This window comes from Duganella sp. BJB1802 (genome assembly GCF_013369445.1).
GTDB classification, from domain to species: domain Bacteria; phylum Pseudomonadota; class Gammaproteobacteria; order Burkholderiales; family Burkholderiaceae_D; genus Rugamonas; species Rugamonas vulcania_A.
The window spans coordinates 55,258-170,600 of sequence record NZ_JABWEF010000017.1; the positions used below are offsets into that span (position 1 = coordinate 55,258).

Annotated in this window: 93 protein-coding genes, 1 other RNA gene and 2 pseudogenes (1 of these 96 running past the window's edge); 41 read left to right on the forward strand and 55 right to left on the reverse strand. The window is 62.9% G+C overall.

Annotated elements, in window-relative coordinates; translation table 11 throughout:
- Nucleotides 1–6: 6 nt before the first annotated feature.
- From HUX88_RS32590 to HUX88_RS32600, 3 genes and pseudogenes are all read left to right on the forward strand, one after another.
- Nucleotides 7–405, forward strand: a complete 399-nt coding sequence (locus HUX88_RS32590) for a hypothetical protein (RefSeq protein ID WP_229219509.1) — start codon at nt 7–9, stop codon at nt 403–405.
- Nucleotides 406–654: 249 nt separating this feature from the next.
- Nucleotides 655–771, forward strand: a pseudogene (locus HUX88_RS32595) (transposase); the annotation flags it as partial.
- A 12-nt stretch (nt 772–783) separates the two neighbouring features.
- Nucleotides 784–987, forward strand: a complete 204-nt coding sequence (locus tag HUX88_RS32600) for a hypothetical protein (RefSeq protein ID WP_229219514.1) — start codon at nt 784–786, stop codon at nt 985–987.
- Between the two features lie 9 nt (nt 988–996).
- Here HUX88_RS32600 and HUX88_RS23955 read toward each other — a convergent pair whose 3' ends face one another.
- Genes HUX88_RS23955 through HUX88_RS23965 form a run of 3 tightly spaced genes read right to left on the reverse strand, consistent with a single transcriptional unit; the run spans nt 997 to nt 3,959 of the window.
- On the reverse strand, nt 997–2,697 hold the full coding sequence (locus tag HUX88_RS23955; RefSeq protein WP_176363388.1) for a hypothetical protein: 1,701 nt from the start codon (nt 2,695–2,697) through the stop codon (nt 997–999).
- 54 nt (nt 2,698–2,751) lie between these two features.
- On the reverse strand, nt 2,752–3,351 hold the full coding sequence (locus HUX88_RS23960; RefSeq protein ID WP_176363389.1) for a short chain dehydrogenase: 600 nt from the start codon (nt 3,349–3,351) through the stop codon (nt 2,752–2,754).
- The gene (locus tag HUX88_RS23965) at nt 3,348–3,959 is read right to left on the reverse strand and encodes a short chain dehydrogenase (RefSeq protein WP_176363390.1); all 612 of its coding nucleotides are present in this window, start codon (nt 3,957–3,959) and stop codon (nt 3,348–3,350) included. The genes HUX88_RS23960 and HUX88_RS23965 overlap by 4 nt, the downstream gene beginning before the upstream one ends.
- Nucleotides 3,960–4,059: 100 nt before the next feature.
- Between HUX88_RS23965 and HUX88_RS23970 the strand changes: the two genes are divergently transcribed.
- Nucleotides 4,060–4,980 (forward strand): LysR family transcriptional regulator, encoded by a 921-nt coding sequence (locus HUX88_RS23970; RefSeq protein ID WP_176363391.1) that lies wholly within the window; start codon nt 4,060–4,062, stop codon nt 4,978–4,980.
- Nucleotides 4,981–5,016: 36 nt separating this feature from the next.
- Here HUX88_RS23970 and HUX88_RS23975 read toward each other — a convergent pair whose 3' ends face one another.
- From HUX88_RS23975 to HUX88_RS23985, 3 genes are read right to left on the reverse strand one after another with little or no spacing between them, the layout of a single operon-like run.
- Complete coding sequence (locus HUX88_RS23975) at nt 5,017–6,498, reverse strand: efflux transporter outer membrane subunit (RefSeq protein ID WP_176363392.1); 1,482 nt, start codon at nt 6,496–6,498, stop codon at nt 5,017–5,019.
- A 34-nt stretch (nt 6,499–6,532) separates the two neighbouring features.
- Nucleotides 6,533–8,152, reverse strand: coding sequence for a DHA2 family efflux MFS transporter permease subunit (locus tag HUX88_RS23980; protein ID WP_117011758.1), 1,620 nt, complete (start codon nt 8,150–8,152; stop codon nt 6,533–6,535).
- Between the two features lie 9 nt (nt 8,153–8,161).
- A complete protein-coding gene (locus HUX88_RS23985; RefSeq protein ID WP_117012128.1) occupies nt 8,162–9,313 on the reverse strand; it encodes an HlyD family secretion protein in 1,152 nt (383 codons plus the stop codon).
- Nucleotides 9,314–9,443: 130 nt separating this feature from the next.
- On the opposite strand from HUX88_RS23985, the gene HUX88_RS23990 reads away from it, so the two are divergent.
- The 3 genes from HUX88_RS23990 to HUX88_RS24000 are packed head-to-tail and all read left to right on the forward strand — an operon-like array spanning nt 9,444 to nt 11,352.
- A complete protein-coding gene (locus tag HUX88_RS23990; protein WP_176363393.1) occupies nt 9,444–10,157 on the forward strand; it encodes a TetR/AcrR family transcriptional regulator in 714 nt (237 codons plus the stop codon).
- A 55-nt stretch (nt 10,158–10,212) separates the two neighbouring features.
- Nucleotides 10,213–10,395, forward strand: coding sequence for a hypothetical protein (locus HUX88_RS23995; protein ID WP_158568743.1), 183 nt, complete (start codon nt 10,213–10,215; stop codon nt 10,393–10,395).
- 15 nt (nt 10,396–10,410) lie between these two features.
- Nucleotides 10,411–11,352: an alpha/beta fold hydrolase gene (locus HUX88_RS24000; RefSeq protein ID WP_176363394.1), complete on the forward strand. Its 942-nt coding sequence runs from the start codon at nt 10,411–10,413 to the stop codon at nt 11,350–11,352.
- 13 nt (nt 11,353–11,365) lie between these two features.
- Here the strand turns inward: HUX88_RS24000 and HUX88_RS24005 are convergent, their stop codons facing one another.
- From HUX88_RS24005 to HUX88_RS24015, 3 genes are all read right to left on the reverse strand, one after another.
- On the reverse strand, nt 11,366–11,662 hold the full coding sequence (locus HUX88_RS24005; RefSeq protein ID WP_117011761.1) for a TfoX/Sxy family protein: 297 nt from the start codon (nt 11,660–11,662) through the stop codon (nt 11,366–11,368).
- 31 nt (nt 11,663–11,693) lie between these two features.
- Nucleotides 11,694–12,350 carry a thiol:disulfide interchange protein DsbA/DsbL gene (locus HUX88_RS24010; RefSeq protein ID WP_117011762.1) on the reverse strand — a complete coding sequence of 219 codons (657 nt, stop codon included), beginning with the start codon at nt 12,348–12,350 and terminating at the stop codon, nt 11,694–11,696.
- An 88-nt stretch (nt 12,351–12,438) separates the two neighbouring features.
- A complete protein-coding gene (locus HUX88_RS24015) occupies nt 12,439–13,353 on the reverse strand; it encodes a LysR family transcriptional regulator (RefSeq protein WP_117011763.1) in 915 nt (304 codons plus the stop codon).
- A gap of 93 nt (nt 13,354–13,446) precedes the next feature.
- Between HUX88_RS24015 and HUX88_RS24020 the strand changes: the two genes are divergently transcribed.
- The 5 genes from HUX88_RS24020 (at nt 13,447) to HUX88_RS24040 (ending at nt 19,535) form a co-directional block, all read left to right on the forward strand.
- A complete protein-coding gene (locus HUX88_RS24020; protein WP_176363395.1) occupies nt 13,447–13,869 on the forward strand; it encodes a PACE efflux transporter in 423 nt (140 codons plus the stop codon).
- 18 nt (nt 13,870–13,887) lie between these two features.
- On the forward strand, nt 13,888–15,186 hold the full coding sequence (locus HUX88_RS24025) for a M20/M25/M40 family metallo-hydrolase (protein WP_176363396.1): 1,299 nt from the start codon (nt 13,888–13,890) through the stop codon (nt 15,184–15,186).
- 80 nt (nt 15,187–15,266) lie between these two features.
- Nucleotides 15,267–15,980 (forward strand): PEP-CTERM sorting domain-containing protein, encoded by a 714-nt coding sequence (locus HUX88_RS24030; protein ID WP_176363397.1) that lies wholly within the window; start codon nt 15,267–15,269, stop codon nt 15,978–15,980.
- 109 nt (nt 15,981–16,089) lie between these two features.
- The gene (locus tag HUX88_RS24035; protein WP_176363398.1) at nt 16,090–17,349 is read left to right on the forward strand and encodes an HlyD family secretion protein; all 1,260 of its coding nucleotides are present in this window, start codon (nt 16,090–16,092) and stop codon (nt 17,347–17,349) included.
- Between the two features lie 23 nt (nt 17,350–17,372).
- The gene (locus HUX88_RS24040; RefSeq protein ID WP_176363399.1) at nt 17,373–19,535 is read left to right on the forward strand and encodes a peptidase domain-containing ABC transporter; all 2,163 of its coding nucleotides are present in this window, start codon (nt 17,373–17,375) and stop codon (nt 19,533–19,535) included.
- 63 nt (nt 19,536–19,598) lie between these two features.
- Here HUX88_RS24040 and HUX88_RS24045 read toward each other — a convergent pair whose 3' ends face one another.
- The 6 genes from HUX88_RS24045 to aceE all read right to left on the reverse strand — a co-directional run bounded on the left by HUX88_RS24045 (nt 19,599) and on the right by aceE (nt 27,913).
- The gene (locus HUX88_RS24045) at nt 19,599–19,952 is read right to left on the reverse strand and encodes a hypothetical protein (RefSeq protein WP_176363400.1); all 354 of its coding nucleotides are present in this window, start codon (nt 19,950–19,952) and stop codon (nt 19,599–19,601) included.
- 384 nt (nt 19,953–20,336) lie between these two features.
- A complete protein-coding gene (locus HUX88_RS24050) occupies nt 20,337–21,149 on the reverse strand; it encodes a CPBP family intramembrane glutamic endopeptidase (RefSeq protein WP_176363401.1) in 813 nt (270 codons plus the stop codon).
- A gap of 59 nt (nt 21,150–21,208) precedes the next feature.
- Nucleotides 21,209–21,388, reverse strand: a complete 180-nt coding sequence (locus HUX88_RS24055) for a hypothetical protein (protein ID WP_176363402.1) — start codon at nt 21,386–21,388, stop codon at nt 21,209–21,211.
- A gap of 356 nt (nt 21,389–21,744) precedes the next feature.
- Nucleotides 21,745–23,535: a dihydrolipoyl dehydrogenase gene (gene lpdA, locus HUX88_RS24060; RefSeq protein WP_176363403.1), complete on the reverse strand. Its 1,791-nt coding sequence runs from the start codon at nt 23,533–23,535 to the stop codon at nt 21,745–21,747.
- Nucleotides 23,536–23,544: 9 nt separating this feature from the next.
- Nucleotides 23,545–25,203 (reverse strand): dihydrolipoyllysine-residue acetyltransferase, encoded by a 1,659-nt coding sequence (aceF, locus tag HUX88_RS24065; RefSeq protein WP_117011771.1) that lies wholly within the window; start codon nt 25,201–25,203, stop codon nt 23,545–23,547.
- A gap of 19 nt (nt 25,204–25,222) precedes the next feature.
- The gene (aceE, locus tag HUX88_RS24070) at nt 25,223–27,913 is read right to left on the reverse strand and encodes a pyruvate dehydrogenase (acetyl-transferring), homodimeric type (RefSeq protein ID WP_176363404.1); all 2,691 of its coding nucleotides are present in this window, start codon (nt 27,911–27,913) and stop codon (nt 25,223–25,225) included.
- Nucleotides 27,914–28,150: 237 nt separating this feature from the next.
- On the opposite strand from aceE, the gene folD reads away from it, so the two are divergent.
- The 6 genes from folD (at nt 28,151) to HUX88_RS24100 (ending at nt 34,113) form a co-directional block, all read left to right on the forward strand.
- A complete protein-coding gene (gene folD, locus HUX88_RS24075) occupies nt 28,151–28,996 on the forward strand; it encodes a bifunctional methylenetetrahydrofolate dehydrogenase/methenyltetrahydrofolate cyclohydrolase FolD (protein ID WP_117011773.1) in 846 nt (281 codons plus the stop codon).
- Nucleotides 28,997–29,097: 101 nt separating this feature from the next.
- Nucleotides 29,098–31,176: a M3 family metallopeptidase gene (locus HUX88_RS24080; protein ID WP_176363405.1), complete on the forward strand. Its 2,079-nt coding sequence runs from the start codon at nt 29,098–29,100 to the stop codon at nt 31,174–31,176.
- Nucleotides 31,177–31,178: 2 nt separating this feature from the next.
- Nucleotides 31,179–31,781 (forward strand): glutaredoxin family protein, encoded by a 603-nt coding sequence (locus HUX88_RS24085; RefSeq protein ID WP_176363406.1) that lies wholly within the window; start codon nt 31,179–31,181, stop codon nt 31,779–31,781.
- Nucleotides 31,782–31,897: 116 nt separating this feature from the next.
- Nucleotides 31,898–32,323, forward strand: a complete 426-nt coding sequence (locus tag HUX88_RS24090) for a DNA polymerase III subunit chi (RefSeq protein ID WP_117011776.1) — start codon at nt 31,898–31,900, stop codon at nt 32,321–32,323.
- Nucleotides 32,320–32,730: a hypothetical protein gene (locus HUX88_RS24095; RefSeq protein ID WP_117011777.1), complete on the forward strand. Its 411-nt coding sequence runs from the start codon at nt 32,320–32,322 to the stop codon at nt 32,728–32,730. The genes HUX88_RS24090 and HUX88_RS24095 overlap by 4 nt, the downstream gene beginning before the upstream one ends.
- Before the next feature lie 243 nt (nt 32,731–32,973).
- Nucleotides 32,974–34,113: a branched-chain amino acid ABC transporter substrate-binding protein gene (locus HUX88_RS24100; protein WP_117011778.1), complete on the forward strand. Its 1,140-nt coding sequence runs from the start codon at nt 32,974–32,976 to the stop codon at nt 34,111–34,113.
- A 64-nt stretch (nt 34,114–34,177) separates the two neighbouring features.
- Here HUX88_RS24100 and HUX88_RS24105 read toward each other — a convergent pair whose 3' ends face one another.
- Nucleotides 34,178–34,498, reverse strand: coding sequence for a c-type cytochrome (locus HUX88_RS24105; RefSeq protein WP_117011779.1), 321 nt, complete (start codon nt 34,496–34,498; stop codon nt 34,178–34,180).
- Between the two features lie 162 nt (nt 34,499–34,660).
- On the opposite strand from HUX88_RS24105, the gene HUX88_RS24110 reads away from it, so the two are divergent.
- The gene (locus HUX88_RS24110) at nt 34,661–34,885 is read left to right on the forward strand and encodes a TIGR04438 family Trp-rich protein (RefSeq protein ID WP_117011780.1); all 225 of its coding nucleotides are present in this window, start codon (nt 34,661–34,663) and stop codon (nt 34,883–34,885) included.
- 48 nt (nt 34,886–34,933) lie between these two features.
- On the opposite strand, the gene ilvD is transcribed toward HUX88_RS24110, so the two are convergent.
- Nucleotides 34,934–36,796 carry a dihydroxy-acid dehydratase gene (gene ilvD / locus HUX88_RS24115; RefSeq protein ID WP_176363407.1) on the reverse strand — a complete coding sequence of 621 codons (1,863 nt, stop codon included), beginning with the start codon at nt 36,794–36,796 and terminating at the stop codon, nt 34,934–34,936.
- 146 nt (nt 36,797–36,942) lie between these two features.
- On the opposite strand from ilvD, the gene HUX88_RS24120 reads away from it, so the two are divergent.
- Both HUX88_RS24120 and lgt read left to right on the forward strand, forming a co-directional pair.
- Nucleotides 36,943–37,839: a LysR family transcriptional regulator gene (locus HUX88_RS24120; protein WP_117011782.1), complete on the forward strand. Its 897-nt coding sequence runs from the start codon at nt 36,943–36,945 to the stop codon at nt 37,837–37,839.
- Complete coding sequence (gene lgt, locus HUX88_RS24125) at nt 37,833–38,678, forward strand: prolipoprotein diacylglyceryl transferase (RefSeq protein WP_176363408.1); 846 nt, start codon at nt 37,833–37,835, stop codon at nt 38,676–38,678. Before HUX88_RS24120 ends, lgt begins: the two co-directional genes overlap by 7 nt.
- Before the next feature lie 76 nt (nt 38,679–38,754).
- On the opposite strand, the gene HUX88_RS24130 is transcribed toward lgt, so the two are convergent.
- The 9 genes from HUX88_RS24130 to HUX88_RS24170 all read right to left on the reverse strand — a co-directional run bounded on the left by HUX88_RS24130 (nt 38,755) and on the right by HUX88_RS24170 (nt 48,606).
- Nucleotides 38,755–39,582, reverse strand: coding sequence for a sulfite exporter TauE/SafE family protein (locus HUX88_RS24130; RefSeq protein ID WP_176363455.1), 828 nt, complete (start codon nt 39,580–39,582; stop codon nt 38,755–38,757).
- Entirely contained in the window at nt 39,582–40,049 is a 468-nt protein-coding gene (locus HUX88_RS24135; RefSeq protein WP_176363409.1) for an EVE domain-containing protein, read from the reverse strand. The genes HUX88_RS24130 and HUX88_RS24135 overlap by 1 nt, the downstream gene beginning before the upstream one ends.
- Nucleotides 40,050–40,114: 65 nt before the next feature.
- Nucleotides 40,115–40,295: non-coding RNA, 6S RNA (ssrS, locus tag HUX88_RS24140), on the reverse strand.
- Nucleotides 40,296–40,341: 46 nt separating this feature from the next.
- Nucleotides 40,342–40,653 (reverse strand): cell division protein ZapA, encoded by a 312-nt coding sequence (locus HUX88_RS24145; RefSeq protein ID WP_117011786.1) that lies wholly within the window; start codon nt 40,651–40,653, stop codon nt 40,342–40,344.
- Nucleotides 40,650–40,964 (reverse strand): hypothetical protein, encoded by a 315-nt coding sequence (locus HUX88_RS24150; RefSeq protein ID WP_307720784.1) that lies wholly within the window; start codon nt 40,962–40,964, stop codon nt 40,650–40,652. Before HUX88_RS24150 ends, HUX88_RS24145 begins: the two co-directional genes overlap by 4 nt.
- Before the next feature lie 44 nt (nt 40,965–41,008).
- The gene (galA, locus tag HUX88_RS24155) at nt 41,009–43,852 is read right to left on the reverse strand and encodes a beta-galactosidase GalA (RefSeq protein WP_176363410.1); all 2,844 of its coding nucleotides are present in this window, start codon (nt 43,850–43,852) and stop codon (nt 41,009–41,011) included.
- Between the two features lie 74 nt (nt 43,853–43,926).
- Nucleotides 43,927–46,533, reverse strand: coding sequence for a TonB-dependent receptor (locus tag HUX88_RS24160; RefSeq protein ID WP_176363411.1), 2,607 nt, complete (start codon nt 46,531–46,533; stop codon nt 43,927–43,929).
- Nucleotides 46,534–46,673: 140 nt separating this feature from the next.
- Nucleotides 46,674–47,636 carry a LysR substrate-binding domain-containing protein gene (locus HUX88_RS24165; RefSeq protein ID WP_176363412.1) on the reverse strand — a complete coding sequence of 321 codons (963 nt, stop codon included), beginning with the start codon at nt 47,634–47,636 and terminating at the stop codon, nt 46,674–46,676.
- 52 nt (nt 47,637–47,688) lie between these two features.
- A complete protein-coding gene (locus HUX88_RS24170; protein WP_176363413.1) occupies nt 47,689–48,606 on the reverse strand; it encodes an SMP-30/gluconolactonase/LRE family protein in 918 nt (305 codons plus the stop codon).
- A gap of 222 nt (nt 48,607–48,828) precedes the next feature.
- Between HUX88_RS24170 and dgoD the strand changes: the two genes are divergently transcribed.
- Both dgoD and HUX88_RS24180 read left to right on the forward strand, forming a co-directional pair.
- Nucleotides 48,829–49,977 carry a galactonate dehydratase gene (gene dgoD / locus HUX88_RS24175; protein WP_117011791.1) on the forward strand — a complete coding sequence of 383 codons (1,149 nt, stop codon included), beginning with the start codon at nt 48,829–48,831 and terminating at the stop codon, nt 49,975–49,977.
- Between the two features lie 8 nt (nt 49,978–49,985).
- On the forward strand, nt 49,986–52,523 hold the full coding sequence (locus HUX88_RS24180) for a beta-galactosidase (protein ID WP_229219510.1): 2,538 nt from the start codon (nt 49,986–49,988) through the stop codon (nt 52,521–52,523).
- Nucleotides 52,524–52,647: 124 nt separating this feature from the next.
- On the opposite strand, the gene HUX88_RS24185 is transcribed toward HUX88_RS24180, so the two are convergent.
- A complete protein-coding gene (locus HUX88_RS24185) occupies nt 52,648–57,165 on the reverse strand; it encodes an S-layer family protein (RefSeq protein ID WP_176363414.1) in 4,518 nt (1,505 codons plus the stop codon).
- Between the two features lie 141 nt (nt 57,166–57,306).
- On the opposite strand from HUX88_RS24185, the gene HUX88_RS24190 reads away from it, so the two are divergent.
- Nucleotides 57,307–57,987 (forward strand): response regulator transcription factor, encoded by a 681-nt coding sequence (locus tag HUX88_RS24190; protein ID WP_176363415.1) that lies wholly within the window; start codon nt 57,307–57,309, stop codon nt 57,985–57,987.
- Nucleotides 57,984–59,426: an ATP-binding protein gene (locus HUX88_RS24195; protein WP_176363416.1), complete on the forward strand. Its 1,443-nt coding sequence runs from the start codon at nt 57,984–57,986 to the stop codon at nt 59,424–59,426. Before HUX88_RS24190 ends, HUX88_RS24195 begins: the two co-directional genes overlap by 4 nt.
- Here HUX88_RS24195 and HUX88_RS24200 read toward each other — a convergent pair.
- The 6 genes from HUX88_RS24200 to HUX88_RS24225 all read right to left on the reverse strand — a co-directional run bounded on the left by HUX88_RS24200 (nt 59,384) and on the right by HUX88_RS24225 (nt 64,339).
- Nucleotides 59,384–61,144 carry an ABC transporter ATP-binding protein gene (locus tag HUX88_RS24200; RefSeq protein ID WP_176363417.1) on the reverse strand — a complete coding sequence of 587 codons (1,761 nt, stop codon included), beginning with the start codon at nt 61,142–61,144 and terminating at the stop codon, nt 59,384–59,386. The genes HUX88_RS24195 and HUX88_RS24200 overlap by 43 nt on opposite strands.
- Nucleotides 61,141–61,701, reverse strand: coding sequence for a redoxin domain-containing protein (locus HUX88_RS24205; protein WP_176363418.1), 561 nt, complete (start codon nt 61,699–61,701; stop codon nt 61,141–61,143). Before HUX88_RS24205 ends, HUX88_RS24200 begins: the two co-directional genes overlap by 4 nt.
- Nucleotides 61,694–62,212 carry a MauE/DoxX family redox-associated membrane protein gene (locus HUX88_RS24210; protein ID WP_176363419.1) on the reverse strand — a complete coding sequence of 173 codons (519 nt, stop codon included), beginning with the start codon at nt 62,210–62,212 and terminating at the stop codon, nt 61,694–61,696. Before HUX88_RS24210 ends, HUX88_RS24205 begins: the two co-directional genes overlap by 8 nt.
- The gene (locus HUX88_RS24215; protein WP_176363420.1) at nt 62,209–63,081 is read right to left on the reverse strand and encodes a hypothetical protein; all 873 of its coding nucleotides are present in this window, start codon (nt 63,079–63,081) and stop codon (nt 62,209–62,211) included. The genes HUX88_RS24210 and HUX88_RS24215 overlap by 4 nt, the downstream gene beginning before the upstream one ends.
- Entirely contained in the window at nt 63,072–64,076 is a 1,005-nt protein-coding gene (locus HUX88_RS24220; protein ID WP_176363421.1) for a RimK family alpha-L-glutamate ligase, read from the reverse strand. Before HUX88_RS24220 ends, HUX88_RS24215 begins: the two co-directional genes overlap by 10 nt.
- Before the next feature lie 74 nt (nt 64,077–64,150).
- The gene (locus HUX88_RS24225; protein ID WP_117012132.1) at nt 64,151–64,339 is read right to left on the reverse strand and encodes a hypothetical protein; all 189 of its coding nucleotides are present in this window, start codon (nt 64,337–64,339) and stop codon (nt 64,151–64,153) included.
- Between the two features lie 318 nt (nt 64,340–64,657).
- On the opposite strand from HUX88_RS24225, the gene groES reads away from it, so the two are divergent.
- The 4 genes from groES (at nt 64,658) to HUX88_RS24245 (ending at nt 67,307) form a co-directional block, all read left to right on the forward strand.
- The gene (gene groES, locus HUX88_RS24230; RefSeq protein WP_008451606.1) at nt 64,658–64,948 is read left to right on the forward strand and encodes a co-chaperone GroES; all 291 of its coding nucleotides are present in this window, start codon (nt 64,658–64,660) and stop codon (nt 64,946–64,948) included.
- Between the two features lie 48 nt (nt 64,949–64,996).
- Entirely contained in the window at nt 64,997–66,643 is a 1,647-nt protein-coding gene (gene groL, locus HUX88_RS24235) for a chaperonin GroEL (protein ID WP_117011799.1), read from the forward strand.
- A 137-nt stretch (nt 66,644–66,780) separates the two neighbouring features.
- Nucleotides 66,781–67,032 carry a hypothetical protein gene (locus HUX88_RS24240; protein ID WP_217916427.1) on the forward strand — a complete coding sequence of 84 codons (252 nt, stop codon included), beginning with the start codon at nt 66,781–66,783 and terminating at the stop codon, nt 67,030–67,032.
- On the forward strand, nt 67,032–67,307 hold the full coding sequence (locus HUX88_RS24245; protein WP_176363457.1) for a type II toxin-antitoxin system RelE/ParE family toxin: 276 nt from the start codon (nt 67,032–67,034) through the stop codon (nt 67,305–67,307). Before HUX88_RS24240 ends, HUX88_RS24245 begins: the two co-directional genes overlap by 1 nt.
- A gap of 29 nt (nt 67,308–67,336) precedes the next feature.
- On the opposite strand, the gene HUX88_RS24250 is transcribed toward HUX88_RS24245, so the two are convergent.
- On the reverse strand, nt 67,337–67,978 hold the full coding sequence (locus tag HUX88_RS24250; protein ID WP_176363423.1) for a hypothetical protein: 642 nt from the start codon (nt 67,976–67,978) through the stop codon (nt 67,337–67,339).
- A 161-nt stretch (nt 67,979–68,139) separates the two neighbouring features.
- On the opposite strand from HUX88_RS24250, the gene HUX88_RS24255 reads away from it, so the two are divergent.
- A complete protein-coding gene (locus HUX88_RS24255; RefSeq protein WP_117011802.1) occupies nt 68,140–69,132 on the forward strand; it encodes an OmpA family protein in 993 nt (330 codons plus the stop codon).
- Between the two features lie 18 nt (nt 69,133–69,150).
- Here the strand turns inward: HUX88_RS24255 and HUX88_RS24260 are convergent, their stop codons facing one another.
- The 6 genes from HUX88_RS24260 to HUX88_RS24285 all read right to left on the reverse strand — a co-directional run bounded on the left by HUX88_RS24260 (nt 69,151) and on the right by HUX88_RS24285 (nt 73,531).
- Nucleotides 69,151–69,513, reverse strand: coding sequence for a hypothetical protein (locus tag HUX88_RS24260; RefSeq protein ID WP_161089844.1), 363 nt, complete (start codon nt 69,511–69,513; stop codon nt 69,151–69,153).
- A gap of 130 nt (nt 69,514–69,643) precedes the next feature.
- Nucleotides 69,644–70,069 (reverse strand): hypothetical protein, encoded by a 426-nt coding sequence (locus HUX88_RS24265; protein ID WP_176363424.1) that lies wholly within the window; start codon nt 70,067–70,069, stop codon nt 69,644–69,646.
- 42 nt (nt 70,070–70,111) lie between these two features.
- Nucleotides 70,112–71,089: a glycosyl hydrolase 53 family protein gene (locus HUX88_RS24270; RefSeq protein WP_176363425.1), complete on the reverse strand. Its 978-nt coding sequence runs from the start codon at nt 71,087–71,089 to the stop codon at nt 70,112–70,114.
- Nucleotides 71,086–71,970, reverse strand: a complete 885-nt coding sequence (locus HUX88_RS24275) for an SMP-30/gluconolactonase/LRE family protein (RefSeq protein WP_176363426.1) — start codon at nt 71,968–71,970, stop codon at nt 71,086–71,088. The genes HUX88_RS24270 and HUX88_RS24275 overlap by 4 nt, the downstream gene beginning before the upstream one ends.
- 29 nt (nt 71,971–71,999) lie before the next feature.
- Nucleotides 72,000–72,620, reverse strand: coding sequence for a 2-dehydro-3-deoxy-6-phosphogalactonate aldolase (locus HUX88_RS24280; RefSeq protein ID WP_176363427.1), 621 nt, complete (start codon nt 72,618–72,620; stop codon nt 72,000–72,002).
- Nucleotides 72,621–72,622: 2 nt separating this feature from the next.
- A complete protein-coding gene (locus HUX88_RS24285; protein WP_176363428.1) occupies nt 72,623–73,531 on the reverse strand; it encodes a 2-dehydro-3-deoxygalactonokinase in 909 nt (302 codons plus the stop codon).
- 184 nt (nt 73,532–73,715) lie between these two features.
- On the opposite strand from HUX88_RS24285, the gene HUX88_RS32605 reads away from it, so the two are divergent.
- On the forward strand, nt 73,716–74,291 hold the full coding sequence (locus tag HUX88_RS32605) for a hypothetical protein (RefSeq protein WP_229213037.1): 576 nt from the start codon (nt 73,716–73,718) through the stop codon (nt 74,289–74,291).
- Here HUX88_RS32605 and HUX88_RS24295 read toward each other — a convergent pair.
- The 4 genes from HUX88_RS24295 to HUX88_RS24310 form a co-directional block, all read right to left on the reverse strand.
- Complete coding sequence (locus HUX88_RS24295; protein ID WP_176363429.1) at nt 74,288–75,535, reverse strand: MFS transporter; 1,248 nt, start codon at nt 75,533–75,535, stop codon at nt 74,288–74,290. The two genes, HUX88_RS32605 and HUX88_RS24295, sit on opposite strands and share 4 nt — an antisense overlap.
- An 18-nt stretch (nt 75,536–75,553) precedes the next feature.
- Nucleotides 75,554–76,087: a PadR family transcriptional regulator gene (locus HUX88_RS24300; protein ID WP_176363430.1), complete on the reverse strand. Its 534-nt coding sequence runs from the start codon at nt 76,085–76,087 to the stop codon at nt 75,554–75,556.
- 316 nt (nt 76,088–76,403) lie between these two features.
- Nucleotides 76,404–78,278 carry a glucokinase gene (locus HUX88_RS24305; protein ID WP_176363431.1) on the reverse strand — a complete coding sequence of 625 codons (1,875 nt, stop codon included), beginning with the start codon at nt 78,276–78,278 and terminating at the stop codon, nt 76,404–76,406.
- 90 nt (nt 78,279–78,368) lie between these two features.
- Nucleotides 78,369–80,006, reverse strand: a complete 1,638-nt coding sequence (locus HUX88_RS24310) for an alpha-amylase family glycosyl hydrolase (protein WP_176363432.1) — start codon at nt 80,004–80,006, stop codon at nt 78,369–78,371.
- 215 nt (nt 80,007–80,221) lie between these two features.
- On the opposite strand from HUX88_RS24310, the gene HUX88_RS24315 reads away from it, so the two are divergent.
- From HUX88_RS24315 to HUX88_RS24340, 6 genes and pseudogenes are all read left to right on the forward strand, one after another.
- Nucleotides 80,222–81,781, forward strand: a complete 1,560-nt coding sequence (locus HUX88_RS24315; protein WP_176363433.1) for an oligopeptide:H+ symporter — start codon at nt 80,222–80,224, stop codon at nt 81,779–81,781.
- A gap of 117 nt (nt 81,782–81,898) precedes the next feature.
- The gene (gene pulA / locus HUX88_RS24320) at nt 81,899–84,685 is read left to right on the forward strand and encodes a pullulanase-type alpha-1,6-glucosidase (RefSeq protein WP_176363434.1); all 2,787 of its coding nucleotides are present in this window, start codon (nt 81,899–81,901) and stop codon (nt 84,683–84,685) included.
- 48 nt (nt 84,686–84,733) lie between these two features.
- On the forward strand, nt 84,734–85,093 hold the full coding sequence (locus HUX88_RS24325; protein WP_117011815.1) for a PKD domain-containing protein: 360 nt from the start codon (nt 84,734–84,736) through the stop codon (nt 85,091–85,093).
- A 116-nt stretch (nt 85,094–85,209) separates the two neighbouring features.
- A complete protein-coding gene (locus tag HUX88_RS24330) occupies nt 85,210–87,498 on the forward strand; it encodes a GH92 family glycosyl hydrolase (RefSeq protein WP_176363435.1) in 2,289 nt (762 codons plus the stop codon).
- A 95-nt stretch (nt 87,499–87,593) separates the two neighbouring features.
- Nucleotides 87,594–88,081, forward strand: a pseudogene (locus tag HUX88_RS24335) (alpha/beta fold hydrolase); the annotation flags it as partial.
- A 168-nt stretch (nt 88,082–88,249) separates the two neighbouring features.
- Entirely contained in the window at nt 88,250–90,058 is a 1,809-nt protein-coding gene (locus tag HUX88_RS24340) for a GGDEF and EAL domain-containing protein (RefSeq protein ID WP_176363437.1), read from the forward strand.
- Here the strand turns inward: HUX88_RS24340 and HUX88_RS24345 are convergent.
- The 3 genes from HUX88_RS24345 to HUX88_RS24355 form a co-directional block, all read right to left on the reverse strand.
- Nucleotides 90,012–91,691, reverse strand: a complete 1,680-nt coding sequence (locus tag HUX88_RS24345; protein WP_176363438.1) for an alpha-amylase family glycosyl hydrolase — start codon at nt 91,689–91,691, stop codon at nt 90,012–90,014. The two genes, HUX88_RS24340 and HUX88_RS24345, sit on opposite strands and share 47 nt — an antisense overlap.
- 22 nt (nt 91,692–91,713) lie before the next feature.
- On the reverse strand, nt 91,714–93,345 hold the full coding sequence (locus HUX88_RS24350) for an alpha-D-glucose phosphate-specific phosphoglucomutase (protein ID WP_176363439.1): 1,632 nt from the start codon (nt 93,343–93,345) through the stop codon (nt 91,714–91,716).
- A gap of 101 nt (nt 93,346–93,446) precedes the next feature.
- Nucleotides 93,447–94,772 carry an MFS transporter gene (locus HUX88_RS24355; RefSeq protein WP_176363440.1) on the reverse strand — a complete coding sequence of 442 codons (1,326 nt, stop codon included), beginning with the start codon at nt 94,770–94,772 and terminating at the stop codon, nt 93,447–93,449.
- A 176-nt stretch (nt 94,773–94,948) separates the two neighbouring features.
- Between HUX88_RS24355 and HUX88_RS24360 the strand changes: the two genes are divergently transcribed.
- Nucleotides 94,949–97,396, forward strand: coding sequence for a TIM-barrel domain-containing protein (locus tag HUX88_RS24360; RefSeq protein WP_176363441.1), 2,448 nt, complete (start codon nt 94,949–94,951; stop codon nt 97,394–97,396).
- A 23-nt stretch (nt 97,397–97,419) separates the two neighbouring features.
- Here HUX88_RS24360 and HUX88_RS24365 read toward each other — a convergent pair whose 3' ends face one another.
- Nucleotides 97,420–98,466: an RNA-guided endonuclease TnpB family protein gene (locus HUX88_RS24365; RefSeq protein ID WP_176363442.1), complete on the reverse strand. Its 1,047-nt coding sequence runs from the start codon at nt 98,464–98,466 to the stop codon at nt 97,420–97,422.
- 184 nt (nt 98,467–98,650) lie between these two features.
- Here HUX88_RS24365 and HUX88_RS24370 point away from each other — a divergent pair, with 184 nt between their 5' ends.
- Nucleotides 98,651–100,486 carry a M2 family metallopeptidase gene (locus tag HUX88_RS24370; RefSeq protein ID WP_176363443.1) on the forward strand — a complete coding sequence of 612 codons (1,836 nt, stop codon included), beginning with the start codon at nt 98,651–98,653 and terminating at the stop codon, nt 100,484–100,486.
- 73 nt (nt 100,487–100,559) lie between these two features.
- Here the strand turns inward: HUX88_RS24370 and HUX88_RS24375 are convergent, their stop codons facing one another.
- The 5 genes from HUX88_RS24375 to HUX88_RS24395 form a co-directional block, all read right to left on the reverse strand.
- On the reverse strand, nt 100,560–103,583 hold the full coding sequence (locus HUX88_RS24375; RefSeq protein ID WP_176363444.1) for a type I restriction endonuclease subunit R: 3,024 nt from the start codon (nt 103,581–103,583) through the stop codon (nt 100,560–100,562).
- Nucleotides 103,580–104,797 (reverse strand): restriction endonuclease subunit S, encoded by a 1,218-nt coding sequence (locus HUX88_RS24380; RefSeq protein WP_176363445.1) that lies wholly within the window; start codon nt 104,795–104,797, stop codon nt 103,580–103,582. Before HUX88_RS24380 ends, HUX88_RS24375 begins: the two co-directional genes overlap by 4 nt.
- Nucleotides 104,794–106,374, reverse strand: coding sequence for a type I restriction-modification system subunit M (locus HUX88_RS24385; protein ID WP_176363446.1), 1,581 nt, complete (start codon nt 106,372–106,374; stop codon nt 104,794–104,796). The genes HUX88_RS24380 and HUX88_RS24385 overlap by 4 nt, the downstream gene beginning before the upstream one ends.
- Nucleotides 106,375–106,468: 94 nt before the next feature.
- Nucleotides 106,469–106,969, reverse strand: a complete 501-nt coding sequence (locus tag HUX88_RS24390; protein WP_176363447.1) for a DUF3368 domain-containing protein — start codon at nt 106,967–106,969, stop codon at nt 106,469–106,471.
- Nucleotides 106,953–108,017: an ImmA/IrrE family metallo-endopeptidase gene (locus HUX88_RS24395; RefSeq protein WP_176363448.1), complete on the reverse strand. Its 1,065-nt coding sequence runs from the start codon at nt 108,015–108,017 to the stop codon at nt 106,953–106,955. Before HUX88_RS24395 ends, HUX88_RS24390 begins: the two co-directional genes overlap by 17 nt.
- 521 nt (nt 108,018–108,538) lie before the next feature.
- Between HUX88_RS24395 and HUX88_RS24400 the strand changes: the two genes are divergently transcribed.
- Nucleotides 108,539–110,050: a tryptophan halogenase family protein gene (locus tag HUX88_RS24400; RefSeq protein WP_117011823.1), complete on the forward strand. Its 1,512-nt coding sequence runs from the start codon at nt 108,539–108,541 to the stop codon at nt 110,048–110,050.
- A 6-nt stretch (nt 110,051–110,056) separates the two neighbouring features.
- On the opposite strand, the gene HUX88_RS24405 is transcribed toward HUX88_RS24400, so the two are convergent.
- Both HUX88_RS24405 and HUX88_RS24410 read right to left on the reverse strand, forming a co-directional pair.
- A complete protein-coding gene (locus HUX88_RS24405) occupies nt 110,057–111,607 on the reverse strand; it encodes a tryptophan halogenase family protein (RefSeq protein ID WP_176363449.1) in 1,551 nt (516 codons plus the stop codon).
- A gap of 96 nt (nt 111,608–111,703) precedes the next feature.
- Nucleotides 111,704–114,424: a TonB-dependent receptor gene (locus HUX88_RS24410; RefSeq protein WP_176363450.1), complete on the reverse strand. Its 2,721-nt coding sequence runs from the start codon at nt 114,422–114,424 to the stop codon at nt 111,704–111,706.
- A 470-nt stretch (nt 114,425–114,894) separates the two neighbouring features.
- On the opposite strand from HUX88_RS24410, the gene HUX88_RS24415 reads away from it, so the two are divergent.
- Nucleotides 114,895–115,343: the start of a glycoside hydrolase family 13 protein gene (locus HUX88_RS24415; protein WP_176363451.1), read on the forward strand. The gene runs 1,402 nt beyond the window's last position; the window shows 449 of its 1,851 coding nt (coding positions 1–449); the start codon lies at nt 114,895–114,897; its stop codon lies beyond the right edge, outside the window.

The window sequence follows — 115,343 nt, forward strand, 5'->3', positions numbered from 1 at the left end:
GTATTGATGCGTCGCAAGAGAAAATTAGATATTGCACTGCTGGTCAAATGGAAAAACCAAGACCAAGGTGCTGGAAAACTCCATCGAAGGTCACCGAGCGCTGCTCGATTGGCTGGGCAAATCCAAGGTGCCGTTATCGGCCTTGGCACGTTTGCATGGAGGCGACCGGGTGTATTCCGAGCCGGTGGCGCTTTTGCGTTGCACCAGGCCGGCCTGATGGTGAAGGTGGGAGAATCCGGCCTGCATCAAAGCGCTTTGGGCCACAGCGAGAATATCTGCAACAAGAACGATGCCATCGACGCCGGCCTGATCGTCGCTACCAGCAGCAATGCGGCCTGCGCCCTTGAGTCCGCCGCCGCTGGAGCAGCGCCAGTTGCGGGCATGGACTCAGCGTTCAAGCCTTGAAGGATATCCGCCAGCAGGAAGAAAAAAACCGGCTGGAGGCGTTAGCCATCGGTGGAATGGACGAGGTGGTGCAGCACGTGCGGCGGCATATCACCTGGCTCAGCGCAGAAATTGAGAAGCTTGAAAGACATCGACGATCACATCGATCGCCATCCTGGCCTGAAGCACGATGCGGAGTTGCTCACCACAATCCCCGGCGCGTAGACCACGGCGGCCAAAGTATTGGGGAGTTTAAGTGATATCCGCCGCTTGGCAGCGCGAAAGCCTTCTGCCGCCTTCCTTGGCGTAACGCCCAAGCAACGCAGCTCCGGAAGCTCAGTGAGGGGACGAACGACCATCAGTCGAACAGGCAATACATCATTGCGCGCTGCGCTGTATATGCCTAGCCTGGTGGCGCGCCGTCATAACCCCATCCTGCGCCAATTCGCTGAGCGGCTTGCCGCGACTGGCATGGCACAGAAAGCCGTGATCGGTGCAGTCATGCACAAACTGGCTCACTTGATTTATGGGGTGATACACAATGACAAGCCTTTCGATCCTAATTACTTATCGAAAGGGCTTGCCATTCAAGACGGTATCTGACCCCAGGGGTTATTTGCCGAGCAGGGTATTGGCGGTCTTGAACTCGGGGCGGATGTCGTTCGGCACCGTCTTCATTTTGTCCAACGCCTTTTGCACGTCGGGACGGATCACCACGTACTTGGCCATCATCTCCTTGGCACGGGCGTAGTCGCCGGTCGCTTCGATGGTGAGGAACTCGCGGTCAAGGTCGATCACCGCCTGCTTGATCTTCTTGAAGTCCACCGCGAAGGTGCCGTCGCCGTGCGAGATGAAGCCGCCCTTGTCGAGGATGTAGTTCATCTGGATCGCCATGCCGCGCGCGTGCGAGTCGGTCAGGCCGAAGTGCAGCGTGCGGAAGGCCGAGGCCAGGAAGGTCGTGTACAGCTTGCGCTCGGCCGCCGCGCCCTGCCCCAGCGTGCCGGCCAGCTGGCCCTTGTCCATCATGTAGGCCAGCGCGTACAGGCCTGTAATATCGGCCTTGGCTTCCTCGATGGTGGAGTAGGCTTCCTTCAGGTCCTGGCGCGGCGTCGATTCGGCGCCGTTGGCCTTGGTGATGTGCGGGCCCAGGCCGTGCGTGATTTCATGCGCCAGGATGTGCGTGAAGAAGGAGTCGAAGTCGACGTCCTTCTGGTCGGCCGGCTTGAGCACCAGCTTGGATATCGGCGTCAGCGTGGACTTGAATTTGGCCTGCTGCACGTTCTTCAGCATCACGCGCTTGGAGCCGCGCTGGCTGATGATGCGCTCGTCGTTCGGCAGGTTGTAGGCGGCGGTCTGCACGCCCATGTTGCCGTCGCCCGCGCCGTAGACCTGATTGACCACCACCATCGGCGCCAGCGCGCCTACTTTCGGATTGCGGTACTTGGCGTCCAGCGGCAGGTTGTCTTCCAGCTCCTGCATATGCTTGGCGAAGAAGTCCAGCTTCTGCGTCTCCTTCTGGTCGCGGATGTTGACGTAGGCTTCAAACGCGGCCTTGTAGCCAAACAGTTCGTCGTTGTAGGTCTCGTAGGGTCCGATGGTGATGTCGACCGGCGCGTCCAGGTCCATCCACGCGAAGTCGGAGGCCAGGTAGTCGTTGCTCAGGAAGGCGTCGGCGCGCAGCTGCAGGAATTTCTTCAGCGAGGCGTTGTCGGTGTCGGCGGCGGCCTGCTTGAGCAGCGCGGCGGCCTTCTCCAGCTCCGGCTTGTACTCGTCCGAATATTTGACGACGGCGAACTGGCCCGCCGCGTTCTTGCGGATGGTGGTGAAGAACCACTGCGCCTGCTCCTTGTCCTTCGCCGGCAGCGCGTTCATCCAGCTCTCCAACGCCTGCTTGGTCGCGCCTTCGGGATAGAAGTTGCCGGATTCCGGCTTCTTCTCCGGGATCGCGATGCCGCTCACTTCCGCAGGCAGGAAGCGCTGATGGTCGTCCAGGATCGACCACGGACCTTTGTTGAGCCAGAAGTAGTTCAGGCGCGCCTTGCCCAGCGGGGTCTGGTCTTTTTGCAGCGCGGCCCACAACGCCTCGTTGCCGGACCAGCGCTGGCGCAGCTGCAGCACGTCGATGATCTTGGCGGCCTCGATCAACTTGGCGATGGCGCGCTTGTCGCCGGCGGACAGCTGGCTGGTGTCGGCGGTCAATGCGACCGGCGCGAAGCGCTTGGTCATCTTGTCCAATTCGGCCAGGCTGGCCGGCGCGGCGTAAGCGGAAGCGCAGGCGAAAGCCATGGCCAGAGGGAGCAGTATTTTTTTCATTCGAACCTCGTGGTGGAGTGAGATCCGCATTGTAGTACACGGATCCCGCTCCTCCTACCAGGCCCGGTACACCCGCCCCGTTTCCGCGCCGTCCACGCTGCGCGCGTAGGACAGCGCGGCGCGGCTGGCCGCGATCGGCTCGAAGCCGGTGAACAGCTCACCGAACAAATGCACGGACTCCTTCAGCACCGTCGGGCTGACCGCGTTGATGCGCAAGCCGCGCGGCAGCTCGATCGCGGCCGCCCGCACAAAACCCTGCACCGCCGCGTTGGCGGTGGACGCCGCCACCGCGCCGCGTATCGGCTGCTCGGTATCGACGCCGCTGGTCAGCGTGATCGAACCGCCATCGTTGAGCAACTCCCGCGCCACCAGCGCCACGTTGACCTGCCCCATCAACTTGCCGCGCAAGCCCACGTGGAAATGCTCGGGCGTGAGCTCCGCCAGCGACCCCACATGCAGCGCTCCCGCGGCCACCACCACCGCGTCGACGCGCCCCACCTTCCCGAACAACGCCCGTACCTGCGCGATGTCCTCGATATCGACCTGGTGCTGTCCGCCGCGCGCGCCGACCACGATGACCTCATGCCGCGGCTTCAATTGCTCGACCACTGCGCCGCCGATGGTCCCGGTCCCGCCGATCACCATCACCTTCATGCCGACGCTCCCCAGGCGCGATACACCTGCCCGGTCTGCGCACCGTCCACGCTGCGCGCATACGCCAGCGCGGCGCGGCGCGCAGGCACCGGCTCGAAGCCGATGAAGAACGGCCCGTAGTTGCCCATCGATTCCTCCAACACGGTCGGGCTGACGGCGTTGATGCGCAAGCCGCGCGGCAGCTCGATCGCCGCCGCCCGCACAAAGCCCTCGACCGCCGCGTTGACCATGGTGGCGCTGGCGCCGTTGCGGATCGGCTCATCGGCCACGATGCCGCTGGTGAGCGTGATCGAGCCGCCGTCGTTCAGGTACTCCCGCGCCACCAGCGCCACGTTGACCTGCCCCATCAACTTGCTGTTCAGGCCCACGTAAAACTGCTCCGGCGTGAACCCATCCAGCGGCGCAAAGTGCAGTGAGCCGGCCGCCACCACCACCGCATCCACGCGGCCGATCTGCGCGAACACGGCCCGCACCTGCGCGATATCGGCGATATCGGCCTGATACTGCCCGCTGCTGGCGCCGACCGTGACGATCTCGTGCCGCTGCCCCAGTTGCTCGACCACTGCCTTGCCGACCGTGCCGGCCGCTCCGATGACGACTACTTTCATGCTGTTCTCCCGGTGAGTGAAAACGCCAGTATCGTCCACAACGTCAAAGGAATAAATGAGCTAAGATGAAGATCATTACTAACTCAGCATTAGCAATCACATGGACAAGCTGCGCAGCATGGAGATCTTCGTCGCCGTGGTCGACGCCGGCAATTTCACGGCTGCCGCTAGCGCCTTCCAGCTGTCTCCGGTCATGATCGGCAAGCACATCGCCCACCTGGAGGCCACGCTGGGCGCGCGCCTGCTGACCCGCACCACGCGCCGCCAAAGCCTGACCGAGATCGGCGCCCAGTACGTCGAACAATGCCGGGCCATCCTGGCGCAGATCGCCGCCGCCGAATCCGGCGCCGAGGCGATGCGCAGCGTGCCGCGCGGACGGCTCAGGATCACCGCGCCGGTCTCCTTCGGCAGCGAATGGCTGGCGCCCGCCATCAGCGACTACCTGCGCCTGCACCCGGAAGTGGGCGTGGACCTGAGCCTCAACGACCGCATGGTCGACCTGGTGGAGGAAGGCTACGACGCCGCCGTACGCATCGGCGCGCTGGACGATTCCGGCATGATCGCGCGGCCGCTGTTCAACTACGGGATGGTGATCTGCGCCTCGCCGGCCTACCTGAAAAAGCACGGGACGCCACGCACGCCGGAAGACCTGGCGCGGCACGAATGCCTCGACTACATGGTGGGTGCGGTCGGCGTGCGTTGGCGCCTGCAATCGGTGCACGGCCAGCGCGGCAAGCACACGCCGCCGCCCAGCCGCTTCCGCACCAACAGCGGCCAGGCGCTGCGCATGGCCGCGCTCAAGGATTTCGGCATCGTGATGCAGGCCGAGGTGCTGCTGGCGCAGGACATCGCCGCCGGCCGATTGAAGCCGGTGCTGTGCGACTATCTGCCGCCGGCCCGCCCCATGCACCTGGTCTACCCGCGCGACCGCCTGGCCACGCCCAAGCTGACCACATTCATCGACTTCATCGTGGAACGCTTCGGGCCAGCGGCAGCGCTGCCGCTGGCCTCTTCCGCGTAGGGACCTCGCCCGGCGTTGCACCGGGCGGAAAACACTTTACTTCGCCAGCGGCTTGATCGCGCCGTTCTGCGCCACCGACGCCAGCTGCGCCGACGGCTGCCAGCCCGCGCCCAGCGCGCGCGCCACCGACACCGCCGCCAGCAGGCGCTGGGTGTTGATCTGCACCGCCGCGCGGTCGGCCGCCAGCGCGCTGCGCTGCGCGTCGGTCACGTCCAGGTAGGTCGACACGCCACGCTCGTAGCGCGCACGCGCCACCAGGTAGCCGCGCGCCGCCGCCACTTGCGAGGCCGATTGCACCTCGCCCTGCAGCTGGCGTTCCTGCACATCGGACAGCGCGTCTTCCACTTCGCGCAGCGCCGTCAGCAGCTTGGTCTCGTGGTTGGCGATCGCCTCTTCATAGCGCGCCTTGGAGATGGCGAGGTTGGCCTTGTTGCGGCCACCGTCGAAGATCGGCAGCGACAGCGCCAACGGGCCGACGCTGAACTGGCGCGAACCGCCCTTGCCCAATTCCTTCAAGCTCTCCGACGCGTAGCCGAAGTTCGACGTCAGCGACAGCGAAGGATAGAACGCGCCTTCGGCCACGCCGATCTGCGCATTGGCCGCGCGCAGGTTGGCCACGCTGCCCGCCAAATCCGGACGCTGCGACAGCAGGCTGGCCGGCAGGCCGACCGGAATCGCCGGTGGTTGCGGCAGCACGGCGGCATTGGCGTTCGGCGCCGTCAGCAGCGCCGATGGCGAGGCGCCGACCAGCGTCGCCAGGCTGTGTTCCAGCAGATTGCGCTGGCGCTGCACTTCATGCAGGTCGGCCTGCGCGTTGGCGCGCTCGATGCGGGCGCGCGACACGTCCAGCTCATTCGACAGGCCGGCGTTGAAGCGCGCCGTCACCAGTTCCTCGGTTTCGCGGCGGGTATCGAGCGCGCCGTTCAGGATCGCCATCTCGGCGTCCAGGCCGCGCAGCTGCCAGTAGTTGGTCGCCAGCTGCGACGACAGCATCAACAGCACGCCGTCGCGGTCCGCCTCGGCGGCCAGCGCCTGCGCGTCGGACGCCTCCACCAGGCGGCGCACGCGGCCCAGCAGGTCGACCTCATACGACATGGATGCGCCCACCGTGTAGTTGTTGCCCTTGATCGAACGGCCGCCCAGCGCCAGGCCCTGCGAAGTCTCGGCCGAGGTGCGCGAGTTCGACACCGACGTGCTCACGCTCAGCGACGGCTGCTGGTTGGCGCGCGACAGGCCGGCCTGCTCCAGCGCCACCACCAGCCGCTGTGCGGCGGCCTTCACACTCGGGTTGTCGCGCAGCGCGGTCTGTTCGAGACGGTTCAGGGTATCGTCGTTGAACACGGTCCACCACTGCGCGGGCAGGTGCGCCTCGCTGGCGCCGGCTTGCGGCAGGTGGCGGAACGACGCGTCGGCGACGTTCTTCGGCGCGGCGAAATCGCTGCCGACGGTGGCGCAGCCGGTGACGGCCAGCGTAACGGAAACAGCGAGCGTCAGACGCTTCAGAGCTGAATTCAACATGGTGTTACCTCACTTAAAATTGTTTGGAAGGCGCCTAGTGCGCGCCACCGCCGCCACCCGAAGGGGCTTTGACTTTGTCCGAGAACCACAGCACGCCGATGCAGCCGAACAGCACCATCGCGACCAGGAAGAAGCCGTCGTTATAGGCCATCACATAAGCCTCGCGCCGCACGATGCCGTCGACCGCCTTGAGCGCCATGTCCGACGCGCTGGTGGCGTCGAAGCCCTTGCTCATGAACGATTGCGTCAGCGCGGCCAGGCGTTCCTGCGTGGCGGCCGCGAAGCCGGTCACCGATTCGCCCAGGCGCTGCGAGTGGAAATGCTCGCGCGACGTCAGCGCGGTGGCCAGCAATGCGATGCCGATCGAGCCGCCCAGGTTGCGGGTCATGTTGATCAGGCTCGAAGCCGATGGCATGTCCTTCGGCGAGATGCCGTTCATCGCGAAGTTCGACAGCGTCAGCATCACGAACGGCTGGCCCAGCGCGCGCACCACCTGCGACAGCAGCAGCTGGTCGTAGCCGGTGGTGGCGTCCATGTAGGCGTTCATCAGGCAGGAGCCGCCGAACAGCAACAGGCCGAAGCTGCACAGGATGCGGTTGTCGACCTTCGACGACAGCTTGGCCACGAACGGCATGATGAACAGCTGCGGCAGGCCGACCCACATGATGACCTCACCGATCTGCATCGGCGAGTAGCCGGCGATCTGGCCCAGGTACAGCGGCAGCAGGAACGAGGAGCCGTACAGGCCCATGCCCATCGCCATCGACAGCGCGGTGGCGGCGAAGAAGTTGCGCTGGCCGTACAGGCCCAGGTTGACGAAGGGCTGCTTGCGCATCGCCCCCGTCACCGCCCAGCCGAGCAGGCCGACGATGGCCATCGCCGCGAAGGTGATGATGAACGAGGAATCGAACCAGTCCTTGCTGTTGCCCTCTTCCAGGAAGATGGTCAGGCTGCCCAGGCCCATGGCCATGAAGGCGATGCCCAGCCAGTCGGCGTTGAACAGCAGGTTGGGCTGGAACTTCTCCTTGTCCAGGCCCAGCGCGATGCCGCCGATCAGCAGCACGCCCGGCACCCAGTTGATGTAGAAGATCGACGGCCAGCCATACAGCTCGCTCAGGTAGCCGCCGAAGGTCGGACCCATGGCCGGCGCCAGCGTGGCCGTCAGGCCGAAGATGGCCATGCCGGCGGCGCGCTTGGACGGCGGCAGCTTGGTCATCACCAAGGTCATCGCCATCGGGATCAGCGCGCCGCCGGTGAAGCCCTGCAGCATGCGGAACACGATCATGCTCGGCAGGTTCCAGGCGAAGCCGCACAGCGTGGAGAAGACCAGGAACAGCGAGGTGGTGCCCATCAGGTAGGCGCGCATGCCGAACACGCGGGTCAGCAGGCCGGTCATCGGAATGACGATGATCTCCGCCACCAGGTAGGCGGTGGCGATCCACGAGCCCTCTTCCTGCGTGGCCGACAAGGTGCCCAGGATGTCCTTGAGCGACGAGTTGGTGATCTGGATGTCGAGCACCGCCATGAAGGCGCCCAGCATGCCGGCGGCCACCGCCATCCAGGTGCGGCCGGAGACCTTCTCGGCCGGCATGGCCGGGGCGGACGCGGGCTTCCCCACGCCGCCGGCCGGCGTATCGATTGTGGTGCTGGCCATGGTGGCTCCTTAGTGCGCGGCTTTGGCGTCGGATTGGTTCACTGCCACTTCGGCGATCGCCGACATGCCCGGCACCAGGCGGCCGCTCAGGGCCTTGACGTCTTCCGGCTTGAAGGTGATCTTGACCGGCACGCGCTGGACGATCTTGGTGAAGTTACCGGTGGCGTTATCGGCCGGCAGCAGCGCAAACTGGGCGCCGGAGGCCGGCGCGAAGCTGTCCACTTTGCCGATCAGCTCACGGCCCGGAATCGCGTCGATCGACACTTTGACTTCCTGGCCCGGCTTCAGGTCGGCCAATTGGGTTTCCTTGAAGTTGGCGGTCAGCCAGACGTTTTCCTGCACGATGGCGGTCAGCTGCTGGCCGGCCGTCACGCGCTGGCCCACTTCGATGGTGCGCTTGCCGATCCGGCCGCCGACCGGCGCCAGGATGCGGTTGTAGGCCAGCTGCTGCTCGGCGTCCTTGAGCTGCACGCGCAGCACGGTCACTTGCGCCTTGAGCACGTCGCGCGCCGATTGAGCGGCGGTGATCTGCGCCTTGGCGGCGGTGGCGCTGTCCTTGCGCGCGGCCAGGTCGGCCACGGCGCTGGCGCGGCCGGCGACGGCGGTGTCCAGCTCCGCTTTCGAGACGGCCTTCATCTGGCTGTTGTACAGCTGGCCGTAACGCTCGGCGTCCTGCTTGGCGCGCACCAGTTGCGCTTCCGACTGCGCCACCTGGGCGGCGGCGGCGCTGGCCTGGGCCTGGACCTGGGCGATCTGCGCGTCCGACTGCGCGACCTGCTGTTCGGCGGTGGCGATCTGCGCCTGGATCTGCTCGACCTTCACGTGCTGGTCGAACGGATCGAGTTCGGCGATGACATCGCCTTCCTTGACGATCTGGTTATCGTCGATCATCACCTTGGTGACCACGCCGGCGATGCGCGCCGACACCGGATGCACGTGGCCGGCCACATAGGCGTTTTCCGTCTCGACGAAATAATGGCTGCGATACCACATGCGGCCGCCGGCGGCCAGCGCGGCCAGGGCGACAACGGCGGCGATCACCACCACGCGGCGGTTGGACTTTGCCGGCGCGGCTGGAGCGGCCGGCGCGGCTGGCGCCGCCGGCTGGCCAGCGGGGACGGCGCTGAGCACTTTTTGTTCTTGGTTGTGCTGAGTGGACATGTGCAGCTCCAAATAAATGAAATGGGAGAAGTGCATTATTAGCCCGAATGTGAGCAAAGTCAAGAAATGAAACGATTGCATTTCATTTTATTTTGGACTACGATGTATGCATCCATTACCATGTCATCCCATGAAAATCACCGCCAACGCCGCCGCCCTGGACGACCCGGATTGCCCCGAGGGCGCCGCCAACGATTCGCCCGACTCCCCCTGCTTCGGCAAGGCGGCCGGGCGTCCGCGCGCGGCCGACAAGGAAGCCCGCCTGCAATCGCTGCTGCACACGGCCGCCTCCCTGTTCCTGGAAAAAGGCTATAGCAAGGTCAGCCTGGAAATGATCGCGCGCGAAGCCCATGTGGCGGTGCGTACGATCTATGTCAAATTCGGCGGCAAGGCCGGGCTGCTGAGCGCGGTCATCACCAACGGCCGCGCGCGCTTCTTCGCCGGCATGACCGACCTGCAGTCGGACCCGCGACCGTTCCGCGAAGTGATGGACGACTTCGCGCTGCGCTTCCTGGAACTGGTGACGGTGCCCGCCTTCGTCAGCCTGCACCGCATGGTGGTGGCCGAGGCCCGCACCACGCCGGAGCTGGCGGACACCTTCTACCAGGCCGGCCCGCTGCGCACCCGCGAGGAACTGACGCGCTTTTTCAGCCGTGCCGACATCCGCGAGCAACTGCGTCCGGAAGTGCCGGTCGAAACACTGGCGGTGCACCTGATCGCCTGCATCATGGGCGACACCATGGTCCGCATGCTGTTCCCGACCGACCAGCCGCCATCGGTGGACGAACTGCGCGCCCGCGCGCAGCAGGGGCTGGACCTGTTCTATCGCGCCGTGCTGCGTTAGACGCTGTGCATTTTTGTCGTTTGCTCTATACTGGATTTTTAGCCACGGAGCACACATGAGCAAATCGAATAGACTGGACTGGAGCAGGCAGGTAACGCTCATGAATGAGCGCATCAAGAACTTCCAGGCCAACCCCGGCCAGGAGCAGCTCGACGCCGTCATCGAGGAACTGCAAGCCTACGCGGAAGCCGCGCGCAACGGCGGCATCGAAATCCCGACCCGCTTCACCGTCAACTGAGTCGCCGCGCCGCGTATGACGAAAGCACTGCGGTGGATACTGATCGTAGTCGTGCTGGCCGGTGGCGCCGCCGCCGGCTACCAGCGTTACGTCAATCCTGAAAAATCCATACTGGACGACCAGGCCCGCAACAGCGCGGGCGCGCCAGGCGCCTTCGTGGCGTTGAGCGACGGCGTCACCCATTACGAAGCGGCCGGCCCGGCCAATGGCCGCGTGGCCTTGCTGGTGCACGGCTTCTCGGTGCCGTCCTACATCTGGGACCCGACCTTCAAGGCACTTGCCGACGCGGGCTACCGCGTGATCCGCTACGACCTGTTCGGACGCGGCCTGTCCGACCGTCCCGACGCCGCCTACGACGGCGCCTTCTACGATCGCCAGATCGACGACCTGCTCAAGGCGCTGCAAGCGAACGGGCCGGTGGATTTGTTCGGCCTGTCGTTCGGCGGCTATGTCACGGCGCACTACGCATCGACGCATCCGCAGCGCGTTCGCACCTTGACGCTGGTCGATCCATCGAATACGCGGCCGACCATTCCCTGGCAACTGCGGGCGCCGTTGCTGGGCCCCTACCTGTTCCAGGTTGGCGCGGTGCCCGGCATGGCCGACAACCAGGCCGGCGACTTCCTGCATCCCGAACAGTTCCCCGGCTGGGCCGACCGCTATCGCCCGCAGATGGCGTATCGCGGCTTCGGCCGCGCGTTGTACCGGTCGCGGATGCAGATGACGGAGGTGGATTTCGACGCGATGTACACGACCATCGCCAAGGCGGGCCTGCCGGTGCAGCTCATCTGGGGCAAGCAGGATCCGACGCTGCCGGTGGCGCAGTCGGCCCACATCCGGCGCGCGATGCCCGCCCTCGCCTACGTCGAGATCGACCAGTCCGGCCACCTGCCGCAGATGGAGCAGACGGCCATCTTCAACCAGCACATGCTGGCCTTCCTGGCCGCGCATCCGTGACGTTGACGCGGCCTTACCCAGCCGCGTTGATCGCCTTGCGCGCCCAGGCCAGCATCTGCTCGGGATCGTCCAGCAGGAACTCGGGCGCCGTGTAGTACTTCGTGACCAGCACCGTGCCCTTCTTCGTCTCGTAGGAAAAAGGCGCCGCGCCTGCGGCCTCGAACTCGGCGCGGGTGGCGTCGCCGACGCGCAGGTACAGCGTGCTGCCGATCACCCACGCGAACTGCCGGCCGTGATACTTGAAGGCGCGGCCGCCGAAGAAAGCGGCGTCCGACACCACAGCGCCGAGCGGCGCGAATTGCTCGCGCATCCAGCCTACAAACTCGGCGCTCGCAGCCACCTTATTTGCGCGACATCGCCACCAGCGCGTCCAGCACCTGCAAGGTGGCCTGGTCCAGCTGCGGGCGCGGGATGCCGGGATTGCTGGCGTCCACCATCGAAGGATTGGTCAGGTAGCGGCCGTTGACGATCAGCGTCGGCGTGCTGTTGACTTCATACGTGCCGGCCACGCGGCCCGCGCTCTTCAACTTGGCGATGACCGAGAACGAGTTATACGCGGCCACGTATTTGTCCTTGTCGACGCCGTTCTTCACGGCCCAGTCGATATTGTCCGCATCGCTCTTCAGGCGGCGGCGCTCCACGTGCCAGGTGGTCAGCAGCTTGGCGTGCAACGACTCTTCCAGCTTCAACGCCTCCAGCGTCAGGAACATATGCGCTTCCGGATCGTTCTCGCCGGTCAGCGGCAGGTGGATGCGGCGGAACACGATGCCGTCGCCCTGCTTCTTCACCCACGCCAGCATCGCCGGCTCCAGCGCGTAGCACGCCGGGCAGTGGTACATGAAGAACTCGATCACCTCGACCTTCTTGCCCTCGGCCTGCACCGGCTGCGGCGTCTTCAGGGTGGTGTACTCGGCGCCGTTCTTGGGCGCGGTGGGCGATGCGAAAGCGGCGCCGGCCAACAAGGCGGTGGCTGCGACAACGAGTTTCAGGCGAAGCATGGTTATCCTTTATGAAAAAATCTGCAGAGCGAATATACCAGCTTCCCACGCGCCGCGCCTGCCGGATTTGGCCCTCATTAAGCCCGCATTAAGTCACCGCCGCCGGCCGCGCCTCCAACCCGGCGATATCCTTCATCAGCGCGATCAACCGCTGCGCGCCCAGGCCCAGCGGACGGTCGTTGAGCCACACCACGTCCACCCACAGGCGCAGCTGGTTGCTCATGTGCGCGAAGCCTATGCCCAGCAGCTCGCCCGAATCGAGCAGCGGCACGGCCAGCCGGTGCGGCAGATACGCCCAGCCCACGCCGGCGCGCACCAGGCTCAGTGTCGCCAGATGGCTGTCGGTGCGCCACAGCTTGCGCGAGATGAGCACCCGCTCGTCCTCTATCCCCGCGTCGCGGCCGGCGATGGCCACCTGCCGCATGTCGACCAGCTCCTCCAGCCGGAACTGCCCGTTGCACTCGCGCGCCAGCGGATGCCGCGGCGAGATCACCGCCACCATCACCTCGCTGCCCAGTTCCTGGAAGCTCTCGCGCTGGTCGATCTGCGGCCGCTCGTAGATCAGCGCCAGCTGCGCCGAGCCCTCGTGCAGCATGCGCAGCGCATCGTTCTGCGGCGCCGACACCACGTCCACCTCCAGCGACGGGAACTCCTCCGCCAGCCGCGCCAGCGGATCGCTCCACGGCGCCGACAGCAGCTCGGGCGCGATCGCCAGCGTCAGGCGCCGCTCCAGTCCCTGGTGCAGCGACAGCGCGTGCGCCTGCAGGCGGCGCAACTGGCCCGCCATCTGCCGCGCCTCCGCCTCCAGCGCGCGTGCCGACTCGGTGGGCCGCACCTCGCGCGAGGTACGGTCGAACAGCTGCAGATCGAGTTCCGCCTCCAGGTTAGCGATCGCCATGCTGACGGCCGACGGCACCCGCCCCAGCGCCCGCGCCGCTGCGGAAAAGGAACCGTGATCGAGCACGGCGAGAAAGATGGCGATGTTATCGCTGGAGAAGGCCATAGCCTCATGCTGTCAGAAAAACTGATAGCTGTCGACTTTTTCAATCAGAAAATCGCTATTACCATGGGCGTATCGTATTGAGGAGGAAACTTCATGCAAGGATTGAAACGCAAAATCGTCTACGTATCGCTGTTCGAATTGATCGCCGTGGGTTTGACCAGCAGCGTGCTGGTGCTGTTGATGGGCTACGACGCCGGCCACGCCAGCGTCGCGGCGGTCGCCTCGTCGCTGGTGGCCGTGGTGTGGAACTTCGTCTACAACAGCATGTTCGAAGCGTGGGAAGCGCGCCAGGCCAAGCGTGGCCGCAGCTGGCTGCGCCGCGCCGCGCACGCGCTGGGCTTCGAAGGTGGCCTGGTCGTGATCCTGGTGCCGCTGTTCGCCTGGTGGCTGGACATCTCGCTGTGGGAAGCCTTTGTGCTGGACTTGGGGCTGGTGTTATTCTTTATGTTTTATACCTTTCTCTTCAGCCTCGCCTTCGACCGCATCTTCGGACTGCCGGCGTCGGCGCAAGGCTGATCAACCACCGGAGTCCACATGGCATTGAAACCGTTCGCGTTCGCAGCACTGGTGATGGCGATGAGCAGCGCAGGCGCCGCCGCGCTGTCGCCGGTCGAGCAGAAAATCGTCGACGAAGTCAAGGCCCATTCGGAGCAAGGCTTGCAGCTGCTGGAGCGCTCGGTCAACATCAACAGCGGCACCATGAACCACGAGGGTGTGCGCGAAGTCGGCAAGCTGTTTCGCGAACAGTTCGACCAGCTGGGCTTCACCACCCGCTGGATCGACATGCCGCCCGCCGTCCAGCGCGCCGGCCACCTGCTGGCCACGCGCGAAGGCAAGCAAGGCAAGCGCCTGCTGCTGATCGGTCATCTGGATACCGTGTTTGAAAAGGACAGCCCGGTGCAGCTGTGGAAGCGCGACGGCGCGCGCGTGCGCGGCCAGGGCGTCAACGACATGAAGGGCGGCGACGTGATTATCGTCGAAGCGCTGCGCGCCTTGCAGCGCGTGGGCGCGCTCGATAACACCAGCATCACCGTGATGTTCAGCGGCGACGAGGAAAGCGCCGGCCATCCGGTCGAGATCTCGCGTGCCGACATGGTCGCCGCCGCCAAACGCAGCGACATCGCGCTGGCCTTCGAAGCCACGGTGCGCGACAAGAACGGCAAGGACACCGGCACCATCGGCCGCCGCGCCTCGGCGTCGTGGGACCTGGAAGTCAAAGGCAAGCAAGGCCACTCCAGCGGAATCTTTACCGAAGGCGCGGGCTATGGCGCGGTGTATGAAGCGGCGCGCATCGTCGACGGCTTCCGCCAGCAGGTGATGGAGCCGGACCTGACCTTCAGCCCCGGCCTGATATTGGGCGGCACCGACGTCAGCCTCGACGCCGCCGGCACCAAGGGCCAGGCTGCCGGCAAGGGCAACGTGATCGCGCGCAGCGCCACCGTGCACGGCGACCTGCGCTACCTGAGCTCCGAACAGCGCGACCGCGCGCACGCGAAGATGAAGGCCATCGTCGCGCAGAACCTGCCGGGCACCAGCGCCAGCATCAGCTTCCACGAATCGTATCCGCCGATGTCACCGACCGCCGGCAACCTGGCGGTGCTGAAGACGTATTCGCAGGCGAGCAGCGACGCCGGCCTGGGCGAGATTCCCGCCCTGCCGCCGGGACAGCGCGGCGCCGGCGACGTGCAGTTCGTCGCCCCGCTGCTCGACAGCCTGGATGGCTTGGGCGCCACCGGCAACGGCGCGCATTCGCCGGACGAAGACCTGGAAATCGCCTCCATCGAACGGGCCACCATCCGCACCGCCATCCTGCTCTACCGCCTGACCCGGTAAACCTTTCATTTTTGACACCGCCTCCTTATAATTGTTTTATTTGCATGAATTAAATGCATCTATTCAACGAGGAGGCAAAATTGAAGAAACTTGTGGGTTTGGCCTGCGGCCTGGCGCTGCTGGGCTCGGCTGAGGCAAAAGTCGTCAGCTACGATTTCACCATCACCGTCGACCACATCGTGGAGATGGATAACAACGTCAATCCGGTCTATGTGCAATCGAGCACCCGTCCGGGCGCGCTGGTAACGGTGGGTGAAAAGGTGCATGGCACGTTCAGCTTCGACACCGACACACCGAAAAGCCCTTTCTACCAGCCCCCCGCGCAGGCGCAAGGCAGCTGGGTGCTGTATTCGGACCCGGCCCATTACAAGAATCCGATCGACGCGGTCTTCCAGAACAGCGGCCTGCACACCACCGTGCCGGACGGCGTGAAGGTCAACAGCACGGTGCAGGTGATCGACAGCGCAACCGTCCTTCACAACGGCGACGGCTTCTGGTTGAGCAACACCGCCTCCTACAAGGGTGAAATCTTCACCAACTTGATCATTCTGGGCGACAGCACCGGCAACGCCTTCAGCAGCGCCGCGATTCCTGGGCAGCTGAGCCTGAACCAGTTCAACTACGGCAGCTACAGCTTCTCGCGCATGTCGACCGACCACAAATGGGTGGAAGTCGATTGCGATTTCACCACATTGACCCTGTCGCCTCCCGCGCCGGTCCCCGAGCCGTCGACCTACCTGATGTTTGGGGCCGGCGCGATGCTGCTGGCCTGGCGCAGAAAGTCGCGCGGCTGATCGCGAATTAGTGACTGCAGTCAACTATTTCTTGAGGTTCTACAAATAGCCCCCGGAGCATAGCGGCCATCATGTAGGCAGATATTCCGCCCAACATGCAGGAGCCGCTATGAAACGAGTGTCGCTATTCCGGGAAGAAGCACTATCCGCATCCCGAGTCCAATGGTTAGGCGAGATCATCTTGATCCGGCCATTGACGTTTCGCGTCCTCACCGCAACCGCGGCCGCGATGGCGGTGCTGGTCGCCGCCCTGTTTTTTCTGGGTAGTTACACCAGGCACAGCAATGTCAGCGGTCAGTTGATGTCGGACCTCGGTGTCGTAAAAGTCTACCCGCCGCAAGCGGGCATAGTGCTTCAAAAATTGGTACGCGAAGGACAGCCCGTACATAAGGGCGATCTGCTCTACATCGTCTCCAGCGAGCGCCAAGCCGGCAACCGCAGCGACATCCAGGAGAGCATCAGCGAGCAAGTAGCTCGACGGCAGCGGTCGCTGCGCGATGAACTGGAGCAGACACAACGAGTGCAGCAGGACGAGCAAACCGCCTTACGCAAGAAGGTCGAGGCCTTGCAGACGGAGCAGGCAAATGTCGGCCATCAACTGACCTCCCAACGCAGCCGCATCGAGCTGGCCGAGGATGCGTTCAAGCGCGCAGCGCAGCTCTCCGAACAAGGGTTTGTCTCCAAAGAGGTCAAGCAGCAAAAACAAGCGGAGCTGCTGGACCAGCACTTGCGGCTGCAAGCGCTGGAGCGCGATGAAATCAGCCTGGGCAGGGAATTGCTAGCCGCCCGCAATGACTTGGAAAGCCTGCCGCTAAGGCAGCGCAACCAGCTGGCTCAAATTGAGCGGCAGTTGGCGAACACAGAGCAGGAATGGACCGAAAGCGAAGCCAAGCGCCGCATCGCTGTGATCGCGCCGGAGGGTGGTATCGCCACCGCCGTCACAGCCGAAGTCGGGCAAAACATCGACGGCGGCCGCCCCGTGGTCAGCATTATTCCCAAGGGCGCACAACTGCAGGCCCACCTGTACGCCCCCAGCCGAGCCATCGGGTTTGTCCGCAAGGATGACCATGTTCTTTTACGATACCAAGCCTTTCCATTTCAAAAATTCGGCCATGCCCACGGCACCGTGATATCGATTTCCCGGATGGCCATGTCGGCCAACGAATTTTCCGGCGCGCCCGCCACAGGCGGCAATTCGGAGCCGCTCTACCGCATCACGGTCCAACTGGCACGCCAGGACTTGATCGCCTACGGAAAGCCGCAATCGCTGCAGGCCGGCATGCTGGTCGAGGCTGATGTTCTGCAAGAGAAACGCAAGCTCTATGAGTGGGTACTGGAGCCGCTGTTCAGCTTGACCGACAAACTGTAGTCGCCAAAAAAAAAGGAAATCACATGTCCTTCTTAAACGAGCTCTCCTTGGGCTTCGGCCGCAAACTGCCGATGATCCTGCAAACGGAGGCGACCGAATGCGGCCTGGCCTGCCTCGCCATGGTGGCCGGCTTTCATCACCACCATACCGACCTGATGGCCTTGCGCCGTCGCTTCCCCATTTCGCTTAAAGGCGCGACGCTCAGCGACGTCATGCACATCGCCCAACAACTCGACCTGGGAACGCGCCCGCTCAAGCTGGACCTTGAGGATCTAAGCCAATTGAAGCTCCCCTGCGTACTGCACTGGAATTTCAACCATTTCGTCGTGCTCAAGGAGGTGAATGCCAAGACGGTGCTCATCCACGACCCGGCGGTTGGCTCGCGCACGCTTTCATGGAATGAAGTCTCCGATTCATTCACTGGAGTCGCGCTGGAGATCTGGCCCGAAACAAATTTCAAACCAGCCAAACCAGCGCCGGCTATCAGGCTGCGCCAATTGATGGGGCATGTCAGCGGATTGCAAAGGTCCCTCGGCCAAATCCTGATACTGGCAGCGGCGCTGGAAATTTTCGGACTGATATCGCCATTCTTCCTGCAATGGGTCATCGACAACGTACTAGTTGCAGCAGACCGCGACCTACTGACCACGCTGGCGATCGGATTTGGATTGCTAATGCTGATGCAACAGTCAGTTACCGCCATTCGCAGCTGGGCGATCCTGCACATGGGAACCACCTTGAATCTGCAATGGCGCGCCAACGTCTTCACCCACCTGACCCGCCTGCCCGTGCAGTACTTTGAAAAGCGGCACTTGGGCGACGTGGTCTCGCGCTTCGGCGCGATCGACCTGATTCAGCATACTCTAACAACCTCCTTCCTGGAGGCGATGCTCGATGGCGCCATGACCGTCGTCACGCTCGGCATGATGTTTCTTTACAGTCCCGGATTGGGTTGCCTCGCTTTCGGAGCGATGGCGCTGTACGCGTTCGGCCGATGGGCGTGGTACGGCCCGCTGCGCAACGCGACAGACGAGCAGATCGTCCACGCGGCCAAACAGCAAACACACTTCCTGGAGACGATACGCGGCATCAAGACCATCAAACTTTTTCAACGACAGGACCATCGGCGCAGCAGCTGGCTGACGCTGCTGGTGGAACAAATCAACGCCGATCTGCGCGCCCAGAAACTGCAGCTCGCCTATCGGCTGTTGAACGGCCTGCTGTTCGGCATTGAGAACATATTAGTTATCTGGCTGGGAGCACGCCTGGTCCTCGACGGCAGTTTCAGTGCGGGCGCGTTGATGGCGTTCATCGCCTACAAAAATCAATTCGACACACGCGCCGGTGCGTTGATCGACAAGTTCTATGAGCTAAAGATGCTGCAGTTGCAGGGAGCCCGGCTTGCCGACATCGTCCTGTCGGAACCCGAGCCGGCATCCGGCTCCCACACCGTGGAGACGGGCACGTTCGCGGCGAGCATCGCTGTGAACCAGCTCAGCTTTCGGTACGCCGATCAGGAGCCTATGATTCTGGACAATATCAGCTTCAGCATCGAGGCAGGCGAATCGGTCGCCATCATCGGCCCATCAGGCTGCGGCAAGACCACGCTGATCAATGTATTGCTGGGCATACTGCCACCGACGACAGGTGAAGTATGCGTCGGTGGCATCAGCATCAACCGCTGCGGCACCGACTTTTTGCGGTCGATGGTCGGCACCGTGCTCCAGGATGACGTGCTATTTGCTGGTTCAATAGCCGACAACATCCACTTCTTCGACCCGCAAGCCGATCAGAACTGGGTGGAGCAATGCGCCGAGATGGCGTCCATCGCAGCGGAGATACGCTCTATGCCGATGGGTTATCAGACGCTGGTTGGCGATATGGGGACGGTACTGTCCGGCGGGCAGAAACAGCGCATATTGCTGGCACGCGCCTTGTACAAACGCCCCAAGATTTTGTTTCTCGACGAAGCGACCAGCCATCTGGATGTGGAAAAGGAAAAAATAGTGAACCGTGCGGTGAAGGCCCTGAACGTCACGCGTGTAATCATTGCGCACCGCCCGGAAACCATTGCCGGTGCCAGTCGCGTGATCGTTTTGTTAAGTGGGAAGGTGCATCAGGATATCAGACTACCGCAAAACCGAAGCGAAGCTGAGGCGGAACCGGCGGCCAGCCAAGTGGCGTGAACTAGCCACCGCTGCAAAATCAAAATTACTGTCCAAAGGCGATGGCTGGCCATTAGGAAAAATTCAAATTGACGGCATCTTTTTCATCTGACGCAATCTGAATATTGCGCCAACCATAGATAAAACAGTCATTATGATGGCAAAAAATAATAAAGGTGATGGAGTATCGAAAAAAGCCCTCCAAATCATAGCTATCGTGCAATTAACAGGAAGGAAGATCACACATAGATAAACAGCAACAGATAATTTTTTATCTAATATAACACGTTTCTTTTCAAGGAATATTTTTCTCTGCCGCACCAAGGCCAGTGCCAATGGCGGGACTATCGCTGAGTCAAATATAAAAAATATTACAAAAACAAAATCCCTCTCATCAACATTAAGCCGAGCTAAAAGCACCGGCAGAAACAATTCCACAATGAATAATATTATTGCAGCACATGAAATAGCTTTATAGAATACGCTCAGTCAATACGCTGTTTTTCCGGAGAGCTCGTAGAACATACCTGTAACGAGACCATCTTCATTTCCCCCATAAAAGCAATTGAAATATCTAGCTCCTTCATCGCCCTCAAAGAAAGCCATTCTATCCTCCAAGATTATTTGGCAATACTAATCAAAACCACTTCGTCCAACCAACTCGTTAATTTAATAGCTAAATCCGAAGCCTGGCCAACGTCCGCCAAGGCTTAACGTTCCGATGCCCGCTCCATGAGAACCACAAAAGAAGGGCAAGCCTGGTCGACCCTCTGTCCACGAATCGAATAAATACAAACACCGAGCTAATCATGCGTTAATATTCTAATCCAGCCCATTGATACTTTTTCTAAATTTAAAGAAAAAGTAAGAAATAAACATAAGCGAGAGTCCTAAAGAGAAAATCTCCGGAATCCAAGCTACTGGCGATACAATCTTATCGATCGACTTGGTAAAATAGGCATTCAATGAATAATTTTGCAAGAATGCAAAAAAATTGTATGTCGCGTGTGCCAGAATGCAGAATAAAATTGACCTGGTAATTAAATATGCGAAGCACATAAACAACGAAAATACAAAAGTACTAATGTAATACTCATATAAAAAGTGCAATGCTGTGAATATAGCGCAATTTATGACTACTGCGGAGCATAGACTTTTTTTTCGCAGCAATGATCGCAACAAAAATCCCCTGAAAAACAGCTCTTCACATATTGGCGCAACTAGGCAGGCGACGGCCAAAAAGCTGATAACATGTAGAGAAAACAGTGGGTGGACCTCCTTGGCTACCGTTTGAAAATTCCAAATACCGAATGCCATCCGTGGATCGAATTGTGCAATGACGATAGCCTCGACCGCATTTTCGCCCATTGTAAACATAACCAAAATCGCTCCCGAAGCCATTGCCACTGCAATTCTCTTAATTCCAATTCCTCCACCAATTATATTTTTCATTTCAGTGCAGTTAATTTTTATTAAAAACTTACATAAAACAATAGTCAAAATTTCCGTTCCTGATTGAAAAATAAGATCCAAATAAAATTCATCACCAAGATATTTATTCAAAATTAATAAAGTGCATGCGCCGCGAATAACCAGACAAAACAACAGTATCCCTAGCAGATCTTTAGTCTTCATAATTCACCTCGAAAAATGAAAATGCCGAGACAAAGCTCGGCATTTTAGATTATTGACTATTAATGCGTCCAATCGTATATACTACCGCCCAGCCAATGTCCGAAATCATTTACCATAGCGGCGCCATCATTCACCATTCGCCCCCATTCCGAGGTGGCGTTAGCGATGGGTTGGCGTAACGTTCCGCTCACAATTCCGCCGGTCACGACTTCCATTTCATTGAGATTAAGTTCAATCATGATTTAGCTCCTATAATTAATAAATAAATTAGTCATGACGTCATCCGCTATGACTAAGGATATGTTAGTTTCCGTGATTTCTTTTAATTTGACTTTCATCAGGGATTTCTCAAACACAACTTGCCCTATCCATTAGGAATGCGCCGTATAGGGAATTAATCAATAGAGGATGCAAAAGGCAGCACAGCTCCCGAGAGAGGCGTCGCGAATCAATATATTGTTGGAGATGCCGACGGCAGCTGGTGAAGTGTGCGTAGTATTTTCAGGTGACCTATTTCCGTATTGACCGATGTCAAACTCTACGCCCATAAAAAAACCGGGAACAAGTCCCGGTTTCGTATGATGCGAATTGTCGCTTAGCGCTTGCGCGGCGGCGGCAAGTCGGTGCAGACGCCTTCGTACACTTCGGCGGCCATGCCGATCGATTCGCCCAGCGTTGGGTGCGGGTGGATCGTCTTGCCGATGTCGGTGCCGTCGCAGCCCATCTCAATCGCCAGCGCGATCTCGCCGATCATGTCGCCGGCGTGCGTGCCGACCATTGTGCCGCCGATGATGCGGTGCGTTTCAGCGTCGAACAGCAGCTTGGTGAAGCCTTCGGCGCGGCCGTTGGCCACGGCGCGGCCACTCGCGGCCCAAGGGAAGTGGCCCTTCTCGACCTTGATGCCCTTGGCTTTCGCTTCGTCTTCGGTGATGCCGGCCCATGCCACTTCCGGATCGGTGTAGGCCACCGATGGAATCACCTTCACGTCGAAGTGCGACTTCTGGCCCGCCGCGGCTTCCGCCGCCACGTGGCCTTCGTGCACCGCCTTGTGCGCCAGCATAGGCTGCCCCACCAGGTCGCCGATGGCAAAGATGTTCGGCACGTTGGTACGCATCTGGCTGTCGACAGGGATGAAGCCGCGATCGGTCACGATCACGCCAGCCTTGTCGGCGGCGATCTTCTTGCCGTTCGGGCTGCGGCCGACTGCGACCAGCACCATGTCGTAGACCTGCGGCGCTGGCGCGGTGGCGCCGGCTTCCGCCGCTTCGAACGTGACTTTGATCCCTTCCGGCAGCGCTTCAACCGCGACCGTCTTGGTCTTGGTCATGACGTTGTCGAAGCGCTTCTCGTTGTACTTCTGCCAGACCTTGACCGCGTCGCGGTCGGCGCCCTGCATCAAGCCGTCCATCATTTCGACCACGTCGATGCGCGCGCCGAAGGTCGAGTACACGGTGGCCATTTCCAGGCCGATGATGCCGCCGCCGATGACCAGCATGCGTTTCGGGATCTGGCGCAGTTCCAGCGCGCCGGTCGAATCGACGATGCGCGGATCTTCAGGCACGAACGGCAGCTTCACCACGGCCGAACCGGCGGCGATGATGGCCTGCTTGAACTGCACCACTTTCTTGGTGCCGTCGGCGGCGGTGACTTCGATGTGGTTCGCGCTCAGGAACTGGCCGACGCCGGTGACGACTTGCGTCTTGCGTGCCTTGGCCATGCCGGCCAGGCCGCCGGTCATGTTCTTGATGACGCCTTCCTTGTACTTGCGTACCTGGTCGATGTCGATGGTCGGCTTGGCGAAGGTGACGCCGGTGTTGGACATGTGCGCGGTTTCGTCGATCACCGATGCCACGTGCAGCAGCGCTTTCGACGGGATGCAACCGACGTTCAGGCACACGCCGCCCAGCGTTTCGTAACGCTCGACGATGACCGTGTTCAGGCCCAGGTCCGCTGCGCGGAACGCGGCGGAGTAACCGCCAGGACCGCCGCCCAGTACCATCATGTCGCAGTCGATGTCGACCTGGCCGGCATAGCTGCTACCGGCTGGCGCGGCGATCGGCGCGGCTGGCGCGGGGGCTGGTGCAGCGGCGAGAGCCGGAGCAGCTGCTGCAGGCGCAGGCGCGGCGGCGGGAGCTGCAGCTGCGGAACCGGCGGCTTCTTCCACCACCAGCATCAGCGAGCCTTCCTTGACCTTGTCGCCAACCTTGACCTTCACCTCCTTCACCACGCCGGCGTGCGACGATGGGACTTCCATGCTGGCCTTGTCCGATTCAACGGTGATCAGCGACTGGTCGACCTTGACCGTATCGCCGACCTTGACCATCACCTCGATCACTTCAACTTCTGCGAAGTCGCCGATGTTCGGCACTTTCACTTCTGTGCTCATAGTCGCTCCTTACAGCAGAATTTTGCGCATGTCGCCGAGCACTTCGCTCAGGTACACGGAGAAGCGAGCACCCATCGCGCCGTCGACCACGCGGTGGTCGTAGGACAGCGAGGTACCCATCATCAGGCGAGGCTGGAATGCCTTGCCGTCCCACACCGGCTTGATCGATGCCTTGGACAGGCCAAGGATCGCCACTTCCGGCGCGTTGACGATAGGCGTGAAGTGCGTGCCGCCGATGCCGCCCAGCGACGAGATGGTGAAGCTGGCGCCTTGCATGTCGGTCGGTTTCAGCTTGCCTTCGCGCGCTTGCAGCGACAGCTCGGTCATTTCGCGGGCGATCTGCGAGACCGATTTCTGGTCGGCGTTTTTGATCACCGGTACAACCAGGCCGTTCGGCGTGTCGGCGGCGAAGCCGATGTTGTAGTACTGCTTGAGGATCAGGTTTTCACCCTTCTCATCCAGCGACGCGTTAAACGACGGGAATTTCTTCAGCGCGGCGACCGATGCCTTGATGACGAAGGCCAGCATGGTCAGCTTGGCCGCGTCCTTGTTCTTGGCATTGGCGTTGTTGGTCTCGACGCGGAACGCTTCCAGGTCGGTGATGTCGGCATCGTCGAACTGCGTGACGTGCGGGATCATGACCCAGTTGCGGTGCAGGTTGGGACCGCTGATTTTCTTGATGCGCGACAGCGGCAGCAGTTCGGTCGGACCGAATTTGCTGAAGTCGACCACCGGCCATGGCAGCACGCTCATGCCGCCGCCGGAACCGGCTGGCGCCGATGCGCCGGCAGGAGCAGCGGTGGTACCGGCCATCACGCCCTTGACGTAATTCTGCACGTCCAGCTGGGTGATGCGGCCTTTAGGACCGGAGCCTGGCACTTTGCCGAGGTCCACGCCCAGTTCGCGGGCGAACTTGCGGATCGACGGCGATGCGTGCGCCAGCTTGCCGGTTTGGACCGAGCCTTGCGAAGCGGTCGTCGCGGCGGCGGCAGCGGCAGGCGCCGGCGCAGCAGCAGGAGCAGCAACAGGAGCCGGTGCGGCAGCAGCCGGCGCGGCGGCGGCAGGAGCAGGAGCGGCAGCGCCACCCACAGCGTCCACCACCAGCACCACGGTGCCCATCGCAACCTTGTCGCCAACCTTGATCTTCACTTCCTTCACCACACCAGCGTGCGACGAAGGGATTTCCATGCTGGCCTTGTCCGATTCGACGGTCAGCAGCGATTGATCGACCTTGATCGTGTCGCCAACCTTGACCATCACTTCGATGACTTCAACTTCCTTGAAGTCGCCGATGTCCGGAACCTTGACTTCGACCGGGCCGGCCGAAGCTGCGGATGCCGGCGCAGCGGCAGGCGCCGGTGCTGGAGCCGCAGCGGCTGGCGCAGGTGCGGCAGCGGCAGCAGGTGCAGCGGCTGGCGCGGCGGCAGCGCCATCGGCTTCCACCAACAGCAGCAGCGAACCCTCGGCCACCTTGTCGCCGACCTTGACCTTGATTTCCTTGACCACGCCAGCGGCGGACGAAGGAATCTCCATGCTGGCCTTGTCCGATTCCACGGTAATCAGCGACTGGTCTACCTTGATGGTATCGCCTACTTTGATCATCAACTCGATGATTTCAACTTCCTTGAAATCACCGATATCCGGGACTTTAACTTCCACAATGCTCATAGCGTCTGCTCCGTTCTAATTATTGGGTCACCGGATTTGGCTTGTTGGCGTTCAGGCCGTACTTGACGACTGCCTGCTCCACCACCTTCGCGTCGATCTTGCCTTCTTCCGCCAGCGATTTCAGCGCAGCGACCGTGATGTAGTAACGGTTCACTTCGAAGAACTCGCGCAGCGCGGCGCGGGTGTCCGAACGGCCGAAACCATCGGTGCCCAGCACGCGGTAGGTGCGGTCTTTAGGAATGAAGGCGCGGATCTGCTCAGCAAACGCACGCATGTAGTCGGTCGTCGCAACGATAGGGCCGGAGGTGTCCTTCAGCAGCTGCGTCACGTACGGCACGCGTTGTTCCTTGGTCGGGTTGACCAGGTTCCAGCGCTCGGCATCCTGGCCATCGCGGGCCACCAGCGTCAGCGACGGAGCGGACCACACGTCGGCGGCGATGTTCCAGTCCTTCAGCAGCAGTTCCTGGGCGAAGATCGACTCGCGCAGGATGGTGCCGGAACCGATCAGCTGTACGCGCTGCTTGGCTTTCTTGTCGCCCTCGTGCAGCAGGTACATGCCCTTCAGGATACCCGCTTCCTGGCCCGGCTTGATGCCTGGGTGCGGATAGTTCTCGTTCATGATGGTGATGTAGTAGAACACGTCTTCCTGCTCTTCCACCATGCGGCGCATACCGTCCTGGATGATCACGGCCAGTTCGTGGCCGAAGGTCGGATCGTAAGGCATGCAGTTCGGTACAGCCGCTGCGAACAGATGGCTATGACCGTCTTCGTGCTGCAGACCCTCGCCGTTCAGCGTCGTGCGACCGGCGGTGCCGCCCATCAGGAAGCCACGGGCGCGCATGTCGGCGGCGGCCCATACCAGGTCGCCGATACGCTGCATGCCGAACATCGAGTAGTACGTGTAGAACGGGATCATCACGCGGTTGTTGGTCGAGTACGAGGTCGCAGCGGCGATCCACGAGCTCATACCACCGGCTTCGTTGATACCCTCTTGCAGGATCTGGCCGGCCTTGTCTTCGCGGTAGTACATCACCTGGTCCTTGTCGACCGGCTCGTACAACTGGCCCTGCTGGTTGAAGATGCCGACCTGGCGGAACAGGCCTTCCATACCGAAGGTACGGGATTCATCGACCAGCACCGGCACGATGCGTGGACCGACGCTGGAATCCTTCAGCAGCGTGGTCAGGATACGCACGTAGGTCTGGGTGCTCGACACTTCGCGGCCTTCGGCGGTCGCGTCCAGCACGTTCTGGAACGCGGACAGCGGCGGCACGGTCAGCTTCTCGTCGGCCTGCATGCGGCGGGCCGGCAGGTAGCCGCCCAGCGCTGCGCGGCGCTCGTGCAGGTACTTGATTTCCGGTGCGTCGTCGGCAGGCTTGTAGAACGGGATGTCGGCCAGCTTGTCATCCGGGATAGGGATCGAGTAGCGGTCGCGCATTTCGCGCACTGCTTCGTCGGTCAGCTTCTTGGTGTTGTGCGCGGTGTTGCGCGCTTCGCCGTGCTTGCCCATGCCGAAGCCCTTGATGGTCTTCACCAGCAGCACGGTCGGTTGGCCTTTGTGTTCCTGGGCGACCTTGAAGGCGGCGTAGATCTTGTGCGGATCGTGGCCGCCGCGGGTCAGGCGCCAGATGTCGTCGTCGGTCATGTTGGCGACCATCTCCAGCAGCTTCGGATGCTTGCCGAAGAAGTGCTTGCGCACGTAGGCGCCGTCCTTGGCCTTGTAGTTCTGGTATTCGCCGTCCAGGGTATCCATCATCACTTTGCGCAGGATGCCGTCCTTGTCCTGCTTCAGCAGCGCGTCCCAACCCGGACCCCAGATGACTTTGACCACGTTCCAGCCGGCGCCACGGAAGTCCGCTTCCAGTTCCTGGATGATCTTGCCGTTGCCGCGCACAGGGCCGTCCAGGCGCTGCAGGTTGCAGTTGACGACGATGACCAGGTTGTCCAGCTTCTCGCGTGCGGCCATGCCGATGGCGCCCAGCGATTCCGGTTCGTCCATCTCGCCGTCGCCGCAGAAGGCCCAGACTTTACGGTCGGTGGTGTCGGCGATCGAGCGCGCGTGCAGGTACTTCAGGAAGCGCGCCTGGTAGATCGCCATCAGCGGGCCAAGGCCCATCGACACGGTCGGGAACTGCCAGAAGTTCGGCATCAGTTTAGGGTGCGGATACGAGGACAGGCCCTTGCCGTCGACTTCGCGGCGGTAATGGGTCAGCTGTTCTTCGGACAGGCGGCCTTCGAGGAAGGCGCGTGCGTACACGCCCGGCGAGGAGTGGCCCTGGATGTACAGCAGGTCGCCACCGTGGTTTTCGCTCGGCGCTTTCCAGAAGTGGTTGAAGCCGATGCCCAGCATGTTGGCCAGCGAGGCGAACGAGGACAGGTGGCCACCGAGGTCGCCGTCGACGCGGTTGGCCTTGACGACCATCGCCATGGCGTTCCAGCGCATCCACGAGCGCAGCTTCTCTTCGTATTCCAGGTTGCCAGGGCAGTGGACTTCGAGATGGGCGGGAATGGTGTTGACGTAGGCGGTATTGGCGGAGAACGGGATGTCCGAGCCGCTCTGGCGGGCCAGGTCGATCAGGCGTTCCATCAGGTAGTGAGCACGTTCAGGCCCCTCTTGTTCCAGCACTGCGGCCAGTGCGTCCAACCATTCTTTGGTTTCTTGCGAATCAGGGTCGGTGTTTGCCGTTACCTGGTCAAGTTGAGCTGACATGTATTAAGTCTCCTGAGTTTGATTGCCGATGTGACGCTGATTATTTACCAATACTTCTATGCCGTGTGCGATTCTAACAGCAGTTTTCTGCTTTTTCAAATTACGATACGTCATTTCGTATTATGAAATTGCCATATGAAAATCTTGTGCGTCGCAGCACGACCAGGCAGCGGGAAACGAGGCGCAATGCGCGCTGCGGCTTTATAATCCTGCTTTCCTCTCCAACCTGGTTAAATCATGCCTGCTCAACTGATCGACGGAATCGCCCTCTCCCAAAAACTGCGCGCGGAAATTGCTGCACGTGCTGCCGCCCTCACCGCCAAAGGCAAACAACCCGGCCTGGCCGTGATCCTGGTCGGCGACGACCCGGCCAGCCACGTTTATGTCCGCAACAAGGTCAAGGGCTGCGAGGATGCCGGTTTCTACTCGCTCAAGGAGCAGTATCCCGCCGACCTGAGCGAGGCCGCGCTGCTGGAGCGCATCGCCGCGCTGAACGCCGATCCGGCCATCCACGGCATCCTGGTGCAGATGCCGCTGCCCAAGCATATCAACCCGCACAAGGTCATCGAAGCGATCTCCACCACCAAGGACGTGGACGGCTACTCGGTGCTGAGCGCCGGCGAGCTGATGACCGGCCTGGAAGGCTTCCGCCCGTGCACGCCGTACGGCTGCATGAAGCTGATCGAAAGCACCGGCGTCGACCTGCGCGGCAAGCACGCGGTGGTCATCGGCCGCAGCAACACGGTCGGCAAGCCGATGGCGCTGCTGCTCTTGCAAGCCAACGCCACCGTCACCATCTGCCATAGTGCGACCCCGGACCTGGGCCTGTACACCCGCCAGGCGGACGTCGTGGTGGCCGCCGTCGGCCGCCGCAACACCCTGACGGCCGACATGGTCAAGCCAGGCGCGATCGTGATCGACGTCGGCATGAACCGTGACGACGCGGGCAAGCTGTGCGGCGACGTGGACTTCGCCGGCGTCAAGGAAGTGGCATCGCACATCACGCCGGTACCTGGCGGCGTGGGCCCGATGACCATCACCATGCTGCTGATGAACACGGTCGAAGCGGCCGAGCGCACTTAAATGCCGTCGCTCCCGCGCACGCGGGAGCCCATGCTGAGCTTGCGTTCTATGGGTCCCCGCCTGCGCGGGGACGACGCTGTAACGAACATATTGGAACTGACATGACTACTGACGCTACCAACCCTCTCCTCGACTTTTCCGGCCTGCCGCGTTTCGACGCGATCAAGCCCGAGCACGTCACCCCGGCCATCGATGAACTGCTGGCCAAGAGCCGCGCCGTGGTCGAGCAACTGGAAGCACCGTCCGAGCAAGTGACCTGGGATAACTTCGTCACCCCGCTGGAAAACGCCACCGAGCTGCTGGGCCGCGCATGGGGCATCGTCAGCCATCTGAACAATGTGGTCGATACGCCCGAGCTGCGCGCCACCTACAACGAGAACCAGCCGAAGGTGACCGAGTTCTGGACCGCGCTGGCCCAGAACGAGGCGCTGTTCGACAAGTACAAGGCGCTGCGCGCGTCGGCCGGCTTCGACAGCCTGTCGCCGGCCCGCAAGCGCATCATCGACAACGCCGTGCGCGACTTCCGCATGGGCGGCGCCGAGCTGCCGGCCGATAAAAAGGAACGCTTCGCCGAGATCCAGGAAGAGCACGCGTCGGTCTCGACCCGCTTCTCCGAAAACGTCCTCGACGCCACCAACGACTACAAGCTGCTGGTGGAAGACGAGGCCGAACTGTCCGGCCTGCCCGCCGACGTCAAGGCCGCCGCGCGCGCCGCGGCAGAAAAGGAAGGCAAGCAAGGCTACGAATTCTCGCTGCACTTCCCGTCCTACTTCCCGATCCTGCAATTCGCCGACAAGCGCGAACTGCGCGAGACCATCTACCGTGCCAACGCCACCAAGGCTTCCGAGCAGGGCGATGTGTTCAGCAAGAAGGAAGAGTGGGACAACACACAGAACATCGTCACGCTGCTCAAGTTGCGCGACGAGGAAGCCAAGCTGCTGGGCTATAACAACTTCGCCGAGGTATCGCTGGTGCCGAAGATGGCGCAATCGCCCGACCAGGTGATCGCCTTCCTGGAAGACCTGGCCAAGCGCGCCCGTCCGTTCGCCGAGCAGGACTTGGCCGAGCTGAAAAAATTCGCGCAGGACGAGCTGGGCATCGCCGAGCTGAAAGCCTGGGACATCCCCTACGCCTCCGAGAAACTGCAGGAGCGCCGCTACGCATTCTCCGCGCAGGAAGTGAAGCAGTACTTCCCCGAACACAAAGTGGTCGGTGGCCTGTTCCGTTTGATCCAGAACCTGTTCACGGTCGAGATCAAGCCGGACGACGCGCCGGTATGGCACAAGGACGTGCGCTTCTTCCGCATCGAGCGCAACGGCAAACTGATCGGCCAGTTCTACCTGGACCTGTACGCGCGCGCCGGCAAGAGCGGCGGCGCCTGGATGGACGATGCACGCGGCCGCCGCGCCGAGGAAGAAAAAATCCAGACCCCGGTCGCCTACCTGACCTGCAACTTCACCGAGCCAGCGGTGGTGGACGGCGTCGCACAACCGTCGCTGTTCACGCACGATGAAGTGATCACGCTGTTCCACGAATTCGGCCACGGCCTGCACCACATGCTGACGCAGGTGGACGAGCTCGGCGTGTCCGGCATCTCCGGCGTCGAGTGGGACGCGGTGGAACTGCCATCGCAATTCATGGAGAACTTCTGCTGGGAATGGGAAGTGTTGGAACACATGACCTCGCACGTAACCACCGGCGAGCCGCTGCCGCGCGCGCTGTACGACAAGATGCTGGCCGCGAAGAATTTCCAGTCCGGCCTGCAGACCTTGCGCCAGGTGGAGTTCTCGCTGCTCGACATGCACCTGCACTACGACTACGACGCCAGCACCGGCAAGACCGTGCAGCAGTTGATCGACGAAGTCCGCGCCAAGTTCGCGCTGATCATTCCGCCGGCGTTCAACCGTTTCCAGAACTCGTTCGGCCACATCTTCGCCGGCGGTTACGCGGCCGGCTACTACAGCTACAAGTGGGCCGAGGTGCTGTCCGCCGACGCCTACGCCGCGTTCGAGGAAGCCAAGGCCCTCGGCCCGGCAGCCACCACCGAAACCGGCAAGCGCTACCTGCAGGAGATCCTGTCGGTGGGCGGCTCGCGTCCGGCGCTGGAATCGTTCACGGCCTTCCGCGGCCGCGAGCCCAGCATCGACGCGCTGCTGCGTCACAGCGGCATGGCGGCCTGAGCATGAAACGGCTGGCCGCGTTCGCCATCGCGCTGCTGTGCCTCGGTACGGCCGGCGCGCAGGTGTACAAATGGGTCGACGACAAAGGCGTGACCCACTACAGCGACCAGCCGCCGCCACCGTCCACGCCGGCCAGGACGAAAGTCGAATTGAAATCGTTCGCCACCGGCGGCGCCACGGTGGAGCTGCCGCAGGAACTGGCCGACGCCGTGCGCAACCGCCCGGTCACGCTGTACACCACGGCGCAGTGCGACGGCTGCAGCAACGGCCGCGCCATGCTGATGGCGCGCGGCATTCCCTTCACTGAAAAAACCGTCGCCACCGTGGACGACCAGGTGGCGCTGAAGAAGGCCGGCGGCAACGGCCAATTTCCATTTCTGCTGGTCGGCCGCAGCAAGCTGACCGGCTTCGAGCAGAACAGCTGGGATGTGTTGTTGAGCGACGCCGGCTATCCGCTGGAAAAACGCTTGCCACCGAATTATCGATATCCGGCGCCGGTATCCGCCGCACCGCCGCCTCCGCCCGCGCCCGAAATGGTGCACCCCGTGGAGGAGCCCGCCAAGCCCCTGCCGCCGGTCAATGCGCCGCCCGGCTTCCAGTTCTAAAATCGGCGTTCGGTAGCAACATCGATGCCAGCGCCAAAAATAATTTTCGCATAAACTGGAATCACGCAGCATCGCGCTGCATGCACTTCCCCTCTACAGAACAGATCAAAACAGCTATGACACGCATCGATTTCCACACCAACGTGCCGGACAAAATCGCCTATGCCTGCCGCCTCGTGCGCAAGGCCTGGGGCGCGAACAAGCGCGTGGTGCTGATGGCAGACGATGCGGCACAACTGGCAGAACTTAACGCGGCGATGTGGACATTTTCCGCCACCGACTTCCTGCCCCACGTGCTGGCCGGCGACGCGCTCGCAGCGCACACGCCGATCATACTCACGGACAACGATGAGGCAGAATTACCACACAAAGAATTATTGGTAAATTTGTCGCGCCGCGCGCCCTCCGGGGTCGCGCAATTCGAGCGCATGATCGAAGTAATTTCCTCCGATGAGGATGATGCGGCCGCAGGCCGCAAGCGCTATGTCGCATACAAGCAGCAAGACTATCCACTTACCCACTTTGTCACAGGAAAATCATGAGCCAAGCCCAATCGTTTGACGCCAGTATCCCTGTATTGACGGAAGTTCTGAAGGCCGAGCCGCTGGGCGATGAACTGCTGCCCGGCGAGGCCGCTTCCGGCCGTTCGACTCTCTCCAAGCGCGCCGAAATGGCCGCGCAGCTGGAAGCCGACGCCATCGACAACTGGAGCGATGCGGAATGGGCGATGATGGAGCATCGCCTGTCCGAACGCATCATGCACCAGCTGCAGTCGCGCGTGGACTTCGTGCTGGAGCAGCGCATCAAGGACAGCATGGCCGAAGTGCTGACCCACGCCCTGCACGGCCTGACCAACGAAATCCGTATCGGCCTGCACGACACGATAGAAAAAATTGTTGCGCGCGCCGTCTCGCAGGAACTCACGCACCTGCAAGCCCAGAAGAAGTAACCCTCTCCCCCGGTCCGCGCCCAACCGTTGCGCGGACCGCACGCCTTCAGTGCGCCACTGTATTAAAAGTTGGAAATTCCAGTGCGCCGCCGCCCCAAAACCGGGAAACGCCTCCCCAAAGTGCGAAACCCTGCGAAACTCCCTTTGCGATAAGAATAATTTGTTGTACCTTTTGGCCTTGCAGGAAAAATCCTGCGGCGCTCAGAGAGACACCGTCGCTTATTCAACCATTGGAGAATGCATATGCTGTTCAAGACCAAGTTCATTCCACTCGCCATCGCCCTGGCTTTCGCTGGCAGCGCCGGTGCGCAAGAAGTGATCAAGATCGGCCACGTCGCGCCGGTCTCCGGTCCATCCGCGCACCTGGGCAAGGACAATGAAAACGGCGCCAAGATGGCCGTCGAAGAATTGAACGCCAAAGGCATCAAGATCGGCGGCAAGCCGGTCAAGTTCGTGCTCGTGCTGGAAGACGACGGCGGCGATCCGAAACAGGGCACGGCGGTGGCGCAGAAGCTGGTCGACGCCAAAGTCAACGGCGTGATCGGCCACCTGAACTCGGGCACCACCATCCCCGCGTCGAAGATCTACTTCGACGCCGGCATCCCGGAAATTTCGCCAGCCACCACCCAGACAAAATACACGCAGCAAGGCTTCAACTCGGTGTTCCGCGTGGTCGCCAATGACGCCAAGCTGGGCGGCACGCTGGGCAGCTACGCGGTCGGCAAGATGGGCGTGAAGAAGATCGCCGTCATCGACGACCGCACGGCCTACGGCCAGGGCGTGGCGGAAGAATTCATCAAGGGCGCGAAGAAGGCGCTGCCGGGCGTGCAAATCGTCGGCAAGGAATTCACCACCGACAAGGCCACCGACTTCAACGCCATCCTGACCACCATCAAGGGCAAGAACCCGGACCTGATCTTCTTCGGCGGCATGGACTCGGTGGGCGGCCCACTGCTGCGCCAGATGAAAGCGCTGGGCATCCAGGCCAAGTACATGGGCGGCGACGGCCTGTGCACCGAATCGCTGCCCAAGCTGGCTGGCGCGGACGCGGTCAAGGTCGTCACCTGCGCGGAAGCCGGCGGTGTGCCGCCTGAGCTGCAAAAGAACATGGACGATTTCCATGCCCGCTACAAGAAAAAGTACAACATGGACGTGCAACTGTACGCGCCGTACGTGTACGACTCGGTCATGACGATGGCTGCTGCGATGCAGGCGGCTAACTCGGCTGAGCCTGCCAAGTACCTGCCGTTCCTGCAGAAGATCAAGTATCAGGGCGTGACCGGCCTGATCGAGTTCGATCCAAAGGGCGACATCAAGGATGGTTCGCTGACGCTGTATAACTACAACAACGGCACCAAGACGATCACCTCGGTTATCAAGTAAGCATTGATTGAACCAACAAAAAACGCGCCGAAGGCGCGTTTTTTTTATACTACTGCGGCGCGGATTACTTCTGCGCCAGCACCCATTTCACCAGGGTCTTGGCTTCGGCGTCGCTCACTTGCGGATTGGCTGGCATCGGGATCGCGCCCCAGGTGCCGGAACCGCCCTTCATCACTTTGGTGACCAGCTTGGCTTCAGCATCCTTCTGGCCGGCGTATTTGGCGGCGACATCCTTGTAGGCAGGACCGACCAGCTTGGTGCTCACAGCGTGGCAAGCCAGGCAGTTCTTCGCTTTTGCCAGATCCATGCCCGCGTCCGCCATCGCGGCTTGCGATGCGAATGCCGAAGCGACCACCATACCAACCATCATCAAATTACGTTTCATTGTCTTCTCCAGGTAAGTGCTACTCAATTCTGCCAACAATTCTACCGTGTTTTGCTATAGAACATTAAACGTCATAGCTGATATCCTCGTTGACCGATAATAGAATATTGCTGCCCGCAAAGCCATTTTCTTTGTAAGATGAGGTAACCGGAGGAGAACGTCATGCCCATGATATTGGTGATCATCGCCCTATGCGGGCTGCGCTATTTCGAAGTGTGGAAGTTCGCCCTGCTGTCCTGGTGGTGGATAATCGGGCTGATGGTCTTCGCTTTCGTGTGGTTCGAGTTCCTGGAGCCGATGCTGGGGCTGGACAAGCGCAAGGCGCACGACGAGGACGAAAAGCGCCGCAAGGCGCGCGTGAAGCAGAATTTCGACAAGAATAAATAACGCCCGCTCCGGGCGGAGCGGGCATATTGCGGGCAAGCCCGTACTGGCTTAACGCTTGATCTGCGACAGATCGCGCACGGCGCCGCGGTCGGCCGACGTGGTCAGCGCCGCGTAGGCTTGCAGCGCCTGCGACACATAACGCTCGCGGTTGACCGGCTTCCATGCATCGCTGCCCTTGGCCTCCATCGCCGCGCGGCGCGCCGCCAGGTCGGCATCGCTGATGCGCAGGCTGATGGTGCGGTTCGGGATGTCGATGTCGATCATGTCGCCCTCCTCCACCAGGCCGATGGCGCCGCCCTCCGCCGCTTCCGGCGAAGCATGGCCGATCACCAGTCCCGAGGAACCACCCGAGAAGCGGCCGTCCGTCAGCAGCGCGCAAGCCTTGCCCAAACCCTTGGACTTGATGTACGAGGTCGGATACAGCATCTCCTGCATGCCAGGACCGCCCTTCGGACCTTCGTAGCGGATGATGACCACATCGCCTTCATGCACGGTATCGCCAAGGATGCCTTCAACCGCCGCGTCCTGGCTCTCGAACACGCGCGCCTTGCCGCTGAATTTCAAAATGCTTTCGTCCACGCCGGCCGTCTTCACGATGCAACCGTTCTCCGCCAGGTTGCCGTACAAGACAGCCAGGCCGCCGTCCTGCGAATAGGCGTGCGCCTTGTCGCGGATGCAGCCGGTACTGCGGTCGGTGTCCAGCGCGCCGTAGCGCTCCGATTGCGAGAACGCCACCTGCGTCGGCACACCGCCCGGCGCGGCGCGGAACAACTGCTGCACGGCCGGATCGTCGGTGCGCTTGATGTCGTTGCGTTCGATCGCATCGCCCAGCGTCGGCGCGTGGATGGTCGGCAGCGAGGTGTCGAGCAAACCGGCGCGCGCCAGCTCGCCCAGGATCGCCACGATGCCGCCGGCGCGGTGCACGTCCTCGATGTGGTACTTGTCGGTCATCGGCGCGACCTTGCACAGGCAAGGCACTTTGCGCGAGATGCGGTCGATGTCCTTCATATCGAAGTCCACGCCCGCCTCGTGCGCGGCGGCCAGCAGGTGCAGCACGGTGTTGGTGGAACCTCCCATCGACACGTCCAGCGCCATCGCGTTTTCAAACGCGGCCTTGGTGGCGATGGAGCGCGGCAGCACCGAGTAGTCGTCCTGCTCGTAGTGGCGCTTGGCCAGTTCGACGATCAAACGGCCAGCGCGCAGGAACAGCTGCTCGCGGTCGGAGTGGGTGGCGACGATGGTGCCGTTGCCCGGCAGCGCCAGGCCCAGCGCCTCGGTCAGGCAGTTCATCGAGTTCGCGGTGAACATGCCCGAGCACGAACCGCAGGTCGGACAGGCGGAACGCTCGATCTCGGCGACATCCGCATCGCTGACCGTTTGATCGCCGGCCTTGATCATCGCATCGACCAGATCGAGCTTGATGATCTTCTGTTTGCCGTCGACCACCTTCAGCACCTTGCCCGCTTCCATCGGGCCGCCGGAGATGAACACCACCGGAATGTTGATACGCATCGCGGCCATCAGCATGCCCGGCGTGATCTTGTCGCAGTTGGAGATGCAGACCATCGCATCGGCGCAGTGGGCGTTGACCATGTACTCGACCGAGTCGGCGATCAAATCGCGCGACGGCAGCGAATACAGCATGCCGCCGTGGCCCATGGCGATGCCGTCGTCCACCGCGATGGTGTTGAATTCCTTGGCCACGCCGCCGGCCTTTTCGATCTCGCGCGCCACCAGCTGGCCCAGGTCCTTCAGGTGCACGTGGCCCGGCACGAACTGCGTGAACGAGTTCACCACGGCGACGATAGGCTTGTCGAAATCGCCGTCCTTCATGCCGGTGGCGCGCCACAGGGCGCGGGCGCCGGCCATGTTGCGGCCGTGGGTGGTGGTGCGGGAACGGTATTGCGGCATGATGGATCTCCAATGATAAAGGCGGGCTTAAGACCGCTGGCTTAGTATGAGAGATTGCCTTGGCCCTGCCCCCATGTCAAATATAGTATTTGCGGCCCTGTGAGTCGTATAAAATATCACTGGAACAAATTTCAATAGTAAACAATATGAACCTGGAACTGCGGCAGCTACGCTATTTCGTCACCGTCGCCGAGGAACTCCACTTCGGCAAGGCGGCGCTGCGCCTGCACATGACGCAGCCGCCGCTGTCGCAGACCATCCAGGCGCTGGAGGAGCTGCTGGGTGCCGCGCTGTTCGAGCGCAACCGGCGCGGCGTGGCGCTGACGCCGGCCGGCCTGGCGCTGCTGCCGGAGGCGCGCCGCATGCTGGCGCAGTCGCTGGAACTGCCGCAACTGGTGCAGCGCGCCGCCGCCGGCGAGGTCGGGCGGCTGACGCTGGCCTTCGTCTCCTCGGCCGACTACAGCGTGCTGCCGCCCTTCCTGCGCGCCTACCGCGCAGCGTATCCGCAGGTGCAGATCACGCTGCAGGAAGCCACGTCCGACCTGCAGCTGGACGACCTGCTGCACAACCGTATCGACGCCGGCCTGCTGATCCCGCCGCTGCCGGACAAGGCCGGGCTGGAGCTGGACTACCTGCCGGTGCTGAGCGAGCCGCTGGTGCTGGCCCTGCCGGCCGGGCTGCTGAAGAAGAAAGGCAAGCTGGCGTTGGCCTCCTTGCCCAAGCTGCCGTTGATCGTCTTCCCGCGCGCGATCTCGCCGGCCCTGTACGACGCCATCCTGTCGGTGTTCCGCGACGCCGGCATCACGCCGGAAATCGGCCAGCAGGCGATCCAGATGCAGACCATCGTCAGCCTGGTGTCGGCCGGGATGGGGATGGCGCTGGTGCCGCAGTCCGTGTCCAACCTGATGCGGCCCGGGGTAGAATACCGGGCGCTGCGCGACGCCACCCCGCTGGTCGAAACCGGCCTGGCCTGGCGGCGCGACAACGCCTCGCCGGTGCTGCGCGGCTTTTTGGAATTATTACGAAAGAACACCCTATGCTGATACACCCGATGCCCGATCCGATCGCCCTGCAACTGGGGCCGGTGGCGATCCACTGGTACGGCTTGATGTACGTCCTCGCCTTCGCCCTGTTCATCACGCTGGGACGGGTGCGTATCAAACAGCCGCACATCGCCGCGCAGCGCTGGAGGAAGGAGGACCTGGACGACATGCTGTTCTACGGCATGCTGGGCGTGATCATCGGCGGGCGCATGGGCGAGGTGCTGTTCTACGAGCCGGTCAAGTACTTCTCCGATCCGATCGAGATCTTCAAGGTCTGGCATGGCGGCATGTCCTTCCACGGCGGCTTCCTCGGCGTGCTGATCGCGATGGCCCTGTGGGCGCGCAAGAGCGGGCGCAACCTGCTGGACGTGTACGACTTCATCGCGCCGCTCGTGCCGCTGGGTTACGCCGCCGGCCGGCTGGGCAACTTCATCAACGCCGAGCTGCCGGGGCGCGTGGTCACGGACCAGTCGCTGCCGTGGGCGATGCTGTGGCCGAACAACGCCTATCCGCTGCATCCGAATCCCGTGTTCCTGGAGGGCCTGCGCCATCCGTCGCCGATCTACCAGTTGCTGATCGACGGGCTGCTGGTGTTCGTCATCCTGTGGCTGTTTTCGCGCAAGGAGCGTCCACGGCTGGCGGTCGGCGCGATGTACACGCTGCTGTATGGTTGCGCGCGCTTCTTCACCGAATACTTCCGCACGCCGGACTGGGAGACCACCGTGCTCGGCATACCTATCACCTCGGGGCAGGTGCTGTCGCTGCCGATGATCGTCGGCGCGGCCGCCATGCTGGTGTGGTCCTACCAAGTCAAACAGAAGGGCCGCGCGCCCATCTAACCGTTGGGGTCAAGTCTGACATTCGGACACGGCCTCTGCCGTAGCGCTCTGCTACGGCAGAGGCCGTGTCCGAATGTCAGACTTGACCCCAATTTGCTTTGCGTAACATGTAGGCGGCGAGGCAGTACAGCACTATCGCGAAGATTTTGCGCAGGGTTTGCACCGGCAGCTTGTGCGCGGTGCGCGCGCCCAGCGGCGCGAGCGTGACGCTGGCCGCGGCGATTACCAGCAACGCCGGCATGTAAACGAAACCGAGCGAATAGCGGGGCAAGTCCGGTGTGTTCCAGCCGTAGTAGATATTCGATAGCGTGCCGGCCAGCGCAATCGGAAATCCCAACGCGGCGCTGGTCGCCACGGCGTTATGGATCTTGACGTTACGCCAGGTCATGAACGGTATCGACAGGAAGCCGCCGCCCGCGCCCACCAGCCCCGCCACCAGGCCGATCACGCCGCCGGCGCCGAACATGGCGGCGTTGCCCGGCAGGCCGCGCTGCGCGACACCTTCGGCCGGCACGGCTTTTTTGGCGAGCAGCATCTGCGTCGCGGAGAAGGTCAGGAAGATGCTGAACAACAGCGCCTGCCCCGCCGAACTCATTTGCTTGGCGATCCACGGGCCGCACCACGCGCCCAGCAAGATACCGGGCGCCAGCAGCAGCGCCACCGGCCACAGCACCGCGCCATGCTGATGATGCGCGCGCACCGAGGACATCGACGTGAACAGGATCACGCCCAGCGATGTCGCCACCGCCATGTGGATGATCGCCCCCTCCGGAAAGCCCTGCGCGCTGAAGATCAGCGTGATGAACGGCACCAGTATCATGCCGCCGCCTATGCCCAGCAGTCCCGCCATGAAGCCGCCCACGGCGCCCATCAACAGCAGGATCAGCACCAGGCCCAGGTCCATCAGCCGCTCTTTTTCAGCAGCTTGACGATGGCGTTCCACTGCGCCGCCGTCACCGGCGTGATCGACAGGCGGCTGCCTTTTTGCAGCACCACCATGTCCTCCAGCGCCGGTATGGTACGCATCTCGGCCAGCGGCAGCAGCCGCGTTTTCTGCGTGCCTTGCACGTCAATCGAGATCCAGCGCGGCTGCTCCGGCGTGGCCTTGGGATCGTAGTATTTGCTGTCCTTGTCGAACTGCGTGGCGTCCGGATACGGGCCGCCCACCACCCGCGCCAGACCGGCGATGCCGGGCTCCGGGCAGCTGGAGTGGTAGAACAGCACGCCGTCGCCGTCCTGCATGCCGTCGCGCATGAAGTTGCGCGCCTGGTAGTTGCGCACGCCGAACCACGGCGTGGTCTGGCCCGGCGACGCCATCACGTCGTCGATGCTCACTTCATCAGGCTCGGATTTCATCAACCAGTACTGCATAGATTTTTCTCCAGACGAAAAAAAGCGGCTGCGCACTCACATGCTTGCAACCGCTTCTTTAGTAATGAGGCCCCGCCTGTGCCGTCTTTGCCGGCATCCCGAACCAAACGGTTCAAGGTGGTCACAGTTAGTTCAATTTCGGGTTCATCGGACTAGCGACGCTCACGCCCATCGAACAAAATTCCGCAACCGGTGCACATAAATGGTTCAAGGAATATATGGCAATCGCGAACACCGCAGGGTGAGACGAAGTTTACTCTCTTGTCCGCCGCAAAGGAAGGAGTTTAGCGAATTAAAACAGGGTTTCTTGTGGCGTCAGCGCGCTATCGAGCACTTTGTGCATGGCGCTGATCCGCGTCTGCACTTCCAGCATCGACATGTCCGACAACGGCCCCACCGGCGATTTCACCGACAGGAATTCCGCCGCCATACCCAGCGCCGCCATCACGGCGATGCGGTCGTTGCCCTTGATCTTGCCGGCGTCGCGAATGGCCGTCATCTTTTTATCGAGGAAGGCCGCGGCCTCGCGCAGCGCGCGCTCCTCGCCTTCCTTGACGACCAGCCGGTACGGCGAACCCATGATGGTCACATCCAGCTGTATCATCGTGCGTCCTCGTTTTCAGGCTTTTGTTCCTCTTCGGCGTCGCCGTCGAGCGCGGGGATTTTTTCCAACAAAGCCTCGACGCGGCCGGCCGCCTCGGTCAACTGGCGCCGATAACCCAGGTTCTCCACCACGAGGGCGGCATTGATTTGACGCAGTTCGGTATTTTCCCGACGCAGGGCGTGGGTCATCTCGGCCAACTGGTCGATTTTGTCGGATAGTTCTTGGAAATCTGGAATCATCCCGCCACTATAGGCAGCGCGCGGAACGCCGTCAACCGAATCACGCGCGCCGCCCGCATATTTGGCGGGCAAGCGCGCGATTTATTTCCTCACTGTCAACGCCATGCTGAAAATTGCTACTTTGCCAGCAAGCGTGGCGTAATGCTCACATAGCCCTCGATGCCGCTGGCCTGGCCCGGCTCCGCTTCAACGATGACGTTGATCTCGCGCTTGCCGGCGCCGGCCGGCAGCGGCAGTTCGAACGCCTCCAGCGCGTAGCTGTCCTTCTTGCCGGCCAGCTGGCCGTTCAGCCAGAACTCCGCCTTGCCGCGCACGCCCGCGAAGCGCAGCACGCCGCTGCCATCGGACAGGTTCTTGCGCGGCGTGAAGCTGGAGCGGTACAGGTGATATTTGGCGGCGGCCGGCGCGATCATCGGCGGCGATCCCCAGCCCCAGGTGTTCATGTCGAAGCTGGTCAGCTGCTGGTTAGGGTCGGGACGCTGGGCGCTGTCCGGCGCGATGCGCCAGCCGCGCACAAAGGTCAGCGGCGCCTCGGCCTGCGCCACGAAGGGCTGCGCCGGTGTGGCCTTGACCGGGATGCTGATGCGCGCCGGCGCCAGGCCGGGCGCTGTGGCGGTCACTTCGATCGCGTCCTTGCCGTCGTAGTTGGTCTGCACGATCAGCTGCGCCAGGCCGTTGAACAGGCGGCGCGTCGCGCCCTTCTCGTCCTCGTGCGAATTCGGATCGCCGTTGCCGTGGCCGATGGAGCGGCCGCCGCCTGTCACCACGAAGGTCACCTGCGCGTCGGCCAGCGGCACGGCACGGCCTTGCGCGTCCAGCGCGCGCACGGTGATCGGCATCGCATCGCGGCCATCGCCGGCCAGCTGCGCCCGGTCCGGCACCAGCTCCAGCGCGACGGCGGCGCCGGTGGTCTCCACCGAGGTGCGCGCGACTTCCTTGCCGCCGTTGTAGCCGATCGCTTCCAGCTTGCCGGGCGCGTAGGCGACGTTGAAGCTGTTCATGCGGTACGGGTCCACCTTCTGCTCACCCAGCACGCGGCCGTTCAGCAGCAGCTGCACGCGTTCCACGTTGGCCATCACCATCACGCGGATGTCCTTGCCCTCGCTGCCGCTCCAGTTCCAGTGCGGCGCGATATGGATCAGCGGACGGTCCTTGATCCACTGTACCTGGTGGATGTAGTAGGCGTTCTTGGGGAAGCCGTTCAGGTCCATGATGCCGAACGCCGAGCTGACCGAAGGCCATTCGTTGGGCGTCGGCTCGCCGCGGTAATCGAAGCCGGTCCAGACGAAGCCGCCCGCCACGTATGGCCGGGTGGCGATGGCCTGCCAGGCGTCGCGGTGGGTGTTGCCCCACTTGGCCGCGTCGTCGTCGTAGCTGGCGATCAGGTTTTTCTCGCGCACGGTCTGGAACTCGCCGCGCGTCATGAAGGCCGAGGTATCCTCGGAGCTGGTGAACGGCTTGTTCGGATAGGCCTTGTGATAGCGGTCGTAGTCCGGCACATGGTAGTTGGAGCCCACCACGTCCACCGCGTGCGACACGTTCAGCTCAGTCAGGAAGCCGCCGTTCATCGCCGCCGTGACCGGACGCGTGTCGTCCAGCGCCTTCACCGTGGCCGACATGCGGCGCACCATTTCATAGCCCACTTCCGTGGCCTGCTCCGGCTCCTCGTTGAACACCGACCACAGGACCACGCCCGGATGATGGCGGTCGCGCTTGACCATCCACTCCAACTGCTTCATGTAGTCCGGCGATGGATTGAAGTTGCGGTTCTCGTCCATGACGACAAAGCCCATGCGGTCCACCAGGTCCAGCACCTCGGCCGCCGGCGCGTTGTGCGAGAAGCGGATCGCGTTCACGCCCAGCTCCTTGAGCCGGCGCAGGCGGTACTCCCACACCGAATCCGGCACGGCCACGCCGACGCCCGCATGGTCCTGGTGGATGCACACGCCCTGCAGCTTCACATGCACGCCGTTGAGGAAGAAGCCCTGCGCCGCGTCGAAGCGGATGGTGCGGAAGCCGGTATGCAGCGACACTTCATCGAGCGCCTTGCCATCCTGCAGAACGCGCGTGGTCACGCGATACAGATTGGTCTTCTCCAGCGACCACAGGGCCGGATGGTCGACGGCCACCGGCACCTTCACCGTGCTCGTGTCCAACACGCCGATGCGGGCAGCGACGCTCTGGCGCGCCACCTGCTTGCCGGTCGGGTCGAACACCGACACTTCCACCGTCACGCCGCTGGCCTGCTTGCCGCTGTTGTTCAGCGTAACCTCGACCGGAATGGTCCACTGATTGTTCTTGCCCAGGCGCGGCGTGGCGTGCACGCCATCGGTGACGACGTGCACCGGATCGCGCTTGACCAGCCACGCATGGCGGTACATGCCCGCGCCCTCGTACCACCAGCCTTCCATGGCCTCGGCGTCGGCGCGGATGGCGATGGTGTTCATCGCGTCGCCGTAGCGCAGATAGGGTGTGATGTCGATATAGCTGGCGTTGTAGCCGGACCAGTTGCGGTTGACCACATTCCCGTTCACCCACACGGTGGCGTGGGTGGCGATGGCGTCGAGCTGCAGTTCAAAATGGCGGCCGCGGTCGGCCGCTTCCACGCGCAGATAGCGCCGGTACCAGCCGACGCCGCGCGGGCGATAGCCCTGCGCGATGTTGGCGTTGGGGTCGAACGGGCCTTCGACCGCCCAGTCATGCGGCAGGTCCAGGTGGCGCCAACCGGAATCGTCGTATTCGGTGCCGGCCGCGCCGGCGGCGTTGCCCGCCTTGGCGTTGTCGTAGGATTCATCGCTTCCCTTGATCGGCGGCTGGACGATGTCGCCCAGGTGGAACAGCCAGCCGCGGTCGAGCGACAAGCGCTCGCGGCCCATCGTTGCGGCCTGCGCGGCCACGCAGGCCGTCAGCAGCAGAACGGCGGAGCACAGCCGCCGCCAGTTGAATATGGTCGATTTCAATTTGCGTCCCCTTGATGAAAAAAACGGAGCAGCGCCATCACGCGCCGCCCCGTCAAAGCCACGACAAAAACAGATTACATCTTGAACGACAGGCCCAGGTTGAAGCGGCGGCCGAACTCGGTGACCTCCTGCTGTACCGGGATGTTCGCGCTGGTGTAGACGGCCTTCTGGTTGGTCAGGTTGTCGATGCCGAAGCGCAGTTGCACGTTCGGCGTCAGCTGCTTGGCCAGGTTCAGCGTCAGGTAGGTTTCGGCTTCGTTCATGATCAACTGGCCGGCGCCCCAGGTTGGATTACGCACGAAAGCACTGTGGTAGTTGGCGGAGATGCGCGCCTCGTAGCCTGCCTTCTCGTACCACAGCGTCACGCCGCCGTTGCTCTTCATCAGACCTTCGATCGGATAAGGATTCACGCTCGGCGTTTTCTCGTGGATGTTGCTGGTGGTGTAGGCGTAGTTGCTGGCGATGCCCAGGCCATCGAACGGCGCCGGCAGCGAAGTAAAGGCCTGCTGGTACACCAGCTCCACGCCGCGAATGTCGCCGCCATCGCCGTTGACCGAACGGGTGATGGTGGCTGGGCGGCCGTTGACGGTGGTGGTGTCGCTGGTGATGGCGATGTAGCGCGATACCTTCTTGTAGAACGCGCCGGCCGACAGCAGCGAGCCTTTGCTGAAGTACCACTGGTAGGCCAGGTCGACCTGGTTGGCCATCATCGGCTTCAGTTCTGGATTGCCGGCGCTGCCGGTGACCGGCTGGGTGGAATCCGATACCACGTTCAGGTTGCGCGATGCGCGCATCTCGTCCAGCGGCGCGCGCGACCTGGCGGGCGCCACGCTGAAGCGCACCTGGCGTTCCTGCGCCTCGTCCATGTTGAAGATCAGGTTCAGGCTGGGCAAGATCTCGTTGTAGGAGGTGCCGCCTTCGACCGCCGTCGGCGCCGCGCCGTTCAGCGACTGCGCGCCGTAGCCGGTCTGCGTGGTGTGCACCAGGCGCACGCCGACGTTGCCGCGATAGGTCTTGCCGAAGGCTTCGCCGTCCAAGTCACCCTGCACGAAGGCCGAGGTGCTGCGCTCCTTGACCTTCCAGCCGGACAACGCATCGTTCCGGATTTGCCAATCCTGCCGTACCTGGCCGTCGGGATTAAAGGCGTTGGGGCCAAAGGCGGCGGCGGTCGACGCACCGAAGTCCTTCAACGCGATATACGAAGGGAAGCCGCTGACGTTGACGGTCTCGTAGGCCGAGTCGGGAATCGCCGCCGTCGGATTCAGCTGCCAGGTGGTCTGGCGATAGCTCTTCTCGCGATCGGTGGCGCGCACGCCGACTTTCAGGCGGCTGACGATGCTGTTCTCGATCGGGCGCGAGGCGCTCAACGACACGGCGTTCAGCAGATCCTTGACATGGCCGTCGGTGTCGACATACAGCGTGGGCGCGCCGAAGTTGGCCGGGTTGCCGGTGTCCAGGCCGCCGAAGTCGTAGCTCTGGCGCTCGTCGCCCGTGAAGGACCAGTTGATGGTGGTGCTGTTTTTCGACGTCTGGCGCAGGTCGCGCCACTGGCTGGCGCGCATCGCGTGCGAGGTCGATAGGTCAGACTCCACCTTCCAGTCGCCGACGTTGAACTTGGCGTTCAAGCCGCTGGCGGCGACGCTGTTGTCCTGGATCCAGCGGGCGTCGTTGTTGATGACGTTGACCCATTTGACGGTGCCGCCGGCCACATAGCCGTTGCGGATATCGAGGTTGCTGAAATTGCCGGAGTTGCCGCCGTCCCAGTTACCCATGTCCCCGGTCCAGTGCTGCATTTGCGCCTCGTCGATCGCGGTCTTGGCGTAGTAGCTGTCGGCGGTGATCAGCACATCCTTGTTCGGCTTCCACTCGGCCTTGGCCAGTACACTGGTGCGCTTGTCCTTGCCGTGACGGACGTCGTCCTGGAAGCCCCATGGCGTCTTATCCACCTTGCCGTCGCCGTTCAGATCAGCCGAATGGTCCTCGTTGAAGCCCCAGTGACGGATATTCTTCTGCATCGAAGGCTGGTCCTGGTAGCTGAAGGCCAGCGCCACGCCCAGCGTCTTGTTGTTGAACTGGTCGATGTAGACGCCACCGAGACGCGGCGCGGTCTTGTCGGCGCCGCCGATGTCCTTGGCCAGCGCGTAGTACAGCGCGTCCGCCTTCAGCGATACCTGGCGGCCCGAATACTTCAACGGCGAGACGGTTTGCAGGTCGATGGAAGTGGCGATGCCGCCTTCCGCCAGCTCGGCGTTCTGCGTCTTGTAGATGGTGGCGCCGCTCAGCGACTCCGACGGGAACTGCTCGAAACGCACGGCGCGGTTAGGCTCCGACGAGGCCAGCTCGCGGCCGTTCAGCGTGGCGCCGATGAAGCGTGGCCCCATGCCGCGCGCGACGATCTGGCTGGCGTTGCCGCGATCCAGGCCGGACGACATGCCCGGCAGGCGCGCCAGCGATTCGGCGATGGTGGTGTCGGGCAGCTTGCCGATGTCTTCGGATGCGATGACTTCAACGATGCTGTTGGAAGCTTCCTTGGCGGCCAGCGCATTGCGCACCGAAGCGCGGATGCCGGTCACGTTCACTTGCTGGATGTCGCCCGCCGCTTCCTGGGCAAATGCTTGTTGGACCAGCATAGGGGACGTGAAGAGCGTGGCGATCAGCCAGCTCATTTTCTTGTGCTTCATGTGCATCTCCAGTGTTGTTTAGGTTTCGTCTCTGGTTACCACTCGGACGAATAACTGGATGCTAGCGAAACGAAAGAATCACTTCCAATAGCTTATTCAGCGCGGGCCATACGAAGTTCGTATATCACGCTTGAGGTCGCTTACGCGGGAGGACGATAGTGAGGATAGATGCTGGCCGCGGCGTCGCGCAGCGCGAGGAGCATGGCGTCGGCGCCAGGCGAGAGCTGGTGTCGCTTGCGCGTCACAATGCCGAACGAATCCATGCTCACGCCCAGGTCGAACGGCAGTATCGTCATCAGGCCCGCTTCCAGGTACGGCTGCACGGCGTCGGACGGCAGCGCGACGATCATGTCGTTGCTCATGAGGAGACTGGCGACGACCGGCAGGTCGAGCGTCTCGACGGTTTCCGCCGGCTGTTCCAGGCCGTGCGACAGGAACAGCGCGGTCAGACGGTCGCGCAGGATGCTGCCGGCCGGCGGCAGTATCCAGCACTGCGCCATCAGGTCCTCCAGCCGCAGGTCGGCGCGGCCGGCCAGCGGATGGCCGGCGCGCGCAATCAGCAGATGCGGCTCGTCGGTCAGCGGTTCGAAATTGAGTTCGTCGGCGGCCGCCGTGTCGAGAATGCGGCCGACCACCAGATCCAGCTCGCCGCCACGCAGGCGCTCCACCAGCGCTTTGCTGGTCGACATGCTGACCGCGACGTGCACCCGCGAGTGGCGCGCCTTGAGCAGGTTGATCGCCTTCGGCACCAGGCCGGTGGCCGGCGCCAGCACGGTGCCGATGCCCACGCGCCCGCGCAGGCCGGACAACAGCTCCATCACCTCCTGGTGGGCCGCGTCCATCTCCGCCAGCGCGGCGCCGGCGCGCCGTATCAGCACTTTGCCGTACCAGGTGGGGGCGACGCCGCGCGACAGGCGCTCGAACAATTGCACGCCCAGCGCGTGTTCCAGCTCGCCCAATAATTTGGACGCGCCGGGCTGGGTAAGGTTGGCCGCCTGCGCCGCGTGCGCGATCGATCCGTGCCGGCCCAATTCGACCAGCAGCACCAAATGGCGGGTTTTCAGGTGGGAGCGGACGAAGCGGTCGGAGCTTGAATCGGTCATAGGGGTGATTTTCTGGATCGCCCATCATAAGGGCGCGCCGTTGCAGCGTCAATCACCCTGGCGCCGGCGTTGGGAATCGGCGGACGGCCGGGCCGTCGTCGAAGGGTGTATCGGCCACGCCTGGCGCCAGCTCCTCGGCCAAGGCGGGCGGCAGGCCATACAGCCCGCCGCGCACGCCCAGCAGCAGCAACTGGCGCGCGTCGGCGCCGCCGAAGGCCATGCCGGACGGCTGCTCCTGTTCCAGCGCGATCCGGCGGTGCAAATGGCCGTCGGCGCAGTACTGCGCCACCCCCCCGGCCTGCACGCTCCACAGCATGCCGGCACTGTCGACGGTGGCGGCGCCCCGCTCGGACGCCTGCGCGAACTCGCGGATCTCGCCCACCTTGGCGCGCTCCGCGTCGTAGCGGCACTGCATGATGCCGCCCCGGGCGGCGTCGGCGAAGTACATGCGCGTGCCGTCCACGCTGAAGGCGATGCTGCGCGCCGTGACCACCACCGGCAAGGCCAGGCGGCGCAGCCCGTGGCGCGTCGAATATTGATAGAAGCTGCCGATGGGCCGCTGGTCGGCGCCGGTGTTGGCGGTGCCGAAGACGAAATTCCCATGCCGGTCGGTGCAGCCGTCGCTGATGACGGTGCGCGCCTCGGCGGCGTCGATGGTCGCCAGCACCTGCGCCTGCAGCGGGCGGCCGGGCTGCCCGGCGGGTGTCAGCTCCACCATGCCCAGGCGCTTGCCCTGGCCAAGCAGCATGCGCCCGGAGCTGCAGCAGGCGATCACGCCGGCACTCTCCTGCAGGCGCGCGCCGGCCGCCTTGCCGTCGTGCCGCGGCCAGGCGTACAACTGGCCGCCCTGCGGGTCCGGCCAGCGCCAGCAGGCGGCCTGCGGATCCCAGCGCAGCGCGCAGCCGGCCTGGCCGGCGAGCGCCAACAGGATGCCGGTCGTGGAAGCGGTGGACGTACTGGTTGGACTCATGCTGCGGGGGCTCCGGATGGATGATGTGACCGCGCCAGTCTAAGCGGCCCGCCACCGCCGCAGATATGAATAAATCGGCGCTTGCCATGCCGATATCGGATAGCTGGGCGGCGCCCGGGAAGCTATCCGATAATGATATGCCTACTTACGAATTAATCATATTTCCAGTCTAGCGGGCAGGCTTAGACTGAGCACTGTTCCTGAACTTACCCTCTCTCTCCTATGAAAATCATCAAACTGACGACCTACCGTGTACCACCGCGCTGGATGCTGCTCAAGATCGAAACCGATGAAGGCGTCGTCGGCTGGGGCGAACCGGTCATCGAAGGCCGCGCGCGCACCGTGGAGACGGCGGTACAGGAAATGGAATCTTATCTGATCGGCCAGGACCCGTCCCGCATCAACGACCTGTGGCAGACCATGTACCGCGCCGGTTTCTATCGCGGCGGCGCGATCACGATGAGCGCCATCGCCGGCATCGACCAGGCGCTGTGGGACATCAAGGGCAAGGTCATGGGCAAGCCGGTGTACGAGCTGCTGGGCGGCCTGGTGCGCGACCGCATGAAGATGTACAGCTGGGTGGGCGGCGACCGTCCTTCCGACATCATTGAGCACATCAGCAAGCTGCGCGAAGGCGGCTTCAATACGTTCAAGATGAACGCCACCGAGGAACTGGGCATGCTGGACACCGCCGCCGCCGTCGACAAGGCGGTCGAGCGCGTGGCCGAGATCCGCGCCGCCTTCGGCAACAGCATCGAGTTCGGCCTGGACTTCCACGGCCGCGTGGCCGCGCCGATGGCCAAGGTGCTGCTGCGCGAGCTGGAGCCGTATCGCCCGCTGTTCGTCGAGGAGCCAGTGCTGGCCGAGCAGGCCGAGTACTATCCGCGCCTGGCCGCGACCACCTCGATTCCGCTGGCGGCCGGTGAGCGCATGTATTCGCGCTTCGAATTCAAGAACGTGTTCCACGCCGGCGGCCTGTCGATCGCGCAGCCGGACCTGTCGCACGCCGGCGGCATCACCGAATGCATGAAGATCGCCTCGATGGCGGAAGCCTACGACATCACGCTGGCGCCGCACTGCCCGCTCGGCCCTGTCGCGCTGGCGGCCTGCCTGGCCGTGGACTTCGTGTCGTACAACGCCGTGCTGCAGGAGCAGAGCATGGGCATCCACTACAACAAGGGCGGCGAGCTGCTGGACTACGTCGTCAACAAGGAAGACTTCCTCATCACCGACGGCTATATGAAGCCGCTGCCCAAGCCCGGCCTGGGCGTGGTGGTGGACGAGGCCCGCGTGCTGGAGGCGAGCCTCAACGCGCCGGACTGGCGCAATCCGGTGTGGCGCCACGCGGACGGCAGCGTCGCCGAGTGGTAAGGATAGCCATGCCATTTTTGTTTAGCCGCCGTTCGGGCGCCGCGCTGATCGTGGGCGCCCTGGCGGGCGGCGTCGCCGGCGCCGATACCTTGTCCATCGATGCCAGCGCAACAACTCCCGCACCGAAAGCTGCGGCGCTGCGCATGGGCAGTTCGGTCGCACCCAACGGCGACAGGCTAGGCGCCAACGCGCGCTACCTGACCCGCAACGGCGCCCCGTGGCTGCCGGTGATGGGCGAATTCCATTACAGCCGCACGCCCGCCTCGCAGTGGGAGGCGGAGCTGCGCAAGATGAAGGCGGCCGGCATCGACATCGTCGCCAGCTATGTGATGTGGAACCATCACGAGGAGCTGGCCGGCCAATTCGACTGGCAGGGCAACCGCGACCTGCGCCGCTTCGTGCAGCTGGCCGCCAAGGCCGGGCTGGATGTGGTGGTGCGGGTGGGCCCGTGGGCGCACGCGGAAGTGCGCTACGGCGGCGTGCCGGATTGGGTGGTCAACGCCATGCCGACCCGCTCCAACGATCCGCAGTACATGGCGCTGGTGGAGAAGCTGTACACGCAGATCGGCGCGCAGCTCAAGGGCCAGTTGTGGAAGGATGGCGGCCGCGTGATCGGCATCCAGCTGGAAAACGAATACAACATCGATGGTCCCGGCAAGGGCGCGGCGCACATCGCCGCGCTGAAGAAGCTGGCGCTGAAGGCGGGCATGGACGTGCCCTACTACACCGTCACCGGCTGGGACGGCACCATCTATCCCACCGGCGAAGTGACGCCGGTGTTCGGCGGTTATCCCGACGAGCCCTGGGGCACCAGCACCAGCGAGCTGCCGCCGAAGGAGACCTACGCCTTCCGTTTCGATACCCGCGTCAGCGGCGACCTGGGTGCGCAGACCGTCGCCCACGCGCCCGGCACGGCGGAGACGGACAAGGACGTGACGCCCTTCCTCGGCGCGGAATACGGCGCGGGCCTGCCGTTCATGTATCGCCGCCGCACGGTGGTGAGCGCGGACGATATCGCGTCGATGCTGCCGGTGCAGCTGGGTTCCGGCGTGAATTTGATGGGCTACTACATGTTCCATGGCGGCCGCAATCCGACTGGTTTGGGCGGCACCTCGATGGAGGAAAGCTCGCTCAGCGGCGGCTACAACGACACCACCATGATCAGCTACGACTTCCAGGCCCCGCTCGGGCCGGACGGCCAGCAGCGCAAGGTGTTGGAGAAGCTGCGGCCCTTCCATCTGTTCCTGCACGATTTCGGTTCGCGGCTGGCACCGATGACGGTGCGCAAACCGGACGCCTCGCCGGCCACGCCGGACGATTTGAAGACGGCGCGCTTCGCGGTGCGCAGCGAAGGCGATCGCGGTTTCCTGTTCGTGAACAACCACGTGCGGCAGTATCCGATGGCGGCGCAGCGGGGCACGCAGTTCTCGGTCAAGCTGCCGGGCCAGACGGTCACGCTGCCAAGCGCGCCGGTCGATATCGCCGATGGGACGTACTTCATCTGGCCGCTGAATCTTGATCTGGACGGTGTTAATCTCGCCTACGCGACGGCGCAGCCTTTGGCCTTGCTCGACCAGGGCAAGGCTGGCGTGGTGGCGGTGTTCGGCGCGAGCGCTGGCGTGCCGGCGGAGTTGGCGTTCGATGCAGCGCTCGCACCGCAGATCCATGCCGATGGCGGTGCGAAGGTCGCCGTCGCCGGCGGCCGTGCGCTGGTGAGCGGCGTGCAGCCAGGCGCCGGCGCGGCGCTGACCGTGCAGCGCGAAGGCAAGCGGCCGTTGACGGTCGTCGTGCTGACGGCGGAACAATCGCAGCAACTAAGCGTGGCGGAACTGGGCGGCCAGCGCCGCCTGATCCTGAGCGGCCAGCAAACCTACGTGGCCGATGGTGCGCTGCAAATGCGTTCGACGGGCAGCAACAAGTTCCGCTTCGCCGTCTATCCCGCGTTGAGCGGCAAGCCGACGGCAAGCACCGCCAGCCCCGCGTGGGCAGCGGCGGCTTCCAGTGGCAAGGACAAGCCGGCTGCCGGGCAACGCGTCACCCTGCGCGAGGCAGGCAACGACGGCATTTTCCAGGCCTTCGAAGCGGAGCTGCCTGTTCGCGATCTGAAGGCCATTGTCACGCCGACGCGCGCGGCGCAGGAGGCTGCGCCCATCGTCATCGGCGGCAGTGCGAAAGCCGCTGTCCAACCGCTGCCGGAAAACTTCAAGGCGGCGGGTGCGTGGCAGATCAACGTCCCGCGCGAGCAGTTGCGTGGGCTGGACGACGCGCTGCTGCAGATCGACTTCGTCGGCGACATCGGCCGCCTGTACTCGGGCACGCGCATGCTGGACGACTGGTACTACAGCGGCTATCAGTGGCAGTTCGGCCTGCGCCAGGCCTGCGCCCTGCTCGACCAGCCGCTGACCGTCTCCGTCCTGCCGCTGCGCGCCGATGCGCCCATCTACCTGCCGAAAGAGGCGCGCCCCGATTTCGCGGGCCAGCCTCAAATCGCCACCATGCGCGGCGTCAGCGTGATACCGGTATATCAGCTGCGCGTAGCGCCGTAAAGCTTGTCATGTGGTTTGCCGCCCACCGCGCCCCGCGGCGGGCGGTTTTTTTTCGCCCGAAAAAAAAGCTGAAGACCGGCGGCATGCGCCACCTGTCTTCAGCCTTGTCTTGAGCCGATCTGACTTAGCTAGCCACGCCCACCAACTGCACGCCGGCGCTGCCGCCCGTGATCGATGCGGTGATCAAGTCGGCGAAGGTGTGCATGCGGTCGGCCGTCCAAGTGGCAGCCATCTCATACGGGCTGCTGCCTTGGTCGGCGTGCGCCACCAGATCGGCGAAGTTGATCGCGGCGACCTGCTTGCCGCTGGCATCGACCAGGTCCACCTCGGCGATGTTGACCTTGGCGTAGTCGGCCACCGTGAACTGCGCGTAGGACTTGCCGCCGTCGACATAGTTGATGACCAAGTCCGAGCCGTCGATGTTGGCCTTGACGTGGTCAGCCGCGATGGTCACGCTGCTGAACAACTTGTTACCGGTGAACTTGAGCACGTCGTTGCCGCCGGCCACCTCATGCACCGTGTCCTTGCCGTCGCCCATGGACATCACATAGGTGTCCTTGCCCGCGCCGCCGTTCAGCGAATCGTTGCCCATGCCGCTGTACAGCGTGTCGTCGCCGGCGCCGCCGAACAGGCGGTTGTTGCCGGCGTACTTGTAGCCCAGCGTGTAGGCCAGCAAACCGGCGATGAAGAAGTCGGCGCCCTTGTACTCGCTCAGGTGCAGGTTGATGCCCAGGTATTTGCCCAGCCAGTTCACGCCGTCGCCGCTGGCGTTGGAGGCCGTCTTCAACGCGCTGCCCAGCCAGTCGGTGGCGTCGGCCAGGGCCGTCCCCACGTCGGCGTCGGCCACGTAGTTGACGCCGCTGCTGATGCCGTTCACCGCCGAGGTCAGGCCGCTCTTGCCGCTGTCCAGCGCGGACTTGAGCGGCGTGGCCACGTCGATGCCCGACGACGACAGGCCGGCGGTGTTGGTGATGCCGTTCAGCGCGTCGTTGGCGGCAGCGTTGAGACTGTCGGCCAGCTTGCCGCCGCTGGCGGTGGCCTTGGCCAGCTCGGCCTTGATGCTGTCGGCCACGCCCGCCCAGCCCTTGCTGATCTCGTCCGTGAAGGTGGAGTTCAGATACTTGGTGATGGCGTCGAAGCCCTTGCCGGCGTCGTTCCAGGCCGCGTTGAGCGCGTTGGCCTTGCCCACCAGCAGATGGTCGATCACGCCCCAGCCCAGGCCCATCATGGTGTCGTTGCCGTTGCCGCCGCCGACGTAGGTGCCGGCGTTGGTGGCGAAGATGGTGTCGTCGCCGTCGCCGCCCATGATCACATTGCCCACCAGGTTGATCTTGCCCAGGTCGCCCTTGGACAGCGCGCCGTATTGCGAACGGATGAAGTTGGCGTTCATGGCCGCGCCCACCCAGTCGCCGGCCGACTCGTAGTCGTTCTCGACGATCGATTCGGCCGCGTTGAACACGGTGATCTCGGCCAGGCCGATGATGGTGTCGTTGCCGGCGCCGCCCAGGGCGATGTTGTTCTGGCCCGACGAGACGATCAAATCGTTGCCGTTGCCGCCCATGCCGATGGTGGTGGTGCCGGCCAGGATCAGGGTGTCGTTGCCGTCGCCGGCGTGCACGAAGTTCATGCCGGTGTCGAGGCTGACCTTGGTCGAGTCGGTGGTCTGGGCCTTGTCCGAGCCTTCCACCGCCTCGGTGGTCGTGCTGGAGTAGCTCAGCTTGCTGCCGGCGTTGAGTACGACCAGGAAGTCGTCGCCCGAATCCGACAGCACCACGTTGTGGTCGCCGTAGACCACGGCGGTATCGTTGCCGGCGCCGGTCCAGGCCACGTTGAGCTGGGTGCTGCCCTTGGTGGTGCTGGTGGTGGTCTGGTTGCTGCCCTCGACCTCGTTGGTGGTGGTGCTGGTGTTGCCACCGCCGTAGCTGACCATCACCAGCGTGTCCTTGCCGCTGCCGCCGATCACGCCGTTGTCCTTGCCGACCACGGTCTCGACGTTGTTGCCGTCGCCGGCCACGATCAGGTTGCCGTTGACGTTGACCGACTTGGCCGCCGTGCCGAAGGCCAGCGCAGTCAGCACGTCGTCGCCGCTGCCGCCCTCGATCAGGTTGCCCTTGCCCAGCGCGGTGACGACGTTGTTGCCCTCGCCCGCCGACACCACGTTGTAGGTGCCGACCACGGTGACGACGTCGTTGCCGGCGCCGGTGACGATGCCGGACTTGCTGCCGATGGCGCTGACCACGTCGTTGCCGGCGCCGGTCGCCACCAGGTTGTTCACGCCCAGCGCGGTGGCCACGGTGTCGGCGCTGCCGCCGATCAGCACGTTGTTCTTGCCGAAGGCGGTCATCACGTCATGGCCGCTCTGGTTGGACGCCGCGCCCGACAGGCCGGCCTTGGAGACCAGGTCGGTGGCGGCCACGCCGGAGGCCAGCGAGTCGACCAGGCCGACGGCGGTGGCGGCGATCTCCGCGTAGTTGCCGGTGGCCAGCAGGTTGTTGGCGCCGACCGCCGTCACGGTGTCCGCGCCGGCGTCGCCCCACACCACGTTGCGCGCGCCGAACACGGTGACGGTGTCGTTGCCGCTGCCGCTCCACACCACGTTGTTGGCGCCGATGCCGGTCACGACGTCGTTGCCGCCGCCGGTGTAGATCACGTTGGTCGAGCCGATGGCGCTGACCACGTCGTTGCCGTCGCCATGCGCGACATTGCTGCCGATGAAGGAGGCCACGGCCTTGGTGGCGCCGCCGGCCGCGCTGCCCAGCTTGGCGGTGACGTCGGCCAGGCCGTCGCCGATGCCGGTGACGATGACGTTGACCGAGCCGGCCGCCGTCACCACGTTGTTGCCGGCGGTGTTGACGACGATGTTGTTGCCGCCCAGCGCGGTGGTGATGTTGTCGCCGCCGTTGGCCAGCACGATGTTGTTGCCGCCGGCCGCCGTGACCACGTCCTTGCCGGCGCCGGTGTAGATGACGTTGTTGCCGCCCACGGCCACCACGGTGTCGTTGCCGGCGCCGCTGTTGATGCCAGCGGCCAGCTTGGCGCTGGCGTTGTTGATGGCGGTGGCGGCCGCCTTGCTCGGCATGGCGTCGGCCAGCACCTTGCCCAGTCCGCCGGTGGCGGCCTTGACCATGCCGCCCAGCTCGGTCAGCACGACGTTGGTGCCGCCCAGCGCCACCACGGTGTCGCCGCCGACGGTGGTGGCCACCAGGTTGGCGCCGCCCACGCCGACCAGCGTGTTGCCGCTGCCGTTGGCCAGCATCACGTTGTTGACGCCGACCGCCGCCTCGATGTTGCCGCCCTGGTTGCTGACCAGCGCGTTGCTGTCGCCCAGCGCGGCCACCTTGTTGCCGCTGCCGCCGGTGTAGGCGATGTTCAGCAGGCCGCCCAGCACGATGTTGCTGTTGCCGCCGTCGTCGATCACCACGTTGGCGCCGCCGCCGGCCACGATGTTGTCCTTGCCGTCGCTGGCGGTGATGCCGTTGGCGCCGCCCAGCGCCACCACGGTGTCGTTGCCGCTGCCGGCGTTGATGACGTTGGCGCCGCCGGTGGCCTGCACCTGGTCATTGCCGGCGCCGGTGCCGATGACGTTGGCTCCGCCGGCCGCGGTGACCGTGTCCGCGCCCGAGCCCGAGCTCACCACGTTGGCCGCGCCGTTCAGCGTGACGTTGTTGTTGCCGTTGCCAGCCTTGACCTCGTTGGCCGCACCGTTGGCCTTGATGGTGTCGTCGCCGGCGCCGGCCGTGATGTGGTTGTTGCCGCCGTCGGCCGTCACCGTGTTGGTGCCCTCGCCGGCGTCGATCACGTTGCTGGCCGCCTTGACGGTGATGCGGTCGTCGCCGCCGCCGGTGTTGATGACGTTGCTCGCGCCGTCGGCCGTGACGGTGTCGGCGTCCTTGCCGGTGTTGATGACGTTGGAGGCGCCGCCGGCGTTGATGACGTTCCAGCCGTCGCCCGCGTTGACCTTGTTGGCGCCGCCGTTGACGGTGATGTTGTCGTTGCCGCTGTCGGTGCTGACGGTGTTGGCGCCGCCGTTGGCGGTGATGGTGTTGTCGCCGCCGTCGACGTCGATCTTGTTCCAGCCGCCGTTGGCCGTCACGCGGTCGTTGCCGTTGCCGGCGGTGATCTCGTTGTAGGCGCTGTTGATGGACAGGCTGTTGTTGCCGTCGCCCAGGTCGACGTCGGCCGCCGCGCCGGCCGACACGGTGACCGAGTCGTTGCCGGCGCCGCCGCTGATCTTGTTGTAGACGCCAACCTCGACGCGGATGGTGTCGTCGCCGTTGCCGCCGTCGATGCGGTTGTAGCCGCCCACACGCACGACGATGGTGTCGTTGCCGTCGTCGCCGTACAGGTTGTTGTAGGCGCCGGCCGTGACGGTGATGGTGTCGTTGCCGCCGTCGCCGTGGATGATGTTGGCGCCCAGCGAGCTGGCCGTGTAGTTGTTGTCGCCGTTGCCCAGGCTCTTTTTGGTGTAGCCCAGTTCGCTGATCCTCTTGGCCGCCGCCGTGATGTCGTTGCCGACCACGTCGAAGGCGTCGCCGATGCCGTTCAGGTCGCTGCCGATGTCCTTGATGGTGTCGCCGACCTTGTCGACCACGCTGACGATGGGCTTTTCCACGTGTTTTTTGAACCAGCTGCCGATACTCATCTTTACCCCTTGTTATGGTTTGGTACGCTTGCATTAAATCAAGGGAAAATGACAGGATGGCAAACACAACGATTACAAAGCTGTAATAAAAGCGCTAAACCCGCCATTGACGGCGGCCGGGCCAGCCCGGACAATGCCCATATGAAAGCGCTTTTAGTAGAAGATGAACAACGTATCGCCAGTTTCGTGTGCGCCGGCCTGCGCGAACACGGCTTCCTGGTCGACCATTGCGAAGATGGCAATCTTGGCTACGACTACGCGCTGTCGCGCGAGTACGACGTGGTGCTGCTGGACGTGATGGTGCCGGGCCGCGACGGCCTGTCCATCCTCAAGGCCATGCGGCGCGAGGGCCGCAACGTGCCGGTCATCCTGCTGACCGCGCGCAACGAACTGGACGACCGTCTGCAGGGCCTCAACCTGGGCGCCGACGACTACCTGGCCAAGCCCTTCTACGTGGAGGAGCTGGTGGCGCGCATCCACGCGCTGCTGCGGCGCGTCAGCGGCGAGCGGCAGAGCGTGCTGACCCTGGGCCCGCTGCGGCTGGACCGCCTGAGCCGGGTGGCCGACGTCGACGGCCGCGCCGTCGAGCTGACCGGGCGCGAGTTCAACCTGCTGGAATACCTGCTGCGCTCGCCGGGCCGGGTCTACACCCGCACCCAGATCCTGGAACATGTGTGGGGCTACGACTTCGAGCCGCAGACCAATATGGTGGACGTGTGCATCCAGCGCCTGCGCAAGAAGCTCGACCTGCCCGACAGCGTGGCCATCGAGGCCGTGCGCGGCGTCGGCTACCGCCTGCGCCAGCCGGACGCCCCGGCGTGAGGGCGCGCTGGCCGCGCCTGCGCTCGTTCCGGCTGCGCATCGCCCTCGGCTCGACGCTGACCGCGCTGGCCGCCATCGTGCTGCTGTACGTCATGGCCAGCTACACCATCGTCCAGCGGCGCGCCGCCATCATCGACCACATGCTGTCGGCCCACCTGGCCGGCCCCGGCTTCCAGGCCACGCCGCAGGCGCTGTGGCCGGCCACCGACGCCCAGCTCAACGCCAGCTTCGGCGGCTTCGCCCCGCCCGGCATCGGGCCGGAAACCTACGCCCTGCTGCGGGTGGACGACGCCGGCCAGGGCACGCGCTACCGCAGCCCGGCCTGGCAACGCATCCTCGGCGACGCCGCCCCTCCGAGCGGCCCCGGCCTGCACACCGTCGAAGGCGCCGGCCAGAGCTGGCGCATCGGCAGCGTCACGCACGGCCCGGTCACGATCTGGGTGGCGGTCAACCGCAGCCTGTCGGACGCCCAGGTGCGCGCCAGCCTGGTCCGCTTCGCGGCGGCCATCGGCGTGCTGGCCGTGGCCATGGGCGCGCTGGCCTGGTACCTGGCCGGACGCGCCATGCGGCCGGTGCAGCACCTGACCGGCGTCATGGTGCGCCTGACCGCGAGCGACCTGGACCAGCGGGTCTCGGCCGCCGAGGAGGATTTGGAGTTCGCCCAGATGGTCAGCGTGTTCAACGGCATGCTGGACCGGTTGCAGCGCAGCTTCCTGCAGGCGGCCCGCTTCTCCGGCGACGCCGCGCATGAATTGAAAACGCCGCTGACCATCCTGCAGGGCGAGCTCGAACGCAGCTTCGCCCGCGCCGGCGCCGACCCGGTGCTGGAGGAAGGCCTGGCCAACATGCTCGACGAGGTGCGGCGGCTCGACAGCATCGTGCGCAAATTGCTGCTGCTGGCGCGGGCCGACGCCGGCCAGCTGGCCATCCCCATGTGTCCGCTGGACCTGCGCCCGGCGCTCGACGAGCTGGCCGAGGACATCGGCCTGCTGGACGACGCGCGGCCGGTGCGGCTTGAGCTGCCCGACCGCATCGCGGTGCGCGGCGACGCCGAGCTGCTGCGCCAGGTGCTGCACAACCTGGTCAGCAACGCCATCAAGTACGGCCAGCCGGGCGGCTGGATCGCGCTGTCGGCGCGATGCAAGAGCGGGCAATGGCGCATCGACGTCAGCAACGCCTCGGACGGCATCGCGCCCGAGCACCGGCACCGCCTGTTCGACCGCTTCTACCGCGCCGACCAGTCGCACCAGCGGCGCGTGCCGGGCGTCGGCCTGGGCCTGTCGCTGGCGCGCGACATCGCCACGGCCCACGGCGGCACCCTGGCGCTGGCCGACCCCAATCCCGGCCAGGTGCGCTTCCGCCTGACGCTGCCGGCCGCCAGAACGCCCCCGCGCCGTCACGCCGGCAGCGGCGCCTCCGGCCTGGGCGCGAACATCTGATCCTTGACCAGTTTGAAATACGCGCCGTCCAGCTGCCGCGCCAGCTGCTCGTGGCTGCCCTGCTGCACCAGCCTCCCCTGCTCCAGCACCAGGATGCGGTCGGCCTTGGCGATGGTGGAAAAGCGATGGGCAATGATGATGGTGGTGCGGCCGGCCATCAATCGGTCCAACGCGCCTTGCACCAGCTGCTCGCTGGAGGCGTCCAGCGCGCTGGTCGCCTCGTCCAGGATCAGGATGGCCGGATCGCGCAACAGCGCGCGGGCGATCGCGATCCGCTGCTTCTGCCCGCCGGACAGCTGCACGCCATGCTCGCCGACCACGGTGTCGTAGCCCTGCGGGAAAGCCTGGATGAACTCATGCGCGTGGGCCAGCCGCGCGGCCGCCATCACCTCCTCCAGCGGGACTTTCCGCTCCGGCACGGCGAAGGCGATATTGTCGGCGATGCTGCCCGAGAACAGCGACGGCTCCTGCTCCACCACCGCGATGCCGCGCCGGATGGCGGCCAGGTCCAGTCCGGCGGCTGGCAAGCCGTCGAACAGCAGACGCCCGCCGTCCGGCTGATAGTGCCCCAGCACCAGCGCGGCGACGGTGGACTTGCCGGCGCCCGATGCGCCCACCAGCGCCACCTTCTCGCCGGCCGCGATGCCGAAGCCGACGCCGTCGAGCGCCCGCACGCCGGGCCGCTCCGGATAGCTGAACACCACGTCCTCGAAACCGAGCCGGCCGGTGAGCGGCGCCTGCGTACGCGGCGCCGGCGGCGGCCGGTGCGTACGCATGATCTCGAAGATGCGGTCGGTGGCGCCCATGCTGCGCATCCACATGTTCCAGGATTCGCTCAGCGCGCCGGCCGCCTGCGTGACGATGTTGGAGTAGATCACGAACGCCATCAGGTCGCCGACCGACAGCGCGCGCTTGCCGATCAGGTAGGCGCCCAGGCCCAGCGCGCACAGCAAGGCGCCGAAGTCCAGCACCGACAGGCCGGCGCGAAACGCCGACTGCCGCCGGGTGCCGGCCATCGACAGCTCCAGCAGGCGGCGGCAGGCCTCGGCATAGCTGGCCGACGCCCCGCCCTGCTGGTTGAACGCGTGCACCAGCCGCACATGGGCGAAGTGCTCCTGCGCTACGCGGCCGCTGTCGGCCATGCAGGCCTGCACCGCCTTGGCGTAGTCGCGATGGCTCGCGCCCGACACCTTGCCGAAGTACAGGCTGGCCGGGACGAAGACCAGCAGCATCACGCTCAGCAGCGGCGAGATGTAGAGCAGCATCGCCACGCCGCCGCCGAACATGAACAGCGACTGCAGCGAGTTGGCGCCGCCCATGGTCAGCGACTGGTGCAGCGACTGCACGTCCCCGCTCAGGCGGCTGGTGATCTCGCCCACGTGGTGGCGGTCGAAGAAGGAGACCGGCTGGTTGATCAGCACATCGAACAGGCGGCGGCGGACGCCGTTGATGATCAGGTGCCCGGCCAGTTCGAAATAGTAGTAGCGCAGCGTCGACGCGGCGGCCTGCACCAGCAGCCAGAGCAACCCCAGGCCGACCACCGGCGCGGAGATCGTCTCCAGCCGCAGCTCCTGGACGTGGTCGATGAAGTAGGCCACGCCCTTGGGGAAGACCAGCTGGATCAAGACGCCCAGGCCCATGAAGAACACCGCCGCACCGACCTGGCGCCGCACCGGATAGATCAGGCGCAGCCGTTCGAGATGGGGCTCGAAGTTCATGGCGCGCCCTCCGCTGCGGTCTCGGCCACGCAGTCGACGAGCTGTGCGCGTAACTCCAGCCAGTTGTCGTCGCCGATCATGCCGGACGCTTCCAGCACGCCCTCATGATTGACCATCATGTAGGCCGGCGAGGCCAGCGTGGGATTGAGCAGCCGGTAGTCGCGCATCGTTACCCGCAGCGCCCGCGTCAGCGGGAAGCCGCGCAGGAACTGGCGCAGGCGCCAGGCCGGCTCGTGGCTGACGATCCAGATGTCCAGCCCCGCCTGCTCGGCCGGCGCCAGCATGCCGCCGATCTCGGCCAGCTTGGTCTTGCACTTCGGGCATTTGCTCGACAAGAACAGCAGCGCCGCCGCCTGCCCTTCGGCACCCAGGCGATGCACCACGCCGCCGCGCAGCGCGCGCGCCGGCACCGCCGGCACGGGCGCGCCCGGCGGCAACGCTTCAAGCGTGTCGCGCTCGCGCCGCGTGGTGTGCAGCACCGACAGCGTCAGCTTGATATTGAGCGCCAGGCCGAGGGCCAGCAGCGCCAGGGTCAGGTAGAGGATCTGGCTATCCATCGCTTGGACTCAATAAGTGGACGATCTCGTGGAAGTGCACGGCGACGACGCAGGCCAGGCAGCCCAGCGACGCCGCCAGCACCGCGACGTGCCACGGCGGTGCGAACCCGGCCGGCAGCGCCAGGCCGGCGCCGATCGCCGCCATCACCAGCGCGTTGCGCAGCAGGTCCAGGCCAGACAGCGAGCGCTCGGCCTCGCCGAAGCATCCGCAGCGGACCACGCTCTGCGTATAGAACTTGTAGCCGACCAGCGCCGTGAACACGCCCAGCATCAGCAACGCGGCCAGCAAGCCGGCGCGCGCCAGGCCGCCGAGCAGCAGCGCGGCCACCGCCAGTTCCGCCGCCACCACCGCCGGGGCCGCCAGCGCGCGCAGCGCCGGCCCCATGCCGAACAGGCTGGCCAGGTTATCGCGGAAGCCGGCCAGGTCGCGCAGCTTGGCGGTGGCGGCCGCCAGCATCAGCAGCGCGACAAAGTAGCGCAGGATCTCGCCGAGGAATTGGCCGGTGCTCATCGCGGATAGCGCTCCACGTTCCACGACGGCGCCAGGCCGCCAGGATGCCGGCAGCGCTCGCTGGCGCCGTAGCGTGTGGCGAACAGCGCGTCGCACCACGGCGCCTCCTCGCTGGCGCGCTGGCCGCCGCCGATGTGGCCCTGCAGCAGCCGCGAGATCTCCCACGCCGGCCGTTCGACCGCCGCGTCGCCGCGCACGCGCAGGCCCAACGCCGCCATCTCCTCGCGCGTGATCGCGTAGTTGTGCGAGTGGTAGCCGGCCATCAGCTGGCCGACCAGCCGGCTGCGGACCGCCGCGTCCTCGCCGGGCAGGTGGAAGGCCAGCAGCTGCTCGCCGATCTGCTTCTGCTCCAGCGTGCTGCGGTAGAAAGCCCCCAGGCTGGCCGGGAACACGCTGCCGCCCAGCAGCGCCAGCGCCTGCTGCCGCGCCTCGTCGGCCGGCACGCCGAACCACTGCTGCGCCATGTCGCCGAGACATTGGATGTCGAGCCCGGAGAACGCCGTGCCGTCCGCGCCGTTGAGCAGCGGATCGATGGGCGAGAACAGCGCCAGCGGGCCGGCGATAATCTCGTCGCCGCACAGGGTCAGCAGCGTGGCCGCCGATTCGCAGTGGTAGGGAACGATGAAGCAGAGCTGCTCGGCCTGCGCGCGCAGCAGCAGCGCGATGCGGCGCGCGGCCTGCACCACGCCGCCGCGTCCGTGCAGCACCACGTCCAGCCGCCGCGCCGGGGCCAGGTCGCGGCATCGTTCGTACAGCGCGGGCAGCAATTCCATCTCCAGCTGGGACGCGGCCAGCACCAGCACGCGGCTGTCGCGCACGGCCTCCAACTCGCGGATGTGGGCGGCGAGCGCGCTGTGCTCTAGTGGCATAGCGCGCCCTCCACCAGCGTCTCGGCCATGGCGTCGATCATCTTAAACTCCGGTATCAATTGTTCGATGTACAGGAACTGGCCCGCCGGGTTATTTTCCAGGAACACCACCTCGCCGCCGGGCGTGACGATCAGGTCCAGCGCGCCGTAGTGCAAGTCGTAGCTGCGCACGAAGGCCACGCAGCGCCGCCGCAATTCGTCGGGCAGCTGCGCCGCCTCGTAGCGGATCGGCGCCGACATGTCGCGCGAATCGACGGCGGTGCGGGCGTCGTCCTGGCTGTGGATTTTGGCGGCGAACACGCGCTCGCCGATCACCGTCACCCGCAGTTCGTATTGCTTGGGAATGTAGCGCTGGAAGTGGCAGTGCAACTGGCCGACCGCCTCGACGTTGCCCAGCATGTCGTCGTCGACGATGGTGGTGCCGAGCCCGCCGTTGCTGCGCTGCTCCGGCTCCAGCTCGCCGCCGGCCAGCATCGGATCCGACAGCGACTTGAAGATCATGTCGCCGGCCAGGTCGTGCTTGAACGCCAGCACCTCATCCGGCGCGTTGGTGGTCAGCGAGTCCGGCACCAGGAAGCCCATGCGGGCGGCGCGCTTGAGCTGCTCGCCCTTCCACTGCGCGCCGCGCAGCGCCAGCGGGTGGCTGACCCAGTAGCAGTCCAGCGTGTAGAGCAGGCTGAACAACGCGTGCTCCGCCTCCTGCCTGGCGTAGGCCAGTTCCTGCGGCGCCAGCTCGTCGCTGAGGAAGGTGAATTCGCCCGGCTTGCGTATCCAGACCGCGCCCACCTCGGCCAGGTCGAGCCAATGCTCGTCGCTGCGGCGGCGTATCTTGTTGTGCAGCGCGCCGCCGGCATGCCGCTGGCAGGTCTGGAAGTCGCGCGGGAAGCGGTCCAGGTCCAGCCGGAACAGCGGGTGCCCGCCGGCCGTGAGCCTGGCGGCGACCAGGTCGGCGTGCAGATCCTGGCTGTTGGTGATAATTAAAATCGTCTTGCTCATCGAGGACTCCGCGACTGGGCGTAAAACAAAAAAGCCTTGCTGACGGAGCAAGGCTTTCGTTGGCGGGCCAGTACTTAGCAGTAGATGCCCTTGTCGCCGCGATGAGTGAATTCGTTGTAGTCGCGGTAGTTGTCGAAGTCGACCGGACCGGTGCAGCCGGCCACGGCAACGCCGTCGCGGACTTTCCATTGTTCCGCAGGTTTGTTCTCCTGTTTCGCAGCCAGCTTGAATGCGAACAGTTTTGCCTCTTTTTGATCTGCCATTTCCATAGTCCTTAAAAAAAGAATATTGAAAAATCTCACACAGTCTCTATTTGCAGCCTTGCAATGTTAGGAGCTTGTATAGACGTTGTCAACTTCTATACACAATATGTAAACATTACTTTTTAGGGACGTATCAACATTATTTTTGTGCTTATTTGTGCACGCACAAGTGTTGCGTCTTGAAATACAGCAGTGTCGTCCCTATAATTGGCACTCGTTCCAAGGGAGTGCTAACAGCGCTCTCGGCCAAACTTTCCGCCACAGCAAGCTTATTGGTGTGGCAACAAACTGTTCCATTGTTAATTTAAGGAGTTTTGTATGAACCTTCGCCCTTTGAACGATCGCGTAATCGTCAAACGCCTCGACCAGGAAACCAAAACTGCGTCCGGCCTGATCATCCCTGATGCGGCTGCTGAAAAACCGGATCAAGGCGAAGTGCTCGCCGTCGGCAATGGCAAGATTCTGGAAGATGGCAAAGTCCGTCCGCTGGACGTCAAAGTGGGCGACCGTGTCCTGTTCGGCAAATACGCCGGCCAGACCGTCAAGGTCGATGGCCAGGAGCTGATGGTCATGCGCGAAGAAGACATCATGGCAATCGTCGTCAAATAATTGACACGCACGTTTGCACTAGTACTCACCTAATTCTGGAGAAACAACATGGCAGCTAAAGAAGTAATTTTCGGCGACGCAGCGCGCGCCAAAATGGTTGAAGGCGTCAACGTCCTGGCCAACGCAGTCAAAGTCACCCTGGGCCCTAAAGGCCGCAACGTTGTGCTGGAGCGCTCCTTCGGCGCCCCGACCGTCACCAAGGACGGCGTATCGGTCGCCAAGGAAGTCGAGCTGAAAGACAAGCTGCAAAACATGGGCGCGCAAATGGTCAAGGAAGTCGCTTCCCGCACCAGCGACAACGCCGGCGACGGCACCACCACCGCGACCGTGCTGGCACAAGCCATCGTGCGCGAAGGTATGAAGTTCGTTGCCGCCGGCATGAACCCGATGGACCTGAAGCGCGGCATCGACAAGGCGGTTGCCGCCACCGTCGAGCAGATCGCCATCATCGCCCGTCCATGCACCACCACCAAGGAAATCGCCCAGGTTGGTTCGATCTCCGCCAACTCGGATTCGTCGATCGGCGACCGTATCGCTGAAGCGATGGAAAAAGTCGGCAAGGAAGGCGTCATCACCGTGGAAGACGGCAAGTCGCTGAACGACGAGCTGGACATCGTTGAAGGTATGCAGTTCGACCGCGGCTACCTGTCGCCATACTTCATCAACAACCAAGAGAAGCAAGTCGCGATTCTGGACAATCCATTCGTCCTGCTGTGCGACAAGAAGATCTCCAACATCCGCGACCTGCTGCCGGTACTGGAACAAGTCGCCAAGGCTGGCCGTCCACTGCTGATCATCGCGGAAGACATCGAAGGCGAAGCACTGGCCACCCTGGTTGTGAACAACATCCGCGGCATCCTGAAAACCTGCGCAGTCAAGGCCCCAGGCTTCGGCGACCGTCGCAAGGCCATGCTGGAAGACATCGCGATCCTGACCGGCGGTCAAGTGGTTGCTGAAGAAGTCGGCATGACCCTGGAAAAAATCACCTTGGAAGAACTGGGCCAGGCCAAGCGCATCGAAATCGGCAAGGAAAACACCATCGTTATCGACGGTGCTGGCCGTGCTGAAGGCATCGAAGGCCGCGTCAAGCAAATCCGCGTGCAGATCGAAGAAGCGACCTCGGACTACGACCGTGAAAAACTGCAAGAGCGCGTGGCCAAGCTGGCCGGCGGCGTTGCCGTGATCAAGGTTGGCGCAGCCACCGAAGTCGAAATGAAAGAGAAGAAAGCCCGCGTTGAAGATGCACTGCACGCTACCCGCGCTGCCGTGGAAGAAGGCATCGTGCCAGGCGGCGGCGTAGCCCTGCTGCGCGCTCGTGCCGCTCTGAACGTCAAAGGCGACAATCCTGACCAGGAAGCTGGCATCAAGATCGTCCTGCGCGCGATGGAAGAGCCACTGCGCATGATCGTGCAAAACGCCGGCGAAGAAGCGTCGGTAGTGGTTGCTGCGGTTCTGGCTGGCAAAGGTAACTACGGTTACAACGCCGCCAACGGCACCTACGGCGACATGGTTGAAATGGGCGTTCTGGACCCAGCCAAAGTCACCCGTTCGGCACTGCAAAACGCAGCCTCGATCGCTGGCCTGATGCTGACCACCGACTGCATGATCGCTGAAGTCACCGAAGACAAACCAGCCGGCGGCATGGGCGGTATGGGTGGCATGGGCGGCATGGGCGGCATGGACGGCATGATGTAATTGCCGGCATAAGCCTCGCTGCACAGGAAAGCCAGCCTCTTCGGAGGCTGGCTTTTTTTATTTGGATAGTTGAATGAACTTATCGCGACTGGCAAGGTCTACAATGAAGTGTCCGATTGAATCCTCGGGAGACGATGATGTCCGTAACCGTCAGTGAAATTGAAGAGAGCATTAAGTTGTTGAGTTTGGCAGATAAGCGGGTGCTGCTGCGAGCCCTGCTTCGAGAAATAGACGGCCATCAAATACCAGGTACCCAATCGAGTGTGCGTACGGTCTTGACGCTCGAAGCTCTCGACGATGTCGACGCCAATCGCTTTGTCGATCATGACGATGTCAAGGCATGGGCGAAGAGTCTGGCAACGACAAGTCATCTGCCGTTGCCAAAATAATGAAGCTACGTTGGACAAGTAAAGCTCTGTCCGACCTGGAGCGGCTCCATGACTTCTTGAGTCGGAAAGATGCTCAAGCTGCCAGCCGGACCATTGCTGCATTGGTTGCGGTGCCCGACAGCTTGCTCACCAATCCGCAAATCGGTGAGCGCCTGCATGAGTTCGGTCTACGCGAGGTTCGCCGCATTCTGGTTAAACACTATGAGATCCGCTACGAGATCAAAGGTTCCTTGATCTATATTTTGAGGATCTGGCACACCAAGGAATATCGCTGATCTCTTAGGACCTCAGCACACGGCATAATCTATTTGCAGAGCGCGGTGACGTTGATGAAGTCGACAAAGCCGGTGCCGCTGTTATTCGTGCCGGCGTTGTTCGTCAGCGTGCAGGTCTGCCCCGTCGGGTTGGCCGACACCGTGACCGCATAGCTGGCGCCGTGCAGCTCCATCGGCGAATACGACGCCGCGAACACGCTCAGGCCATTCGCGCCGGCTTTCAGGATATTGCCATTGGCATCGGCGAAGCTGACGGCATTGCCGGCCGCCAGTCCCGACACGGTCACGCCCACGTGGTATTGCAACGAGCCGATCGCGGCAGGCTGGCAGGTCACGGCGACGTTGCCGACATCGACCGCATTCTGGGCGATCGTGCCCGATCCGTTGGCGACGGTGCAGACGCCGCCGTTCGGATCGGCGAACTTCACGACGCTGTACGGCGCGCCGGACGCCACCGGATAGGTGAACTTGAAGCCGCCGCTGCCCTTGACCGCGATGGTCTCGGCGCCGTTGTTGACCAGCAGCAGGGTGGTGTCCGCCGCCAGACCGGTCACCGTGCCCGAAATGAGGGCCGATTTCTGCGTCGCCGGCGGGGTGGTGTCGGTCGAGCCGCCGCCGCAGCCGGCCACCAGCATTGTCAGCGTCAGCGCTGTTATTTTGAGTTGGTTCATCTGATCTCCACGAGGTTCTTGCCGAAAGTATACGGTTTACGCAATGTGGAAAGTACATCAATTGCCAAAGGAGCGGTGATTCGATTGAAAAGTTAACGTTGATTCAAAAACAATCGCTCCCTACAATCGACGTTCCTCAACTTTCTTCAGATGGGACTCCCATGCGCGCATACCACCTTCTTCCGCTGCTGCTTTGCGCCGCCGCCCACGCCCAGATGCCGGCGCAGGACACCGTCAAGGGCGGCAAGGACCATCCGCTGCTGTCGCGCTTTGAAGGATCGAAGATGGTCGGCTACGGCCTCAAGGAATTCGACGAGGTGATGCTGCCTGCAGGTAAACGCGTCGAGAACAAGGGCGGCCAGATGGCGTTCGAGAACGCGCTGCAACTGGAGGGCAAGTACACCCGCATGGCCTACAACTTCCCGCGCGAACGCTCGGCGCTGGAGGTGATGCGCAATTACCAGGCGGCGCTGGACAAGGCCGGTCTGAAAACCGTGTTCGCCTGCGCCAAGGAAAACTGCGGCAAGGGCTTCGGCGAGTTTTTCCTCGACAAACGCGTCGGCGATCATTTCATCCAGGGCAGCGAGGCCAGCTGGGCGCCGTTCAACTACGGCCGCGACGACGAACGCTACCTGCTGGCCAAGGGCACGCGTCCCGATGGGTCGCTGGTCCACGTGGCCGTGTATTCGGTCGCTCCGGTGCAGGACAAGCTGGGCGGCATCTACGTCGAGATCGTCGAGGCCAAGGCGATGGAAGGCGGGAAGGTATCTGCCAACATGAACGCGTCCGACATGGCCAAGGGCATCGCGGCCGACGGCAAGGTGGCCGTGTACGGCGTCTTCTTCGACACCGACAAGACCGACGTCAAGCCCGAGTCCAAGGCCGCGCTGGCGGAGATGGCCAAGCTGTTGCAGCAGGACGCCAAGCTGAAGCTGTACGTGGTCGGCCACACCGACAACCAGGGCGCGCTGGCGCACAACCTGGAGCTGTCGCAGAAGCGGGCGGAGTCGGTGATCAAGGTGCTGGCGGCCGATTACAAGGTCGACGCCAAACGGCTGAGCGCCAAGGGCGTGGCCTCGTACGCGCCGGCGGCCTCGAACGACGCCGAGGCGGGACGCGAAAAGAATCGCCGGGTCGAGCTGGTCAAGCAGTAAGCGCGTTGGCGGCGGAGGCTACAGCGAGATCAGCGATGCGGCTTCCATCTTCCGCAAGAGTTCCCTGCCCCTGGCCTCGTCGTATCCTTCCATCCGTTGCACCAGCGTATCCATCGCGTCGCCGGCATTTCGGATATAGGCTTCGGCAGTCTTCCGGTCCAGATCATCAAGGCGCTTATGCTCCGCTTCTTCGATGGCCGCCAAAATGGTCTTGGTCAGCTCGATGCCTTCCGGCGTAGCGGGGTTGGATGGCCCATCGAAAAAAATATCACGCTGCTGCTCTTCCGGCAGGCCCGCCTGATCCAACGCTCGAATGCAATAATAAATCACAGAAAACGCGGTATTTTCAGGTACGCGCTCAACATAGGTAAGTATGTCCATGACTCGCTCCGATTCATAGTTCAATGGCATCAAAGAGATTTCTTGGCAAATTCTCGATGATGTACTCCCCAGAGAAAAGCATGTGGCGTAAGGATGCAGCATGATCGCACTCAAAGGTGCGCCCGCCTGCTCAGGCGTCGCAGTACTCCGCTTCCAGTTCTTCGCGGCGCGGTTGTTCGGCGATGTGCAGGATCAGCGTTTCGCGCAGGTCGTGCGCCGGATGCACGGCGCGGTGGCGGGCGAACCAGAAGACTTCGCTGAGCTCTTCGTCCTCGTGCCACGTCGACATCACACGCTGTTCTTCGGGAACGTCTTCGTAGTTCGTGGCTTCCAGGTACGCGTCGTCGATGGCGTCGTGCCATTGCTCGCAGTCCTTGCCCCAGACCAGCGCGTAGACGCAGCCGGAGGCGATCAGGGAACGGCTGATCTCCCACATCGTCATCTCCGCCACGTCGGCCTCGACAACCAGCACGGCTTTGAAATGCGACAGGCCTTCCAGCGCGGGAAGGTCGCTGTCGGGAGTGAGGTGTAAATAGCGGATGACCGGTTTCTGCATGATGGGACCATTGATGACGAGTCCCGGATTTTAACAGCCTGCTTAAAACGGATCGAGCGCGATGGTGAATTTTCCGCTCGCGTCGAGCGCGCCCATCGTGTAGCCCTGCCAGCCCGGATAGGCCTGCGGCTCCCAGTAGAACACGCCCAGCCCATTCGAGCCCAGCGCCTTGGTCTTGGCCAGCAAATCGGCCAGCATGGATTTGCTGGTGGCCGCCTGGGTCCAGTCCATGCCCACTTCGGTCACCATCACCGGCCTGGCGTAGCGCGACACCATGTCCCACATATTGGCCGAGATCTTGTTGTTGTAGTTGGCCCAGTCCGACGCCGGCGGATAGTGCGACATGCCGATCACATCCCACTTGGCGCCCGCGCCCTTCACGCCGTCGAAGAACCAGCGGAACACGGCGTTGTCGTAGCCGTTGGCCAGGTGCAGGATCACCTTGGCGTTCGGATAGACCGCCTTGGTGGCGTTGTAGCCGCTGTTGATCAGCCCGGCCAGGTTGGCGAAGCTGGTGGTCTTCCCTTCCGGCCACAGCATGCCGCTGTTGATCTCGTTTCCGACCTGTACCCACTCGACCGTGATGCCGTTGGTCTTCAGGTAGTTGAGGATGCCCTGCGTGTGGCTGTAGACGTCGTTGTTCAGCTGCGCCAGCGTGTGGTTGGCCCAGGCGGCAGGCTTGGTCTGCTGGCCGGGGTCGGCCCAGCTGTCGCTGTAGTGGAAGTCGATCAGGATGCGCTGGCCTTGCGCGGCGGCGCGCTTGGCCTTGTACAGCACGTCCGCGCCGTCGTTCCAGCCGCCGCCGGGGTTGACCCACACGCGCAGGCGGATCGCGTTGACCTGCAGGTTCTTCAGCAGCACGAAGGGATCGGTCTTGACGCCGCTGCTGTTGTAGAACGAATAGCCGCTGGACTCCTGCTGGCTGACCCAGCCGACGTCGGCGCCGTTGGCGAAGGTGGCGGACCGCGCGGCCAGGCAGAACGCCAGGCCGCACAATGCCGCCAGCCGGCGCTTCATCATCGGCCGAAGCGCGCGGCCGGCACGCCGGCCACGTCCAGCCGCACGGCGAACAGCGCGCCGGTCAGCGGGTATTCCTTGAGCTGCTCCGGCGTGTTGTCCTCGCGCGCGGTGGTGATGTACAGCGTCTTCAGGTCGGCGCCGCCGAAGGTGCAGGAGGCGGGATTGCGCGCCGGTACGTGGATCGTGTCCAGCAGTTCGCCGTCGGCCGAGTAGCGGCAGACACGGGCGCCGCCCCATTGCGCGATCCAGACGCAGCCTTCGCTGTCGACCGTCATGCCGTCCGGCGAGCCTTCGCCGTCGCCGAACTGGCGCCACAGGCGGGGCGCGCCCAGCGTGCCGTCGGCCGCCAGCGGATAGGCGTAGGTGCGGCCTTCAAAGCTGTCGGTGTGGTACATGGTGGCGCCGTCCAGGCTGAAGGCCGGGCCGTTGCAGATGTGGTAGTCCTGGTCCGCCACCGTCAGCGACAGGTCGGTGTCGAGCCGGAACAGCTGGCCGATGGCCTGGGCGTAGTCGGTGTTGTGCATGGAGCCGGCCCAGATGCGGCCGGCGCTGTCGGCCTTGGCATCGTTCATGCGCAGGGCGCTGCCGGCCGGGAACGGGCGCGCCAGGTATTCGATGCGCAGTTCCGGCTCCAGCCACACGCGGGCGATACCATCGCGCAGGCCGACCATGAAACCGTCGCCGTCGCGGCGCGCGATCAGCCAGCAGATGTAGTCGGGCATGGCCCAACTGCGGCGCTGGCCGCTGCCGGCGTCCAGCGCGTGCAACGTCTGGTTCTTCAGGTCGACGAAGTACAGCCGGTTTTGCTCCGCCACCCACGACGGACCTTCGCCCAGCTGCGCGCCGGCTTCCCAGATACATTGCACTTCATGCTTGCTCATCGATTTCGCTCCCTGTGTGGAATCCACCATCATACTGACAAAGCGCGCCACTTGGCCACATAGGCGGCGGCGCGCTGGCCCAGCTCATCGAGGCTGACGCCCGGCGTGTACAGCTGGCCGCCGATGCCGAAGCCGGTGGCGCCGGCGCGCACCCAGCCTTCCATATTGTCGGGCGTGATGCCGCCGACCGGCCACATCGGCGTGCCGGCGGGAACGACGCTGTTGAACGCCTTCAGGCCGTTGTGGCCGACCACATCGGCCGGGAACAGCTTGAGCGCGTGGGCGCCGGCGTCCAGCGCGGCGAAGGCCTCGGTCGGCGTGGCGACGCCGGGCGCGCAGTACATGCCCAGGTCGGCGGCGCGACGGATGGCGGCCGGATTGCAGTTCGGCGAGACCAGCAGGCGTCCGCCCGCCTCATACACGGCCTCGACGTGGCCGACGTTGAGCATGGTGCCGCCGCCGACCAGCGTGTCCGGCAGCTGCTCCTTGACCAGCGAGGCGATGCATTCGAGGGCGCCGGGACGGTTGAGCGGCACCTCCAGCGCGCGGAAGCCGGCCTGGTGCAGCACCTTGCCGACCGCGACCGCCTCCGCAGGCTGCAGGCCGCGCAGGATGGCGACCAGGGGAATGGTGGGATGGGATGGAGTCATGATCAAGCCTGTGGGAAGAATTGGGAGATCGCGGTGCAGTACACGCGATGCGGATCGAGCACGTCGCAGCGCAGCCCGAAGTGATCGGCGGCCACCGCGTAGCGGACGGCCAGCGCCGGCGAGCCGATGACGGTGATGTTGGCCGCCCCGCCGCTGGCTTCCAGCGCGCGGGTGGCGGCGGCGAATTCGGCGCCGATCAGCAGGCCGCTGACCACGGCCGGCGCCTGCGCCGCCGGGGCGCTGCGCGAGACCACGCCGGCCCGCACGCGGAACAGCGTGTTCGACAGCGGCTCGTTGCGGCGGGCCTGGGCCAGGCCGATGGCATAGCCCTCGACGTCGGAGGCGTCGCCGCCCATCATCGACGACAAGGTGCCGCCGGCCGACAGCATGGCGAACAGTTCGCCGGTCATGTAGGTGGACATCGACTGGATCAAGCCATCGCGCAGCAGCACCCATTTGCTGTGGGTGCCGGGCAGGACCAGCCAGCCGTCGCGATGGCCGAGCGCGACCGCGCCCAGCAACTGGGTTTCCTCGCCGCGCATGACGTCGACCGCGCCGCCGTCGCGATGGCAATAGCCGGGCACGATGTGGCAGCGGCCGGCCCAGTCGGCGTCGGCCACCGGCGCCAGGTGGGAGGGCAGCTCGCGCAGCGGCACGGAACTGTCCAGGTAAGGCACTTCCTGCCAGCCGGAGGCGCTGCCGACCATGCCGGACATGATCACCGGCACCTCGCGGCCCACGTCCATGGTCTCCAGCAGGCCGGCCAGCGCGCCGCTGAAACGCTCGCGTCCGCCGACCGCCAGCATGCCCAGGCCGTCCTCGTGTTCGGCCAGGCAGGCGCCGTGTTGATCGACCAGATAGGCGCGCCGATTGCTCGTGCCCCAGTCCACTCCCAGTATTTTTTTGTCCACTATGCGATCCCTTTGCTGACGCTGCCAACATGGTACGAAAAAGGCCGCCCCGGCTCCAATGAATTATCTCGCTGGACTAATACCAAAATGGTATAGGCAAGCCCCTGCCGAGGCCGGTAAAAGTTGCCCCTTGGATGCCTTTGGTTTAGTATGACCGCAACAAACAATCCAGGCATGCATGTATATGGAATCTCGCACCCCGTCCACCCGAAATCTGTTCATTGCAGGCGCCGTCGCCGGTGCGCTGCTGCTGGGCGGGGGTGTCTATTTTTCCGCCATGACACCGGCCGAATCGCAGGTCATGCCGGCCCAGGCCAAGCATCCGGCCAGCGCCAGCAGTTCGGCCCCGGCGGCGAGCTCCGCGCCGGTCGCGGTGGCGCCGCGCGCGGCCGCCAGTGCCGCGCCGTCCACCCCGGCCGAAGCCAAGCACCTGCGCAGCAAGGAACAGGCCGCGGCGGCCCTGATGGCGCTGCCCGAACTGCAAGCCTGGTCGGCCATCGTGGAGAAGAATTCCGGCGGCAAATCGCACGGCGCCCTGATCGAATACGACCCGGCCCCGCGTCTGTTGAACGGCAAGAGCTACTGGCAGTTCAGCTTTGTGGAAAACAGCAGCGACGCGGCGCAGCGCTGGGAAAGCTTCCTGGTCTCGTCCAGCGACGACGAGATCCTGGTGGAAGACGCCAGCACCGACGAGGTGATCAGCCTGGCGCGCTGGCGCCGTGAAAAACACCCGGCCAAGCGCACCAGCATCGACGGTTAAGCGACCTTCCGCTCCCCCACCGGCACGGCCTTCGCGGCCGCGCCCACCTGCCCCACCCACAGCACCGAGAACAGCGTCAGCCCGGCGGCGATCCAGCCGTTCAGGCCGTAGCCGGCGATATGGCCGGCCGCATCGGTGTGCAACATCCATCCGCCCGCCAGCGCGCCGACGCCGCTGCCCACCTGCTGGATCGCCGAATTCGAGCTGAGGAAGGCGCCGCGCCGGGCCGGCTCCGGCACCGTCGTCATCAGCGCCTGCATCGGGATGTTGCGGCCCGATACGGCCATCATGAAGAACGGGAAGAACAGCATCACCGCCGCCAGCGGGATCACTGGCATGTGCGTCATGAACATGATGGGCAGGATGGAGAACAGCGCGATGTAGCGGTACACGCGCTGCGCGCCGGCGCGGTCCGACCACTTGCCGATCATGCGCGCGCTGAACAGCGTGGCCACGCCGCCGGCCAGGTAGACCCAGGTGATCTCCACCGGCAGCACGCCGATGTTCTCGACCAGCATGGGCGAGATGAAGGGGATCACCAGCATGCCCGTCATCATGTTCACGCCCGACAGCAGGAAGGCTTTCAGGTGGCCGCCCACGCGGTACAGGCCGATCAGGTTGGGCAGCACCTCGGACAGCGGCACCGGACGGGTCAGGTGGCCGGCCAGCGGCGGCAGCACGCGCCAGGCGCCGGCCCAGATCAGCAGCGACAGCAGCACCAGCAGGTAGAACGGCGAGGCCCAGCCGTAGTGCGCGGCCAGCATCACGCCGGTCGGCACGCCGGCCACGGCGGCCAGGCTGAACGAGGTCATCACGACGCCGGTGGCGGCGCCACGGCGCTCGACCGGGATGAGGTCGCCGATGATGGCCATGATGATCGAGCCCAGCACGCCGCCGGTCAGGCCGGCGAAGGCGCGCGACAGCACCAGCACGTGGAAGTTCGGGGCGACCGCGCAGGCCAGGTTGGACAGCGTGAACAGCGCGAACATCGCCAGCAGCAGGCGCTTGCGGTCGAAGCGGTCGATGTACATCGAGGCCAGCAGGCCGGACAGGCCGGCGCACCAGGCATAGGCCGACACCGCGCCGGACACGGCGGCCGGCGTGATGGCAAACGCGCGCATCAGCTGCGGCGCCAGCGGCATCATCACCATGAAGTCCATGATGACGGTGAACTGGGTCAGCGCCAGCAGCCAGAGCACGATGCGCTCGCGCGCCGGCGGCAGGGGGATGGTTATTGTTGTCATGTGTTGGGCTTGGTTGGATTAGTCCAGCTGCCGCACGTCGTCGACCGCACGCTGCAGGATAGCGCGGATTTGCGCGGCGCGCTGGTCGCTGGCGCCGGGACCGTGGGCCTTGTCGATCACGGCGGCCTTGAGCTCGTGCATCGCCAGGCGCAGGTCGACGCGGCCTTCGGACGGCTCGGCCAGCCGTGCCAGGATGACATCGACGAACTGGCGGTTCTCGGCCAGGAAGGCCTCGCCTTCGGGCGTGATGGTGTGCAGCTTCTTGTTGCCGTCGGCTGTGGCCGAGACATGGCCCATGTCGAGCATCATCGACAGCAGCGGGTAGATCGCGCCGGGGCTGGGCGTGTAGCCGCCGCCGGACAGCTGTTCCAGCGCCTTGATGATCTCGTAGCCGTGGCGCGGCTTTTCGGCGATCAGGTGCAACACGACATAGCGCATGGCGCCGGCGTCGAACATCTTCGGCCCACGGCCGCGCCCGCCGCCGCCGCGATGGTGGTGATGGTCGCCATGCATGGCGTGATGGCGGTGTTGGTGATGTAAAAATCTAAACATTTGTCTCTCCTTACGATATAACAAGTTAAGATATAACTTGTTGAGATATATCTTAACTTGTTTACGGAAGAGTTCAAGGACTTTTTTATGCAGCGCGGGCCTGAACCAGGCGCAGCAGCAGGAATATGCGCAGGAAGCGGAACGGCGCCGTCATGAGGAAGGGAGTACGTTGGGGTCAAGTCTGACATTCGGACACGAGCTCTGCCGTAGGCGCGCGCCTAAGGCAGAGCTCGTGTCCGAATGTCAGACTTGACCCCAATCGTACAATCGTATTACCGAAGAGCTCGTGTCCGAATGTCAGACTTGACCCCAGGGTTTAGCTGTCGAGGTGGGAGATCAGCAGGCGGCGGTTGTCGGCGTCGCCGGTGCTGGCTTTGTGTTCGACCACCAAGCGCGAGTTTTGCGCGTCCAGCGAGATGCCTACCGACAGGATGTCGATCAGCAGCAGTTGCAGGATGCGCGAGATCATCGACAGGAACGTCGTGCTGTCCTCGCTGTGATCGACCGCCAGGCACACGCTGGCTTTCTTGGCCAGCGGCGAGTTGCTCGACGTGATGGCGATGACGTCCGCCCCCGCCGCCCGCGCCGCGTCCACGGCCTGCAGCAGGTCCGGCAGCTTGCCGGAATTGGAGATGGCGATCACCACGTCGCCCGGATTCAACAACTCGGCTGCCAGCGTCAGCAAGTGCGAGTCGCCATACGCCGCGGTCGGAATGCGGAAGCGGAAGAACTTGTGCTGCCCGTCCAGCGCCACCACGCGCGAATTGCCCATCGCGTAGAACTCGACCCGCTTGGCCTTGGCCACCAGCGCGATCGCCTTGTCCAGCGAACGCACATCCAGCTGGTCGCGGAATTTCAGAATCGCGGAAACAGTATTATCGATTACCTTGGCGCTCAAATCATGCGTGCTGTCGCTGACGCGCACCTGGCTGTGTCGCACCGGAATCGCACCGGTCAAACTGCTGGCGAACTTCAACTTGAAATCGGCCAGGCCCAGGAAGCCCAGCGAACGGCAGAAGCGGATCACGGTCGGCTGGCTCACTTCGGCCAGGCGCGCGATGTCGGCGATCGGCTCGTTCAACACCAGGCGCGGCTGCTCCAGCACCAGCTGCGCCACGCGCTGCTCGGCCGGCGTCAGCTCGTGCTGCAGATGCTGCACGCGCTCCATCAGCGTGTTGGCGCCGCTGCGTCCGCGCAGGTGTTCGGACAGGATCGTCGCCACGCCATAAAACGCCGGATTCGGCGTGGTGATCACATACGTCGGAATCTCCGACAGGTAGCTGGTGAAGCGCCCCTTCGCCTCAAAGCGCGCGCGGAACGGCGACGAGGCGAACCACTCGCCCATGCGCGGCACGATGCCGCCGCCGATGAACATGCCGCCGAACGCGCCCAAGGTCACGGCCAGGTTGGCGGTGGCGCCGCCCAGCATGGCGCAGAAGCACTCCAGCACCTCCAGGCACAGCGGATCCTTGTCGGTCAGCGCGCCGGCCATGATCTCCTGCGAGGTCAGGTCGCGCACCTGGCGCCCGTTGCGCTTGGCGATGGCGCGGTAGATGATCTCCATGCCGGGGCCGGAAATCAGGCGCTCGGTCGACACGTGCGACCAGGTCTGCCACGCGTACTGCAAAATCGAATATTCGCGCTCGTCGGCCGGCGCGAAGTTGGTGTGGCCGCCTTCCGATCCAAGCGTGACGAAACCGTCCACGGTCGGGATCACGCCCGACACGCCCAGGCCGGTGCCCGGCCCCAGCACGCCGATGACGGAATTGGAGGCCGGCTTGCCGCCGCCCACCTGCATCAAATCGGCCGGCTTCAGGCCCGGCAGCGACATCGCCAGCGCGGTGAAGTCGTTCACCACCAGCAGCGTGTGCAGGCCCAGCGCGCGGCGCACTTCGTCGGTGGAGAATTCCCAGTCGCGGTTGGTCATACGCACATGGTCGCCGCTGACCGGGTTGGCCACCGCCAGCGCCGCGTGGTTCAGCGTGATGTCGGCGTGGTCCGCCAGGTAGGAGCGCAGCATCGCGACGATGTCGGTGTAGTCGTCGCACTTGAGCACCCGCACCGCGCGGAACTCGCCGGGCGCGGTCTGCAGCGCGAAGCGGGCGTGGGTGGCGCCGATGTCGGCCAGCAGGCGCGGGCCGTCGGCAAAGGCGGTGCGATTCAGTTTTTGATCCACTTCAGCTTGTTTCATCGTCGATTCAGTCAAAACAGTTGGCGGAAGCATACCCGAAATACGCGATGTTAAGAAGGAAACTGGTGCAAATTCCCCTCTCCCGCCACGCTACGCGGCGTAGCCGAACCACGCGCCGAAGGCCGGCAGCTCCACCTGGCCGTTGACGACCGTGCCCGGCAGGCCATAGCCCTCCATCTGCTCGGCGCCCACCGCCTGCGGCAGCGCGCAGCGGACCGGCTCCGCGCCCAGGTTGAACACGGCGATGATGCCGCGCTCGCCCTCGGCGTCGCGGCGCAGCGCCAGCACCGGCTCGGGCGTGTCGAAGAACTGGATGGCGCCGCGCGTCAACTGCGGCAGCTTGCGCCGCCACGCGATGAACTTGCGGGTGAACTCCAGCGACGACGCGGCGTCGCCCTCCTGCACCGAGGCCGCCTTGGCCAGGTGGTCCGGCGATACCGGCAGCCACGGCTTGCCTTCGGTGAAGCCGCCGTTGGCGCCGGTGGTCCACGCCATCGGCGTGCGGCAGCCGTCACGGCCCTTGAACTCCGGCCAGAAGGTGATGCCGTACGGGTCCTGCAGCAGCTCGAACGGCACGTCCGCCTCGGCGAAGGCCAGCTCGTCGCCCTGGTACAGGCACGGCGTACCCTTGAGCGAGAGCTGCATCGCCAGGATCATCTTGGCGAACGCCACCGGCGCGGACGGGCCGCCCCAGCGGGTCGCCACGCGCTGCACGTCGTGGTTGCCGACCGACCAGGAAGCCCAGCCGCCCTTGACGCGCGCCTCGAAATTCTCGACCTGCTTGCGGATGTAGTGCGACGAGCAGGTCGGCACCAGCAGGTTGAAGCTGTAGGCCATCTGCAGCTTGTCGCCGTCGGCGGTGTACTCGGCCATGACGGCCAGCGAATCGTCGGCGCCCACTTCGCCGATGGCGACCGCCTTGTATTCATCCAGCAGCGTGCGCAGCTTGCGCAGGAACGCCAGGTTCTCCGGGCGGCTCTTGTCGTAGATGTGCGCCTGCATGCCGTACGGGTTGACGTCCGAGACGGTGGCGGTGTCGCGGTTGACGGCCGGCGGATTGCTGCGCAGCTCCAAGTCGTGGAAGTGGAAGTTGCACGCGTCCAGGCGGATGCCGTCGACGCCGCGCTCCAGCCAGAAACGCAGCGCGTCCAGGTGCGCCTGCTGCACTTGCGGGTTGTGGAAGTTGAGCTGCGGCTGGCTGACCAGGAAATTGTGTAAATAGTATTGACGGCGGCGCGTGTCCCACTGCCACGACGAGCCGCCGAACACCGACATCCAGTTGTTGGGCGGGTTGCCGTCCGGCGCGGGGTCGGACCAGACGTACCAGTCGGCCTTGGGATTGTCGCGGCTGGAGCGGCTCTCCTTGAACCACGCGTGCTCCTCGGCCGTGTGGGCCATCACCTGGTCGATCATGATCTTCAGTCCCAGGCCGTGCGCCTTAGCGATCATGGCGTCGAAGTCGGCCAGCGTGCCGAACATCGGATCGACGTCGCAGTAGTCGGAGATGTCGTAGCCGAAGTCCTTCATCGGCGACTTGAAATAAGGGGAGATCCAAACGATGTCCACGCCCAGCGATGCGATATAGTCCAGCTTTTCGGTAATGCCAGGTATATCTCCAATGCCGTCGCCGTTGGTATCGTTGAAGCTGCGCGGGTAGACCTGGTAGATGATCGCCTCGCGATACCAATCCTGGGCGTGCGGAGAAACTTGTGTAAGTTGTTTGGTCATAAGAAAATCCTGGGGTGGCGACACTGGATATAGGTTTGTAGACAATATACATCACGGTAGTGGAATTTTCAATCCATGGCCCGGTAGCGGATTATTACAATTAATCCTTAAAAATCAATATCTTGCGTATTTTTACAAAAATTCGCCGGATAAAAATAGTAGTCAAACTACACACTCAGGAGAGAGAGATAGTGAGCAATACCGGCAACGGGCCTATGCCCCGGCAAATCCCTTACATCATCGCCAACGAAGGCTGCGAACGCTTCAGCTTCTACGGCATGCGCAACATCCTGACGCCGTTCCTGCTCAGCACCCTGCTGCTGTTCGTGCCGCTGGCCGACCGCGCCAGCGAGGCCAAGCACGTGTTCCACACCTTCGTCATCGGCGTCTACTTCTTCCCGCTGCTGGGCGGCTGGCTGGCCGACCGCTGGTTCGGCAAGTACAACACCGTGTTCTGGTTCAGCCTGATCTACGTGGCCGGCCACGCCTGCCTGGCGATATTCGAGGACAACCTCAAGGGCTTTTACTTCGGCCTGTTCCTGATCGCGTTCGGCTCGGGCGGCATCAAGCCGCTGGTGGCGGCGTTTGTCGGCGACCAGTTCGACCAGACCAACAAGAACCGCGCCAAAGCGGTGTATGACGCCTTCTACTGGATCATCAACTTCGGCTCCTTCTTCGCCTCGCTGCTGATGCCGCTGTTCCTGCGCGACTACGGCCCGGCCGTCGCCTTCGGCATCCCCGGCATCCTGATGGCGGTCGCCACACTGGTGTTCTGGCTCGGCAAGCGCAAGTACATCCACGTGCCGCCGGCCGCGCCGAACCCGAACTCCTTCAGCAGCGTGGCCCGCACCGCGCTGATGAGCAAGCAGCCCGGCCAATCGCGGCCCGGCCTGGTGGTGGCCGGCATCGGCGCGCTGGGCGCGGTGGCGTCGCTGTGCATGACGCCGCAATGGGGCTTCGTCATCGCCGCCTGCCTGGCGCTGGTGTTGGTGCTGGCGTTCGGCGGCATCGGCGTGTCGATGCAGCTGGACCGCGCGCGCGGCCTGCACAGCGACGAAGCGGTGGAAGGCGTGCGCGCCGTGCTGCGCGTGCTGATCGTGTTCGCGATGGTCACGCCGTTCCACTCGCTGTTCGACCAGAAGGCGTCGACCTGGATCGTGCAGGCCAACGCGATGGAGAGCCCGCTGCTGCACATCTTCGGCTGGGAGTTCACGCTGCTGCCGGCGCAGATGCAGGCAGTCAATCCGATCCTGGTGATGCTGCTGATCCCGTTCAACAACCTGGCGCTGTATCCGATCATGCGCTTCATCGGCATCACGCCGACGCCGCTGCGCCGCATGGGCATGGGCATCGCGCTGGCGGGCGTGTCGTGGATCGTGATCGGCGCCATCCAGCTGCAGATGGATGCGGGCGACAAGGTGTCCATCCTGTGGCAGCTGCTGCCGTATGCGCTGCTGACGCTGGGCGAGGTGCTGGTGTCGGCGACGGGACTGGAGTTCGCCTACAGCCAGGCGCCGGCGCCGATGAAGGGCATCATCCTGAGCTTCTGGTACCTGGCCATCACGGTCGGCAACCTGTGGGTGTTGATCGTCAACGCGGGCGTGAAGAACGACGCGGTCAGCGCGTACATCGCAGGCAGCGGCATGGGCGTGATCGCGTTCCAGATGTTCTTCTTCGCCGCCTTCGCGCTGCTGGTCGCGGCCATCTTCGCGCTGTACGCGATACGCTACAAGATGGTGGACAACTATCGCAGCGACGCGCTGAAAGCCGCTTAAGCACCAATCAAAGTATCAAAACTACAGGTTTTGGATTACCATAACCGGCAAATACACGGGTACTTGCTGGTTTTTTGTAGCCGCACTACCTAAATCTATAGTTTTGGAGGCGGCGATATGGGCGGTAAGCATCTTGGAGTGTGGCGGCGGGTGGCCGGGGTTTCTGTTGGCGGTGCGCTGGCGTTGAGCTGTGCGGCGGCCGCTGCCGCCGATGCGGCGACGCTTGCCGCTTGCGATGGGCCTTTCGCCACTGTCTTGCATCCAGCCGTCGCCGCCGATGCGCGGGCCTATTGGCTCAATCGCCAGTTGATCAAATGGCCGGGCGCCGATGCGGTCGGCGGCACATTCAAACTTTATCACTCCGCTTCCGCCTCGCTGCACGCGGCGCCCGGCGCGCGCGTGTCCGGCGCGGATGGCGCGCTGGCGTTGATGCGCTTCGATGGCGGCTTGCCGGCCGACGTCGCGCAGCGCTTCAAGTTCGTCGGCAACGGCGCGGTGCTGGCGTTGGCCTCCGCCGATGCGGCGCGCCTCGGTAGCGTATTGAGGCAACAGGTCATGCTGGTGCACGAGGCCGACGATGGCACCGTGCGCGACGCCACCACGCTACAAATCGCCGGCGCGCTCGATGACTTGTACGCGGGTGCTGCCAAGGCGCGGAATCTGGGCGTCAGTATCGGCGGCTCCGGTGCGCGGGCGGACAAGCGGACCGACTTCAAGCTGTGGGCGCCGACCGCGCAGCGCGTGGCGCTGTGCACCTACGCCGACGGTTCCGGCAAGGCCACCGCCCTCACCGCCATGCGGCGCGACGACGCCACCGGCATCTGGTCCGCGCACCTTGAAGGCAACCGCTCCGGCCAGTACTACCAATATCTTGTGGACGTGGTGGCGCCGTCGGCTGGCCTGGTGCGCAACCTCGTCACCGATCCATACTCGATCAGCCTGACCACCGATTCAAAGCGCAGCTACATCGCCGACCTGAACGCCGCCAACCTGAAGCCCGCCGGCTGGGACAAGACCCCCGCCCCGAAAAAAATCGCCACCCAATCCGACATGACGGTCTACGAACTGCATGTGCGCGACTTCTCGATCAACGACAGCACCGTCAGCGCCGCCAACCGCGGCAAGTACGCCGCCTTCACCGAAGCCGGCTCCAACGGCATGAAGCACCTTGCGGCGCTCAGCAAGGCCGGCATGACCGACATCCACCTGCTGCCGGTCTTCGACATCGGCAGCGTGCCGGAAAAAGGCTGCGTCACGCCCGCCATCCCGGCCGGTCTTCCACCGGACAGCGAAGTGCCGCAAGCACTGGTCGCAAAGACCCAGTCCACCGACTGCTACAACTGGGGCTACGACCCTTACCACTACAACGCGCCGGAAGGCAGCTACGCCACCGATCCAGCCGACGGCGCCAAGCGCATCATCGAGTTCCGCCAGATGGTGCAGGCGCTGCACAAGACCGGCCTGCGCGTCGGCATGGACGTGGTGTACAACCACACCTTCATCGCCGGCCAGAACGAGAAGTCGGTGCTGGACCGCGTGGTGCCCGGCTACTACCACCGCCTGAACGACAAGGGCGCGATCGAACGCTCCACCTGCTGCGACAACACCGCCACCGAAAACCTGATGATGGCCAAGCTGATGATCGACTCCGTCGAACAGTGGGCGGTGCAGTACAAGATCGACTCCTTCCGCTTCGACCTGATGGGTCACCAGCCGCGCGCCGCGATGGAACAGCTGCAAGCCCGCGCCGACCGCGCCACCGGCCGACACATAAACCTAATCGGCGAAGGCTGGAACTTCGGCGAAGTGGCCGACGGCGCGCGCTTCGTGCAGGCGTCGCAGCTGTCGCTGAACGGCAGCGGCATCGGCACCTTCAGCGACCGCGCGCGCGACGCCGTGCGCGGCGGCGGCGCCGGCGACAGCGGCGTGCAGATGATCACGCAGCAGGGCTACATCAATGGCCTGGTGTACGACGCCAACGCGCAAGCGGGCAAGCGCCCCGCCAGCGACCTGCTGCAAGCATCGGACCTGGTCAAGGCCGGCCTGGCCGGCTCGATCCGCAGCTACCCGCTGCAAACATGGGACGGCAAGACGCGGCAGCTGCAGGACATCGTCTACGGCGGCAACCAGCCGGCCGGCTACGCCAGCGAGCCGGGCGAAGTGGTCAACTACGTCGAGAACCACGACAATCAGACCCTGTACGACATCAACGCCTTCAAGCTGCCGCAGTCCACCACCAGCGCCGAACGCGCGCAGGTGCAGATGCTGGGCGCCGCCATCAACGCCTTCAGCCAGGGCGTGGCCTACTTCCACGCGGGCTTCGATATCCTGCGATCCAAATCGCTGGACCGCAACAGCTTCGAATCGGGCGACTGGTTCAACCGCATCGACTGGAGCTACCAGGACAACTACTACGGCACCGGCGTGCCGCGCGCGGAGGACAACGGCAAGGACTACGCCCTGATCAAGCCCCTGCTGCGCAACGCCGCCATCAAGCCTTCGCCGAAGGACATCGCCTACGCGCGCGACGCCTTCCGCGACCTGCTGGCGATCCGCGCCAGCAGCACGCTGTTCCGCCTGCGCACGGCGGCGGACATCAAGCAGCGCCTGCGCTTCCACAACACCGGCGGCGGCCAAGTGCCGACCATGATCGTCGCCCACCTGGACGGCGCGGGCTACGCGGGCGCCAATTTCAAGTCCATCACCTACCTGATCAACGTTGACAAAGTCGCGCAACGCGTGACGATCGCGGAAGAAAAAAACCACCGCTACCAGCTGCATCCGGTCCACACCGACATGGCCGCAGCGGACAAACGCGTGGCCCTGGAAGCCAAATACGACGCGGCCTCCGGCACGTTTGCAATTCCGCCACGCAGCGCCGTGGTATTCGTAGAAAAGAACTAAACACCGTGATATCTTTTTGGCTCCCCATCGATCCAGAAAGAGATCACCATGAGACGCAACCCCATCGCAGCGCTGCTGCTACTGCTCACGCTCAGCGCCTGCGGTGGCGGCGGCGACTACGTCGCGCAGGCTAACCGTGCACCGGTCGCCGCCGCCGGCCCCGCGCAAAGCGTGGCCGCCGGCACGTCGATCAAGCTGGCCGGCAGCGGCACCGATGCCGACCAGGATATCCTCAGCTACACCTGGACGCTGACCAGGCCCACCGGCAGCGCGGCGACCCTGCTCAATTCCAAGGTCGCCACGCCGACCTTCTTTGCCGACCTGCCGGGCGTCTACACCGCCACGCTGGTGGTCGACGATGGCAAACTCAGTAGCGCGCCCTCGTCCGTGGTCATCACGGCGCAGTAGCTGTCGCACCTCGTTTAGTGCGGCGCCATTAAACATGGCGGCCGCCAAGGCCCGCGGGTTCCCGGCGACGGCATAGCTGCTACACTAGATTTTCGCCCGTCACCGTCGTCCACAACATGAAACTGCACACGCTCGCGCTGCCCCTTTTCTTCTTTGCGTTGACCGCTTCCGCCGCCCCCGTCGCCGATCCGGTCGAATTGATCAATCCCCTGATGGGCACCGCCAGCAAGCCGGAACTCTCGAACGGCAATACCTACCCGGCCATCGCCATGCCGTGGGGGATGAACTTCTGGACGCCGCAAACCGGCAAGATGGGCAACGGCTGGGCCTACACCTACGACGCCGACAAGATCCGCGGCTTCAAGCAGACACACCAACCCTCGCCGTGGATGAACGACTACGGCCAGTTCGCCATCATGCCCGTGACGGGAAAACTCAAGTTCACGCAGGACGACCGCGCCAGCTGGTTCTCGCACAAGGCGGAAGTGGCGAAGCCGTACTACTACAGCGTCTACCTGGCCGACGCCGACGTGACCACCGAAATCGCACCGACCGAACGCGCAGCGCAGTTCCGCTTCACCTTCCCCAAGACCGACCAGGCCTACGTGGTGGTGGACGCCTACGACAAGGGCTCGTACATCAAGGTGATTCCGTCGGAACGCAAGATCGTCGGCTACAGCACGCGCTACGCGCGCGGCCCGCTGCCGAAGAACTTCAAAAACTACTTCGTCATCTATTTCGACAAGCCCTTCGCCTCCACCCGCATCTGGAGCGGCGACAAGCTGGCCGGCGACGTGATGGAACTGGCCAGCGACCATAGCGGCGCGGTGGTCGGCTTCAAGACCGAAAAAGGCGAGAAGGTCGGCATGCGCGTGGCCTCCTCCTTCATCAGCGAGGAACAGGCGGAGCTTAACCTGAAGCGCGAACTGGCCTCCGACAGCTTCGACACCACCGCGCAAAAAGGCAAGGAGGTTTGGAACAAGACGCTGAGCCGCATCAGCGTGGAAGGCGGCAGCGACGAGCAGACGCGCACCTTCTATTCCAGCCTGTATCGCATGCTGTTCTTCCCGAATAAGCTGTACGAGATCGACGCCAACAACCAGGTGGTGCACTGGAGTCCCTACAACGGCAAGATCCTGCCCGGTTATATGTTCGCCGGCACCGGCTTCTGGGACACCTTCCGCGCGCTGTATCCCTTCCTGAACCTGATGTACCCGTCGATCAACCGCGAGATGCAGGCAGGCCTGGCCAACGACTACAAGGAAAGCGGCTGGCTGCCCGAGTGGTCCAGCCCCGGCCTGGCCGACGTCATGATCGGCAATAACTCGGCTTCGGTGGTGGCGGACGCCTACATCAAGGGGCTGCGCGGCTACGACATCGAAACGCTGTGGCAGGCGCTCAAGCACGGCGCCGACAACGAAGGGCCGATGAGCGCCGTCGGCCGCGCCGGCGTCAAGTACTACAACGAACTTGGCTACGTGCCATACGACGTCAAGATCAACGAGAACGCCGCCCGCACGCTGGAATACGCGTACGACGACTTCACCATCTACCAGTTGGGCAAGGCGCTCGGCAAGCCGCAGTCGGAGATCGCCATCTACGCGCAGCGGGCGATGAACTACAAGAAGCTGTTCGACCCGGAGACGGGCCTCATGCGCGGCAAGAACAAGGATGGCAGCTTCCAGTCGCCCTTCAATCCCTTCAAATGGGGCGACGCCTTCACCGAGGGGAACAGCTGGCACTACACCTGGTCCGTGTTCCACGACGTGAACGGGCTGGTGGACCTGATGGGCGGCCGCGAGAAGTTCGTCGCCAAGCTGGATCAGGTGTTCGCGCTGCCGCCGACCTTCGACGAGAGCTACTACGGTGAAGTAATCCACGAAATTCGCGAAATGCAGATCGCGAACATGGGCCAGTACGCGCATGGCAACCAGCCTATCCAGCACATGATCTACCTGTACGGCTACGCCGGCGCGCCGTGGAAGACGCAGTACTGGGCGCGCGAGACCATGAACCGCCTGTACAAGGCCACGCCCGACGGCTACTGCGGCGACGAGGACAACGGCCAGACCTCCGCGTGGTATGTATTCTCGGCGCTGGGCTTCTACCCGGTCACGCCGGCGGTGCCGCAGTACGTGGTCGGCGCGCCGCTGTTCAAGAAGGTCACGCTGCGGCTGGAGAACGGCAAGACGGTGGTCATCAACGCACCGGCCAACAGCGACAGCAAGCGCTATGTGAACGCGCTCAAGGTCGACGGCAAGGCCTACTCGAAGAACTGGCTGAGCCACGCGAGCCTGATGCAGGGCGCGGTGCTGGACTTCGACATGTCCAACCAGCCGAACAAGCAGCGCGCCACCGCCCCGGCCGACGCGCCCTACTCGCTGTCGACCGACCCGCATCCCTGACGGCGAACGCCAGGCCGCAGTTCAGCCGTCGATGCCGTTGCGGTCGATGACCGCGTCCTCAGGCGACAACACACGGCCATCCTGTGCGCGCAGCCGTCGTCCGGCTGCACCTGCGCGGGATCACGCTGCTCATGCACGATTTCGGCGGTCCGGTCGGCATGGGCCTGGCCGCTCGGCATCCAGAGCGCATCGCCCGCGTCATCTCGGCCAACGGCCCCACTCCGTTCGGGCAGCCCGATTTGTCTTCCCGCCTGATCGCGAAAGCGCAGGTCTCGCCGTGGTTTCAATGGATACTGAAAGCAGAGTCGAAACAGCGGCTGGATGCGCGCCTATGCCGCGCACTACGCCGCGCCAGCCGATTGCCTGGGCGCGATCGGCCGGGCAAAGGGATTTGCGACCGGCGCGCATCAATTCGAAACGCCCGGCGCCGCGGCTATTCCCGAACACGGAGGTGCATACGCTGCCGGGCGTGGGCCATTACTGCCTTGAAGATGCGCCCGAAGCGGTAACTACGTTGGTCGCGCAATTCATAGGGCGCATTCCGGTAGCGGCCCGCTGCCTGTCGTCAGATCCGCAACACTGAAAGAAAAGGGCATGGGAATCATGGTATGCTGTGATTTCCACTCAGCAATTAGCGGTAGTTAATTGCAATCAGGGAGCCACGCCCCGCTCCCCGCAGTCCCCTCCCAGTGCCCAGTCCCGCATTGAATAGCACCCTGTCCTTAATCGCTTTTCGCGCAGAGACCAGACCATGACTATTTCGTGCCAGCTTACTGAATCGAGGCGCCTTGACGCCCTCCATAAACTGAACCTGCTCGACACGCCGCCCAGCGAAGCCTTCGACCGCATCACGCGCATGGCCGCCAGCCTGTTCCAGCTGCCGATTGCCGCCGTGTCGCTGACCGACGCCGACCGCCAGTGGTTCAAGTCGCGCGTCGGGGTCGAGCATACCTCCATACCCCGCGTGCGTGCGCCCTGCGGCAACGTCGCCGACAACGCCGAGGTGCTGGTGATTCCCGACCTGCTGGATGATCCGTACTTCCGCGACAGCCCGCTGGTCGCCAGCGGTATCCGCTACTACGCCGGCGCGCCGCTGACCACCGCGCAGGGATACTGCCTTGGTGCGATGTGCGTATTCGGACGGGAACCGCGCGCCACCACACAGCAAGAACTGACCGCGCTGTGCGACCTCGCCGGCATGGTCATGGCGCAGATCGAAATGCAGCACGCGATGGGGCGCATCGATCCACTCAGCGGCCTGCCGAACCGCAACCAGTTCCTAGAGGACTTCCAGGACATGCAGCGCGACCGCCCCGCCGGCGAACAGGGGCTGGCGGTGCTGATCAACCTGGCGACGCCCGAACAACTGAGCCACGCCGCGCGGGCGATGGATCCATCCTATCTGGACGAGTTGGTGACCGACGCCGCCCGCTGGCTGCGCGCCGAGGTGGGCCCCGGTCGCAGCGTCTACCATGTGACGACCACGCAATTCGCACTGATCGCGTCACCCGGCATGACGCTCGACACTTATCTGCCGCTGCTGGAGGCGAGGATGGCACACGCGCGCGGCGCCGCCAAATCTCGCCATGTGGCGACACCCACCGTCGGCGTCGCGCCCTTCGAAGTCGGCGGCGCCGATTGCCTCAGCGTGCTGCGCCAGGCACAGTGCGCCGCCCACGACGCCATCGACACGCGCACCCACGTCGCCGTCTACTCCGAGGCCGAGGACACGCTGTACCAGCGCCGCTTCACGCTGCTCAACGACTTCGGCTCCGCGCTCGAAAGCCAGGACCAGCTACGGCTGGTGTACCAGCCCCGCATCGACATCGGCACCGGCGCCTGCATCGGCGCCGAGGCGCTGCTGCGCTGGAACCATCCGGCGCTGGGCGCCATCGGTCCCGGCGAGTTCATACCCATGATAGAACGCTCCGGGCTCGCGCACGCCACAACCGCCTGGGTGCTGGCGGCGGCGTTGCAGCAGCAGCGTCGATGGCGCGACGAGGGGATCTGCCTGCAGATGTCGATCAACGTATCGGCGGCGAACCTGCAGGAGCCGGACTTCGCCGCGGTCCTGGAGACCGGACTGAAACAACACGACCTGCCGCCGGACTCCATCGAGCTGGAAATCACGGAGAGCGCGATCATGGCGCAGCCAGTCAAAGCCCACGCCATGCTGGACACCATCGCCGCCACCGGCGTGCGGCTGGCGATCGACGATTTCGGCACAGGCTACAGCAGCCTGTCCTACCTGCAGCGCATGCCGGCCGACGTGGTGAAGATCGACCAGTCCTTCGTCATCGGACTGGAAGACGATGTGCGCAAGCAGGCGCTGGTGGCGACGATGATCACGCTGTCGCAGGATCTCGGCCACCGCGTGGTGGCCGAGGGCGTGGAATGCGAGGAGGTACTGATCTTCCTGCGCCAGGCGGGCTGCGACGAGGCGCAGGGCTTCATGTTCGCGCGGCCGATGGAGGCCGATGTCTTCAGCGGCTGGAGGTCAGTGCCTCCAGGTGCTACTCCTGGCCGATCAACACCACCGCATTGCGCGCACCAAACGTAACGCTGCCGCCTTTGACGACGGCGGTCTTGCCGGAGTAGTAGTCCTTGACCTTCTGGCCGTTGGCGAACACGCCGTGCAGGTTGATGCTGGCGGGTTTGTCGGCCGGCAGGTCCAGCGCGACGACCACCTTGTCGTGCAGCGCGCCCTTGTCGTAGATGCGCTTGAAGACATAAGGCTTCGCCTGCAGCTGCTGGTGCACGCCGGCGCCGACCGCCACGTGGGCCTTGCGGAACAGGCCCAGTTTGGCCCAATGCACGCGCACGTCGGCGATCCTGTAGCCGTCGCGCTGCGCGTTCTGTTCAAGCTCTCCCCAGTTCATGAATGAGCGCAGCTTGGCGTCGCCCACCGCCTCCGCCACATCGAGTTTGCGCGCGGTTTCGTCGCCGTAGTAAATCTGTGCGGCGCCGGGCGCCAGCAGCAGCTTGTTCGCACTTTCGAAAGGCTTTTTGCGCGTGGCGTCGAACGGCTTGTCGTAGTCGTGCGAGTCCAGGTAGTTCAAGACCGAGTAGCCATCGAGCGCGCCGCCGTGCAGCATGTTCGAATAGCTGCTGAACAGCGATTCGTAATCCTTGGCGGCGTCGTACACCATGCCGAAGTTGATCATGCTGTTAAAGCCGTTCTGGTAGTAGTTGGCGGTCTGCCCGCCGCCCAGGTCGAACACCTGCCCTTGCGCGATGTTGTAGTTGAAGACTTCCGCCGTCATGAAGAACTTGTCGTCGCTCAGTTTCTTGTCCGGATTGGCGCGCTTCCAGTCCTCGTACGCCGCGCTGGCCACTGTGCCCAATTCCTTCCACACCTTGGCCTCGACGTGCTTGACGGTGTCGGCGCGGAAGCCGTCCACCCCGTACTTGCGCACCCAGTCCGAATGCCATTTCATCAGGTAGTAGCGCGGCGCGCGCGGATAGCCGGTGCGGGCGAAGAACTCGTCCAGCTCCTTCACTTCGCGTTCGAAGCGCCCTTCGCGTTGCCACTTCGCCGCCAGGTTTTCCGGCAGCTCGACCGGGGTGTCGCTGTCGGTGCGGAAGTCGGGCAGGTTCTTCACCAGCGTGCATTCGATGGTGGTCTTGGCGTCCTTGTAGGTGCACTGCGGCCCGGTGCGTACCCAATCGTCCGGCCAGACGTAATCGGTCTCCGTCACCGGGCCGGTCTGGTTCATCACCACGTCCAGCAGCACGCGTATGCCGTGCGCGTGCGCGGCATCGACGAAGTTGCGGAAATCGTTCTCCGTGCCCAGGTTGGCGTCGACAGCGGTGAAGTCGGCGGCCCAGTAGCCGTGGAAGCCGTAGGACTTGCCGGTGCCTTCGTCGGTGCCTTCATGGATCTGCTCCACCGGCGGCGACACCCAGATCGCGCTCACGCCCAGGCTGTCGAAGTAGCCCTCGTTGATCTTGGTGGTGATGCCGGCCAAGTCACCGCCCATGAAGCCGCGCAGCGGACCGGCATCCGCCTTGCGGCCGTAAGCCAGGTCGTTGCCGACAAAGGCGTTGTTGAAGCGGTCCGTCAACAGGAAGTAGACGGTGGCGTTCTCCCACAGGAATGGCTGGCGCGCGGCCGGCGCGGCGATGGCGGTGGTGCCCACTGTCGCGGCGCCGAGCGCCAGCGCCAAAGTCATTGCAAGGGGAGTCAATTTCATGCTGTCGTCCTTAGTAGTGGTGTTAGGTGATGACGGTCGGACGCGCGCGCCCAGTCCATCCGGTGATGCCGCCGACCTGCTCGGCGATGAGTATCAGTGCGGCCAAAGCCTGCTGGGTGAGCAGGTGGTGGTAAATCGGATCGGCCTCGTAGCGCTCCAGGTAAACGCGCAGGGTGGCGCCCTCGGTGCCGGTGCCGGACAGCCGGAACACGATGCGCGAGCCGTTGGTCATCACGATGCGTATGCCCTGCTGCGTGGCGAACGAGCCGTCGACCGGATCGGTGTAGTCGAAATCGTCGGCGAAATCGACCACGTAATGGCCCAGGTCCTGTCCCGCCAGCGTGGGCAGCTTGATGCGCAACGAAGCCATGAGCTCATTGGCCGCGTCGGGAGCGACCGCCTCGTAATCGTGGCGCGAATAGTAGTTGCGGCCGAAGCGCGCCCAATGCTCGTCGACCAGCTGCCGCACCGACTTTCCGCTGACGGCCAGCAGGTTAAGCCAGAACAGCACGGCCCACACGCCGTCCTTCTCGCGGATGTGGTCCGAGCCGGTGCCGTAGCTCTCCTCGCCGCACAGCGTGACCTTGCCGGCGTCGAGCAGCGTGCCGAAGAACTTCCAGCCGGTCGGCGTTTCGTAGCACGGGATGCCCAGCGCCTCGGCCACGCGGTCGGCCGCGCGCGAGGTGGGCATCGAACGGGCGATGCCTTTCAACCCGGCGCGGTAGCCCGGCGCCATGGTCGCATTCGCGGCCAGCACGGCCAGGCTATCGGACGGCGTGACCTCGAACTTGCGGGCGACGATCATATTGCGGTCGCCGTCGCCGTCGGAGGCGGCGCCGAAGTCGGGCGCGTCGTCCTCCGCCATGATGGCGATCAGTTGCGCGGCGTTGACGGGGTTGGGGTCCGGATGATGGCCGCCGAAGTCCTCCAGCGGCACGGCGTTGATGACGGTGCCGGCCGGCGCGCCCAGCATGCCTTCGAGGATGGCCTTGGCGTAGGGACCGGAGACCGCGTGCATGCCGTCGAAGCACATGCGAAAGCCGCGCCCGAACAAGGCCCTGATGGCGTCGAAATCGAACAGGCGTTGCATCAGCTCCGCGTAATCGGCCACCGGGTCGATCACCTCCACGTCCATCTGCTCGATGCGCGCGACGCCGATGCGGTCGATGTCGATGGCCGCCGCGTCGCTGATGCGGTAGCGCGAAATGGATTCGGTGCGGTGGAAGATCGCCTCGGTCACGCTTTCCGGCGCGGGGCCGCCGGCGGCGATGTTGTACTTGATGCCGAAGTCGCCATCCGGCCCGCCCGGATTATGGCTGGCCGACAGCACGATGCCGCCCAATGCGCCGTGCTTGCGGATCACGCAGCTGACGGCGGGCGTCGACAGGATGCCGCCCTGCCCCACCAGCACTTTGGCGAAGCCGTGGGCCGCCGCCATGTGCAGGATGGTCCGCACCGCCTCGCGGTTGTGGTAGCGGCCATCGCCGCCCAGCACCAGCGTCTTGCCGGCGCAGTCGCCCAGCGTGTCGAACACGCTTTGCACAAAATTTTCGAGATAGGATGGCTGCTGGAAGACGCTGACTTTTTTCCGCAAGCCCGAAGTCCCCGGCCGCTGGCCAGGGAATGGTTTGGTTGCTACGGTCTGTATGCTCATGTTCGCTCCGCACGGGTAAAGGACAGTATTCGCAGCCCCTGTTGTACCTGTTCCGGCAAACGGGCGGCGCGCGAATACATGGTCAAGCGAACGATCTTACCTCAGCGGGCCACCGGATCGGCGTTGTCGCGCACGGCCAGCGTCAGCACGCCCGCCATCACCATGCATACTCCGCCCAGCATCAGGGTCTTGACCGGATGGCCGGCGAACCAGTACTTGGTCACGTAACCCAGCAGCAGGCCGCTGACGATCTGCGGGATCACGATGAAGAAATTGAAGACACCCATGTAGTAGCCCATGCGCTTGGCGGGCAGCGCGCCGGCCAGGATCGCATACGGCATGGTCAGGATGCTGGCCCAGGCGATGCCCACGCCGACCATCGGCACGAACAGCATGTTCAGGTCATGGATGGCGTAGATGCTGAACAGGCTGATGCCGCCTATCGTCAGGCAGCTCATGTGGACGAATTTACGGCTGGTCATGCGCGCCAGGATAGGCAAGATGAACGCGGCCAGCGCGGCCACGCCGCTGTACACCGCGAACATCACGCCCACATGGTTGCCCGCGCTCTGGAACGCTGCCGATTGCGCGTCGGTGGTGCCGAACACGTTTTCGCCGATGGCGTTGGTGGTGTAGATCCACATCGAGAACAGCGCAATCCACGTGAAGAACTGCACGGCGGCCAGTTGCACCATGGTCTTCGGCATGCGCAGGAAGCCGCCGAGGATTTCCTTGAGCGCGTGGCCCAGGCCCTTGGTGCGGCGCTGTTCGGCGCGGAAGGCTTCCATATCGACCGGAGGGGTTTCCTTCGCGGTGAGCACGGTCCACAGCACGGCCAGGAAGTAGATCGCGCCGCCGCTGTAGAACGAGTAGCGCACGGTGTCGGGAATGGCGCCGCCGACCGGCACGTTGCTCACGCCCAGATGGGTGAAAATGGTCGGCAGCAGCGAGGCGATCACCGCACCCCAGCCGATGAAGAAGGTCTGCATCGCGAAGCCGGCGGTCTGCTGCGAAGGTCCGAGCTTGTCGCCGACGAAGGCGCGGAACGGCTCCATCGACACGTTGATTGCGCCGTCGAGCAGCCACAGGACGATGGCGGCCATCCACAGCGCGGAGGAATTCGGCATCAGGAACAGCGCGATCGACGCCAGCAGGGCGCCGACAAAGAAGAATGGACGGCGACGGCCCCAGGTCGGGTGCCAGGTGTTGTCGCTCAGGTAGCCGATAATGGGCTGCACCAGCAGTCCGGTCACCGGCGGCGCGAGCCAGAACAGGGGCAGGTCGTCGGGATTGGCGCCCAGCGTGGAGAAGATCCGGCTGACGTTGGCATTTTGCAGCGCGAAGCCGAACTGGATGCCGAAAAAGCCGAAGCTCATGTTCCACAACTGCCAAAACGACAGTATGGGCTTGCTGCTGGAAGATTGCATGCTGCGTGTCCCCGACTATTTTGAATTTGTAGCAAAATAACACGCAGACTGGTGCATGTCAATTGAAAGAGTTTCCCAGTAAAATAAAGGAAACAAGCCATCCCAAGGGCAGAATTTTGTAGTCAAATGTAGCCAAACAACAAAATCATAACAACCTCAGAGACCACTAAACTTTCATGAAAAGCAATTCCATCGCCAAACTTGCGGCACTCTTGCCGCTGCTGGTCGTCGGCCAGGCCGGGAACGCGCAAAACGCCGACCGCCACTTCGACAGCATCACCCGCCGCGACGGCCAGCTGGAAGTCCACGTCAGCGACGGCAGCTACGTCATCAAGCCCTACTCCGCCGGCATCGTCGAAACCACTTTCGTGCCGAACGGCGAACAGCTGGACCCGGCCTCGCATGCGGTGGTGCTGGCGCCGGCCAACGTCAGGACCACGCTGGTCACAAAACTCAATAGCATCGAATATGCCACACCCGGCATCGTCGTCACCATCACCAAGTCGCCGTTCCAGATTTCGTATGCCTACAAGGGCAAGCGCCTGGTCGCGGAAAAGCACGGCTACATCAGGGTCAGGGACGACGCGGCCAACGGCAGCAAGGATATCAACAAGGGCGAGGCGCGCGAGCTGGAAGGCATCGAGTTCGCGCTGGATAAGGACGAGGCCTTGTACGGCGCCGGCGAGCGCGCGGTGGGCATGAACCGGCGCGGCCATCGCTTCACCTTGTACAACAAGGCGCACTACGGCTACGACGACAAGTCCGAACAGATGGGCTATGCGATTCCGATGGCGCTGTCGTCGAAGATGTACGCGATCCACTTCGACAATCCGCAGATCGGCTACCTCGATTTCGACAGCAAGAAGAACGACAGCCTGACCTACGAAACCATCGGCGGCCGCAAGACCTACCAGGTGATCGCCGGCGACAGCTGGGAGGACGTGGTGGGCAACTACACCAGCCTGACCGGCAAACAACCGCTGCCGCCGCGCTGGGCCTTCGGCAATTTCGCGATGCGCTTCGGTTACCGCAACGAGGCGGTCGCGCGCGACACCGTCAACAAATTCATCGCCGACGATATCCCGCTCGACGCCATCGTGTTCGACCTGTTCTGGTTCGGTAAAGAGATCAAGGGCACGATGGGCAACCTGGCATGGGACAAGGACAGCTTCCCCAACCCCACCGGCATGATCGCCGACTTCCAGAAAAAAGGCGTGCAGACGGTGGTGATCACCGAGCCGTTCGTTCTCGATACGTCCAGCAAATGGAAGGAAGCCGTCGAGAACAAGGTGCTGGGCACGGACGCCGCCGGCGCACCGCTGGCCTACGATTTCTACTTCGGCCACACCGGCTTGATCGACATCTTCGGCAAGCCGGGCAAGGACTGGTTCTGGAACATCTACAAGGGCCTGCGCCAGCAGGGCGTGAGCGGCGTGTGGGGCGACCTGGGCGAGCCGGAAGTCCACCCGACCGGCATGCGCCACGCCACCGGCGGCGCCGACCAGGTGCACAACATCTACGGCCATCAATGGGCGCGGCTGGTGGCGGAAGGCTATCAGCAGGACTTCCCGAATGAGCGGCCGTTCATCCTGATGCGCGCCGGGTACTCGGGCACGCAGCGTTACGGCATCATCCCGTGGTCCGGCGATGTCGACCGGAGCTGGGGCGGTTTGCAGGCGCAGCCCGAGATCTCGCTGCAGATGGGGATGCAGGGCACGGGTTATATGCACTCGGACCTGGGCGGCTTCGCCAATCCGGTGCTGGACAATGAGCTCTACACGCGCTGGCTGCAGTACGGCGTGTTCCAGCCGATCTTCCGCCCGCACGCGCAGGACGAGGTGCCGCCGGAGCCGGTCTACCGCGAAGACCGCACCAAGGCGCTGGCGCGCGAGGCGATCCGCCTGCGCTATCGCCTGCTGCCGTATAACTACACGCTGGGCTTCGACAACAACCAGAAAGGCCTGCCGCTGATGCGCCCCATGTTGTACGAGGAGCCGGGCAACGCCAAGGTGCGCGCAATGTCGTCGACCTACTTGTGGGGCAAGGACTTCCTGGTCACGCCGGTGCTCAAGCAAGGCGCGGCGACGGCCGATGTCTACTTCCCGGCGCGCAGCGCGTGGTTCGATTTCTACAACGGCGAGAAGCACGCCGGCGGCGCCACCGAAGCGGTGAAGCTGAGCGACGACCACGTGCCGGTCTACGTACGCGCCGGCGCCTTCATCCCGATGGTCAAGGTGGTGCAGACCACGCGCGACTACTCGACCAAACAACTCGAACTTCACTACTACCACGACGCCTCGGTCGGCGCCGGCGCCGGCAAGCTGTATGACGACGACGGCGCCACCGCGCAAGCCTACGAACAAGGCAAGTACGAACTGCTGCACTTCGCCAGCAAGCTGCAGGGCCGCAGCCTGACCCTGCGCATCGAATCGGAAGTGGGCAAGCAGTACGAGCGCCCGGAGCGCAGCATCGCGTTGCAGGTGCATAACGTGACGGCCCACCCGTCGCTGGTGCGCGTCGAAGGCAAGCCTGTCATCTTCGTCTGGGACGAAGCGGCCAAGGTGCTGAACGTGCAGCTGCCGGCCAGCAGCCAGCCTGCCCGGAGTGTCGCCATCACCCTTTAAGCGTGTTTGACGTCCTCTCCGCCCTAAAGAGCGGAGATTCCTACTGCTAGCGTCGCACGTCCGCGACGGAGAATATTGACCGCAGCATTGTGATCACGACCATGTACAGCACCGCAATCGCTACAGCACCACTCTCTTACTCCAAGGTCTGCGATACCGTTAGGCCTCGTATCGGGCAAAGCGCCACAATGCGAGCAGACCTGGGTGGTAAAACGTTCGTCGACTTCCTCGAACCAGGCGCCATGCTTAACAGCCTTGTACGCCAGTTGTGTACGGAAGGACGACCAGCCCGCATCGTAGACCGACTTCGCCATGCTGGTTTGGGCTAGGCCCTGCGCGTTGACGTTGCCGACCACGATATAGTCGAAGGCGGCGATGATCGCGCTGGTACGGGTGTGCAGAAAATTGAGCCTGCGGTTGGCAATCTTGGCGTGGATGGCCTTGATACGCAGCTTCTTGCGCGCGCGCTGGGCACACGCCAGCGCCGCCTCGGCTTTCCGGTAAAAGCGAGGCGCTTCGATGGTGGTGCCGTCGCTCAAGGTCGCCAGCGTCTTCAGGCCCAGATCGATACCGACCCCGCGCGCAGGGGCGCGGACCGGCGCAGGCTCCACCTCGACGACAATATTGAGAAACCAATTGCCGCGCCGGTCGCGCGAAAAGTTGGTGCCATCGAGGATTTTCCCTTCCGGCAGAGGGCGCGAGTAAAACACTCTAAACGTGCGGCCGGCGAACCGGAAGGCGTTGCCTTCACGCTTGAGTTCACGTCCCTTCAACGGCACCCAGCCCATCGCCTTGCGGCCGCGATAGCGCAGGTAAGGCCGGTGCGACATGGCGCGCGAGGCGGCGTAGCGCTGGCAGACGTCGTTGACGGTGCCCGAATGCAGACCAAGCTCCTTGGAGCAGCCCGTGGTCAGCTTGATCAGGTCAAATCCCGTATGCCAGCGCCGGCCGAAGCGCAACGCATCCTTTTGCCGGTCGTTGCAGTAATTCCAGACGAAATTGACCGTCCGTGCTTGCTGATTCAGCAGGCCGGTCAGAGATTTAACGCGATATCGGTAGACCAGTTTCATCCTTGTTTGACCACCGCGGAACGCTTGAGTTCCGTGTTTTCTTCTCTCGCATCGACTCCTACGGAGCCGATTCCTTCCACTCATCGCCCTGAAGAACGAGGTTTCTCGGTACAATTCTGATGATTGTCGGCCATCGAATCGACCGGTTCGATGGCCTGACAAGACAATATACGGAGATAGGGAGATGCCAGTGTCACCAAAAATCATCAGCACGCTGTTCGCGCTCAGCGCCATGACAGCCGCCAGCACCACCGTGCTGGCCGCCCCCGCAAAAAAACCCACCGTCGCGGAAGCCGAGCGTTTTCTCGCCGATACCGAAGAGCGCCTCAATAAGCTCAACAACGAACAGTCCCGGGGCGCCTGGGTCGGTTCCAACTTCATCACCGACGACACGGAAGCCATCGCCTCCTTCTTCGCCGAACGCTATCTGACGGCGGCCGGCGAGGCGGCGATCGGCGCGCGCCGCTTCAACGGCTTGAAGCTGCCGGCAGAGTCGGCGCGCAAGATGATGCTGTTGCAGCAGACGCTGGTCTTCGCCGATCCCAAGGAACGCGAACAATACGCACAGCTGCAGGCGGCGATGAACGGCGCCTACGGCAAAGCCAAGTACTGCCCGAAAAAGCCCGACGGCACGGCCGACGCCTGCATGGCGCTGGGCGAAATGGAGAAGGTCCTGGCCAACAGCCGCGACGAGGCCAAGCTGAAGGAAATGTGGGTCGGCTGGCACGCGCAGTCGCCGTCCTACAAACAGAAATACACCGAGTACGTCGCCCTGTCGAACAAGGGCGCCAAGCAGATGGGCTTTGTCGATACCGGCGCGATGTGGCGCGCGCAGTACGACATGCCGCCGGAGGCCTTCTCCGCCGAGATGGAACGCCTGTGGCAGCAGGTCAAGCCGCTGTATGAGGCGCTGCACACCTACACCCGCTACAAGCTGCGCCAGACCTATGGCCCGGACGTGGTGCCGCTGACCGGCCCGATTCCCGCCCACCTGTTCGGGAATATGTGGAGCCAGAGCTGGACCAACCTGTATCCGATTCTGAAGCCTGCGACGGGCGCCAGCAGCTTCGACCTGACCAAGGTGCTGGAAGAGCGCAAGACCGACGCCAAACAGATGACGCAATACGCCGAGCGCTTCTACACCTCGCTGGGCATGCAGAAGCTGCCGGAATCGTTCTGGGAACGCTCGCTGCTGACCAAGCCGCGCGACCGCGACGTGGTGTGCCACGCCTCCGCCTGGCCGCTGAACGAGAAAGACGACGTCCGCATCAAGATGTGCATCACGCCGACGGCCGAGGACTTCACCACGATCCATCACGAGCTGGGTCACATCTACTACTTCCTCAACTACACCAAGCAGCCCTTCCTGTTCCGCAATGGCGCCAACGACGGCTTCCATGAGGCGATTGGCGACACGGTCGCGTTGTCGATCACGCCGAACTATCTGCAGAAGGTCGGCCTGATGGACAAGGCGCCGGATGCCGACGCCGACATCGGCCAGCTGCTGGAGCGCGCGTTGAGCAAGGTCGCGATCCTGCCGTTCGCCTACTCGGTGGACAAATGGCGCTGGGACGTCTACTCCGGCAAGACCAAGCCGGCCGACTACGACAAGAGCTGGTGGCAGCTGCGCGAGCAGTACATGGGCATGAAGCGCCCTGTCGCCATCGACGCCAGCGGCGCGGGCTTCGACGCCGGCGCCAAGTACCACGTGGCGGCGGACGTGCCGTACGCGCGCTACTTCCTGGCCGATATGCTGCAGTTCCAGTTCCACCGCGCGCTGTGCCGCGAGGCCGGCTATACGGGTCCGCTGCACCGCTGCTCGGTGTACGACAACGCCAAGGCCGGCGCCAAGCTGCAGCAGATGCTGGCGATGGGCGCGAGCAAGCCGTGGCCTGAAGCGCTGAAGGCGATTTCGGGCGAGGACAAGATCGACGGCGGCGCGCTGCTCGATTACTTCGCACCGCTGAAAACCTGGCTCGATACCCAGAACGCAGCCTTCGCCGCGGCGGAGAAGAAGTAAACCACCGTTCCTTTGAGGCCGCAGCCGGCGGTCTCAAAGAGAATAGAGTACCGCTCCAAAAGCGTCCGTCTACTCAGGCAAGACCGGAGTAGCGCTCGAAGAATACTGCAAACTTTTCGAGCACCACTTTCTTCTTAATCGAATGGCCATTATTTTTCGAGAACCTCGAGATCGGCGGCAATATCCTTGTTATAGCAGTGCCAGCGGTCGGGATTGCTCCGTCACGAAAGGCGTTATTAAGAAAGGCCCGAGTCTCCTCCGCATTGAGTCCCTCATCGACAATGATCTGCTCCAACTCTTCCGCCTTTCGAGCCGCAACGAAAGACTTCCACTGTACATCGACCTTGGCATTAGTGGATACGGATGCTACGAATTGCTCGATGAGGTCTTTCTTGTTACGTAGCGACGGACTAGCGTTGATCGTGCGTTCGATGGTCTCTAAAATTTCTTTGTCCGCAGCTCCTCCTTTCGTCTTCAGGAGCTTCTCGACCAGCATCAAAATAAAATCGACGTTGATTTCAACTTGCTTAATTAGCTCGATCTCGAACACGACATCATCGTTGATGGACTCCTTCTCTGCTTCCGACGCCTTGCGAAACTCAGCATACAAGTTCAGATACAGACTCTGGTAATCCTGAAAATCGCGCTCACTGAGGATTTCATCGCCCGTGAAATCGTCGAAAGCGGAGAGAATATTCTTCAGTCGCAGGATTGCGCCAAATAGCTTGATGAACGCTTTCTGCGCCGTCTCGCCGATGAGCGCCGCACCCAATGGGAACTGTTCAATCAGTTCAGCTACTAGCTTCTGATATTCGTTGTAATACTCGGAATACGGCTTCAGCACCACAATGCCCTTGGCATCCTTATTACCGAACAAAGCCAGAGCATCATTGGTTTCCTGTTCGAGATCACGGAAAGAAACGATATTGCCAAACGTTTTGACCGAGTTCAGAATGCGGTTGGTGCGCGAGTATGCTTGGATCAGTCCATGCGCCCGCAAACTCTTATCCGTCCAGAGAGTGTTGAGTGTGGTGGCATCGAAGCCGGTCAAGAACATGTTGACCACGATCACCATATCCAACTCGCGTTTCTTCAGACGCAGTGACAGGTCCTTATAATAATTTTGGAACTTGTCGTCTGAGGTATCAAAGCTGGTACCGAACATGACGTTGTAGTCGGCGATGGCCGCATCCAGAAAATCGCGGGAACCTTGATCCAGGTCTTCCGTTTCAAATTCCTCTTCGCCCAACAGACCGTCGGTCTCATCCTCGTTGGCAGCAAAACTGTAGATCAGCCCGATCTTAAGCTGCTTCGCTTTTGGAAGTTCCATCTGTTGCTTGGCAAACTCGGTGTAATAACGCTTGGCCGCATCGATAGAAGCGGTGGCGAACAGTGAATTGAATCCGAGGAGGCGCTTGCCATCGTGTCGATAGCCAGCACTGCGCTTAGTTTTCTGGTCGAAGTGCTCGCGAATATAGTCTACGACTTGCGTGATACGTTCCGGTGCAAGTAACGCACGTTCCGTGTCAATGGCTAGAACCTTCTTATCCTTAACACGTGGCGATGTCTTGATTGTATTGATGTAGTCAATGCGGAACGGCAGAACATTTTTGTCGTTGATCGCATCGACAATCGTGTACGTATGCAGCTTGGCGCCAAACGCCTGTTCCGTGGTACGCCGGAGCAGATTGCCGCCGCTGCTCGCGTTGTCAGCGAAGATCGGCGTGCCGGTGAAGCCGAACAGATGGTAACGTTTAAAGACCCGTGTTATTTCGGTATGCATGTCACCGAACTGGCTACGATGGCATTCGTCGAAAATCACCACTACATGTTGGTCGTAGATTGCATGCTTTTTGTTCTTTGCCACGAAGCGGCTGAGCTTCTGAATAGTGGTGACTATGATACGGGCATTGGGATCTTCCAACTGCCGTTGTAGAACAGTCGTGGAAACGTTGGAATTGGCTGCGCCCTTCTCGAAGCGTTCGTACTCACGCATAGTCTGGTAATCCAAATCCTTGCGATCAACCACGAACAACACCTTATCGATATTGTCCAACCCGCGCGCGAGTTGCGCTGCCTTGAAGCTGGTAAGCGTTTTCCCACTACCGGTGGTATGCCAAATATAGCCGCCCGCAGCCGTGGTACCCAACTGCCGGTGATTGGTAGCCGTGTGAATGCGTTGCAGGATACGTTCCGCTGCGACGATCTGGTAAGGCCGCATCACCAGCAACTTGCGGTCCACGTCGAATACACAGTATCGTGTCAGGACATTAAGCAGCGTATGCTTAGCGAAGAAGGTCTTGGTGAAACCGACCAACTCTGTAATAGGCTGGTTTTTTGCATCAGCCCACCAACTAGTGAATGCAAAACTATTGGATGTATTGGGGCGCGATCGCTTGCTACGTTGTTCTGCTAAATGCCCATCTCGTACAGTGTTGCTATAATATTTTGTCAGGGTTCCATTGCTGATAATGAAGAGCTGCACGTACTCAAACAAGCCGCAACCAGCCCAAAAACTATCGCGCTGGTACCGGTTAATTTGATTGAACGCCTCACGGATATCCACGCCTCGCCGCTTAAGCTCCACGTGCACCATAGGGAAGCCGTTAACCAGCACCGTCACATCATAGCGATTGACGCGCGAGCCCGTGACTTCGTACTGGTTGATGACTTGTAGTGCATTGTTATGGATGTGCTGCTTATCGACCAGATAAATGTTCTTGACAGTACCATCATCGCGCTTGAGAACCTGAATATGGTCCTCCTGCAGACGCGCAGTTTTCTCGATAATGCCATCGTTGGCACCTGCGATACAAGTGGTAAAAAAACGTTCCCATTCGTCATCGGAAAACACAATCTTGTTGAGTTTTTCGAGCTGGCAGCGCAAATTGACTAACAGTTCACTCTCGGAAGATATAGGCAGATATTCATATGCCTGCTCTTCCAATTGTTCGATGAAAGTCTTTTCCAACTCCGCTTCGCTTTGGTAAGCCGCCTCGCGTACGCCAAGGAATTCAGGCAAGAACTCTGCGACAACGGTACTCTCATTGGAAACAGCAATCACATCATAATGGTATGGCGCAAATTCTTCGCTCATGCGGTCTCCGGGAATGTAAGTAAACGGTCACGGTAGTGCTCATATTGCTGGCGACGAGCAGTCAGCTCAGTTGGCAGGGCTACCGAAAGATCGTTCACCCGAGCTTCCAGTTGGTCGAGGATGGCGACAATACGCTCCTGTTCTTCGACCGGCGGAACTGGGATGGCCATTTTGGCGAGGCTCTCTCCAGACAAGCGTTTGACCTTTGCGCGCGCGACAAACTTGTTTTTCTCCGCATGAAAGGCAGCGGTCTGAAAGTAATAAGAGACGAACTTCGGATTTAGCGAGTGACGAAATACGAAGCAATCATCGTGAATCGCAACTTTACCATCGCCAAGCCACGCCACGGCCTTTCCAACATCCTCGACCGTCTCACCAACTCCTGCAATCACAAGATCGCTCGGCTCCGCGAAACGAAGCGCTGATGCCATCTCAACATGAACATACGAAAGCGCCACAGTAGCGGCGGTGCCATAATGTGTATAGATGTCACCATAATGTATGCAGGCCAAGCCCATGGGACTGAGGTCATTCCTTGTAAAACGACGCCCGCGAAAAAATCTGCCAACTTCTGCCATAGTGACCCAAAGAGTATCTCGATCAGCGAAGGCAAACAATGCATCGCGATAGTACCGATACTGTAGCTGTCGCGCCACTAGTTCTGCCCTGAGTTCCGCATCCAGATTTTTTTCGAGCTCTGAAAAGGCCTCCAATACTTTCACAATTTCACGCTGAACTTCAAGCGGGGGCACAGGTATCCGATATTTCAGAATCATCGCCTTGCTACCGCGAGGCATCTTCGCCCCTTTAGCATGTCGCATATTAAAGTCGAAAAAGGCGTCTGATGAAAGTATCCAATAGAGGAATGTCGGTAACAACCTTGTTTGATATGCCTCGACGATTCGCACCGCAAGAACATCGCCACTACAACCACCTGAATTCGAAGCCAACCATATTTTCTTAAGATAGGGGCGGATGTTTCCGATGAGGATGTCGTCAGATTGATATGCAGAGAGGCTTCCTTTATTGGGGACACAGTTTGAAGCGACACGCCCAGCTTGGTTTGAGAGCAGGTTATCAACCCCTACAAACGTCTCAGCGTCAACCGATGCAGCCAAGACTCGCGTATTGGAATACGCAGCAACCTCGCCAAGCAGCCGAAACTCCGCACAATTAGGACCGTATTCAGCAATTAGATCAGCAATCCTGCTCATACCACTGTCCCGTCAAGATCAGCGACGATGGCATCAATCTTCCCTCTTAACGTTGACTGGCGGGCCACGATGTCCGCGATATCGGAATTCAAAGCTTTTATGTCTATTGCCTTACGATTGTCAGCTTGTTCGACATAAGAGGAAACGGAGATGTTGTAGCCGTTCTCCGCAATGTCGCGGTTATTCACCAATCGCGCAAAATGAGCTACGCTCTTACGCTTGATGTAAGCATCTAAGATCTTTTCCAGATGAGCGGCTAACAGCTTGTTCTTGCTGCCGCTCCGCTTGAATTCGCTGGTGGCGTCAATGAACAAAATAGCGTTGTCCCGCTTGGACTTCTTCAGCACGATAATGCAGGTAGCGATAGTGGTGCCGAAGAACAGGTCAGGCGGGAGCTGGATGACCGTATCCACGTAATTGTTCTCGACCAGATACTCACGAATTTTCTGCTCCGCCCCGCCACGATAAAGAACGCCTGGAAATTCAACAATGGCCGCCGTACCATTCACCGCAAGCCAACTCAGGATGTGCATAGTGAATGCCAAATCAGCCTTGCTCTTGGGGGCAAGCACACCGGCCGGGGCGAAGCGCGGATCGTTGATGAGCAGGGGATTAGAATCACCCTCCCATCTGATCGAGTAAGGCGGATTAGAAACGATGGCCTCAAAAGGCTCATCATCCCAATGCGCTGGATCGGTGAGCGTATCGCCGTGGGCGATGTCGAATTTTTCGTAGTTAACGTCATGCAGGAACATATTGATCCTGCAAAGATTGTAAGTGGTCAGATTGATTTCCTGACCGTAGAAGCCTTGGCGCACCTTGTCATGGCCCAATACTTTAGCGAAGTTGAGTAGGAGAGAGCCGGAGCCACAGGCAGGGTCGTACACTTTGTTGATTTCAGTCTTGCCGACTACAGTGATGCGAGCGAGAAGTTCGGATACTTCCTGGGGGGTATAGAATTCACCACCAGACTTGCCAGCAGTAGAGGCATACATTTGCATCAGGTATTCGTAGGCGTCACCGAACAAGTCAATTGTATTGTCCGAAAAGCTGCCGTTGGCGCTGCTCAAAGGCAGGCTACCGATAGCTTCAAGCAGTTTCACCAGCTTATCGTTACGCTTGACCACAGTAGGGCCGAGTTTATTGCTGTTGACGTCAAGGTCATCGAACAGTCCTTTGAAGTCGTCCTCACTATCTGCGCCAATTGCGGAACGTTCGATATCGGCGAAGACACGGCTGAGAGTTTCGTTGAGGTTGACATCCAGACGAGCGCGCTGGCGTACATTAGCGAAAAGCTGCGACGGCAGAATGTAAAACCCCTTTTCTTTTACGGTGTCAGCAAGACCGAAATAGGCATCAGCATCGCTGAGCACGGCGTAGTCGAAATCCGGATTGCCCGCTTTGCGTTCTAATACATTCAAGTAGGCGGTAAGATTTTCTGAAATGAAGCGGTAAAACAGCATTCCGAGTACATAGCTCTTGAAGTCCCAGCCGTCCACGCTGCCGCGCAGATCGTTAGCGATGCGCCAGATCGTTTTGTGCAGTTCCGCTCGTTCAATTTCTTTGATGTTATTCACGTTCCCAAACTTTCACTCAAAATTTTGGCCGCTGAGACAGCGGCCTTGTTGTCGGATGCTACTGTGACCGCTATGCGGACAAACATCCAAATCCCTATTCCATTGGAGGCGTAGCTTCAAGGACCGTCAACGCCTGTTCAGCGGCATTCCAAGGCAAACGCCTACCGTTTGCGCGCATCTTATGGAGCGCCGCCCTGGCCGCCGCGACGGTGATGCGCCGCTTACGCACCATCTCCAACATTAGCCAGACGGTACCACGGACCTCGACCTTTTCCATCTCGGCAGCCTGCCTAAGAGCCGCATCGCCTGTCAATAACGGGCAGTTCTCGACCTGCGCCAACACCAACGCGAACAAATCATTGCGCCCCGGCCTGGGGTAGGTTTGGCTCATCACCTGGACGCGCCCAACATTTTCGGCTGACAGCGTGCGTATCTGCAGTCCTATATCCAACAAATGAGCATGTTGCGCCTCCAACTCTTCATAATACAAAACATCCGGTACGGCGAACTGGTAGCCGAGACTGAACATTGATGCCACCAGATCGCCCACCTCTACATCCATCAAGATGTTGGCATCACTAATCAACAGCAGCATCGCCGCCCTCCAGCGAGCGAACGCGCCGGAATTTTTGCAATGGCATGTTCATTAATTCGGCCGCCTTCGACTCCCCGATATACTCTTCAGCCAACGCGTGAAATACCAGTTGCTCAAAGATGCGCGGCGTTTCGGCAGGGCACTCACGCCCGGGCTCCTTCACATGCCATCCCTTGAGACGAAAAAGCTTCGTCTGTTCTGCACGGTAGGCTGGAGAGACAACGCCAAGGTCCTGCGCTCGATGTAGCACCCCGGACATTGACAATCCGAACTCATCCTTAAGCAAACCCAACTCTTTCAATTCGATGGCGTTGCGGTGTTCTCCTAACTCTTGCAGAACAAAAGGACGGGGAAACAGGAAAGCGCCGGCAAAACGATTACATGCCAACTCTTCGTCAAGACCTTCAGAAAGACGCCCCTCAAGCATAAGATGGCCCAACTCGTGCGCCAGCGTGAAGCGCTGACGATCCCCCGGCCAATGGCGACCAACGACCACAATCGGCATACCGTCGACGCGCGCAGCAAGGCCATCGAACTTGAAATCGGCGCCAGCTTCGACCATAAAGACACGAACACCATTCGTTTCCAGTATGTCTATCAAATCAGGTATCGGATCGAAGCCAAGATCCCACGCCTTACGGATACACTCGGCCACCGTTTCGATTTCATCCATCCCACCGATAGAGTCCGGCAATTCGCCGACCGCGGAAAACACCTTGACTGGCGAATGCGGAAACAAATTTTCCAACTCGATGCGGCGCTCGATCTGATCCATTACCTCATGGGTAATGGCATCCAAACGTTTTTTTGGTAGGGAGCTGCGTTTACGATATTCGATACCCTCCAGGGTAACAGGCTCAGGACGAAAAAAATATTCGGTACGCACATTCAGCGCACGCGAAAGCCCCAGCAGGATATCACTGGAGGGCATGGCGACACCGTCTTCATATTTTTTGATGGCAGCGTGAGAGACGCCTACCCGCTCACCCAGATCGCGCAGTGACAGCCCTGCCGCCTTGCGAGCCCGATGCAGTCGAACACTAAACATAATCCCCCCTCGCTCACAAACCGGAGTTGGCCGGCAGGTTTCCAGAAAATCAAAATATATTTAAAATTGTAAACCAAGACGTCAGCCCGTTCAAGGCCCGTGACCATGGCTTCAGGCACGGCACATGTCGTACTTTGGCCGCCTCATCCGCGTTGTCGCAGATGCGCAGTTGGCAGCGATAAAGTCTTCACGGCCCAGCATAACCGCGCAGGTCTTCGCCACAGTTCCTATGGTGCGCAGATGGACCTCGGTCTTCTCCCGCGAATACAGGCACCAGCGGAAAGTAGGACTGCAGCCGCAAGCCCTGCGTTCGCCTCCTCGGTCGACAAGTGCGCTGGGACATCTACTCCGGCAAGACCAAGCCAGCCGGCTACCACAAGAGCTGCCTGTTGCGTACTCAGAACGCCGCGTTCGCCACAGGGAGAAGAAGCCCCCTCTCCTGTGTATGTTAAGTTATTGATTTGGCACCCCATCGGAGGGTGCCAAATCACATCACTACACATATAACTACAGGAGACAAAATGGGTCTTGGACTGGTGAAGAACGTCGTCATCGTCGGCGGCGGCACCGCTGGATGGATGACCGCCGCCGCGCTGTCAACGCTGATTTCAAACGGATGCAAGATCCGCCTGGTCGAGTCGGACGAGATATCGACCATCGGCGTCGGCGAGGCGACCATCCCGGTTATCCGGGGCTACAACCAGTTGATCGGCGTCGACGAAAACGAATTCCTGCGCCAGACCCAGGGCACCTTCAAACTCGGCATCGAATTCGTCAACTGGGGCAAGCAGGGCGACTCCTACATCCACGGCTTCGGCGTGATCGGGCGCGACCAGCTGCTGGCCAAGTTCTACCAGTACTGGCTCAAGCTATACCAGGACGGCCAGGTGCCGGACATCGAACACTACTCGATCAACACCGTCGCCGCCCGCAAAAACAAATTCCTGCGCGCCGTCAGCGACAGCACGGGCTCTCCGCTGTCCGACATCTCCCACGCCTTCCACTTCGACGCCGCGCTGTACGCCAAATACCTGCGCGGCCTGAGCGAAAAACGCGGCGTGCGCCGCACCGAGGGCCGCATCGTCGAAACCGTGCTGCGCGCCGACGACGGCCATGTCCAGGCCATCGTGCTGGAAAACGGCGAGCGTATCGAGGGCGACCTGTTCATCGATTGTTCGGGCTTCCGTGGCCTGCTGATCGAGGGCGCGCTCAACACCGGCTACGAGGACTGGTCGCATTGGCTGCCGTGCGACCGCGCGATCGCCGTGCCGTGCGAGTCCGTCAGCCCGCTGCTGCCCTACACGCGCTCCACCGCCCACGACGCCGGCTGGCAGTGGCGCATCCCGCTGCAGCACCGCATCGGCAATGGCCACGTCTACAGCAGCAAATTCATGGAGCCGGAACAGGCGGAGTCCATCCTGATGAATAACCTGGACGGCAAGCCGCTGGCGCAGCCGCGCCATCTGCGCTTCACCACCGGCAAGCGCAAACGGGCGTGGAACAAGAACGTGGTGGCCATCGGGCTGGCGGGCGGCTTCATGGAGCCGCTGGAATCGACCAGCATCCATCTGGTGCAAACGGGGATCACGCGGCTGCTGACGATGTTCCCGCACAAGGGCTACGACCAGCCCGACATCGACGCCTTCAACCAGGCGACCGACGAGGAGTACGCCGCCATCCGCGATTTCCTGATCCTGCACTACAAGCTCAATGCGCGCGAGGGCAAGCCGTTCTGGGACTACTGCCGCAACATGGAGATACCGGCCACGCTGCAGCGGCGCATGGATCTGTACCGCAGCAATGGCCGCATCATCCGTGGCAGCGATGAGCTGTTCACGGAAACCAGCTGGCTGCAGGTGATGCACGGCCAGGGCCTGCGCGCCAAGGGCTACCACCCGCTGGTGGACCAGCGCTCGGCGGAGGACATCGCCGCCTTCCTGGGCAACGTCAAGGAGGTGGTGCTGCGCTGCGCCGAACATATGCCGACGCACGAGGAGTACATCGCCTCGTGCTGCGCGGCGCCGCCGCTGTAAAAACGCTTAGCGCATGCCGTAGTTCGGCCGCTTCATCCGCATCGCCGCCGATGCGCAGTGGGCGTTGATGAAGTCTTCGTGGCCCGGCATCTTGGCGGCGCAGTTTTCCACCACGGTCTTGATGGTGCGCAGGTGAGCCTCGATCTGCTCCTGCGGATACAGGTCCACCAGCGGATGGTAGGACTGCGGCCGCATGCCCTGCCCCAGCATCACCTGCAGCCAGCTCACGGACGCGAACATCTCGTCCTTCTCGCGGTAGAAGCGGCCGTGCTGCTTGAACAGGTCCATCTTCTGCTTCAGGCTTTCCGGCACGTCCATCGTGCGGCAGTAGTTCCAGAACGGCGTGTCGTCGCGCTCCGTCGCGTGGTAGTGCAGCACCAGGAAGTCGCGGATCTTGTCGACTTCGAAGTGCGCCTGGCGATTGAACTCGTCGATGTTGTGCTGCTCGAAATCGCGGTCCGGGAAAAGGCTCATCAAGCGCGCGATGCTCGACTGGATCAGGTGAATGCTGGTCGATTCCAGCGGCTCCATGAAACCGCTGGACAGGCCGATCGCCACCACGTTCTTGTTCCAGAACTTTTTCCGCTTGCCGGTGGTGAAGCGCAGCGGCTTGGGCTCGGCCAGCGGCGCGCCATCAAGATTCGCCAACAACTGCGCGGTGGCTTCGTCGTCGCTGATGTATTTGCTCGAATAGACATGGCCATTGCCGATGCGGTGCTGCAGCGGGATGCGCCACTGCCAGCCGGCCGTGCGCGCGGTGGCGCGCGTGTACGGCGTGATCGGCCCATGCGATTCGCACGGCACCGCCAATGCGCGGTCGCACGGCAGCCAGTGGGTCCAGTCCTCGTAGCCGGTCTTCAGCGCGCCTTCGATCAGCAGGCCGCGGAAGCCGGAGCAGTCGATGAACAGGTCCGCTTCGATACGCTCGCCGTTCTCCATCGTCACCGCCGCCACATGGCCGTCGCCCTCGCGCACGATCACATCGGCGATCTTGCCCTCGGTGCGGACCACGCCGCGCGCCTCGGCGAACTTGCGCAGGTAGCGCGCATACAGGCCGGCGTCGAACTGGAAGGCGTGGGCGATGTGCGACACCGGCGAGTTGCCGGCATCGACAGCGCGCATGAATTTGTTCTGCGGCGCCGCCACCGCCGCCAGCGAGTAGGCGCCGAAGTCCGGCGCCAGCCCGGCCTGGTGCAGCTTGAGCCAGTAGTGGTGGAACTCGACCAGGCCCATGTCCTGGCCGATGCTGCCGAAAGTGTGGATGTAGTTCTCGCCCAGCCGCCCCCAGTCGACGAACTGGATACCCAGCTTGAAGGTGCCCTGCGTCTCGCGCAAGAAGTCGTCTTCGTCGATGCCCAGCGCCTGGTTGAACAGTTTGATCTGCGGGATGGTGGCCTCGCCCACGCCGACCGTGGAGATCTCGTCCGACTCCACCAGGCGCACCTGGTAGTGGCCGCCCAGCAGTTTGGACATGGCCGCCGCCGTCATCCAGCCGGCGGTGCCGCCGCCGACGATCAGGATCTGCTTGATGCGGCGGTCCGCTTGGTTGTGCTGCATGTTTGTCTCCAGCTTTTGTATTGTCCGATATTGTGCACGAAAAAAAACACCCCCTGCCGGCTGCTGCTGACAGGGGGTGTTTTGGACCGGTCCGAATTACATCTTGTAGTTCAGGCCCAGCAGCATGGTGCGGCCGTACTTGGTGTACTCGCCTGGCACTTTCAGGGTGCCGTTGCTCAGGGTGGTCTGGTAGGCGGCGTCGTTCGCGTTGATCACCTGGAACAGCAGCGACAGGCCTTTGTACTGACCTTCCTTGAACTCGTAGCCAACCTGGAAGTCCACTTGCGCGGCGCCCTTGATGTCGGTGAAGGTGCGGTCGGCGCCGAAGCCGGTCACTTCGCCACGGAAGTTGGAGCGCTCGCTGCGGGTTACGCGTGCCGAGTAGCCCGACTTCTCGTAGAAGAACTGAACGTTCGACACGGTGCGCGACAGGCCAGGCAGTGCGCCGGTGGTGCCGGGGCCGTCCGGAGCGATCTCGCTCTTGGTGCGGGAGATCGAGCCGGTGGCGCCGAAGCCGTCCAGGCCGGTCCACAGGACCTTGCCGTCGATGGAGCCCGACAGTTCCACGCCCTTGATCGAGCCGCCCGTGCCGTTGGCCGGCTGCTTCAGCGTGCCGATGTTCGATTTCGGCGTCACGCCATCGTTAGGATAGCTGGTGTAGTCGAACGGTACGATCTGGTCGTAGATGTAGGTGCTGAGCTTCTTGTAGAAGGTCGCGGCGCTGAAGTAGGTGCTCTTGTCGAAGTACTTCTCGTACGTCAGGTCGATCGCGTTGGCGCGCCATGGCTTCAGCTTGGGATTGCCGCCGTCGCCGGTCCACGTCAGCTTGGTGGTGTCCACCGACGCGCTCGACGACGCGCGCAGCTGGTCCAGGCGTGGACGGGCCATCGTCTTGCCCAGGCCGAAGCGCACGTGCTGCTCGCTGCCCAGGTCGAAGTTCAAGTTCAGGCTAGGCAGGAAGTCGTTGTACGACGTGCCCTCGTCCACCGACTTCGGCTTGTTCAGGCCGTTGGTGTCGACGTTGAACGCGTTCGAGCTCTGGTTGGTGTGGATCATCTGCACACCGAAGTTGCCCTTCACCGGAACGCCCCAGGTGTCGTCGATGCCGACCTTGGCGTAGGCGGTCGAGACCTTCTCGCTGACCAGCCAGTCCTTGTTGTAGATGTCCTGGTGGATCTTAGGCGTCAGCGTGTACAGGCTGTTGACGGCGCCCATGATGTCATAGGACAGGATGCCAGGGATGCCGGCGAAGCCCAGCGAGGTCGGATCCTGGATCAGGTTCGACGGCACGCCGATCGGCGCGCGGCCGTTCTTCAGGTTGACCAGCATCTCCGCCGATTGACGGGTCTTGTCGCGCTTGGTGAAGTTGACGCCCACGTCCAGGTTGCTGAACATGCCGTCCAGGCTGCGCTTGGCCGAGAAACGGGCCGATTTCAGCTTGTCGGTCACCTGCGGATACTTGACGTAGCCGTCCTGGCCCCAGCCGCCCGAATCGCTCAGCTTGACGACGGAAGGATCGGCGTAGTTCAGGCCGGTGGTCACTTGCGGCAGGCCGGTGTTGTTGTCGCGGACGATCTTGGCGCTGTCGTTGCCCGACGCGCCGGCGTAGGTTTCCAGGATCATGTCCTGGCGGTCCGCCTTCGAGTAGCTGAAGTCGGCCATGCCGGTCCAGTCCTCGTTCATGCGCAGCTTGTTGTTCCAGCCGATGGCGAACAGCTTGTCGCGGTTGGTGTTGAGGTCATTGCGCAGCACGGGCTTGATGCCGCCCACGGTCGCGCTCTGCAGCACCTGGGTGCCGCCGTAGCTGGCGAAGATCGGGTTGGCGTAGGTCAGGCCGCCCATCCAGTTGCCGGTGCCGAACTGCATGCCACGGATGGTGGTGTCGGAATCGAATTTCGAGTAGTAGGTGTCGACCATCGACTGGAAGTCGCGGTTCGGTTTCCACTGCACGACCGCCATCAGGCCGTCGCGGGTCTGCTTGGTCGAGCCGGCGTCGATCTCGTTGCCGGAGTTGGCCAGGCCGGTGGTGCTGCCGGTCTTCGGATCGAAGCCGTAGCCCCAGCTGCTCCACTTCTGGTACTGGCCAGGCGAGTCCAGGCGGGCGTAGCCCAGCGCCACACCCAGGGTGCGGTTGTTGAACTGGTCGATGTAGATGCCGCTCAGGCGGTAGCCCTTGTCCTTGTAGCCGGCGTTCTGCTTGCCGATCGAGTTCTTCTCGCCACGCACGTTGATCGCCATCGTGCGGCCCGGGAATTCCAGCGGACGCACGGTCTGCAGGTCGACCGTGCCCGACAGGCCCTGGCCGACCAGCGATGCGTCGGGCGTCTTGTAGACCACGGCGCCGTTGATCAGTTCCGATGGATACTGGTCGTATTCGACGCTGCGGTTGTCGCCGGTGGACGCCTGTTCACGACCGTTGAGGGTGGTGGTCGAGAAGTCTGGCGCCAGGCCGCGGATGCTCAGCACCTGGGCGCGACCGGCCACGCGTTGCGCGGCCACACCTGGCAGGCGCGACAGCGATTCGGCGATCGACACGTCCGGCAGCTTGCCGATGTCTTCAGCGGAGATCGCCTCAACGATGGATTCGGAATTCTTTTTGACGGAGATCGCGTCTTCGATACCGCGGCGGATACCGGACACTTTCACCGTTTGGATTACAGGCGCGTCGGCGGCCTGGCCGGCGGTCGCGTCTTGCGCGTAGGCGGAACCGGAAATGGCGGACAGCAGCATTGCACAGCCGGCTGCTACCGGGCTCAACTTAAATGCAACACTGGTCGGAGCCGAGCTGGCGCCGCGCTGGTTGGCGGATTTGATCATCAAATGTCCCCTCACTCATCTAAAAATATACCCGCGACACTACAGCCTGCTCTCGCACCATCGACTACACGGGTTCCAAGGATTGCAAACGTTCTAAAAGACGTTCTATGAAGAATTTTGTACTAAAACTAGATTCTGTGTCAATCAGACTTCAGCCGCGCTACGTCCACAGAGTGGCACTAGCCCTTGGGCGCCCCGTGAAATCGCCGTGCGCGTTGTATTTCGGCTACAGAAACCACCCTGCAACGATGTAGTGGAACTACATATTTGACCTCAATACCACTTCAGTACGTAGCATTTCCAACGTCGCCGCCGCACCGAAGTTGCTTCATGGATAACTTTAAGACGGACTCAACCGGGAAATGTATTAAAACTAGAATCCGGCATTTGATGCCCTCCCACTTTCATAGTATTCTCGGGCGGAACTGCACAGAAAAACAGCTGTAGTCCGACTACCTGATGGAGACACCATGAGCAAAATCCTCGCCGCCGCGCTGCTGTCCGCGCTGCCGTTCATCGCCCACGCCGACAACTACCGCATCGAGCACATGGACCCGCCGTTGTGGTGGACCGGCATGCACAACGGCGCGCTGCAGCTGATGGTGCACGGGCCACGGATCGCCGACCTGGAGCCGGCGCTGGCCTACCCCGGCGTGCGCATCGCCTCGGTGGAGCGGGTCGCCAACCGCAACTACCTGTTCGTCAACCTGGAGATCGCTCCCACCGCCGCGCCGGGGCGGATGGACCTGGTGTTCAAGCGCGACGGCCAGGCCGTGCACTACAACTACCAGCTGCTGGCGCGCGCCGCCGGCTCGGCCCAGCGCGCCGGCTTCAACAGCAGCGACGCCATCTATCAGGTGATGCCGGACCGCTTCGCCAACGGCGATCCCGCCAACGACAACGCGGCCGGCATGACGGA

Excerpts from the sequence above, each read along its gene's own strand:
- HUX88_RS24255 (WP_117011802.1), top strand. The coding sequence starts at position 68,140 with ATGCGCGCATACCACCTTCTTCCGCTGCTGCTTTGCGCCGCCGCCCAC.
- ilvD (WP_176363407.1), bottom strand. The coding sequence starts at position 36,796 with ATGCCGCAATACCGTTCCCGCACCACCACCCACGGCCGCAACATGGCC.
- HUX88_RS24300 (WP_176363430.1), bottom strand. The coding sequence starts at position 76,087 with ATGTTTAGATTTTTACATCACCAACACCGCCATCACGCCATGCATGGC.
- HUX88_RS23970 (WP_176363391.1), top strand. The coding sequence starts at position 4,060 with ATGGACAAGCTGCGCAGCATGGAGATCTTCGTCGCCGTGGTCGACGCC.
- HUX88_RS24370 (WP_176363443.1), top strand. The coding sequence starts at position 98,651 with ATGCCAGTGTCACCAAAAATCATCAGCACGCTGTTCGCGCTCAGCGCC.
- aceE (WP_176363404.1), bottom strand. The coding sequence starts at position 27,913 with ATGTCAGCTCAACTTGACCAGGTAACGGCAAACACCGACCCTGATTCG.
- HUX88_RS24130 (WP_176363455.1), bottom strand. The coding sequence starts at position 39,582 with ATGGACCTGGGCCTGGTGCTGATCCTGCTGTTGATGGGCGCCGTGGGC.
- HUX88_RS24245 (WP_176363457.1), top strand. The coding sequence starts at position 67,032 with ATGAAGCTACGTTGGACAAGTAAAGCTCTGTCCGACCTGGAGCGGCTC.
- HUX88_RS24180 (WP_229219510.1), top strand. The coding sequence starts at position 49,986 with ATGCCATTTTTGTTTAGCCGCCGTTCGGGCGCCGCGCTGATCGTGGGC.
- HUX88_RS24275 (WP_176363426.1), bottom strand. The coding sequence starts at position 71,970 with ATGAGCAAGCATGAAGTGCAATGTATCTGGGAAGCCGGCGCGCAGCTG.
- HUX88_RS24270 (WP_176363425.1), bottom strand. The coding sequence starts at position 71,089 with ATGATGAAGCGCCGGCTGGCGGCATTGTGCGGCCTGGCGTTCTGCCTG.
- HUX88_RS24110 (WP_117011780.1), top strand. The coding sequence starts at position 34,661 with ATGCCCATGATATTGGTGATCATCGCCCTATGCGGGCTGCGCTATTTC.
- HUX88_RS23980 (WP_117011758.1), bottom strand. The coding sequence starts at position 8,152 with ATGGCCAGCACCACAATCGATACGCCGGCCGGCGGCGTGGGGAAGCCC.
- HUX88_RS23990 (WP_176363393.1), top strand. The coding sequence starts at position 9,444 with ATGAAAATCACCGCCAACGCCGCCGCCCTGGACGACCCGGATTGCCCC.
- HUX88_RS24120 (WP_117011782.1), top strand. The coding sequence starts at position 36,943 with ATGAACCTGGAACTGCGGCAGCTACGCTATTTCGTCACCGTCGCCGAG.
- aceF (WP_117011771.1), bottom strand. The coding sequence starts at position 25,203 with ATGAGCATTGTGGAAGTTAAAGTCCCGGATATCGGTGATTTCAAGGAA.
- HUX88_RS23960 (WP_176363389.1), bottom strand. The coding sequence starts at position 3,351 with ATGAAGGTGATGGTGATCGGCGGGACCGGGACCATCGGCGGCGCAGTG.
- HUX88_RS24035 (WP_176363398.1), top strand. The coding sequence starts at position 16,090 with ATGAAACGAGTGTCGCTATTCCGGGAAGAAGCACTATCCGCATCCCGA.
- HUX88_RS23995 (WP_158568743.1), top strand. The coding sequence starts at position 10,213 with ATGAGCAAATCGAATAGACTGGACTGGAGCAGGCAGGTAACGCTCATG.
- HUX88_RS24365 (WP_176363442.1), bottom strand. The coding sequence starts at position 98,466 with ATGAAACTGGTCTACCGATATCGCGTTAAATCTCTGACCGGCCTGCTG.
- HUX88_RS24395 (WP_176363448.1), bottom strand. The coding sequence starts at position 108,017 with ATGTTTAGTGTTCGACTGCATCGGGCTCGCAAGGCGGCAGGGCTGTCA.
- groES (WP_008451606.1), top strand. The coding sequence starts at position 64,658 with ATGAACCTTCGCCCTTTGAACGATCGCGTAATCGTCAAACGCCTCGAC.
- HUX88_RS24095 (WP_117011777.1), top strand. The coding sequence starts at position 32,320 with ATGAGCCAAGCCCAATCGTTTGACGCCAGTATCCCTGTATTGACGGAA.
- HUX88_RS32605 (WP_229213037.1), top strand. The coding sequence starts at position 73,716 with ATGGAATCTCGCACCCCGTCCACCCGAAATCTGTTCATTGCAGGCGCC.
- HUX88_RS23955 (WP_176363388.1), bottom strand. The coding sequence starts at position 2,697 with ATGAAAAAAATACTGCTCCCTCTGGCCATGGCTTTCGCCTGCGCTTCC.
- pulA (WP_176363434.1), top strand. The coding sequence starts at position 81,899 with ATGGGCGGTAAGCATCTTGGAGTGTGGCGGCGGGTGGCCGGGGTTTCT.
- HUX88_RS24160 (WP_176363411.1), bottom strand. The coding sequence starts at position 46,533 with ATGAAGCACAAGAAAATGAGCTGGCTGATCGCCACGCTCTTCACGTCC.
- HUX88_RS24280 (WP_176363427.1), bottom strand. The coding sequence starts at position 72,620 with ATGACTCCATCCCATCCCACCATTCCCCTGGTCGCCATCCTGCGCGGC.
- HUX88_RS24105 (WP_117011779.1), bottom strand. The coding sequence starts at position 34,498 with ATGAAACGTAATTTGATGATGGTTGGTATGGTGGTCGCTTCGGCATTC.
- HUX88_RS24315 (WP_176363433.1), top strand. The coding sequence starts at position 80,222 with ATGCCCCGGCAAATCCCTTACATCATCGCCAACGAAGGCTGCGAACGC.
- HUX88_RS23975 (WP_176363392.1), bottom strand. The coding sequence starts at position 6,498 with ATGTTGAATTCAGCTCTGAAGCGTCTGACGCTCGCTGTTTCCGTTACG.
- dgoD (WP_117011791.1), top strand. The coding sequence starts at position 48,829 with ATGAAAATCATCAAACTGACGACCTACCGTGTACCACCGCGCTGGATG.
- HUX88_RS24225 (WP_117012132.1), bottom strand. The coding sequence starts at position 64,339 with ATGGCAGATCAAAAAGAGGCAAAACTGTTCGCATTCAAGCTGGCTGCG.
- HUX88_RS24005 (WP_117011761.1), bottom strand. The coding sequence starts at position 11,662 with ATGCGCGAGCAATTCGCGCCGCTCGGCGCTGTGGTGTCGGACGCCGCT.
- HUX88_RS24080 (WP_176363405.1), top strand. The coding sequence starts at position 29,098 with ATGACTACTGACGCTACCAACCCTCTCCTCGACTTTTCCGGCCTGCCG.
- HUX88_RS24375 (WP_176363444.1), bottom strand. The coding sequence starts at position 103,583 with ATGAGCGAAGAATTTGCGCCATACCATTATGATGTGATTGCTGTTTCC.
- HUX88_RS23965 (WP_176363390.1), bottom strand. The coding sequence starts at position 3,959 with ATGAAAGTAGTCGTCATCGGAGCGGCCGGCACGGTCGGCAAGGCAGTG.
- HUX88_RS24215 (WP_176363420.1), bottom strand. The coding sequence starts at position 63,081 with ATGCCACTAGAGCACAGCGCGCTCGCCGCCCACATCCGCGAGTTGGAG.
- HUX88_RS24090 (WP_117011776.1), top strand. The coding sequence starts at position 31,898 with ATGACACGCATCGATTTCCACACCAACGTGCCGGACAAAATCGCCTAT.
- HUX88_RS24390 (WP_176363447.1), bottom strand. The coding sequence starts at position 106,969 with ATGCTGCTGTTGATTAGTGATGCCAACATCTTGATGGATGTAGAGGTG.
- lgt (WP_176363408.1), top strand. The coding sequence starts at position 37,833 with ATGCTGATACACCCGATGCCCGATCCGATCGCCCTGCAACTGGGGCCG.
- HUX88_RS24010 (WP_117011762.1), bottom strand. The coding sequence starts at position 12,350 with ATGCTTCGCCTGAAACTCGTTGTCGCAGCCACCGCCTTGTTGGCCGGC.
- HUX88_RS24185 (WP_176363414.1), bottom strand. The coding sequence starts at position 57,165 with ATGAGTATCGGCAGCTGGTTCAAAAAACACGTGGAAAAGCCCATCGTC.
- HUX88_RS24145 (WP_117011786.1), bottom strand. The coding sequence starts at position 40,653 with ATGATACAGCTGGATGTGACCATCATGGGTTCGCCGTACCGGCTGGTC.
- HUX88_RS32590 (WP_229219509.1), top strand. The coding sequence starts at position 7 with ATGCGTCGCAAGAGAAAATTAGATATTGCACTGCTGGTCAAATGGAAA.
- HUX88_RS24025 (WP_176363396.1), top strand. The coding sequence starts at position 13,888 with ATGGCATTGAAACCGTTCGCGTTCGCAGCACTGGTGATGGCGATGAGC.
- groL (WP_117011799.1), top strand. The coding sequence starts at position 64,997 with ATGGCAGCTAAAGAAGTAATTTTCGGCGACGCAGCGCGCGCCAAAATG.
- HUX88_RS24325 (WP_117011815.1), top strand. The coding sequence starts at position 84,734 with ATGAGACGCAACCCCATCGCAGCGCTGCTGCTACTGCTCACGCTCAGC.
- HUX88_RS24040 (WP_176363399.1), top strand. The coding sequence starts at position 17,373 with ATGTCCTTCTTAAACGAGCTCTCCTTGGGCTTCGGCCGCAAACTGCCG.
- HUX88_RS24220 (WP_176363421.1), bottom strand. The coding sequence starts at position 64,076 with ATGAGCAAGACGATTTTAATTATCACCAACAGCCAGGATCTGCACGCC.
- HUX88_RS24240 (WP_217916427.1), top strand. The coding sequence starts at position 66,781 with ATGTCCGTAACCGTCAGTGAAATTGAAGAGAGCATTAAGTTGTTGAGT.
- HUX88_RS24380 (WP_176363445.1), bottom strand. The coding sequence starts at position 104,797 with ATGAGCAGGATTGCTGATCTAATTGCTGAATACGGTCCTAATTGTGCG.
- HUX88_RS24260 (WP_161089844.1), bottom strand. The coding sequence starts at position 69,513 with ATGGACATACTTACCTATGTTGAGCGCGTACCTGAAAATACCGCGTTT.
- HUX88_RS24410 (WP_176363450.1), bottom strand. The coding sequence starts at position 114,424 with ATGATCAAATCCGCCAACCAGCGCGGCGCCAGCTCGGCTCCGACCAGT.
- lpdA (WP_176363403.1), bottom strand. The coding sequence starts at position 23,535 with ATGAGCACAGAAGTGAAAGTGCCGAACATCGGCGACTTCGCAGAAGTT.
- HUX88_RS24400 (WP_117011823.1), top strand. The coding sequence starts at position 108,539 with ATGGGTCTTGGACTGGTGAAGAACGTCGTCATCGTCGGCGGCGGCACC.
- HUX88_RS24360 (WP_176363441.1), top strand. The coding sequence starts at position 94,949 with ATGAAAAGCAATTCCATCGCCAAACTTGCGGCACTCTTGCCGCTGCTG.
- HUX88_RS24405 (WP_176363449.1), bottom strand. The coding sequence starts at position 111,607 with ATGCAGCACAACCAAGCGGACCGCCGCATCAAGCAGATCCTGATCGTC.
- HUX88_RS23985 (WP_117012128.1), bottom strand. The coding sequence starts at position 9,313 with ATGTCCACTCAGCACAACCAAGAACAAAAAGTGCTCAGCGCCGTCCCC.
- HUX88_RS24305 (WP_176363431.1), bottom strand. The coding sequence starts at position 78,278 with ATGAAACAAGCTGAAGTGGATCAAAAACTGAATCGCACCGCCTTTGCC.
- HUX88_RS24055 (WP_176363402.1), bottom strand. The coding sequence starts at position 21,388 with ATGATTGAACTTAATCTCAATGAAATGGAAGTCGTGACCGGCGGAATT.
- HUX88_RS24000 (WP_176363394.1), top strand. The coding sequence starts at position 10,411 with ATGACGAAAGCACTGCGGTGGATACTGATCGTAGTCGTGCTGGCCGGT.
- HUX88_RS24165 (WP_176363412.1), bottom strand. The coding sequence starts at position 47,636 with ATGACCGATTCAAGCTCCGACCGCTTCGTCCGCTCCCACCTGAAAACC.
- HUX88_RS24310 (WP_176363432.1), bottom strand. The coding sequence starts at position 80,006 with ATGACCAAACAACTTACACAAGTTTCTCCGCACGCCCAGGATTGGTAT.
- HUX88_RS24355 (WP_176363440.1), bottom strand. The coding sequence starts at position 94,772 with ATGCAATCTTCCAGCAGCAAGCCCATACTGTCGTTTTGGCAGTTGTGG.
- HUX88_RS24050 (WP_176363401.1), bottom strand. The coding sequence starts at position 21,149 with ATGAAGACTAAAGATCTGCTAGGGATACTGTTGTTTTGTCTGGTTATT.
- HUX88_RS24265 (WP_176363424.1), bottom strand. The coding sequence starts at position 70,069 with ATGCAGAAACCGGTCATCCGCTATTTACACCTCACTCCCGACAGCGAC.
- folD (WP_117011773.1), top strand. The coding sequence starts at position 28,151 with ATGCCTGCTCAACTGATCGACGGAATCGCCCTCTCCCAAAAACTGCGC.
- HUX88_RS24345 (WP_176363438.1), bottom strand. The coding sequence starts at position 91,691 with ATGAAATTGACTCCCCTTGCAATGACTTTGGCGCTGGCGCTCGGCGCC.
- HUX88_RS24210 (WP_176363419.1), bottom strand. The coding sequence starts at position 62,212 with ATGAGCACCGGCCAATTCCTCGGCGAGATCCTGCGCTACTTTGTCGCG.
- HUX88_RS24015 (WP_117011763.1), bottom strand. The coding sequence starts at position 13,353 with ATGGCCTTCTCCAGCGATAACATCGCCATCTTTCTCGCCGTGCTCGAT.
- HUX88_RS24100 (WP_117011778.1), top strand. The coding sequence starts at position 32,974 with ATGCTGTTCAAGACCAAGTTCATTCCACTCGCCATCGCCCTGGCTTTC.
- HUX88_RS24020 (WP_176363395.1), top strand. The coding sequence starts at position 13,447 with ATGCAAGGATTGAAACGCAAAATCGTCTACGTATCGCTGTTCGAATTG.
- HUX88_RS24340 (WP_176363437.1), top strand. The coding sequence starts at position 88,250 with ATGACTATTTCGTGCCAGCTTACTGAATCGAGGCGCCTTGACGCCCTC.
- HUX88_RS24295 (WP_176363429.1), bottom strand. The coding sequence starts at position 75,535 with ATGACAACAATAACCATCCCCCTGCCGCCGGCGCGCGAGCGCATCGTG.
- HUX88_RS24085 (WP_176363406.1), top strand. The coding sequence starts at position 31,179 with ATGAAACGGCTGGCCGCGTTCGCCATCGCGCTGCTGTGCCTCGGTACG.
- HUX88_RS24190 (WP_176363415.1), top strand. The coding sequence starts at position 57,307 with ATGAAAGCGCTTTTAGTAGAAGATGAACAACGTATCGCCAGTTTCGTG.
- HUX88_RS24330 (WP_176363435.1), top strand. The coding sequence starts at position 85,210 with ATGAAACTGCACACGCTCGCGCTGCCCCTTTTCTTCTTTGCGTTGACC.
- HUX88_RS32600 (WP_229219514.1), top strand. The coding sequence starts at position 784 with ATGCCTAGCCTGGTGGCGCGCCGTCATAACCCCATCCTGCGCCAATTC.
- HUX88_RS24350 (WP_176363439.1), bottom strand. The coding sequence starts at position 93,345 with ATGAGCATACAGACCGTAGCAACCAAACCATTCCCTGGCCAGCGGCCG.
- HUX88_RS24200 (WP_176363417.1), bottom strand. The coding sequence starts at position 61,144 with ATGAACTTCGAGCCCCATCTCGAACGGCTGCGCCTGATCTATCCGGTG.
- HUX88_RS24170 (WP_176363413.1), bottom strand. The coding sequence starts at position 48,606 with ATGAGTCCAACCAGTACGTCCACCGCTTCCACGACCGGCATCCTGTTG.
- HUX88_RS24205 (WP_176363418.1), bottom strand. The coding sequence starts at position 61,701 with ATGGATAGCCAGATCCTCTACCTGACCCTGGCGCTGCTGGCCCTCGGC.
- HUX88_RS24250 (WP_176363423.1), bottom strand. The coding sequence starts at position 67,978 with ATGAACCAACTCAAAATAACAGCGCTGACGCTGACAATGCTGGTGGCC.
- HUX88_RS24135 (WP_176363409.1), bottom strand. The coding sequence starts at position 40,049 with ATGCAGTACTGGTTGATGAAATCCGAGCCTGATGAAGTGAGCATCGAC.